The following is an 81,850-nucleotide window of genomic DNA, read 5'->3' as shown; positions in this document are numbered from 1 at the left end:
CGCACGCCTCGTCCACGCCGACCGGCACCATGGCGCCGTCGTCCTTGCCGCCGGCGCCCGCCAGCAGCGCGGCCTCCAACTTGCGGAAACTGGTTTCGAGCTCCTGCATAACCTCGATGACCTCGCCATCGGCCATTGAGTACATCGGTAATTCGAGCAGGTTCTCCACCGCGGCGGCGAGTGCTTTGGCACTGGTCGCGATGGTGGGTACCTTCTTCGAATCCATGCCTCTATTCTACGCCTTGATAGCGAGCATGAATAGCCCAATTCTATTGGCATACAACGTAATTCGGTCAAATCGGCGATAAGTTTCCGAGTGAATATGGCACCGAGCGAACCCTTGGCCGGCCAATGTGCAGGCGCGGAGGTCGGGTTTCGAAATACCTCGACAAGAGCGCCGACGCCGACCAGGCGAGCCGCGGTTAGTTCGGGCGCCCGGTTGCCCGTCGCGTGTTCGGGTGATCCAGCGGCCGAACTCCGGCGCCGTACCCCTGGCCCTCACCCTGGCCCTCAGCGGCGTGTCCACGCGACGCGCCGAGGCCGCTTTTCTCTCGCTTGCCGAATCGCATTCTGTCCTGCGGATCTCTCGAGGAAATCGCCTCGAACAGCACAAAAGCGCCAACTACTACGCTTGCTAGTAGGTGACTGGCGTTGCCAAAGTGAATGGCTGGGTTTGGTGTTACTAGTGGGAAGGGAGGGGCGCTCCCGCCCGGGAGTGCCGTCCGTTATGAAGCCGAGCATGGTCAAGGCCGGTCTCTACACCGCCGTCACGGCCGCGGCATTCTCGACGGTGGCTGGGCTCGTGCCCGCCGTCGCCCAGGGTTCACCCGTTACGCCCGAGCTGCCGCAGCGGCTGGCTGGGAAGACCGTTTTTCTCGATCCCGGTCATCAGGGCCCCAACCACAATCAGGACGTCGCCCGTCAGGTCGACGACGGTCGCGGTGGCACAAAGGAGTGCCAAACCAGCGGCATGACCACCGTGAACGGCGTTCCGGAGCACACCGTGAACTGGAATGTCGCGCAACTGGTGCGTACTTCGCTCGAGGGTCTCGGCGCGCGCGTCGTGCTGAGCCGTCCCGACGACACCGGGTGGGGCGGGTGCGTGGACGACCGCGCCAAGGCCGCCAACCAGTCCGGCGCGGATGTGGCGATCAGCATTCACGCCGACAGCGCGCCCGCCAACGCTCGCGGCTTCCACCTCATCGTGCCGCAGCTGCCGGTCCCGGACGCGAAGGTCACGCAGGTGCAGTCGGGTGCGGGCCTGGCAGCCAGCCGGGCCATGCGCGACGCGTACGTGCAGGCCGGATTCCCGGTCGCCGCCTACAACGGCGCGGACCAGGGTCTGCAGACGCGCGCCGACGTCGCCGGTCCGGCGCTGACCACCGTCCCGGACGTCTTCCTCGAAATGGGCAACGGCGCCAATGTCGAGGACGCGGCACTGCTCGAGTCGCCCGAAGGTCAGTTGCGGCACGCGGTCACCATCACCACCGGTGTCGTGTCGTACCTGCTGAACCTGCCGGTCCCGGCGACGGCAACCGATCAGGTCGTGGGTGACTCGGCCGCACCGCCCGCGCAGCCCGCGCTGCGGGTGCCGCCGGAACTCCCGGACATCCCGGGCCTGTCCGAGCTGCTCGGCATGGTCCCCGGGGCGCAGCCGAATTCGGATGAGCGCAAGGTCGATCCGCAGGCCCCGGGGCAGGCGGAGAAGCCGGGCGCGCAGGCCGACAAGCCCGCGGCTCCGGCGGACAAGCCCGCCGAACAGCCCGCCGCCCCGGCTCCGGCCGACAAGGCGGCTCCGGCCGAGCAGCCGGCCGCGCCCGCTCCGAGCCAGGAGTCGAGCACGGTTGACCCGCAGTCGGTTCCGGCCCCCGGGGCGGATTCGAAGGCCGGTCAGGGCGCCACCCCGGAGGCTTCGGTCGCGCCGCAGGCGGCGGTTCCGGGTCAGGTCGCTCCGGCGGCCCCGCAGGCGGCTCCGGCGGAACCCGCCGCACCGCAGGCGGCTCCGGCCGAACCGGCTCCCGCGCCGCAGCTCGAGCAGGTGCTGCCGGTTCCGGACAAGCAGGTCCCCGCGGTGCGTCCCATCGCGGCCCCGCTGAAGGCGAACCCGCCCGCGCCGGTGCATCCCGACGCGATCAAGCCGGGCTTCGCGGCTCCGGCCGCGGTGAACCCGCTTCTCCCGAACGTGGCGGCTCCCGGGGCGGCGATCCCGAACGCTGCGGCTCCGGGTGCGGCGGCTCCGGGTGCGGCAAGCCCTGGCGCGCAGAGCAATCCGGGCGTGAAGACGCCCGGTGAGAAGTCCACCGACGTGCTGGATATCGAGTCCATGGGCTCGCTCATGCAGACCGCGGTGAAACTGCTCGGCCCGCTCGCCAAGATGATCATGGGTCAGGACGGTGTCGCGTCCGATCTCATCAACGTGGCCTACAGCCTGGTCTCGGTGCTGAGCTCGTCGCTGCTGTCCTCGCCCGCCAAGTAAACACAGACGGTCGCTGGTACGACCTACGCCCCCGCCTCGAATCCATCGAGGCGGGGGCATTTTTCATGCCTCGGCGTCTTTCATGCCTCGGCGTCCCCGGCGCGCTGCCGCCGGAGCCTGCACAGATGAGCGCGCAGCGCACACCCCTGCCGCTCGCACTCGTCCCCGTGCGTCTCCAGGAGCCTTTCGATATCGCGATCGGAGAAGGCGGCGTACGGCGACGGCTCCCCGTGCCCGCCCGCGCTCTTGTCCCTCGTCGGGTACTCACCCGACCCGACGTGGAAATACGGATTGGTCATGACTCGCCCTCCATCGGAACGTCCTCGGCCCGAGCCCATCCCGCCGCGCGGGCGATCTCGAGCAGTTGCTGTTTGGCACTGCACGAGCGGGCCGAGACACCCTCGCCCGCAACGCAGTTGCGATGCCTCCACATCGCGATCCGAAACCCGTTGATCGTCCGCAGCTCGTCGGAATCGACCATCTGACAGTGCTTGATCCGCGAGTAGACGGCGGTCATCCGTTCCTCCCTTCGGGAGAATCCGGCGAATTACGCACGGTGTGCGCCGCGTTGCCGATTCCGGCGTCGCCGGGGCGATCGTGTCCCTCCGCTCGCGACGGGGATGTAGAGGTATCCGCCGGTCGAGAGCGCGAGCCGAAGAGGGCGGGCATCACCCTCGCGGCCGTCTTGATGCAAACCCCAGCAGCCCCACGTGAATACGGCAAGGCATAACGCGGTGATCGCGAGCAGTGCCACTGTGTCCCAGAGCATTTCGAGTACCCCCTCGATGTGCGGATTTGATCTCCCTCGGCGCTGACTCGGCGACGAATGGAATCCCTTGCTGCCGTGCGCTCTTCTGCTGTGCACACCCAGATTCGCATTTCTGGAACGTTCACGAAACCGTTCCGGCAAACTTGATGGAGCGGCACCGTGGAACGTTCCACGGTAGCGATCCCCAGATAGCGAGGCTAACGAAATGGCCAGCTCAACGGTACCTAGAAGGGCGCTCGGTCGGTTTTTTCGTACGCTGCGAGAGCGCGCCGAAAAGTCTTTGCTTGCAGCAGGACTGAATGTGGATACCTCTCCGCAAACCATCATGCGAATGGAGGAAGGTAGGCCGACGAAGCTGTCGACGCCTCAAATCAGGTTGTTGTTGGACTTCTACGGTGCGGACAATTCGGAGCGAGACGAGGCGCTGGCACTGTGGGATGAGGTCAAGCGGCTTGCGAAGGATGCCAGACAGCAAGGTGTGCACAAAGGTTGGTGGCAGTCGTATGCCGACCAGTACCACCAATGGTTCGATCACTATCTCAAGCTGGAGGCGAGCGCGAAGCGCATGACGTCGCACCAGCTGGTTCTCATGCCCGGAATCGTGCAGACGCCCGAATACAGGCGCGCGCTCATTCGAGCCAGTCAGCCCGGCCTGTCGGCGGTGGACACTGAGCGTCGGTTGGAGTTGGCCGCCCGCCGCCAATCCCGTGTGACAGAGGGCGAGTTGAGGCTCGACTGTCTGCTGTCCGAGTCCGTTCTGCGGCACCGGCCGGGTGGAGCGCGGGTCATGTCCGAGCAGTTGCAGTGGCTGGCGGCCTTGAGCGAGAAGAGGAATGTTTCGATCCGGGTTGTTCCGCACGACGTCGGGATGCACCCCGGCCTTCGGATCCAGTCCTTCACGTTGCTCGACTTCCCTCCGACGATCGGTGGGCTGACTGAGCCGCCGGTGATCTACATCGAGGGGGTGGAAGGTGCGCTCTATCTCGAGCGCGACGATGTGATCGGTCGATTCCGGCAGGCAATCAAAGGAATTCGGCAGGTAGCGTTGAGTGACGAAGGCACCCGGCAACTGGTGCTGAAGATCGCGAAGGAGTATGCGGCGTGAGCGAGAACCCGCCCATTCATACCTGGTTCAAATCCAGTCGATCTGCGGACGCCAACGAGTGCGTCGAGGTCTACCTCGGGGATAGCCGTGTCGGCGTCCGCGATTCGAAGACCCCCGGCGGTCCCGAGCTGTGGTTCGCGCCCGAAGCCTGGGACGCGTTCCTCGGCAGCGACTTCTGGAAGCGCTGACGCGCGAAGGAACCTCGCGACAGCACCCCGCGCCCCGCCTCGATCAGTCGAGGCGGGGCGCTTCCCGTCCAACGGCATTCGCCAACCGGCAAACATTTCGCGACCGCAACGCCCGACGGTCATTCGGACAGAAGCGGCGCAGGCAGGCGCACCTGCGGACATTCGCAGGCGCACGTGCGGACAACCTCGTGTCCGGTGGTTGGCAAGCATCCGGCTCAGGGGGTTGCATGAAACCCGGGTCGGGTCACGACGGCTGACGACGGAGCCCCCGCGTGCACGACTCGTCGATCGAGGTGGATGTGATGGCGTTCGGTGTGGGCTTGAGTATCGGCACGGTCAATACGGTCTGCGTGACGGCCGCTGACAGGGCGGGCAGGAAACCTCCGGGCCGCCGCGTCGCGCCACCCACCACCTGGCGCACCACCCTCACCTTCGACAGTTCCGGCACCGCACGGGTCGGCCGCATTCCACGACACGGGCGGGTTATCACCGAGTTCGCCGATCTGTCCCAGCGGGGGCCGGTCGCGCGGGTCGGTCACCGGGCGCTCTCGGCCGCGGATCTCGTTGCCACCGTGGTCGGCAGCGTGCTCGAGGAGGTGCTGGGGAAGGCGCCGGCGGGGCAGGGCGGCAGGCCCGATACGGGCATCACCGTCACTCACCCGGCCGGGTACTCCGAGAACCTGGTGGCCGACCTGCGGTCCGCGCTCGACAGTTTCGGGCTCGACCATGTCGCACTGATGGCCGAGCCGATCGCGGCGGCCACCTGGCTGGGCGCCCAGCGCGGGCCGCTCATGCCGGGTCTGGCGCTCGTCTACGACCTGGGCGGCTCGGGGCTGGATGTGACCCTGGTCCGGGTCGGCGCGGGCGCGCCCGCCAATCCCATCGTCGGATTGCCGCTGCACTCGGCCGATTTCGGCGGCCGGGCCTTCGGCGGGCTGGTGGCTTCGCGGCTGCGGCACGGCCCGGGCGGTCCGGTGGTCTCGCGCGTGCAGTCCGAGGACGACACCGGCGCGCTGCGCACCGAGCACATCGAGCAGTCCCTGCGCCTGGTCTACAAGTGCCTGCGGATCGCCGACGTCACGATGGCCGATGTTGACAGGGTGCTGGTGGTCGGCGGCGCGGCCCGCCCGCGCGAGGTTGCCGAGGTGCTCTCCACCCGGCTGGCCCGCCCGATCGTGGTGGCCCCCGACCCGGAGCGCACGATCGCCGACGGCGCCGCCATAGCTGCCCGGCAGGCGGTACTGGCCCAGGATTCGGCTACACACGGACACGGTCCGATCACCGGATTCTTCCGGCGGATCACGCGGGTCGCCGCACTCTGAAACACTTCATTTCCACGGGTTGACCGGCTGGTTACCGGCCGGTTTGCCCGTAATGAGCCCACTCATGGGACGAACTCGTGCAAGCATCTTGCTAGCACGTGTTGACGCTACTCCGGTTTGGTGTAACCATTAGAAACAGATAAACGCCAACCGGAGAGGTGACGATGATGTCCCCGACTACGACTCACGTCGACGACCCCGTAGTTGCCGAGGCTATCGAATACGCGGCGAAACTTCTGCTGCTGTCCGAGGGCTCGGTCAACAAGAGCTTCGACCCGTACGAGGACATCGACTGGGAGAACCCGGACTTCGACGTCGACACCAAGCCCGAGCGCTGGGTGTTGCCGGCGTCCGCGGACCCGATCGGCCGCCACCCGTGGTACCTCGCCCTGAGCGAGGAAGACAAGATCGCTGTCGGCAAGTACCGGCAGGCCAACGTGGCCAAGGTCGGCCTGCAGTTCGAGTCGATCCTGATCAGCGGCATGATCAACCACACTTTCGGCCTCGCCAACGGTGACCCGGAGTTCCGGTACTGCAGCCACGAGATGTCCGAAGAGATCAACCACACCCTGATGTTCCAGGAGATGGTGAATCGCATCGGCATCGACGTGCCCGGCATGGGCCCGCTCGTGCGCCAGTTCCGCCAGATCGCGGTCCCGGTCGCGGTGCTGTTCCCCAACCTGTTCTTCATGGCCGTGCTCGCCGGCGAGGAGCCGATCGACCACATCCAGAAGCAGATCCTGCGCTCCGGCGAGGACGTGCACCCGATCATGCGCGGCGTCATGGCGATTCACGTCGCCGAGGAAGCCCGCCACATCTCCTTCGCGCACGAGTTCCTCAAGAAGCACGTGCCCGAGCAGAAGCTGCCCAGCCGCTTCGTGCTGTCCATCGCCATGCCGATCGTCATGTTCATCCTGGGCCGGTCCATCGTGACCCCGCCCAAGGCGTTCTTCGACGAGTTCGACGTGCCGGACAAGGTGCGCAAGGAGCTGTTCTACGACTCGAAGGACTCCAAGCAGGCCTTCAGCGACTACTTCATCGACGTCCGCGCCCTCGCGCACGAGATCGGTCTGATGAACCCCGTCGCCAAGCGCGTGTGGAAGCTCTTCGGAATCGCCGGCTCGGCCTCCCGTTACCGCTCGGAGCCCATCCGCTCCGGCAAGGCCGCCTGAGTAGACAAGGGACCGTACAGTGCCGTACGTCGTCACCCAATCCTGTTGCAGCGACGCCTCCTGCGTCTATGCCTGCCCGGTCAACTGCATCCATCCCACGCCCGATGAGCCGGATTTCCGGACGGCGGAGATGCTGTACGTCGACCCCAAGGCGTGCGTGGACTGCGGGGCGTGCGCGACCGCGTGCCCGGTGGACGCGATCGTCTCCTCGAAGAAGCTGACCGACGAGCAGCTGCCCTTCATCGAGATCAATCGCGACTTCTATCGTGAGGAACGCCCGCGGCCCCTGCTGGCGCGGCCGATTCCGGCGGCGGAGGTCAAGCCCGGGCGCGAACCGCTGCGGGTGGCGATCGTCGGCTCGGGGCCCTCGGCCATGTACGCGGCCGATGAACTGTTGACCCAGGCCGGAGTTCAGGTCACGGTCATCGACAAGCTCAGCACCCCTTACGGTTTGGCGCGGTTCGGCGTGGCGCCGGACCACACCAAGACCCGCAAGGTCGCCGAGCTGTTCGACGTCATCTCGGCGCAGCCGGGCTTCGGTTCGTACCTCAATCTGACTGTCGGGGAGCATGTTTCGCACTCCGATCTGATCGCGCACCATCACGCGGTGCTCTACGCCGTCGGGGCGTCCAGCGATCGCAAGCTCGGCGTGCCCGGCGAGGGGCTGCCCGGCAGCGTCTCGGCCACCGAGTTCGTCGCCTGGTACAACGGGCATCCCGATCAGGCCGGCCGCTACTTCGAGCTGTCGCAGAAACGCGCCGTCATCGTCGGCAACGGCAACGTCGCCCTGGACGTGGCGCGTCTGCTGACCACCGATCCCGAACTGCTCGTCGACACCGACGTGGCCCCGCGGGCGCTGGCGGCACTGCGGCGCAGCAAGATCGAGGAAGTGGTCGTGCTCGGCCGCCGTGGTCCGGCCGAATCCGCGTTCACCGTGCCGGAGTTCGTCGGACTGCTCGGCGCGGACGTGGACATCGTGGTCGAGGGTGAGATCCCGGAGATCACGCCGGACATGCCGCAGAAGGTGGAGCAGAAGCTGAAGCTGCTGCGCGGGCTGGCCGATCGGCCGACCGGCGGGCGCAAGCGCATCGTGTTCCGGTACCTGTCCGCGCCCACGGCGATCAACGGCGTGGACCGGGTCACCGGGGTCGAGGTGGCGCGCAACGAGCTGGTCGCGGACGCCGACGGCGTGCTGCGGGCCCAGGCGACCGGCGAGGTCGAGACGCTCGAGACCGGGCTCGTGCTGACCTCGGTCGGGTACCGCGGCGTCGCGCTGCCGGGGCTGCCGTTCGACGAGCGCGGCGGCATCATTCCGAACCTGGACGGGCGGGTGCTCGAAACCGCGGGTGGGTCCGTGGTTCCGGGGGCCTACGTGACCGGCTGGATCAAGCGCGGGCCGACGGGGTTCATCGGCACCAACAAGTCGTGTGCGCAGCAGACGGTGCGGCAGCTGGTGGACGACTTCAATGCGGGGCGGTTGGGTCAACCGCTCGGCGGGGCACGGGAATTCGACCGACTGGTCGGTGCGCGTCAGCCGCACGTGGTGCGTGGCGGCGCGGCGAATCGGCCGTCGCGGCTGCGGCTGCCGCTGCTGGTGCGGAGTCGTAAGGAGTCATCGGCGCCCGTGCGCTGAATCGGGCTTTCCGTACATATAAAACCGACCGCCCTTCGCGAATTGTTCGCGAAGGGCGGTCGGTTTTGTTTTGTGTACGGATTGTGTTGTGCGAGTTGTAATACTCCGTTGGCTAACGGCGACATCTTCCCGGGTATGCGCGAAACGCTGTCGAATCGCGGTTGGGCAACCTGCCTGTGATGGGGTCCGGTTGGTAGCAACCAGCCAGTGATCGTGTTCTGACCGGCGCAAACTGACACTGCGGTTTTGTTTTTCGGACACTGGTTGCCTACCGGTTGGTATGAATTCAGGGTTCGCTGCGGTGTAGCCACAAGGGCGAGTTTTCGCAACTGCGCTGGTGTCCAGTCTGATTCGATCTTGGTGAGTCATCGATCTGACCAGTGGATTCGCCAACTTCGCTACTGGACACGAAATCTTTTCTCCGGATTCGATATTCACATCCGGTATGCGCCAGCTAACCTGAACGCGCTGTTTGGAAAACGACCGCGACCACATGGTTGGTACGCCTGTGAGGCCGTGGTCTCGGTGCGTTGACGGGATGGCGATGACTGTTGGCTTTGGTATGAGCATCGGCACAGTGAACTCCGTGTGGGCCACCGCGGCGGGCGATCGCAGTCGGCCCGCCGTACGGGTACGGCGCACGGCAGTCACTTTCGATAGCGCGGGCGGGCCCCGAATCGGGGGCATTCCGCAATTCGCGCCGGTGGTAACCGATTTCGCCGATCTCACCGCGGATCCGGATCCCGTGGTGGTGGGCGGGCGTATCTGGTCGCCCGCGGATCTGGTGGCCGCGGTGGTCAACGGGTTGATCGAGACCAATGCTCCCGAAGCCCCGGCGGTCAGTACCTATCCCGCCTCCTACACCGACAAGCACGTCACGCGGTTGCGGCGAGCGCTGGACTGGTCCGGGGCCGCCGACGTGCAGCTCATGCCCGAGCCGGTCGCGGCCGTGGAATGGCTCGATCACGAGTTCGGCACCGCCGGAGCGGGTTTGACGCTCGTCTACGACCTCGGCGGCAACTGTCTCGACATCGCGGTGGTGCGCACCGAGGCCGAGTTCGGCGAACGCGGGGTGCTCGGACGGGCCGAGCGTTCCTACGACTACGGCGGGCGGCCGCTCGGCGCGCTGATCGCCCGGTACGCGCGCAGTATCGCTCCCGGTGCGGCACAGCCGGTTTCGGCCGTGGTGCCCGCCACCGACACCACCAGACTGCGGTGCTGGCACATTCGGAATTCGCTAAAACTGGTGCGCGCCACCGTGCACCGTGCCGGACTCGTCATCGACGACATCGATCGCATTCTCATCATCGGCGGCGCGGCCCGGCCCGCCGAGGTCTCCGCCGTGCTCGCCGATCTCGGCCGGCCCGTGTTCATGTCGCCGGATCCGGCGCACACCGTGGCCGTCGGCGCCGCCCTCGCCGCGTTCCGCAGCGCCGACACCGGCTCGGCCATCGGGCGCTACGCCCCGCGCGCGGCCGTATTCTCCGGTGCGGCGGTCGCTTCCGCGCTCGCCATGTCCGCGGCCACCGTCCTCGGCGGCCCGGTGGCGGGCCCGCCCGGATTGCAGGCCGCGCCCGGCGGGGTCACGACCCCCGGCATTCCCCTCAGCCTCGGCGATGTCCTCGTCTACGACGACGCGACCGCCCCCGGCGGCCGCCCGCACGCCATAGCCCCCGCCGCGGCGGTTCGCGGCTACGGCCCCGTGGCCGCCACCGTGACCCCGAACTGGTTCGCCGGACGCCCCGTGGTGGAGGTCGACCGCACCAGCCCCGGAACCCGGTGCGAGACCCGCACGGCCGAGCAGCTCGCCACGTACGCCAACCCGGCGGAGTTCGTGAACCCGATGCCGTTCCCACCGGGGAGCATGAAGCTGCCGATCTCGATCGGGACGATGCCGCACATCAGCCTGCCCGGGTTGCCGAACGTGCCCGGGCAGCCGGGCAATCCGCAGCCCGGAAACCCGCAGGGTCCCGGCGATATCAGCGCGCCCGGTCCGATCACCGAGCCCGGTACGACGCCGGGCACCCCCGGGAATCCTGGTACGACACCGGGCGCTCCCGGCGATCCGGGTACGACGCCCGGGGCTCCCGGTGACCCAGGTACTACGCCCGGCTCGCCGTCGGATCCCGGCACGACTCCGGGCTCGCCGTCCGATCCGGGAACCGTTCCCGCGCCAGGTAATCCGGCTGATCCCGGTCCGGTTACCGGGGAACCTGCTTCGGGCGGGTCGACGGGTGGTGGAGCGGGCGCGGGCGGTGGCGGCGCGACCGGTGGTGGAACCGGCGGCGGGGGTGGCACTTCCGGCGGGGGTGCCGGGGACGGTGGTGGTGCCGGTAACGGCGGCTCTGGCGCGGGCACCGGTGGTGGCGCAGGGGCCGGTGGCGGTGCGGGCACCGGGGGCGGTGACGCGGGTGCCGGTGGCGGCGCGAACTCCGGCGGCGGTGCTGGCGGTGGTGCGAACTCGGGCGGTGGCGCTGGCGGTGGTGCGAACTCGGGCGGCGGTGCCGGTGGTGGTGCGAACGCGGGTGGCGGTGCCGGTGGTGGTGCGAACTCGGGCGGCGGCGCTGGCGGTGGTGCGAACGCGGGCGGCGGTGCCGGTGGCGGTGGCAACTCCGGTGGTGGCATGGGTGGGGGAGCGAACTCCGGCGGCGGGGCCAACTCGGGTGGAGGTGCGAACTCCGGCGGTGGCGTGAGTTCCGGTGGCGGCATGAACTCCGGCGGCGGCACCAAGCCCGGCGGCAACTCCGGCGCGGGCGCGAACTCGGGCGGCGGCATGGGCGGCGGCGCGAACTCCGGCGGCGGTTCCCGCTCCGGCGGCACCTCGGCCGGCGGTGGCGGCATGGGCGGTGGCGGTGGCGCGTCCGCCGGCGGCGGCTCGCGTGGCGGCGGTATGGGCGGCGGTGGCATGGGTGGCGGTGGGATGGGCGGAGGCGGCGGAGCGTCCGGTGGTGGTGCCGGCGGCGGCGGAGGCATGAAGTAGTGCTCCCGACGGTCGCCCCCAACTCCCACCGTTTCCCCACTCACACAACGCACTCCGCCCCGAGTACCGTGCCCTCGGCACCCTCGGACGTCGAGTCTCGCGCCTTAGAGACGCGGTCCACCGGTAGGAATTCCCTGGTCGGCGAGGCGGGACACCCGGCCGCCCGGCTCCCGGTGGCTGCCCCCCTCGCCTCGGAGGAGGTGGCTGGGCTGGTCGGTCGGTCCGCGAGTTCTGATATGGGCGTGCCGATCCGGAGCGGACACGCTGCGCCGCTGGTGATACGCATGGCTGCCGCGACTGAACGCTCTCTCCGTGGGATTGATGAGCCTGCTGCGTCAGGGGCTTCGGTTCGGGTGGCGCGTGTCGCGCACATGGCCGTCGGGCAAGGCTCGGCTGACGGGGTCCTGCGCGGCGGGTCCGTTCCGGTCCGCGGGTCGGGTGCGGCGTCGTGGGTACTCGTCGCAACCCGCTCGCTTGCTATCGGCGGAACGGGAGCTCATCGACTATGAGCAGGGCGACCAACCGGGCCATGCGTCAAACCGCCTGGCCGCGACCGGATTTGCGGGTCGTGGCGGGGCGATCGGGGCAGGCGGACGCCGAGGGTGAGGTGGGCGCCGGGGCGCTGGGCGGGTCGGGCGTCGCGGGGGAGCGGTATCGGGGGCGGCTGGCCGAGCGGCTGGCGGCCGGGGTGGTTCGGGATGGGGCGGGGGAGTCGCCCACCGAGTTGAATCAGTTCTTCCTGTGGCATCGGAGCGCGTTGGCCGCGCCGGAGGTGCCGTGGGAGTCCCGTGGGGGTGGCTCCGCGCGCGCTGTGGAACCGCGTGGGGCGGGGGCCGCCGTGGCGACCGAGCTTCCGAAACCGTTGGTGGTCTTGCGATTCGACCGCCGTATCGAACCCGCTGGGACCGTGGCGATCGAGTAGCTCTCGCCACCCAGGAACGGCGACGTGCTGGGCGGTGAACCCGGAAGCCTCCCGCCCGCTCGTTGTCGATGAAGCGACCGGCCCACCCTCGCGCCTAATGTGCCCAGCGCGACGGTGGGCCCGGTTGCGTTCGGACCCGAATTGACCAAAGCCCCTCGGCTATTCGGTGAAGCCCGAGCCCCGGCGCGGTCCTATGGTTCTCAGCGTGCGGTGAAGCCGCCGTCCACGGTCAGGGCCGCGCCGGTGACGAACGACGCCTCGTCGCTGAGCAGGAAGGTACAGAAGGCGGCGATCTCCTCGGGGCGTGAAATGCGGCCGAGTGGGTGCAGGGCGGCGATGGCGGCCTCGCCCTCGGGGGTGGCGCCCATGGACGCGCGGAAGGCCGGGGTGTCGATGGCGCCGGAGACGATGGCGTTCACCCGCAGCCCGTGCTCGGCGTTCTCCAGCGCGACCGCGCGGGTGAGCCCGATGACACCGTGCTTGGCCGCCACATACGGTGCGACCGAAGCCATTCCGACGACGCCGAGATTGGAAGCGTTGTTGAGGATCGCGCCCCCGCCCGAGGCCAGCAGCGCCGGAACCTGATGCCGCAGACCGTAATACACGGCCGTCAGGTTCAGTTCGATGTCCGCCCGCCACCCGCCGGCCTCGATGTCCTGCACCGCCCCGAACGCGTTGATGGCTCCGGCGTTGTTGAAAGCCCCGTCCAGCCTCCCGAATTCGCCGACCGCCGCCGACGTCAGTCGCTCGACGTCCGCCTCGACCGTCACGTCGGTAGGCACGAACAAGGCCCGCCCACCCCGACCCTCGATCTCCTCGACCAGCCGGTCCCCGGCTTCCTTCCCCCGGGCTCCCAACACGACCGCACCCCCTTCGGCGACGACCCGCCGCGCGACCGCCTCCCCGACCCCCGAGGTGGCCCCGGTGATCAGCACAACCTTGCCCTCGAACCGAGCGTCCATGTTCCCGTTCTCCTCGCGGTAGCGATTTACTTGACACGTCATATTCAATCCGCGGCCGGTTTCGGGTGCTGGCGGTAATAGGACATGGAACTTGATATGTCATGCAATGGAGTGGACGGCCGGTTGGCCATGCGAGCCCGGCCGCCGTCGGTGCGGGTGCCAACGGATCTGGGGTCTGCGCGAGCGCCCCCGGGCTGGCTAGCTTCGCAGGTGACTCGAATCCCTGCGCGCGGTCATCGGACCGCGCCGCAGGCCGATACCTCGGAGGCATCCATGCGTCGAACCGTCCAGCTCGCAGTGATCGGAGCGGCGACGGCCGCGGCCCTGTCCGTCGGCTACGGCCCCGCGGCCGCGGAGACCGGCTCGATCGGCACCGGCTCCCTCGAATCCGGCTCGCTGTCACCGGAGATCGCCAAGCACAACCTGCTCTGGCTGCTCGACATGACCGGTTCCTACGAAAACCCCTGCGACCCGATGGGCCCCTGCTTCCCGACCCGGTAGGCGCGACCCGGCTCCCCGGCACGCCGCGGCGGCGCGTTCGACGGCCGCCGCCGATCGGTGAGCGCGCACGCCGTCGTGGTCACCGATACCAGTCGTCCCCGTCGGCGCCCGCGCGCCGATTCAGGTAGTCGGCAAGGGAACTGGCGACCCACGTGCGGGAGTCGGTCTCGTGGTCCCACACGAACACGTCGGTGTTCCGCTCGGCGGGCACGCGCACGTAGCAGAACTGGTCCCCGCCGCCGTTGTCCCCGAAGAACATCAACTGGTCGAAAGACATGTACAGCCGCGCGAACTCGGGATCCCGCCGGAACTCGATGTTCTGCTCGACGATCTCCCGTGCCGACCACACCAGCCCCGAACCGTACTCGTCCCGCACACCGTCGCTGCCGCGCAACAGCTCTCGCAACTCGTCCGGCACCGCCTGACCGAGCCGCATCACGATCGCGTCGATTCGGTGTCCTGGGCCGCCGGCCCGAACTCGGCATCGTCGTACAGCCCGCCGATCAGGTCCTTCCACATGCGCCCGATCGTGCCACGCGCGACCGACGAGGACTGTAGGTCGGTGGGGCCTGCTACCTTCCGGTCGTGCGTGCGACAGAGCTGTTCGAGGACTACATGGCCTGGCTGCGGGTCAATGTTCCACGGGCATACGAGAACCTCGCCCCACCCGCGAGCCGGGCCGACATCGACAAGCTCGAACAGGCGCTGGGGCAGAGCATCCCGGACGATCTGGCCGCCGTGCTGATGGTCCACAACGGTCAATTGCGGACCGCCACCGCCGACCGCGACGATGACGATGCGGTGCCGTGCGTACCAACCCTCTCGTTCCTGTCGACCGCCCTCATCGAGCAGTGCTGGTCGAAATGGGTTCCGATCCGCGAGTTCGAGGACATGGACGCGCTGCAGGCATGCGGCGCGACAATGCCCGGGGCGAAAGGCCGGGTCCGGCCGCTGTACACCTCGCCGGGCTGGATCCCGCTGTGGTCGGATCCGGTGAGATCCGACTACATCGGCCTGGACCTGGACCCCGACGCGGCCGGGGTTCGCGGGCAGATCATCAACTTCGGCCGGGATGAAGAGCGGCACTTCGTGTGCGCGAACAACTTCACCGAGCTGCTGGAGATCCTCCTGGACGAGGTCCGCTCGGGCCGATGGCCCGCAACGACTCTCATCTACGACGAGGAGGAGGGGGAGGAACGCACGCTGGTCGGTGACGTCGCGGAAGGGTCGGGCCGTGCCTGGTTCGGCGCCCTCGAAGACCACTTCTTCAACGCGCTGTACAAGCGTGCCGAAGGTCCCAGCAGTCCAGCTGTTCCCGTGAACCCTCCGAGTAGTTCGTAGTCGGCCGCGGCGTGCCGCTGCGGCTCGTGGATCACGCCGGGTCGTGACGGAAAGCCTGCGGTGCGTCGCTTCCGCCGAGGTCTACGACGCGGCCTCATCGTCGATGGCGTGTAGCCGTCCAAGAAGAATCAGCCGACAACCCTTCCGCTGCCGGGGAATCCGGCAGCGGGTCACATCAAACCTTCGGTTACTTCACGCCGCTCGTGATCGCGGCTGCCTGGCGCGCGGCGATCGCGACCGCCACCTCGGCGGGGACGTACTCGCCGGTCTTGCTGTTGAACTCGATGATCGAGAACGCCTTGCCTTCGGCGAAGATCGCGACCGTCGTGCCGTCGGGGCCGTTCAGGATCCCGCCGTCGACGCCGACGTCGATGGGGGTGAAGGCCGCGCCGGCCTTCTGGGCCACATCGGTTTTCGCCGCCGCTACCGCCGCGACGGCGGACGCGGCGTCCGGCTGGACGATGACCGCGGTCGTGATCTTCTCGGTCCCGGCGCCGTTGCCGTAGATCCCGGTGATGCCGTTCTGTTCGGCCTTGCTGGACTTGAGGGTCCAGTCGGCGTCGATGTCGGTGGCCTTGATCAGCAGATTGGCGTACTCGCCCGCGCCGGGGGACACGACCGTGGTGGTGGCGGCCGACGCGGACGACGTCTCGGCCGACGAGGACTCCTGGTCCGCGCTACAGCCGGCGATTCCCACGGACAACAGCACTGCGGCACCGAACACCACAGCCTTAGATTTCTTCATCGGCAGATAATGGCAGAGGCGCAAACCCGCCGCAATCTTTCGCCGACCCGAATTCCGGGGGCATCGCTGCGCTCCGATATGGCGGGGTGCCCACGGGATTCGAGCGATCCCACCGTGCCGTGGACCGCTCGATCCGTACGACTCGACGGGATCAGAACGACCCGGTGGTGGGCGGGTTGGCGGTGCGGGGGTCGTCGCAGCCTTCGAAGCTGTGCGGGGGCGGCGGGGTCCCGTCAGGGGAGGGGAGGACGGTGACGGTCACGGACTTGGTGGCCTTGCCCTGGACGAGCTCGAGCACGTGGGTGCCGGGAGTCTGAGGACTCCAGGCGGTCGACCGACCGACCGACGGGATTCCCGTGCTGAAGGATCCGGTGCCCGGCACGGCGATGACCGACCTCGCTCGGAAGCAGGTGTCGTTGTCGGTGAAGACGATCCAGCCTTCTTCGGGTCCGTAGTTCGGCTCGTAGTTCAGGTAATACGACTCGCCGACCACGAACTTGCCCGCGGAATTCGGCTCTGGCTCGAGCATGAGCGCGGCACCGGCCTGAGGCGCTGCCAGGGAGACCGCCGCGGCGGCGGCCGCCAATGCCGAAGTGCCGCCGGCGATCCGATGTCCGAGGCGGGTCCGGGTACTCATATGTCGCTCCTGTTCATCGACCCTGGGGGAGACCGGGTCGAGGAACAGTAGCGTCCATCCGGAGTGAAACGCTTCGATTTCAGGAAGTCGCAGTGCCCACAGTTTTCGGGGCATGACCAGGCAGTATGACGAAACGTACCGCAGTTTCCGAAATTGTGACGTTTCACTAACTCTCGATGTTACCGTTCGGCGACCCTGATCCCGGGGATGAGCAGGAGTGACGGATGAGTGCGAACAGTGGACCGAGGCGGCGAATCGGTTGGAGTGCAACCGCTTTGATGGCCACGACAGTAGCGATGGTGGCGCCCTCCGCCGCTGCCGCGGAAATCAACATGAGCCTGGAAGCAGCCCCTCCCGGCGGCTACGTGACCGGGACCGAATACCGCATCACCATGCCGGAGCACGGCGGAGCCGACTTCGATAATCGGATCGTCTTCACCGACAACGGGCAGTGCTTCGCCGCCTTCTGGCGGATAGGGAACAAAGACTCCACCGGCTCGAGCAGGGTGTTCAGCTCCGTGACCATCGATGTCATCTGGGTTCCGAAGACGGTGGGCACACACAGCATCGTCGCGACCGCGGCCGGCACGAGCGTGACCTACACGGTGAACACAGTCGCCGCGCCGATCGGCACCCCACCCCCACCGGCCGAGGATCCGAATACCAACGGCTGCAACGACACCGGCAACCCTTACGCTGATCAAACCAGCACCGGCAGCTTCTGACCGGTCGGTGCGAACCTGATCCCGCCGGCTCCCTACCGGATACCGCCGAGGCTGTCCGTCTCGTGCTACTTCGGTGCGAGGACGTCGGGGAGCTGGGCGAGGGAGTCGATGACTATTCCGTGGGAGGTCTGCGGAAGCTCGGAGTGCAGGTAGCCCCAGGGGCCGCGGCGGATGAGGGCGGGGACCATGCCCGCGGCGGCCGCGGGCAGGAGGTCGTTGTCGACCCGGTCGCCCACGTAGCAGATTTCGCGGAATTTCACGCCGGCTACTTCGGCGACTTTCGCGAAGAAGGCCGGGTCCGGTTTCTCCAGGTTCCATTCGGCCGAGGTGTAGATGGCGTCGACGGGGAGTTCCATTTTCTCCAGGGCCGACTTCGCTTGCGGGGGCTGGTTTCCCGCGATGATCACCTGCACCCCGCGGCTGCGCAGCTCTGCCAGCGACGGCACCACGTCCGGGTAGAGGTCGTCGGCGTCGAAGTTGTTGCGCAGGCTGTCGGGCTCGGCCAGCGCCCACGCCTCCTGCTCGGCGTCGAGGTCGATGCCGGGGCGGAGCAGTTCGAACGCGTCGGTCAGCGGCCGCCCGGTCGCCGCCATCCCGCCGATGGCCCCCATCAAAGCGAACCCGGGCACCCCGAGCCGATCCGCCCACCGACTCCAGATCCGGGTCTCGTCGATCAGCGTCTCACCCACATCGAACACCGCAGCTTTGATCACGGCCCCACCCTATCGGGCACCGGCCGGGGGGCCGGATCAGGCCGAGCGAACGAGTGAGGCCGTCGCGGCGTCGTCGTACCGGTTCCACACGATCTCGGTCAGCGCGGGATGCGCGCCGATGACCCGCGCGTGCACGGGTTCGGGTGCGGCATGCAGGAGCCGGTCGGTGAGCAGCCCGGGAGCGAGGAACCAGGGGGCTACCAGGACCCGGTTCGCTCCGCGCTCGCGCAGGGCGGACACCGCCTCGGTAACCGTGGGTTCGGTGGTGGCGAAACAGATTTCGGTGTCCCAGCCCGTCAGCGCACCGAGCCGACGAGCTACCTCGGCGGTCCGGGCGTTGGCCTCGGCCGACGAGGAGCCGACGGCGGCCACCGCGATCCCCGGGCGATCGGGGTTCGAATCGCCGAGTTGTTCGAGCACCCGGTCGCGCAGGGCGGCGATCAAACGCTGATCCGGGCCGAGGACGTCGGCCTGGGTCAGGCGCAGGTGCGGGTGGCGGTCACCGGCGGCAGCCAGGAGCTCGGGCAGATCCACGCGGGCGTGGAAGGCGCTGCCCAGCAACAGCGGAACCACCACCGCGTGGGAATGGCCCGCGGCGGCGATCTCGTCCACGACCTGATCGATCGACGGGATGCTCAGGTCCAGGAAGGCCAGGCGCACTTCGAGATCCGGGCGGGCGGCGGCGATCCGCGCCACGACCGCGTGCATGGTCGCGGCCGAGCGGGGGTCGCGGCTGCCGTGGGCCACCGCGACGAGCGCCGGGCGTGCGGCCGCGAGGGACCGGAAGTGCCTGTGGCGCAGGGCGACCGGCAGCGAGGCGGTCGAGAACGCGCCGCTGCCGGGCGAACTCATGTCAGAGTCCGACTTCCGTGCCGACCTCGACCGCGGTCAGGGCGTCGCCGACCAGGCCCGCGGCCAGGGTGTTGCCGCCCGCCGGATCGATCAGCAGGAAGCTGCCGGTGTAGCGGTTGATGCTGTAGTCGTCCGCCGCGATCGGCTCGGCCACGCGGATCGAGATCCGGCCGATGTCGTTGAGCGCCAGTGACTCCGGCTGCGGGTCCGCGGCCAGGTTCTGCTCGTCGAAACGCTCGATCAGCGCGCCGACGATCGCCTGCGTGGTACGCGCGCCGTGCTTGAGCAGCAGTCGCGCGCCCGGGCGCAGCGGCTTGTCGCCGAGCCAGCACACGGTGGCGTCGAAGGAATCGACCGGCTCGGGAGCATCCGCCGCCGCCACGATCGTGTCGCCGCGCGAGACGTCGACATCGTTGGCCAGGATCAGCGTCACGCTGCGGCCCGGCTGCGCCGAAGCCAGCTCGCCGTTGGGGGTGTCGATGCGCTCGACCGTGGTCCGCGTGCCCGAGGGCAGCACGATGACCTCGTCGCCCTTGCGCACGGTGCCCGCCGCCACCTGACCGGCATAGCCGCGGTAGTCCGGGTATTCGGCCGTGCGCGGGCGGATCACGTACTGCACCGGGAACCGCAGGCCGACCTCGTGCCGGGTGCTGTCCGCGTCCACCGGCACCGACTCCAGGTGCTCGATGAGCGAGGGCCCGTCGTAGTACGGGGTGTTCTCCGAGCGCGAGGCGATGTTGTCACCGTGCAGCGCGGAGACCGGAATCTCCACCACATCCTCGGCGTCCCAGCCGAGTTTGGCGGTCAGCTCCGAGAATTCGGCGACGATCTGCTTGTACACACCCGCCGGATCATCGACCAGGTCGATCTTGTTAACCGCGAGGACCAGCTTCGGCACACCCAGCAGCGCCATCACCGCGGCATGGCGGCGGGTCTGCTCGATGACGCCCTTGCGCGCGTCGACCAGCAGGATCACCAGCTGCGCGGTGGACGCGCCGGACACCGTGTTCCGGGTGTACTGCACGTGCCCCGGGGTGTCGGCGAGCACGAAAGACCGTGCGGGCGTGGCGAAGTACCGGTACGCCACGTCGATGGTGATGCCCTGCTCACGCTCGGCACGCAGCCCGTCGACCAGCAGCGACAGATCCGGCGTCGACAGACCCTTGTCGACCGAGGCGCGGGTGACCGCGTCGATCTGGTCCGCGAGAACGGATTTCGTGTCGTACAGCAGGCGTCCGACCAGGGTGGACTTCCCGTCGTCGACCGATCCGGCAGTCGCCAGTCGCAATAGGTCGGACATCAGAAGTAACCCTCTCGCTTGCGGTCTTCCATGGCGGCCTCGGAGACGCGATCGTCCCCTCGGGTCGCGCCACGCTCGGTGAGCCGGGAGGCCGCCACCTCGGCGAGAATCGCCTCGTTGTCGGCCGCGTCGGAAATGATTGCGCCGGTGGTGGATCCGTCGCCGACGGTGCGGTAGCGCACCGACTTGACCGACAGTTCCTCACCCTCGGCCGGACCGCCCCACACGCCGGGGGTCATCCACATGCCGTCGCGCTGGTACACCGGGCGCTCGTGGGCGTAGTAGATCGAGGCCAGCTCGATGTCCTCGCGGGCGATGTAGCGCCAGATGTCCAGCTCGGTCCAGTTGGAGATCGGGAACACGCGCACGTGCTCGCCCGGCGCGTGCCGGCCGTTGTACAGGTTCCACAGCTCGGGCCGCTGCCGCTTGGGATCCCAGCGACCGAAGGCGTCGCGCAGGGAGAAGATCCGCTCCTTGGCGCGCGAGCGCTCCTCGTCGCGGCGGCCACCGCCGAACACCGCGTCGAAGCGGTGCTCGTTGATGGCGTCCAGCAGCGGCACGGTCTGCAGCGGATTGCGGATGCCGTCGGCGCGCTCGGTGAGCCGCCCGTCGGCCAGGTAATCCTCCACGGACGCGACATGCAGTCGCAGGCCGTACTTCTCGACCACGTGGTCGCGGAACGCCAGCACCTCGGGCAGGTTGTGCCCGGTGTCGACGTGCAGCAGCGCGAACGGCAGCGGCGCGGGCCAGAAGGCCTTGAGCGCCAGGTGCAGCAGCACGGTCGAGTCCTTGCCACCGGAGAACAGGATCACCGGTCGCTCGAACTCACCCGCCACCTCGCGGAAGATATGGATCGATTCGCTCTCGAGCGCGGCGAGAGTATCGAATTCGGTCACGGTAGAAGTCATGAGGCGTGCAACCCGCATTCGGTCTTGGCGAGGCCGGCCCAGCGGCCGCTTCGCGGATCGGATCCCGGTTCCGGCTTCCGTGTGCACGGGGCGCAACCGATGGACGGATATCCCTCCTCCACAAGGGGATTGACGAGGATGCCGTTGGCTTCGATGTACTCGGCCATCTCTTCGTCGGACCAGGCGGCGATCGGGTTGATCTTCACCAGCCCGAAGCCCTCGTCATAGGAGATCAGGGGCGCGTTGGCGCGCGTCGGGGCCTCCACACGGCGGATGCCGGTGACCCAGGCGTTGTAGGGGGCCAGCGACCTGGTCAGCGGCACCACCTTGCGCAGCCGGCAGCATTCGGCGGCGTCACGGGCGAACAGGTCCTTGCCCAGCAGCTGATCCTGTTCGGCGACAGTGTGTTCGGGCTCGACGTTCACCACGTTCACCCCGTAGACCATCTCCACCGCGTCGCGGGTGCCGATGGTCTCGGCGAAGTGGTAGCCGGTCTCGAGGAACAGCACGTCCACACCCGGATGCACCTGCGCGGCAAGCTGAACCAGCACCGCGTCCTGCATGTTGGAGGCCACGATGTAGTTGGAGCCGAAGTTCTCCTCGGTCCACTGCAACAGCTGCTGCGCGGTGGCGTTCGGCCCGAGATCGGCCGCGCCCTTCTCCGCCAGCGCGCGTAGGTCGGTTTCGGCGAGTTTGGTCGTCGTCATTGCTGTCTCCTCCAACTACCGCAGATCCGCTTCGTCGGCGCGGACCGCCCACACCGCGAAACGCTCACCCTCGTCCCGGTTCTTGACGAAGTTGCGCGTCACGCGCTCGATGTAGTCACCGAGCTCGACGCTGGTCACCTTGTGCTGGCGCAGCTTGCGGCCGAAGCCGGAATCGAGCCCGAGACTGCCTCCGAGGTGAACCTGGAAGCCCTCGATCTGATTCCCCTCGCCGTCGTCGACGAGCATGCCCTTGAAGCCGATGTCGGCGATCTGCGAGCGACCGCAGGAGTTGGGGCAGCCGTTGATGTTCACGGTGATGGGCACGTCGATGCTCGCGTTGATGTCCGCCATGCGCTGCTCCAGCTCGGGAGCCAGCACCTGGGACCGCTTGCGGGTCTCGGTGAAGGACAGCTTGCAGAACTCGATACCGCTGCACGCCAGCAGGTTCCGGCGCCACTGCGACGGACGCCCGTGCAGGCCCAGCGGTTTCAGCTCGTCGATCAGCCAGTCGACCTTGTCGTCCGGCACGTCCAGCACGATGAGCTTCTGGTACGGGGTGAACCGGATCCGGTCCGAGCCGATGGACTCGACCAGGTCGGCGACCTTGCTCAGGATGGTGCCCGAGACACGGCCGGCGATGGGGGAGAAGCCGATGGCGTTCAGGCCGTTACGCAGCTTCTGCACGCCGATGTGGTCGATGGGACGCTCCGGCTTCGCGGGCGCGGGACCGTCGATCAGCTTGCGCTTGAGGTACTCGGTCTCGAGCACCTCGCGGAACTTCTCGACGCCCCAGTCCTTGACCAGGAACTTGATGCGCGCCTTGGTGCGCAGGCGGCGGTACCCGTAATCGCGGTACAGCGAGACCACGGCCTCCCACACATCCGGCACCTCGGCCAGCGGCACCCATGCGCCGAGTCGCTGGGCGAGCATCGGATTCGTGGACAGACCGCCGCCGACCCACAGGTCCAGGCCCGGACCGTGCTCGGGATGCTCGACGCCGACGAAGGCGACGTCGTTGATCTCGTGCACCACGTCCTGCTGACCGGAGATGGCGGTCTTGAACTTGCGCGGCAGGTTGGAGTACTCCTTCTTGCCGATGTAGCGCTTGACGATCTCGTCGATGGCCGGGGTCGGGTCGAGGATCTCGCCGAAGGACTCACCCGCGAGCGGGGAACCCAGCACCACGCGCGGGCAGTCGCCGCACGCCTCGGTGGTCTGCAGGCCGACCTCTTCCAGGCGTCGCCAGATCTCCGGCACGTCCTCGATGCGAATCCAGTGGTACTGCACGTTCTCCCGGTCCGAGAGATCGGCGGTGTCGCGGCCGAACTCGGTGGAGATCTGCCCGAGGGTGCGCAGCTGGCGCACGCTCAGCGCGCCGGCGTCGCAGCGCACGCGCATCATGAAGTACTCGGCCTCGAGCAGATCGATGTTCTCGTCGCCGGTGAAGGTGCCGTCGTAGCCCTGCTCGCGCTGGGTGTAGAGACCCCACCAGCGCATGCGGCCGCGCAGGTCGCTCTTGTCGATCGAGGCGAAACCCTGCTTGGAGTAGATGTTCTCGATGCGCGCGCGCACGTTGAGCGGGTTGTCGTCCTTCTTGGACTGCTCGTTGGCGTTCAGCGGCTCCCGGTAGCCCAGGGCCCACTGGCCCTCGGACTTGCGGCGCACGGGCTTGCCCGTGCGCTCACGCGGCGCGACGGGCGCGTCTCCGGCGGCCGCGCGGGGACGCTCCGGGCGAACACGACGTTCGGCGGCGGGCCGTTCTGGACGCACAGAGCGCGCGGGAGTGACGGAATCGGAACTGTCGGCGTCGGTGCTCGACGTCATAGGGTCGCTCCTGAAGATCTTGCGGGCAGGCGAGAGGGGCTGACTCACGCCTCCGATATCAGCGAACCGGGGTAGTTCGACGCTGTAAACCTGGCGTCGATCCGGGAAGAGGGGAGCTGATCTACCGGAGGCTTCCGGCCAGACAGCTCGCGCTGCAGACACGCTTGAAGTCGACATGGCGACGTGCCACGAGTCGTACCCCAAGTCCGGTCATGGAGCTTATTGTGCCATGTCAGATGGGTTGTTCCGACCGCCGGGCGATATTTTCCGGACTTTCGAGGGAAATCCCCTGGATAGCGGACCCCATTTGTGACAGGTGTCATAGATCGGCCGGAAAACGATCTTGGACAGTTGACCTTAACCCTACTCGAGGTTCCAAGATGGGCACATGACCACGTCAGAACTCGATACCGCGGCCGAACTCGAAGCCATCCACGCCGTCGTCGCCGCCGTCAACGCCGCACAGCGCGCGGAGGACGCCGACGCCTTCCTGAACCTGTTCCATCCCGACGCCATCTGGACCACCGGCGCGGGCAAGTTCCTGAACGGGCGCGAGGAGATCTCCGCCTTCACCCGCGCGGTGCTGCCGGGCTCGACCGCGAACGGCTACGCCGAATACGAGGTGTTCTTCGTCCGCTTCATCCGGCCCGACGTGGCGGCGGTGAAGGTGCGGCAGCGGTACTTCAACCTGGACGGCGAGGTCGAGGCCGAGGGCACCCCGCTCTACGGGATGACCAAGGAGGACGGGCGCTGGCTGCTCACCTTCTGCCAGAACACCCCGGTCGCCGAGCACTGAGCCGCGCGGGCGCGCCTCGAGGGCGCGCCCTGCGGGTGTGGGGTCAGCGTTCGCGAGTGGGGTCGCCGGGGGTGCCGTGTGCGGTCCCGGGCACCGTCGATTCGACGGTCGCCGCGGCCGTTCCGAAGCCCATCGCCGAATTCGTTGCGCCCGAAGGGGTTCCGGTCGCCGCGTCGGCCAATTCACGCGCCCAGTTCGGTTGCCGCACGAATCCCGTGGGCAGGTACTCGGATTCGACCTCGACGCGGAGTCCGCGATCGTGCGCCCAGCAGGCCAGGCCCAGCAGCGGCAGGGCGATCACGCCCTCGGGGTCGGTCGACCACGGTTCCTGCTCGAAGAACGCCCGGTGCTGACGCAGCGCGTTGGTCAGCGCCCACGTGAAACCGTTCTGATCACCGGCCGCCAAGCGCGCGAAGACCTCGATGCTCGGGCGCAGCAGCAGATCCACCGGCCGCTGGGCGCCGACCCGGCTCGTCGTCTCGAGCGCGTAGGCGCGATCGGCGACGTATTCGGGGCCGTGCGCCCGGGCGGTCTGCAGCAGTTCGGCCCAGTCGTATTGGAAGTCGTCGAAGGCGTCGCCGCCGGCGGCGCGCAGCCGCTCGACCGGATACGCGGTCAGCTCGCGCAGGGCCGGCTCGTCGCGGGCGATGAGCGCCCACCAGAACGCGGACCGCCAGCCCGGCACCCGATCGAACCTGTCGAAGCCCGCCGCGATGCCCTGCTCGCGGAACCGGCCGGTCAGCGTCGTCATCGTCAGGTGCGCGAGGTGCCTGGTCGGCGGCTGCACCGCGACCGGATCCCAGATCAGCGCCCGCGCGAACATCACCCCGCAGAAGGTCCGCGCGAAATTGGGGCCGTCCGGGCGCACCTTCGGCATCGGGATCTCGTAGACGACCGGCGCCACCGACCCCTCGTCCACCACCGCGATCGCGTCGGCGTCGATCGCGTGCCTGGTCACCGCCTCGAAGTCCGCGCCGTCATCCCACATTCGATCCCCCTGTCGCCCAGCCCATCCGGAGCAGCACCCGCGTACTGTACGACCGCCCCGCCGCCCGCCGCGACCCGTGCGCCCGCCCCAGCGCCGCGCCGATCCCCGCCCCCGCCGCGTTCATCAGCACGTCGTCCACCGACGAGTACCGGCCCAGATCCAGGACGTACTGCGCGATCTCGAGCCCCAGCGACAGCGCGGCCCCCACCGCGACCATCCGCCCCACCCCCGCGAACCGCGAAAACCGCAGCGGCAACAGCAATCCCAGCGGAACGAACACCGCGAGGTTGGCACTCACCTGCACGAAGCTGTTGAACGACCCCTCCGCGACGGTGTCGATCAGATCCACGAGCGGAACCAGGTTGACCCCCCGAGCACCCCCCTCCAACGGCGTGAGGATCATCCACACCCACGGCAGCGTCCCGACCACGATCCCCACCTCGGCGAGCCCCCATCGCAGCGCTCGCCCCCGCTCGCCCCCGCGCCGCACCCGCCACCGAAAAACTCCCCACCCGATCCCGCCCGCGACCGGCACGAGCACGCCCCACCCGATCAGGACCCCGCCCCACAGTTCCCACACATGCTGCACCCCGCCGACGCTATTGCCACCCGCCCCCGGTTTCCACCACCGATCCCCGGAGATCCCGTGGAGATTTCGTGTGGTTCCCCGGGCCGGCCCCGGTCTTCATGCAGCTCGTGGAATTCCCGCGCTGCGCCGCGGGTCGGTCCGCGTGCGGTGTGATGTGGGCCTCCGGTCACACTGGTGGGGTGACGTCTTCGGTGAGTTCGAGCAGCGTGGCCGTGTCGGCGGCGGATGAGCGGGCCGAACCGGTGCTCGGGGACTTCGGGGGCGGGGCGTTCGGGATCTACGTCCATGTGCCGTTCTGTGCCACGCGGTGCGGGTACTGTGACTTCAACACCTATACGGCGGGGGAGTTGGGGACCTCGGCCTCGCCGGAATCGTGGTTCGAGGCGTTGCGCGGGGAATTGGCCGTCGCCGCAGCGCGATTCGACGCGTTGCCCAGTGATACGCCGGAGGTCGAGACGATCTTCGTGGGCGGGGGAACGCCGTCGCTGCTGGGCGGGGACGGGCTCGCCGACGTGCTGCGCGCCGTGCGGGCCAACTTCACCCTCGCCGCCGACGCCGAGATCACCACCGAATCCAACCCCGAATCCACCTCGCCGGAGTTCTTCGAACGACTCCTGGACGGCGGGTTCACGCGCATCTCGCTCGGCATGCAGTCGGCGGCCGCGCACGTGCTGAAGGTGCTCGACCGCACACACACGCCGGGCCGGGCCGTGGCGGCCGCGCTCGAAGCCCGCGCCGCCGGATTCGAGCACGTGAACCTGGACCTCATCTACGGCACGCCGGGGGAGCGCGACAGCGACCTCGACGCCAGCCTCGACGCGGTCCTGGCCGCCGGGGTCGACCACGTCTCGGCCTATTCGCTCATCGTCGAGGACGGCACCGCCCTGGCCCGCCGCGTCCGGCGCGGTGAACTGCCCGCACCCGACGACGACATCCTCGCCGCGCGCTACGAGCGCATCGACTCCCGCCTCGAGGCCGCGGGCCTGAGCTGGTACGAGGTCTCCAACTGGGCCGCGAACGACCGCGCCCGCTGCCGCCACAACCTCGGCTACTGGGACGGCGGCGACTGGCTCGGCGCGGGACCCGGCGCGCACAGCCACATCGGCGGCACGCGCTGGTGGAACGTGAAACACCCTGCGCGCTACGCGGATCGGGTCGCCACCGGCGGCCTGCCCGCCGCGGGCTGGGAGGCGCTCACCTCCGACGAGCGGTACACCGAACGCGTGATGCTCACCGCCCGCCTGCGCACCGGCCTGCCCATGGCCGACCTGGACGCCGACGGCCGCCGCGCCGCCGAACGCGTGGTGGCCGACGGCCTGGCGCTGACCCGCGACGGCAACCTGATCCTCACCGACCGCGGCCGCCTCCTCGCCGATGCCGTCGTCCGCACGCTCCTCACCTGACCGGTTCACCGCATCCCTTCCTTCGACCCGCGTCGGCGCAAGCTCGCGGACCAGGCAATTCGCGCGCCCGCGCTCGGCGCCGACCGCGCTGCCACTCGTGCCGCTGAGTGTCCGCAACGCCGATCTGCGACGGCGCTCGCGGCATCGGGTGCGTCCCCGGCACGTATCGCAGGCTCGGTCTGCCCTCCGCCGCTCATGCCGCGGTGGGCACCGCGACTTCACGCACGCACCTCGACGCTGTCCACGGGATCGGCTGCCGCGGCGCACCGGAGGTCCCAGCGGTGGCGGTCGGCGGCGGTGCGCCCCGGCATCGTCCGCGTGTGCCCCGCGGCTGTGCGGTAATCGGCCACAGCCGCGCGAACACGGGGCTACGCTGACGCCATCGCCATGTTCGACGAGGACTTAGTTCCTTTCCAGGTCGAGATCCCGCCGGCGCAGCTGCGGGATCTGCGGCGGCGACTCGAGCAAACCCGCTGGCCCGCACAGGTTCCCGGCGTCGGCTGGGCGCGAGGTGCGCCGGTCGACTACCTGCGGGAACTAGCCGGGTACTGGGCCGAGCGCTTCGACTGGCGGGCCTGGGAGCGGCGGCTCAACGCGTACACGCAATACACCACCGTCATCGACGGCGCCCGAATTCATTTCCTGCACATACATTCTCGGCACCCAGGCGCGATACCGCTGCTCCTGCTGCACGGCTGGCCCGGCACCGTCCTGGAATTCCTCGAGGTCATCGAACCGCTGCGCGACCCGCCCGCCGGCGAACCCGCGTTCGACCTCATCATCCCCTCGCACCCCAACTTCGGCTTCTCCGGTCCCGCGCCGGACGCGGGCTGGGACAGCCACCGCATCGCCTGCGCCTACGCCGAACTCCTGCGCCGCCTGGGCTATCCGCGCTACGCCGTGCACGGCGGCGACTTCGGCGCGTTCATCGCACCCGATCTCGGCCGCGTCGACTCCGCCCGCGTGATCGGGGTGCACGTGAACGCCGCCACCCTGGGCTTCATCCCGTACGGCCCGGTCCCCGACGACATCGTCCCCGCCCTCACCGACGTGGAACGAAAACGCCTGGCGCACTTGGCCGCCTTCCTCTCCGACGGCAGCGGCTACTTCCAGATCCAGGGCACCAGGCCGCACACCCTCGGCTTCGCCCTGGCCGATTCCCCGGCGGGCCAACTGGCCTGGATGGTGGAGAAGTTCCACGCCTGGACCGGCGGCCCCGGCCCCCTCGAGGTCCGCGTCGACCGCGACCACATGCTCGCGACGGTCGCCACCTACTGGTTCACCAACACCGGCAGCTCCTCCGCCCAGATGTACTACGAGTCCCTGCACTCCCCACACACGCCGACCCACTCCACGACCCCGACGGCCGTCGCCAATTTCGCCGGCGACCTGGCGATCCGCCGCTTCGCCGAACAACTGAACACGATCGCCCGCTGGACCGACTTCGAGGTCGGCGGCCACTTCCCGGCGATGCAAACCCCCGCCCTGCTGGTCACGGACCTGCGAGCCTTCTTCGGCGGACCGAGCTAGCCCGCAGCCAACCGCGCTGACCAGCAACAGTATTGAAATCCCGGAGATCGGGCACACTGGGGAACATGGCGCTCGAATCGAACATGGACCCGATCGGCACTCCGGCACCGGATTTCGAACTCCCCGCACTGGACGGCAACAAATTCTCGCTCGCCGCCTTCGACGGGCAGCCCGCGCTGCTGGTGGTGTTCCTGTCGAATCACTGTCCGTACGTGCGGCGGATCGAGTACGCGCTCGGCGCGCTCACCGCCGAGTTCCGGGCGCGGGGGCTGGTCACGGTCGGCATCTGTTCGAACGACACCGAGAACTATCCCGACGACGACGCCACGCATCTGCGCGAGCAGGTGTTGCGGGCCGGCTTCGACTTCCCGTACCTCGTCGACGAAACACAAGAGGTGGCAAAGGCTTTCCGCGCCGCCTGCACACCGGACCTGTTCCTGTACGACGCGGACCGGAAACTGGCCTACCGCGGCCGGTTCGACGCCGCCACCCCGGGCAACACCGAGCCCGCGGACGGCGTCGAGCTGCGCGCCGCGGTCGAACTCGTCCTCGCGGGCGACCCGGTGCCCGAACCACATACGCCGAGCCTGGGTTGCGGCATCAAATGGAAGCCGGGCGCGGGCCCAGAAGCCACCGGCTGGCTCAACCGCTGACCCGCACCGGAACCCGATACGCCCGGCCTCGAGCCGGGCGTACAGGCAATTTGCCCGGGGGCAACTAAACTGGACTCGATCGATCCGGGACGCTCGTGCGTACGGGCGAACCGAACGCGAGCGAGGAGGTGGGCCCCATGTCGACCACGGAACAACGGCGGCTCGAGGTCCTGCGGGCAATAGTCGCGGACTACATCTCGACCAAGGAACCCATCGGGTCCAAGACCCTGGTCGAGCGCCACAATCTCGGTGTCTCCAGCGCCACCGTGCGCAACGACATGGCGGTACTCGAGGCCGAGGGTTACATCGCACAACCGCACACCAGCTCCGGCCGCATTCCCACCGACAAGGGCTACCGGCAGTTCGTCGACCACATCTCCGAGGTCAAGCCGCTGTCCAACGCCGAGCGCCGGGCGATCATGGAATTCCTGGAGAGCGGCGTCGACCTGGACGACGTGCTGCGCCGGGGCGTGCGACTGCTGGCCCAGCTGACCCGCCAGGTCGCGATGGTGCAGTACCCGACCGTCTCGGCCTCGACCGTGCGCCACATCGAGGTCGTCGCGCTCAACCCCGCGCGCCTGCTGCTGGTCGTCATCACCGATTCCGGCCGGGTCGATCAGCGCCTGGTCGATCTGGGCAACGTCATCGCGGACGACGACCTGGCCGCCCTGCGCGGAATGCTCGGCAAGGCCATGGAGGGCAAACGCCTCGCCTCGGCCTCGGCCTCGGTGGCCGAATTGCCCGAACACTCCCCGGCGCGGCTGCGCGATGTCCTGGTTCGCGTCTCCACCGTCATGGTCGAAACCCTCGTCGAGCATCCCGAGGAGCGACTCGTGCTCGGCGGTACCGCCAATCTCACCCGCAATGCGGGAGACTTCGCCGGGAATGGATTCCCGGGTTCGCTGCGTTCGGTTCTGGAGGCCCTCGAGGAGCAGGTCATCGTGCTGAAGCTGCTGGCGGCCTCGCAGCAGCAGGGCACCGTGACCGTCCAGATCGGGGAGGAGACCAAGGTCGAACAGATGCGCGGGACGGCGGTGGTGTCCACCGGCTACGGCATGCCCGGTACCGTTCTGGGAGGAATGGGGGTACTGGGCCCGACGCGCATGGACTACCCGGGGACAATTGCCTCGGTGGCGGCCGTCGCCCGATACATCGGTGAGGTGCTCGCCGAACGGTGAGCCAGCGGAGACGAAACAGGACTAGAGAGCGCAAGTGGCACGGGACTATTACGCACTGCTCGGCGTCGCACGTAACGCGACCGACCAGGAGATCAAGCGCGCCTACCGCAAGCTGGCGCGTGAGCTGCACCCGGATATCAACCCCGATCCGGAGGCGCAGGAGAAGTTCCGCGAGGTGTCGACCGCCTACGAGGTGCTGACCGACTCCGAGAAGCGGCGCATCGTCGACCTCGGCGGTGACCCGCTCGACTCCGGCGGCGGCATGGGCGGCGGATTCTCCGGCGCCGGTTTCGGCGGCCTCGGCGACGTCTTCGAAGCGTTCTTCGGCGGCATGAACCAGGGCGGCAACCCCCGCAAGCCGCGCGGCCGCGTGCAGCCCGGCGCGGATTCGCTTCTGCGCACCCGGCTTTCGCTACAGGAGTGCGCGGTCGGTGTCACCAAGCACCTGACCGTGGACACCGCCATCACCTGCGACCTGTGCCACGGCGCGGGCACCAACGGCAACTCCGCGCCCGTGCGCTGTGAGACCTGCGGCGGCGCCGGCGAGGTGCAGACCGTGCAGCGCTCGTTCCTCGGCCAGGTCATGACCTCGCGGCCGTGCCCCACCTGCCGCGGCGCGGGCGAGACCATCCCGGACCCCTGCCGCAAGTGCGGCGGCGACGGCCGCGTGCGTTCGCGCCGCGAGATCGCCGCCCCCATCCCGGCGGGCGTGGCCAGCGGCATGCGCGTGCGCCTGGCCGCCCAGGGCGAGGTCGGCCCCGGCGGCGGTCCCGCCGGCGACCTCTACATCGAGATCGTGGAACAGCCGCACGACACCTTCGTGCGCGACGGCGACGACCTGCACTGCACCATCCGCGTGCCGATCGTGGACGCGGCGCTGGGCACCACGGTCGTGGTCGACACCATCCTCGACGGCCCGGTCGAGCTGACCATCCCCGCGGGCACCCAGCCCGGCGAGGTGTCGGTGCTGCGCGGACACGGCATGCCCAAACTGCGCGCCAACTCGCGCGGCGATCTGATCTCGCACCTGGACATCGTCATTCCGACCAAGCTCGACGCCAAGCAGACCGACCTGCTGCGCAAGTACAAGGGCCTGCGCCCCAACGAGCGCACCGAGGTGCTCTCCACGCAGTCCGAGCACAACAGCGGTCTGTTCGCCCGCCTGCGCGCGTCCTTCAGCGGACGCTGATCCCTTGGCCGCCACCGTCTTCTACCTCGACGAGGTCCCGGCGCCGGGCGCGACCGCCGTACTCGACGGCCCGGAAGGCCGGCACGCGGCGACCGTCCGGCGCATCCGGGTGGGTGAGGCGATCACCCTCTCGGACGGGCACGGCGTCCTCGCCGACTCCGAAGTGGTTGCGGCACAGAAGGACAGGCTCGAGCTGAAGGTTCTCGAGCACCGGGTCGCCGCCCCCGCGACCCCGCGGGTGACCGTGGTGCAGGCGCTGCCCAAGTCCGATCGCTCCGAACTCGCGGTCGAGCTCATGACCGAGGCGGGCGCGGACGCGATCGTGCCGTGGCAGGCCGCGCGCTGCGTCTCCAACTGGGAAAACAAGGCGCACAAGGCCGTCGAGAAATGGCGCACCGCCGCCAAACAGGCCGCGCGGCAATCACGCCGCGCCTACATCCCCGACGTCGCCGACCTGCACGCCACCCGCGACCTCGTGGAACTGGTGCGGTCGGCGGTCGCGCGCGGCGCGATCGTGGCCGCGCTGCACGAGTCCGGCGCGGGCCGGTTCACCGAGCTGCCGTTCGACGGCGCCGGCGAGGTGATCCTGATCGTCGGCCCCGAGGGCGGCCTCGACGAGTCCGAGATCGCGCTGCTGTCCGAGGCGGGCGCCCGGCCGGTGCTGCTCGGGCCCACGGTGCTGCGCACCTCCACCGCCGCCGCGGTGGCGCTCGGCGCGCTCGGCGCCCTCACCCCCCGCTGGTAGACCCGCGGCGCGTGCACACCGGGCCCCGCCGGAAATCCTACTTTCGATGGGGTTTGGGATTTCGCCCTCGGGGAACACCCACGAAACCGATAACGCCCAGGCCGCAGGGGTGCGGCGGTTGTGCCGCACAGTCCGGGTAGCCCCTTATTCACTGGGCGCTGTCGGGGTACGGCGGTAAACTTTCCATCAACGAAGTGAGGCTCGAGACCGGGAAGCAGGCTATAGCCACTTTTGAGTACACCAGGCAAAATCGGCGACCAGAACAGCCCCGTGTCCAACGGCGGCGTCGGCGACAACGTGACGGGTCCGGCGGGCCGGACCGTACGCTCCAGCATTGAATTGGCACCCGAGTCGGTATTCGGTTTCCTGGGTTCGGCTGATGAGAACCTGCGTGAACTCGAGCGCCTCCTCGCGGCCGACATCCATGTCCGCGGCAACTCGGTCACCCTCACCGGCAAACCCGCCGACGTGGCCCTCGCCGAACGCGTGATCGCACAGCTGGTCGCGCTCACCGCGCGCAATCGCGTCGTCACCCCCGAAGCGGTGCGGCACACCCACTCCATGCTCACCGAGGGGTCCTCGGACTCACCGGCCGAGGTGCTGAGCCTGGACATCCTGTCCCGGCGCGGCAAGACCATCCGCCCGAAGACGTTGAACCAGAAGCGCTATGTCGACGCCATCGACAAGCACACCATCGTGTTCGGCGTGGGCCCGGCCGGTACCGGCAAGACGTACCTGGCCATGGCCAAGGCCGTGCAGGCGCTGCAGACCAAGCAGGTCACCCGCATCATCCTCACCCGGCCGGCCGTCGAGGCGGGCGAGCGGCTCGGCTTCCTGCCGGGCACGCTCAACGAGAAGATCGACCCGTACCTGCGCCCGCTCTACGACGCGCTGCACGACATGATGGATCCCGAGGCCATTCCCAAGCTCATGGCGGCCGGGGTCATCGAGGTCGCGCCGCTGGCGTACATGCGCGGCCGCACGCTGAACGACGCGTTCATCATCCTCGACGAGGCGCAGAACACCACGGCCGAGCAGATGAAGATGTTCCTCACCCGCCTGGGCTTCGGGTCCAAGATCGTGGTGACGGGCGACGTCACCCAGGTCGACCTACCCGGTGGCTCGCGGTCGGGGCTGCGCGCGGCGGTCGAGGTGCTGGGCGATATCGACGACATCCACGTCGCCGAGCTGACCAGCAGCGATGTCGTGCGGCACCGGCTGGTCGCGGAGATCGTCGACGCCTACGACCGGTGGGAGACAGACACCCGCCCGCAGGTTTCGCACTACCCGGGCAACCGTGCGCAGCGGCGTGCCGCGAGCCGGGAGGGGCGACACTGATCTCGGCCGATAGGCTGAGCGGGTGAGTATCGAGATCGCCAACGAATCGGGTATCGAGGTATCCGAAGAAGAACTGATCAGTGTCGCGCGCTTCGCGATCGGTCAGATGGACGTGCACTCGGCCGCGGAGCTGTCGATGGTGCTGGTGGATCTCGACACCATGGCAGACCTGCACATGCGCTGGATGGATCTACCCGGTCCGACCGACGTCATGTCGTTCCCCATGGACGAGCTGGAGCCGGGCGGGCGGCCCGATGCCGCCGAGCCCGGCCCTTCCATGCTCGGCGACATCGTGCTCTGCCCCGAATTCGCGGCGCAGCAGGCCGAGAAGGCCGGGCACTCCATGGATCACGAGCTCGCGCTGCTGACCGTGCACGGCGTACTCCACCTGCTCGGCTACGACCACGCCGAGCCGGAGGAGGAGAAGGAGATGTTCGCCCTGCAGGCCTCGCTCCTGGAGGGCTGGTACGAGAACCAGCGCGAAGCCCGGATCCGGGAAGAACTCGCCGAGCGGGATCGGCGACTGCTGGGCAAGACCGGATTCACCGATTCCGGTGATCCGCTGGACCCCGCGTGAATTCTCTCGTTCTGCTGCTGCTGGCGATCGTGCTCGTGCCGGCCGGCGGTGTTTTCGCGGCGCTGGACTCGGCGCTGAACACGATCTCTCCCGCGCGCGTCGACGATCTGGTGCGCGCGGATCGCTCGGGCGCGGTGCGGTTGACGCGCATCATCGCCGACCGCCCGCGCTACGTGAATCTCATGGTGCTGCTGCGGGTGCTGTGCGAGATCAGCGCCACGGTGCTGCTCGCCGCGGTCCTCATGGACTGGCTGCCCGAGGTGCAGGCCCTGGTGGTCACCGCGGCCGTCATGGTGCTGGTCGACTACCTGGTGATCGGGGTCGGGCCGCGCACACTCGGCCGCCAGCACGCCTACTCGCTGGCGCTGGGCGCCTCGCTGCCGTTGCAGGCCATCGGCACGCTGCTGGGACCCATCAGCCGACTGCTGATCCTGCTCGGCAACGCCATCACCCCCGGTAAGGGATTTCGCAACGGCCCCTTCGCATCCGAGATCGAGCTGCGCGAGGTGGTCGATCTGGCCGGCGAGCGCGGCGTGGTGGACGACGAGGAACGCCGGATGATCCAGTCGGTCTTCGAACTCGGCGAGACGCCCGCCCGCGCGGTCATGGTGCCGCGCACCGAGATGGTGTGGATCGAGTCGGACAAGACCGCCGCACAGGCGATGTCGCTCGCGGTGCGGTCGGGGCATTCGCGAATTCCGGTGGTGGGGGAGAACGTCGACGACATTCTCGGCGTCGTATACCTCAAAGACCTGGTGCTGTACGCGGATCGGGCCAAGAAGGTGAAGGTCGCCGACGTCATGCGGCCCGCGGTCTTCATGCCCGACTCCAAGCCGCTGGACGCCCTGCTCGATGAGATGCAGCGCCGCCGCAACCACATGGCGGTGCTGGTGGACGAATACGGCGGTATCGCCGGGCTGGTCACCATCGAGGACGTCCTCGAGGAGATCGTCGGGGAGATCGCCGACGAGTACGACACCGACGAGACCGCGCCGGTCGAGGAGATCGGGCCCGGCAAATACCGGGTCTCGGCCCGGCTTCCGGTCGAGGACCTCGGCGAACTGTTCGGCATGGAGATCGAGGACGAGGACGTCGACACCGTCGGCGGCCTGCTCGGGCACGCGCTGGGCAGGGTGCCGCTGCCGGGTTCCAAGGCCGTCATGTACGGACTGCAATTGCGCGGCGAGGGCGGGGCGGACGCCCGCGGGCGCGTGCGCGTGCACACCGTGGTGGTGCGTCGCGCCGCCGAACCCGGTGCGAAGCCGGCGCCGGGCGATACCGCGCCGCACTCGACCGGCGACCAGAGCGCCAAAGCCAAGACCGAAGCGGCCGAACGTCTTTCGGACGGCGCGCACGAGGACGGAGTAACCCGATGACGGAACTGGACGCCGAGGACGGCAAATTGCTGACCCTGGCCCGCGGCGCGATGGGGCGCACCGGCGGCAGCGGGGGCGCGGCCATCCGCGATACCGACGGCCGCACCTACGCGGCCGGTGAGGTCACGCTGGAGAACCTGCGCCTGACCGCGCTGCAGGCCGCGGTCGCGGCCGCGATCTCCAGTGGCGCAGAGGGATTCGAGGCGGCCGTGGTCGTGGCGGGGCGGTTCTCCGACGCCGGCGTCGCGGCGGTGCGCGAGGTCTCGCCCGCGGCCCGCGTGGTGTTCACCGACGCCAAGGGCGCGGTGTTCGAGATCATCGAATCCCCGGTCGAGGGCGATCCGGCCACCCGGCCCGGGATTCCCGCGGGCTTCGATCTGGAAACCGAGTCGGAGGTGTTCGAGTGAGCAAGGGTAAGAAGGACGAATTCCGTTCGGGCTTCGTCTGTTTCGTCGGGCGGCCCAACACCGGCAAGTCCACGCTCACCAATGCCCTGGTGGGGCAGAAGATCGCGATCACCTCCTCGCGGCCGCAGACCACCCGGCACACCATTCGCGGCATCGTGCACCGCGACCACACGCAGCTGATCCTGGTGGATACCCCCGGGCTGCACCGGCCGCGCACGCTGCTGGGGCAGCGGCTCAACGACCTGGTGCGCGACACCTATTCCGAGGTCGACGTCATCGCCATCTGCATTCCGGCGGACGAGAAGATCGGGCCCGGCGACCGGTGGATCGTCGAGCAGGTCAAGACCATGGCGCCCAAGACCACCGTGATCGGCGTGGTCACCAAGATCGACAAGGTGAGCCGCGACGCGATCGCGCACCAGCTCATGGCGGTCTCGGAGCTGCTCGGGCCCGAGGCCGAGATCGTGCCGGTGTCCGCGGTCAAGGGTGAACAGGTCGAGATCCTGGTCGACGTCATCGCCTCGAAAATGCCCGAGGGACCGGCGTTCTACCCCGACGGCGAGCTGACCGACGAGCCCGAGGAAACCCTCATGGCCGAGCTCATCCGCGAGGCCGCCCTCGAAGGTCTGGACAACGAGCTCCCGCATTCGCTCGCCGTCGTGATCGAGGACATCCTCGAACGCGAGGAGAACGAGGACACCGAGGCCGACGGCAAGCGCTCGCACGAGGGCATGCTCGACGTGCACGCCCTGCTGTACGTCGAACGCCCCAGCCAGAAGGCGATCATCATCGGCAAGGGCGGCGCCCGCCTCAAGGAGGTCGGGACCGCCGCCCGCAAGCAGATCGAACACATCCTCGGCACCCGGATCTACCTGCACCTGCACGTGAAGGTGGCCAAGGATTGGCAGCGCGACCCGAAACAGCTGGGGCGCCTGGGGTTCTAGGCGGCGGGGGCGCTCCACCAGTCGGCGGGGCGGTGCCGGTGCCACTTCAGTTCCGATTCCAGTTGGGCGGCAACGGAAACCAGTAGGGGCTCGGAGTTGGCGGGGCCCATCAGTTGGGCGCCTACGGGGAGGCCGGCGGCGGTGAAGCCCGCGGGGACGTTGACCGCGGGCCAGCCCAGGACGTTCCAGGGCCAGGTGTAGGGGCAGCAGGCGGTGATCAACTCGTCGGTCGCCCAGTTCCCGATGTTGTCGATCTCGTGCACGCCCGGGGGCGGGGTGGCGGTCGTGGGGGCCAGGACCACGTCGTAGTCATCGAAGAACCGGCCGATTCGCATGCGCAGCAGGGTTTCCGCGTGGCGGGCGGCGAACAGGGCGGGGCCCAGGATCCGGCCGGTGCGCGCGTTCGCGACGGTGCGCGGGTCCACCGTCGCACCGGGCAGCGCGTCCAGGGCCTTGCGGATGCCGACCATCGAGCGGGGCAGGAAGGTCGCGCCCATCATGACGCCGTAGTGCAGGTCCGCCACGGTGACCTCGTGGCCCAGGCGGCGCAGGGTGTTGGCGGTCGCGTGCACGCGCGCCTCCACCTCGCGATCGAGGCGGGTTCTGGTGGCGGTGAACGGAATTCGCAGGGACAGCGCTATGCGCAGGCGGCCGGGGTCGCGGCCGACGGCGTCGGAGACGCGCAGGGCGGGCGGGGTGTGCAGATCGCCGGCGTGCGGGCCGGCGGCGGCGTCGAGCAGCAGCGCCGCGTCGGCCACCGTGCGGGCGAGGGGGCCGTGCACGGTGAGGCCCTCGAACGCCTCGGGCAGCGGCCAGGTCGAGATGCGCCCGCGCTGGGGCTTGATGCCGACCAGGTTGTTCCAGGACGCCGGGATGCGGACCGAGCCCGCGCCGTCGGAACCCAGTGCGGCGGGCACCAATCCGGCCGCCACGGCCGCGGCCGATCCGCCCGAGGAGCCGCCCGGGGTGCGCTCGGAGCCCCAGGGATTGCGGGTGTGGCCGAAGGCGTCGCCGCTGGTGAACGGCAGCTGCCCGAGCTCGCAGGTGTTGGTCTTGCCGACGATCACCGCGCCCGAGATCCGCAGCCGCCGAACCGCTTCCGCGTCCTGCGTCTTGGCCGGGAAGTTTCCGCCGCACCCGAAAGCGGTGGGGCTGCCGACGATGTCGGTGTCGTCCTTGATGGCCAGTGGGACGCCGAGCAGCGGCGCCCGCTCGCCCGCGGCCAGTTTGCGGTCGGCCTCGGCGGCCTCGGCCAGCGCGGCCGCGCGGCGCACCACCCGGAAGGCGTTCATGCCCGCCTGGCTCGCTTCGATCCGGTCGAGCGCGGCCCCGGTCGCCTCGACCGAGGTGACCTTCCCCTGCGCGAGCGCGCCGGCCAGCTCCGCCAGCCCCAGTTCACCAATAGACGCCATCGTCATGTGAGTCCCGTCTCCCAGCTGTAAGCAGGAAACGTAGCGCGATTCTGGTCACACGTCCAATGTCACTTTCGGCCAAGATCGGGCACGGTGCGAGGTTCGGGCGGGCACGCCGATGACCGGGGCGTGCGCGGTCGGTGTCGCGTGCGAGACTGTTGCGGTGCAGCTGTACAGAGACAACGCGGTGGTGCTCCGCCAGCACAAGCTGGGCGAGGCCGACCGCATCGTCACGTTGCTGACGCACAAGTACGGGCTGGTGCGCGCGGTCGCCAAGGGGGTGCGGCGGACCAGGTCCAAGTTCGGGGCCCGGCTCGAGCCGTTCGCCTACATCGACGTGCAGCTGCATCCGGGGCGGAGCCTGGACGTCGTGACCCAGGTGCACACGGTGGAGTCCTTCGCCTCGGACATCGTCGCCGACTACGGCCGCTACACCACCGCCTGCGCCGTGCTCGAGACCGCCGAGCGCCTCGCCGGCGAGGAACGCGCTCCCGCCCCCCGCCTGCACACCCTGACCGCGGGCGCGCTGCGCGCGATCGCCCTGGGCCGCCGCCCCCACGAACTGATCCTCGACGCCTTCCTGTTGCGCGCCATGGGTTTCGCGGGCTGGGCTCCCGCCCTAGACGCCTGCGCCCGCTGCGCGACCCCCGGCCCGCACCGCGCCTTCCACGTCGCGGCCGGCGGCGCGGTCTGCGTGCACTGCCGCCCGCCCGGCGCGGCCACCCCCATCCTCGGCGTCCTGGAACACATGGTCGCCCTCAACGTCGGCGACTGGTCCGGCGTGGACGCGGTCCCCGACAACATGCGCCGCCAGGCCAGCGGCCTGATAGCCGCCCACCTCCAGTGGCACCTCGAACGCCAGCTCCGGACCCTCCCCCTGATCGAACGCACCCGCCCCCACGAGGCCGCCGAGTCCGCCTCCGTCGGCTGACCACGCTGGGAGCCCGGGTGTCGGGCCGCGCGGATACATTGCTGGCGAAGGCAAACGGCAAGCAGCTCAGGGGAGTAGTTGACGCACTCATCGATCGACGCCGGCATCGGTTCGCTACCGGAGGTGCTGGCGTCGCCACCCTGGTTGGCGCGCAAGAAGACTCGTCCGGTCGTGGTCGAACTGAATGTCGCCCCGGTCCCGGTGCGGCTGAAATGGCTGCCGGGCGAACAGGAAGAGTGGGCCGGTATCCGGCTCCGGCGCATGCCCGAAACCTCGGAGGCGTGGACGCGGGAACTCGAGCGGGCAGCGGCGGAATTCGAGTATCCGCTGGTCAAGGCACTCGCCGCCGGACCCGACGAACTGGTGCGCCCCTACCTACCCCTGCTCGCGCAGGTTCCGGTGAACCGGCTCTTCGGCTTCAACATCTACTACTATCCGGCCAACGGCCCACACGGCCAGCACAACGACCCGCACCGGAAGCTGTTGGGCCGGTTCGGGATCGATGTGGCCGACGTGATGCTCGCCGCGGCGCGGCACAACGAGCACTTCGGCGTACCGCTGCTGATGCCCATGGTCGGCTCCGAGATCACAGGCATCATGCTGGAGTGGCTGGAGCGGGATGACCTGCTCGCGGCCGCCGCGCGGAAGTGGTTCGAGCGCAACGCCGCCGACACCGTGCCGGACCTGATCCCCGCCGCGGTCGGCAAGGGCGTCAAGGCACGACGCGAAGCCGAACAGATGCTGTGGTCGCTGGACCGGGACGGTCACCGCGAGCTGATTCGCGCCGCGGCCGCCGGCTTCGGAGCCGACGTCGCCGCCGTCATCGACGCCATGCTCGACCGGGATCCGCTGTTGCGCCTGCCCACTCGGGTGCCGAAGTCGCCGGCCTGGCTCGATGTGGCGGAACTGCCGCGAATCCGGTTGCGGGACAGCACCGATGTGGTGCCGGTGGCCGCGGTGGAGCACCTGGTGAGCATGCTCATGATGTGCTCACCGGACGACGACTACCCGGGAGTGGCGATCGCCGCCGCGGCCCTCGACCCGGCCTCCACCGGCGTTTTCGTCTGGGCGCTCTATCGCGAATGGGTGGCGGCGAAGTACCCCGCCAAGCGCAACATGTGGCCGCTGCGAGCGCTCGGCCTGCTCGGCAACGACGAGACCGCCGCCCGGCTGCGCACGCTCGCCGAGGGCGACCGAGCTGTGAACCGCGCGGTCGAGGCGCTCGACATGCTGGCGCTGATGGGAACTCGTAACGCGCACATGCATATTCAGCTGGCCCTGGAGAACTCGAGTTGGCCGCAGGTGCGCGAGCGGGCACACGGGATCGTGCGGGACCTCGCCGCCGGGTTCGGGCTGTCACCCGCCGAGTTCGCCGACCGCGCGGTGCCGGATCTGGGCCTGAGCGAACACGGCACGTTCATCGTGGATTACGGCACGCGGCAGTTCGTGATCGGCCTCGACGACGATCTGGATCCGATGGTGTGCGAGGCGGACGGCACCGTGCGCGAGAGTCTGCCCCGGCCAGGTTCGACCGACGGTCCGGGCGCACCGGCGGCCCACGCGGCGTTCGCCTCCTTCAAGAAGGCGCTCAAGGCCGCCATCATCGATCAATCGATCCGTATGGAAACGGCCATGGTGCAGCGCCGTCGCTGGAGTGCGGCCACCCAGCGCGAGCTGTACATCGACCATCCACTGCTGCGACAGCTCGCCCGCCGCCTGGTCTGGGCGACCTTCGACGCCGACGGCACACCCGGCGTGGCCTTCCGCATCGATGTCGACGGCACCCTCGCCGATATCGACGACGACCGCATCGAACTGCCCGACGACGCCTCGGTCGGCATCGCACATCCGCTGCACCTGGGCGATTCCATCAAGACCTGGTCCGAGGTCTTCGCCGACTACGGCCTGGCCCAACCCTTCCAGCAGCTCGAGCGCCGCTACTTCGACGCGGAATCCTCGCAGTTGCGGGAGGGTCCGGACGCCTTCCGGGGCAGCGCCGTCCAGACCGGCAGACTGCTCGCCCTGAACCGCTACGGCTGGGCCAAGGGTTACGGCGACAACGGCTCCACCACCCGCTTCCTGCGCACCCTGCCCGGCAATCGCGGCCAGGTCAGGCTCTACATCTCCCCGGGGATCGACGGCCGCGACCCCATGGGCATCCCGGAACAGATCATCGAGAACGTCGTACTCCCGGACGACCTCGGCGGCCCGGAACAGACCTGGTACGTCGGCCTCGGCGAGATCGAGGCCTCCGAACTACTCCGCGAACTGGACACCCTGCGGTAGAGCTCGATGTCCGGAGGAATGGCGGCAGTGCTTCGCTCGCTGCCCCTACTCGGTTCGGCCGGATCGCGTTCGCCGCGCGAATCTCACGGCCTGTGACGGCGGATGACCGTCACTTCGTCGGCTGATCAGCGGTCGGGCCGAGATAGTCGACGGCGAACGGGAGCGGGCCGCAGCCACCGGTTGGATGCGTCGCCCCGATGCGCAGGCGGTCAGCGATGGTGAATGCCGCTGTCCCTTCCAGAGGTCGCCGGCGCTTCCGGCAGTCGCGATCGGTCATATAGGTGCCGCCGAGTGGGCGGCGGGCTCGCACCCCAGCTGCCCGAATTGTGGGGAAGTTGGGCGGAGGTTGGGGGAATGCCGTGGGCGGCGTCGGGGGCTTGCGCGCGTCGGGCAGGATGGTGGGCGTGATCGGTACTCGCAAACCCTCCACCGTCCTGCGCGACGTGCGTCCGCCGTCGCCGCACCCCTCCGGGGCGACCCCGCCCGCCATCCCGGCGGAATTCGTGCCCAAGCACGTCGCGCTGGTCATGGACGGCAACGGCCGGTGGGCGCAGGAGCAGGGCCTGCCGCGCACCGCGGGGCACGAGCGCGGCGAGGCGGTGCTCATGGACACCGTCGAGGGCTGCATCGAGATCGGGGTCAAGTGGCTCTCGGCGTACGCGTTCTCGACCGAGAACTGGCGGCGCAGCCCGGACGAGGTGAAGTTCCTCATGGGCTTCAACCGCGACGTCATCCGCCGCCGCCGTGACGAGATGCACGAGATGGGTGTGCGGGTGCGCTGGGCGGGACGCCGACCGCGCCTGTGGCGCAGCGTGATCAAGGAGCTGGAAGTCGCCGAGGAGCTCACCAAGGACAACACGGTGATGACCCTGACCATGTGCGTGAACTACGGCGGTCGCGCCGAGATCGCGGACGCGGCACGGGAAATCGCGCGCCGGGTCAAGCTGGGTGAGATCGACCCGGAGAAGGTGAACGAGGACACGATCGCCAGATTCCTCGACGAACCCGATATGCCGGACGTGGATCTGTTCCTGCGCCCCTCGGGTGAGTTCCGCACCTCGAACTTCCTCATGTGGCAGTCCGCCTACGCCGAATTCGTCTTCCAGGAAACGCTTTTCCCGGACTTCGACCGCCGCAACCTGTGGGCCGCCTGCCTCGAATACGCCAAGCGGGACCGTCGCTTCGGCGGCGTCAGGTGAGCGAGGACGTCTCCACCGCCGAGGAACTGCAGGCCCGCGCCGGCGCCTGCCTGGCCAAGTACGACGTGGACGTCCGCGTCGAGGACGGCGGCCTCGGCTTCGAGTTCGACGGCGCGCTGTGCTCGCTGCGCGGGGTGAATCTGGCCCCCGGCCTGGACGTACTCACCCTGACCTGCGTGCTGGCCTGGGACCGCCAGCTCAAACCGCAGCTGCACAAGCGCGTCGCCGAACGCAACGCCGCCCTGCAGTTCGGCTCGATCACGTTGGTCGCGCACGACAAGCAGGCCGACATCATCCTGCGCTACACCTTCCCGGCCGCGGGCCTGGACGACGAGCCGTTCGCGACCATGCTGCTGCTCGTGCTCTCCGGCGCGGGCCGCGCCCGGCAGGGACTGCTGGCCTGAGTCGGGCAGAGTAGTTCCCAACGGCCGCAACACTGTTCGGTGTTGCGGCCGTTCCGCACATCGGATCAGGCTGGCACGCGGACTTACACGAGCCGACGACCCGGGTGGACGAGGCGGCGTGCGGAATCCCGCCTCGTCGAGATCGCGGACCGCGACCCCGTCGTAGTGCTGTTTCCAGTTGTGCGGTGGCGTTCGTGGTTCGGTGCCGCCGGGACGGCCCCGCTACGCCGGCGTCAGTTCGGCGACACCTCGGATGTCGCCGCCAGCGGCTGGTACGCCGGCAGTATCTGCTCCACGCCCCGCGCGAAGGTCTCGGGATCGGTGTCGCCCAGGATCAGGGACTGGAGAATGAACCCCGGTAGCAGCCCCACGAAAGCGCGCGAGACCGCGTCGGTGTCGGCGTCGGGGGCGAGCCAGCCGACCTCGCGCATGCGGTTGGCGTAGTCCAGCCACAACCGGCGCATGCCGCCGATGTTGGTCCGCACGTAGTCGGCGATGTTCGGGTCGGTCAGGGCCAGCGACCACGCCTGCGGGATGAGCCGCACCGGCCCGCCCGGCCCGCTGAGCCGCACGATCGACTCGGCGACGGTGCGCACGAGCTGCGGGGGAGTGGGCAGCGGATCGCTGTAGACGGCCTCGCTGAGCGCGGCGCGCAGATCGACCGTGGCCTCGGTGGTCAGGGCCGCGATGATGTCGTCCTTGGACTTGAAGTACCGGTAGACCGCGCCCGCCGACAATCCGGACTCGGCGAAGACGTCCTGCATGGTCGTGGTGTGGAGGCCCTTGCGGGCGAAGCACGTTTGCGCGGCGTCCAGGATCTGCTGCCTGCGGCGTTCCAGGTGTTCTTCGCTGACTCGGGGCATGCGTCAAAAGTAAAACGAATATCCGTTCTTGACAAGCTGACAGTGGAATGTCAGGGTTGTCCCATCAAAAAGAACGAACCTTCGCTTTCTTGGGATGGACAGATGAACACCACACGCAAGGCCGTAGCCATCGGCCTGGCCGCAGCGCTCATCCAGGCGGTCATGCTCATCGCGTTCGCTTGGCCGGCCACCAACATCGCCCCGCGTGATCTGCCCCTCGCGGTCGCCGGGCCGCAGGCCGCCATGGTCGAGCAGAAGCTCACCGCGCAGGATTCCGGCGCCTTCGAGATCCGCACTGTCGCCGACGAATCCGCCGCCCGCGCCGCCATCGAGGATCGAGAGGTGTACGGCGCCATCGTGACCGGCGGGGGAGCGCCCCGGGTCATGGTCGCCTCGGCCGCGAGTCCCGCCGTCGCACAACAGCTCTCGGCCGTCGCGCAACAGCTCTCGGGTCAGCCCGCCGCCGCCGTGCAGGACGTGGTGCCCGCCGATTCCGACGATCCGCGCGGCGCCGGCTTCGGATCCATGGTGCTGCCGCTGGTCATGTCCGGCATCGCCGCCGGCGTGCTGCTGACGCTGCTGGTGCCCTCGGTCGCGCAGCGCGGTCTCGGCCTGGTGAGCTTCGCCGTGGCCGGCGGCCTGCTCAGCATGGCCATCGCCCAGGGCTGGCTGTCGATCCTGCCCGGCTCCTACCTGACCCTGGCCGCCATCGCCGGACTCGTCTCCTTCGCGGTGGCCGGCGCGGTGACCGGACTCGCGGCGGCGCTCGGCCGCGCGGGCATCGGCCTGGCGGCCCTGACCATGCTCCTGGTCGGAAACCCGTTCTCCGCGGCCACCTCCGCCCCCGAACTGCTGCCGCAGCCCTGGGGCGCGATCGGCCAGCTGCTCCCGCCCGGCGCGGCCGCGAGCCTGCTGCGCTCGGTCGCCTACTTCGACGGCGCGGGCGCCGCGGCCCCGCTGCTGACCCTGCTGGCCTGGGCCGCCGCCGCGGTGATCCTGCTCGGGATCGGCGTCTACCGCACCCCGCGCACGGCGACCGCCCCGGCCGCGCAGCCGGAACTGGCCCCCGCGGTCTGAGCTACATCCGACCCACGCACGACGCGACCCCGCCTGACAGACAGGCGGGGTCGCGTCGTATCTCGAGCCTCAGGCGGATCGGCTCGCCGAGCAGGCCGGGCAGGTTCCGAAGATCTCCATGGTGTGGCTGATGCCGGTGAACCCGTGCTCGGCCGCGATCGAGTCGGCCCAGGCTTCCACCGTGGGCCCCTCGACCTCGACGGTGGATCCGCAGTGCCGGCACACCAGGTGATGGTGGTGCCCGGTCGAGCACTGCCGGTACACCGACTCGCCGGAGTCGGTGCGCAGCATGTCGACCATGCCCGCGTCGGCGAGTGACTGCAGGGTCCGGTAGACCGTGGTCAGGCCGATGCCCTCACCGCGGCGGCGCAGTTCGTCGTGCAGCTCCTGCGCGGAGCGGAATTCGTCGATGTCGGCGAGCAGGGCCGCGATGGCGCTGCGCTGGCGGGTGCTGCGAACACCGACTGTCTTCTCGGTCGTTCCCACGGTTCACCCTTCCTCGGCGTGCGCGACGGCGTCGATGACGATGTGCGCCAGATGCTCGTCCACCAGTTCGTAGATCACTTCGCGCCCGGTGCGCTCCCCGCGGACCACGCCCGCGGACTTGAGAATCCGCAGGTGCTGGCTGATCAGCGGTTGTGTCACCCCGAGGGTATCGACCAGTTCGTGTACGCAGCGCGGCGATTCGCGCAGCTGCAGCACGATGGCGATGCGCACCGGCGCGGCCAGCGCCCGCAGCAGTTCCCCGGCCGAGTCGAGGATATTGCGCGAGGGCACCGCGGGCGGCACGGGGGATCGATAGGGGTACGGGTCGTGCGGAATCGCGATCGGCGGTTCCGTCTCGACGCGGGCGCGCCGTAGTGGCGCACCACTCTCCGTTGTCATCGAACCAACTCCTTATTGGAAATCGATGCCATTTTTGTATGCACGGGTGCGCATGTCAAATGGGCGCGCGGCGCGGGTCGTGACGAGTCCGGTTCGAACAGGGGACAGCGGGTGCAAACTCCCTTGCCCGCGACAGATAGTCTTAAACGAATCCCTGGCAATCTTCCGGACCGGATGGAGATATCTCGAGTGGCACCCAAGTCGAAGGTGGATACTGTCGCCAACCTCGCCAAGCGACGGGGTCTGGTGTACCCGGCCGGTGAGATCTACGGCGGCACACGCTCGGCGTGGGATTACGGCCCGCTCGGCGTCGAGCTCAAGGAGAACATCAAGCGGCAGTGGTGGCGGTCCATGGTGACCAGCCGCGAGGATGTCGTCGGCCTGGACTCCTCGATCATTCTCCCGCGTCAGGTGTGGGTGGCCTCGGGCCACGTCGCGGTGTTCAACGATCCGCTGGTGGAATGCCTCAACTGCCACAAGCGGCACCGGCAGGACCACCTGCAGGAGGCGTACGCCGCCAAACACAAGATCGACGACCCGGACACGGTCACGATGGACCTCATCGGCTGTCCCGACTGCGGCACCGTCGGCAAGTGGACCGAGCCGCGCGACTTCAACATGATGCTCAAGACCTACCTCGGCCCGGTCGAGACCGAAGAGGGCATGCACTACCTGCGCCCGGAGACCGCGCAGGGCATCTTCGTGAACTACAAGAACGTCGAGACCACCGCGCGCAAGAAGCCGCCGTTCGGCATCGCCCAGATCGGCAAGAGCTTCCGCAACGAGATCACCCCCGGCAACTTCATCTTCCGCACGCGCGAGTTCGAGCAGATGGAGATGGAATTCTTCGTCAAGCCGGGTGAAGACGAGCAGTGGCACCAGTACTGGATCGACACCCGCATGGCCTGGTACACGGACCTGGGCATCGATCCGGAGAACCTGCGCATCTACGAGCACCCGAAGGAGAAGCTCTCGCACTACTCCACCCGCACGGTGGACATCGAGTACCGCTTCCGCTTCCAGGGCAGCGAGTGGGGTGAGCTCGAGGGTGTCGCGAACCGCACCGACTTCGACCTCAAGACGCACTCGGAGCATTCGGGCCAGGATCTGAGCTTCTTCGATCAGACCGCGAACGAGCGCTACATCCCGTACGTGATCGAGCCCGCGGCCGGTCTGACCCGCTCGCTCATGGCCTTCCTGGTGGACGCCTACAGCGAGGATGAGGCCCCCAACGCCAAGGGTGAGCTGGAGAAGCGCATCGTGCTGCGCCTGGATCGCCGGCTGGCTCCGATCAAGGCCGCGGTGCTGCCGCTCTCGCGCAACGCCGAGCTCTCGCCCAAGGCGAAGGATCTGGCCGCGCAGCTGCGCAAGAACTGGAACGTGGAGTTCGACGACGCCGGCGCCATCGGCCGCCGGTACCGCCGTCAGGACGAGATCGGTACCCCGTTCTGCATCACCGTCGACTTCGACACCCTCGAGGATCACGCGGTGACCGTGCGCGAGCGCGACTCGATGGCGCAGGAGCGCATCGCGCTCGATCAGGTGGAGAGCTACCTGGCGACTCGCCTGCTCGGCGCCTGATTTTCACTTCTCGGAAAAGACCGGTCAACATCTGACCGGTCTTTTCTTTTTCGCTCTGCCCCTGAAATTCGGGGCACTCTCGGCGAATTCGGGTATCCCACTACTCGGGTTAACAACTCACCATCGGCGGACTATTTATAGGTATGGGGCAACGGCGCCTGCCGCTGTGCTTCGATCTGTCGAGGTGAGTCATGAGCGAGCGTGTTATCGGCCCCCGCTCGGGGCTGCAATGGGTCTCATTGGGGGACACCGCATCATCTTGTCCGGCCGCACGATCGACCGTCGCGGCATTTCGATCATGGGCGGATTCCTATCTGACCCGTCCCAGTGACGAACTGGGCCGTGACGGGCCGGTATGCCCGTACGTCAAACCGGCCATGCGCCGCGATCTGCTGTGGCTGGCCCGGGTGCCGGGTGCCGAACCCCACCCGATGACGGTGCGCGCAATTATCGAGGACGCACTTGCGATTTATCCCGCACTGCCGACTGGGAACGGCAGTTCGACTTCGGTACTGCGCGCATTGATCACCGTCTTTCCGAACCTGTCCGACTATTCGCTGATCGATGACATCCACGCGGAATTCAAGAGCAGATTCGTGGCGCAGGGCGCGATGTTCGGGCAATTCTATCCGGGCTGTGATCAACCGGGCCTGTGGAACAAAGACTTTCGGCCATTGGACGCGCCGATGCCGATGCTCGTGGTGCGCAGCATGATGACCACCGACTTCCCCTTTCTGCTCGGCAGGCGGGAATGGATGGACTCCTACGTCCGAAAGTTCGCGCCCACGTTGCCCGCTCACGTCCGCGCGGTCATGGTCGGGCGTTTGACCGCTCGCCCGGACGCGTGGGTGCCCGCGTACGCCGAGCAGCGAGACGAACCGTGCTCGACCGGTAATCGATGAGGCTGCGATATGACGCGCGAACTCTCGGCGGACCAGACCACCGCCACCGTATTCCCGCTCTCCCCGGCGCAATTGGGTATGTGGTACGCCCAGCGGCTGGATCCCGCCGTGCCGCTGTCGGAGGCGCAGTACATCGAGATGCGCGGGCCGCTGCTGGTCCCGGCGCTGCGCAGGGCCGCGCAGCGGGCCGCGGGTGAATTCGGTTCCGGCGTCCTGCGACTGGTCGAGATCGAGGACCAGCCGCACCAGGTGATCGATCCCGGGCTGGTGCCCGCCGTGGAGTTCCTGGACCTGACGCGGCGGCCGGATCCCGTTGCGGCGGCGCTGGAGTGGATGCGGGCCGACGTCGCCGCGCCGATCGACATGGTCGGTGACCGGGTGGGGCTGTCCACGGTGCTGCGGGTCGGGGTGGACCATCACCTCTGGTACACGCGCGGGCACCACATCCTGATCGACGGGTTCGGGTCGGTGACCATGCTGTATCGGGTCGCCGAGCTGTACAACGCCGAGGTGCGGGGGGAAGTGGCCGCCGAGGGGACGGCGGCGTCGCTGCTCGCGGTGCACGAGTCCGAGATGGCCTATCGGGAGTCGAGCCGGTACGGCAGTGATGCCGAGTACTGGCGGACGGTCACCGCGGGGATGCCCGAGCGGTGCAGTCTGGTGCCGGCGACCGCACCGGCCTGCGCGCTCGCGCGGGAGGCGCGCGCGGAGTTGAGCGCGGCGACGGCGGGCCGGCTGGGGGAGGCGGCGAAGGTGTTCGACACCAGCCCGGCGACCCTGGTGATGGCGGCGGTGGCGCTGTACTACGCCCGGCTCACGGCGACCGAGGACGTGGTGCTGAGCCTGCCGGTGTCCGGGCGGACGACGGCGCTGCTGCGGCGGTCGGGGGGAATGCTGGCCAATGTGGTGCCGCTGCGGGTGCGGGTGCCGCGTGACGGGTGTCTGGGGGACGTGGTCGATGCCGTGCGGGTGGCGGCCTCGGGTGCGCTGCGGCACCAGCGGTTCCGGCACGAGGAGATGCGTTTCGATCACGCGGTGGCGGATGCGGTGGGTGCCGGCGATGCCGTAGGGGCTTCGGACGGCCCGGGGGATTCGGGTTCGGGGGCCTTCGCGGCCGGGGTGCTCGGTACCGGGGAGAGTCGGCGTGCTGGTGGCTCCGATGGGGTGGGGGTCACGGGTGCCGGAGGTCCGAACCCGGTGGGTGGTCGGAGGCCGGTCGAGCCGACGGACGGGCGCGGCGCGGGGCCGGAGTTCGGGCGGGGGATCGTCGGGCCGGTCATCAACATCATGTTGTTTCCGGCGGGGATCGACTTCGCGGGCGTGCGGTCGTCGCTGCACGTGGTGACCTCGGGGCCGATCGAGGACCTGTTCGTCAACTTCTACCAGCACGGGGCGGATGCGCCGATCCACGTGGACTTCGCGGCCAATCCTCGGTTGTACGAAGAGGATTCGCTGGCGCGGCATCATCGACGGTTCCTCGCGCTGCTGGATTCGGTGCTCGGGGCGGGGGCTCGGACGCCGATCTCGGAGCTGGAGTACTGGACGGCGGAGGAGAAACCGCTGCTGGGGGGTGCGCACGGAAGTGCCGCGCCCGCGCCCCGGTTGCTGGCCGAGATTCTGCGAGATGGGTTGCGGCGGGCGGGGTCCGAGCACATCGCGGTGGTCGGCGGGGAGCGACGGCTCACCTATGGAGAGCTGGACGCGCTATCCGATCGGCTCGCGTGGCGACTGGCTGCCGCGGGTGCGGGGCCGGAATCGGCTGTGCTGCTGGCCTTGCCACGTTCGGTCGAGGCGACCGTCGCGCTGTGGGCGGTGGCGAAGACAGGGGCAGCGTTCGTGCCTGTGGGTACAGGATCGCCGAGTGAGCGGGTGGGGCGGATCGCGCTGGAGTGCGGGGCGTCGCTCGGGTTGACCCTGGCGGCGGCCGCGGAACTACCGGCATCGGTGCGATGGCTGGAACTGGACGGGATGGTGCCGGAGCGCGGTGGACGGACCGCGGCGGGCGGGAGTCGGATCGGATCACTCGGGGCCGCCGGGGAATTCGCGGACCACGGTACGAGTGACGTCCCGGCCGGCGAGGCCGACAGTGCGCCTGACCTGCGCGGCGGCTTCCGCCCCGGCCCGAGTGGGAGTGTCGAACCGCTGTTGGTCGCGGCACCCCGATCAGACTCCGGGAGCGGTGAACTCTGGCGTGGGACCGAATTTTCCGCCCGCGCACTCGAGCCCGGTGAGATTCGGGGCCCAACGCGGCCGGAGAATCCCGCGTACATCGTCTTCACCTCCGGGTCCACCGGTGTGCCCAAAGGCGTGGTGGTCACCCACTCGGGTCTCGCGGCCCTGGCGGCGGCGGTCGTGGATTCCTATCGGGTGACGCCGGACTCGCGGGTGCTGCAGTGCCTCAACCCGAGTTTCGACGCGGCCGTCCTGGAGTGGCTCATGGCGTTCGCGTCCGGGGCGACCCTGGTCGTGGCCGAAGCCGATCCGGTGCTCGGGGACGAACTCGCCGCGCTGGTCAGGGATTTCGGCATCACACAGGTGTGTTCCACCCCGGCCGTGCTGGCCACCCTCGACGCCGGTGCGCTGGACGGCGTCCGCGCGGTGTCCTCCGGGGGTGAGCCGACGCCGCCGGACATCGTGGCGCGCTTCGGCATCGGGCGTGAGCTGCTCAACTCGTACGGACCGAGCGAGACCACGGTCGCCGTCACCTACACCCGGGGGCTGGTGCCGGGGGAGCAGGCGGGCATCGGCGATCCGATTCCCGGTGCGAGCCTGCGGGTTCTGGACCGGTGGCTGCGGCCGGTCCCGCTGGGCGCGGTCGGTGAGCTGTACGTGAGCGGGCCCGGTGTCGCGCGCGGCTATGTGGGGCGGGCCGCGCTCACGGCCGAGCGTTTCGTGGCGGGGCCCGGCGGCGTCCGCCTGTATCGCACCGGTGATCTGGTGCGCTGGACCCGGCCCGGCATCCTCGAGTACGTCGGCCGCGGCGACTTCCAGGTCAAGCTGCGCGGGATGCGCGTGGAGCTGGGGGAGGTCGACGCCGCCCTCAATACCCATGCCGCCGTGGAGATCGCGGTGACGGTGGCCCGATCCACGCCCGGCGGCGGCACCGCCCTGGCCGCGTACGTGGTCCCGCACGCCGATGCGACGGTCACCGAGGCGGATCTGCTCGACCACGCCGCCCATCGCCTGCCGCCCTTCATGGTTCCCGCCACGATCACGGTGCTGGGCGCCCTCCCGCTCACCGCCAACGGCAAGATCGACCGCCGCGCCCTCCCGGAACCCGTTGCCACAACGCCCCATTCGCGCCGCGACCCCGCCACCCCCACCGAGCAGACGCTCTGCACACTCTTCGCCGAGATCCTCGGCACCCCCGATGTCGGCCCCGACACGTCCTTCTTTGCCCTCGGCGGCGACTCGATCATGGCCATCACCCTGGTCACCCGTGCCCGGGCCGCCGGCCTGTCCTTCTCCGCCCGCGAGGTCTTCGAACACCGAACTCCCGCGGCCCTGTCCACGATCCTCACCCGAGTGGACGCCCGCCCCACCCGCCTCCCCGAACTCCCCGGCGGCGGCGTCGGCCGCCAGCCCCTGACCCCCGTGGCGACATGGCTCCTGAGCCGCCCCCACCACACCCACTTCGCCCAGTCGATGGCCCTGCGCCTCCCCCCGGGGATAACCCTCCCGTCCCTCACGACCACCCTCGATGCCCTCCTGTCCCGCCACGACCTCCTGCGGGCCCGCCTGGTCCAGACCCCGTCCGGCCCCCGCCTCGACGTACCCCCGCCCGACCACGCGGATGCGAGCGCCTGCCTGATTCGAATCGCTTGGGCCGGAGATGATCCCGACGTGGCCTGCGCTGGCGATGATCAGCACGAGGACGTGGATAGCCTGAGCGTCGAGGCTGTGGAGGCCGGATCGCTCCTTGATCGCGGACCGGGAGTAGAAGACGAACGGTCCGCGGCCATCCGCAGAGAGCACAACGATGATGTTCCTGCCCACGATGCGGCGGGCATGGCCTCAGCAGTGGGAGAGACGACCGACGCGCGGGCCGAGGGGCCGCACGCGTCCACCGACGTGAAGCCCGCCGACGTAGGTGAATCCGGTAGGGGCGGTGCGCGAATCGCGGCATCGCAGTCTTCGCTGGTAGCGACAGAGCTCGAAGTGGCTGTCGGGCGGCTCGACCCGGAGGCCGGGCGGATGGTGGCGTTCACCTGGCTGGATCGCGGGCCCTCGGCGTCCGGGTTGCTGCTGATCGCGGTGCACCATCTGACCTGTGACGCGGTGTCGTGGCGGATCCTGTTGCCGGACCTGATGTCTGCGTGGGCGCAGGTGGCGGCGGGGGAGCGGCCTCGGCTCGACGAGGTCGGCACCTCCATGCGGACCTGGGCGCACGGCTTGGCCGAGCTGGCGGGTGCAGAGGGCAGCCCCATCTCGGCCGAACCAGTGTGGCCTCTGGACGAATTGAGCTACTGGAAGGGCGTACTGGCGCCGGACGCCCTTGTCGGGCGGCGGCGGCTCGACCCCGCCGTCGACACCCACGGGCGGGCGGGGCGATTCTCGGTCGACGTGCCGGGGGACGTGGCCGGGGTGCTGGTGGGGCGGGCCGGGGGCGTCTACCGGTGCGGGGTCGAGGACGTGTTGCTGGCGGGGTTGGCGATGGCGTTCGCGCGGTGGCGGGCGGGGCGCGGGGAAGAGGGCGCGGCGCAGGTCGTCGCGGTGGAGCGGCACGGGCGGGACGAGGAGGTGTTGGCGGGCGCCGATCTGTCGCGGACCGTGGGGTGGTTCACCGCGCAGGTACCGGTCCGACTGGAGGCCGTTGGGGTGGAGCGGGATTCGATTGCGGACGTGGTGAAGTCGGTCAAGGAGCAGCTGCGGGGCATTCCTCGTGGCGGGTTCGGGTTCGGGTTGCTGCGGTACTCGAACGCGGCGACGGGCGCCGAGCTGGTGCGGCTGCCCGAGCCGCAGGTGGGATTCAACTACCTCGGGCAGCTGCCGGACGGTGACGTCGAGGGCGACTGGCTGCCCGATGGGATGGCGGACCGGTTGGGGGGCCACGCCGACGCGGATATGCCGCTGGCGGCGGTGCTCGCGGTGGACGCAGTGATACTGGAATCCGCTCGGGGACAGCGGATTCGAGCGATATGGCAGTTCGCGCCGGACGCCATCGAAGCCGCCGACGTCCGGATGCTGGCGGCGGAGTGGGTTGCGGCCGTCACCGAGATCGCGGAGCTGGTGAACACCCCGGGGGCCGGGGGACTCACGCCGTCGGATCTGAGCCTGCTCACGGCCTCGCGGGCCGACATCGACGGCTGGGAGCGCACCTACGGCCGTCTCGACGACGTGCTGCCGCTGACGCCGCTGCAACGCGGGCTGTTCTTCCGTGCGCAACTGGCCGAGGGCGGCGGCGACGGCTACTCGGTGCAGGCCGTGATCGACGTCGACGCCGATCTGGATCGCGGCCGCCTGGGAGCGGCGGCGCAGGCGCTGGTGCGCCGGCACGACGTGCTGCGAACCGCCTTCGTACAGAACGGCGATCGCGCCGTGCAGGTGATCGCCTCCGACGTTCGGGTTCCATTCGAATACCGCGAGGCATCCGACGCGACCGCTGCCGACCTCGACGCGCTGGCCGCCGCCGAGCTCGGCAGGCCCTTCGCCGTCGACAACCCGCCGCTGATCCGCTTCCTGTGTCTCGCGCTGGGGGAGCGGCGGTTCCGCATCATCATCACCAACCACCACCTGATCCTCGATGGCTGGTCCATGCCGCTGCTGTTCGGCGAACTGGTGGCGCTGTACGAAACCCACGGTGACGACGCCGGATTCGCCCGCCCGTTGCCCTTCCGCGGCTACCTGGAATGGCAGGCCGTGCGTGATTCGATTCGTGCCCGCGCCGAGTGGAGTCGCGCCCTCGCCGGACTGGACGGCCCGACCCTGGTCGCGCCGAACGCTCCGCGCGCCGAATCGGCCACGGCCCCGGTGGCCCACGAGATCCCCCTGTCCCCGGACACCGCGGATCGCCTGCGCGCCACGGCCGCCGCCGCGCAGGTCACCCTGAACACCCTCGTCCAGGTCGCCTGGGCCCTGCTGCTCGCCGAGCGCACCGGTTCGGCCGACATCGTTTTCGGCGCCACGGTCTCCGGCCGCCCACCCGAACTCCCCGGCGCGGACCGCATGATCGGCATGCTGGTCAACACCGTCCCGGTACGCATCACCCTCGATCCGGCCGAATCCCTTGCCGCCCTGCTCACCCGGGTGCAACGCGAACAGGCCGCACTGACCGAACACCAGTTCCTCGGTCTCGACGACATCCACGCCACCGCCGCTCTGGGACCGCTGTTCGACACCGCCACCGTGTTCGAGTCCTACCCGCTGGACGCGGCCGCCCTCACCGCCGCCACCGAGCGGGCGGACCTGCGGGTCACGGGCCTCGAGGCGCACGACGGCACGCACTACCCGCTGTCGCTGGCGACCTACGCCAATCCGCACCTGCGGATGGAGCTGACCCGTTCGACGCGCTATTTCGATGCAAACCAAGGGGATTCGCTCGCGACGGGCATGGCGCGACTGCTGACCGCGCTCACCGCCGACCTCGCGACCCCCGTTCGCGAACTCGGGATTTCCCCGGCGGACGCGACCCCGGCGATACGCCACGGCGGCCCCGCTCGCACGACGACACTGCTCCCGGACTTGCTGACTGCCGCGATGATTCGTGAAGCCACCGCGCTCGAGGGGCCGGCGGTGTCGAGCGGGCTGCGGTGGGAATTCGGCGGTGCGGCACGGATGCCGCAGACAGGCGCGGTGAACTCCTCGGGGCCCGAGCACTATTCGTCGGACACTGTCCGGCTGACATACGGCGAACTGGACGCAGCCTCGAACCGGCTGGCCCGCGAGCTGATCGCCGCCGGCGCGGGGCCGGAGCGGGCGGTGCTGGTCGCCCTGCCCCGTTCGGCCGAGTCGATGATCGCTTTCTGGGCGGTGGCCAAGACCGGTGCCGCCTTCGTCCCCGTCGACGTCGCACAGCCCGCCGCCCGAACGGCCGCGATCGCCGCCGAGTGCGCTGCGGCACTGGGCATTACGGTTTCGACCCCGGCGACGGAGCTGCCGGACACGGTCGCCTGGACGACCGTGGACGACGAGCGGACCTCGGCGCGCGTCGCCGCGCACTCGAGCGCCCCGATCACCGACGCCGACCGCCGCGGCCCACTGCGCTCCGGCCACGCCGCGTACATCGTCTTCACGTCGGGCTCGACCGGCACGCCAAAGGGAGTGGTGGTCACCCATTCCGGTCCCGCGAGCCTGGTGGCCGCGACGGCCGAGCACTGCCGTATCGACCGGGACGCCCGCGTGCTGCACTGCCTGAACCCGGCGTTCGACGCCGCGATTCTGGTGTGGCTCGGCACCTTCGCCGCGGGCGGCACTCTGGTGCTGTCGGCACCCGAGGCCAACGCGGGCGCCGAGCTGGCCGCGGCGATCGACGCGCACGCGGTCTCGCATCTGATCTGCACGCCCACGGTGCTGGCGACCCTGGACGCCGACGCGCTGCCCACCGTCCGCGCGATCATCCTGGGCGGCGAAGCCTGCCCCGGCCCGCTGATCGAGCGCATGTCGCCCGGTCGAATCCTGGTGAACTCCTACGGCCCGGCCGAATCCACCATCGCCGCCGGGTACAGCGCTCCGATGAGCCCGGGCACCGCGGGAGTCATCGACACACCCGTGCCCGGCACGACCCTGCTGCTCCTGGATGCCTGGCTCCGCCCGGTTCCGGACGGTGTGGTCGGCGAGCTGTACATCGCCGGCCCCGGCGTGGCCCGGGCCTACGCCGCCCGCCCGGCCCTGACCGCCGCCCGTTTCGTCGCCGACCCGAACACACCGGGCCGCCGCATGTACCGCACCGGCGACCTCATGCGCTGCACCGCAGCGGGTTTCGAGTACGCGGGCCGGACCGACTTCCAGGTCAAGATCCGCGGCATCCGGGTCGAACCCGGTGAGGTGGACGCCGTTCTCCACACCCACCCGCTGGTGGACTCGACGATCACCGTCGCCCGGCGGAACCGCGCGGGCACCCTGTCCCTGCACACGTACGTCACCCTGATCGCGTCGAATCTCGACGGAATGCGCGAGGACTTCGAGGCAGCAGATGCCGCGCCGGGGGCGAGGGCGGTACACGACCAAGGCTCGGGCGCTTCGGGTTTGAACGAACGGTCCGTGGAACTGCTGGTCTGGGCGGGCGGTCGATTGCCGCGTTACCTGGTGCCCGCGACCATCCAGGTGCTCGCGGAACTGCCTCGGACACGCACGGGCAAGGTGGATCTGCGGGCGCTGCCCGAACCGCTGATTTCGGCGGCCGAATTCGCCGAGCCGGTCGGCCGCGAAACCGTTGTGGCCGAAGTCTTCGCCGACGTTCTCGGGCTCGAGCGCGTCGGCGCGCGGGACGACTTCTTCGCCCTCGGCGGGGATTCCCTCATCGCCACGCGGGTGTCGGCCCGGCTGGCGGCGGCGCTGGGTACGTCGGTCCCGGTGCGGCTGTTGTTCGAAGCGCCGGTGGTCGCGGATCTGGCTCGTCGAATCGGCGCGGACGGCGCGGGACCGCTCGAGCCGGAACTGGTGCCCGCGCAGCGCCCGGACACGGTGCCGCTCTCGCCCGCCCAGCAGCGCATGTGGTTCATCAACCGGTACGACCCGGCGTCTCCGGCCTACAACGTGCCGGTGGCCCTGCGTCTTTCGGGCGACCTCGATGTGGGCGCGCTGCGTGCCGCGCTGCTCGACGTGATCGACCGGCACGAAAGCCTGCGCACCGTGTACCCCGACGTCGACGGTGTCGGCAGCCAGCGCGTCGTCGCGGCCTCGGAGGTTCCGCTGGAATCGGATATTCGGGTGGTGTCGGCGACCGAGCTGTTGGAGGCCGTAAAAGAGGTTGTCACGGCGGGTTTCGATGTTACCGCGGCGGTGCCGGTGCGCCTGCGTCTGTTCCGGATCGAGCCGGCCGCGTCTCCGGTTTCACCTGCCGCATCGACCGACCTCAACACCACCGCAACGGATTCCGCTGGTGTCGCGGATCTGGCTGTCGCGCCAGGTCGGACTCATCGCGCGCATCCGGCTCTCCAACGAAGTCTGGGCAATGCCGCTGGCGTCCTTCGCGGCGCTGACCATGCCGCTGCGACGCTGTCGATCGATGCCGCCGCTGATATCTCCACGGCCGAGCCGCATCCCGGCGGCTCGACGCCCGAGTACGTCGTCGTGCTCGTCGCCCACCACATCGCCACCGACGGCTTCTCCATGGCCGCCCTCACCCGCGACGTGGCCGCCGCGTACGCCGCACGCGCCGCCGGACAGGCCCCGGCCTGGGAGCCGCTCCCGGTGCAGTACGCCGACTACACGCTGTGGCAGCACGCCCGCCTGGGCGACGCGGGCGACGCGGGCTCGCTGCTGGCCCGCCAGCTTGCGTATTGGTCGGACAACCTCGCGGACCTCCCCGATCACCTGGAATTGCCTACGGACAGAGCACGTCCGGCGCACGCCTCCTACCGGGCGGCGGAGTGCACCGCCCGTCTCGACGCCGCCCTGACGGCCGCGATCGACGACCGGGCACGCGCCCACCGGGCCACCCCGTTCATGGTCGTGCACGCGGCCCTCGCGGTACTGCTCGCCCGGCTGAGCGGCAGTGCCGACATCGCGATCGGCACCCCGGTGGCCGGACGCGGCCGGCCCGAACTCGATGACCTGGTCGGCATGTTCGTCAACACCCTGGTGCTGCGCACCGAGATTCGCCCGGACGAGAGCTTCGGCGAGTTGCTCGGCCGCACCCGGGACGCCGATCTGGCCGCCTTCGAGAACGCCGACGTGCCGTTCGAACGCCTGGTGGAGATCCTCGCCCCGGACCGCTCGGCCGCCCGTCACCCCCTGATCCAGATCATGCTGATCTACCAGAACCTGGCCATCCCGCCCCTACATCTAGGGAATCTCACCGTCACGCCCCTCGAATTCCCGCAAACCACCACCAGATTCGACCTGAGCCTGACGGTGACCACCGACGCGGCCGGCACCGACCTCCGCTGCTGCTACGCCACCGATCTGTTCGACGAGTCGACCGTCGCGACACTGCTCACCCGTCTAATCACGTTGCTCACGGCGCTGACCTCGGTACGGACCGGCGACCTCGACTTGCCCACCGACTCGGTGCCGGATATCGCCTCGGTGGCGATCCAGGCTCCCGGAGCGGTCGAGGCTCCTGCAACGGCCCCGGCTCCCGCAGCAGCCTCAGCTCCCACAGTGGCCTCAGCTCCCACAGTGGCCTCAGCTCCCGGATCGGTCGAGGCTCCCGCAGCAGCGCCAGCTCCCGCAGCGCCAGCTCCCGCAGCAGCCGCAGCTTCCGGAGCGGTCGAGGCTCCCGCAGCAGCCTCAGCTCCTGGAGCGGTTGAGGCTCCCGCTGCGCCCCCAGCTCCCGCAGCGGCACCGAGCCTGATCGAAATCACTGACCCCGCAGTGTCAGCCGGCCCCGCACAGCGAGCGGAAGGATCCGCCGTGCCGCGCGCCGCCGCAGCACTGCGGGTCGGCGACGTGGATATCCTCACCCCGGCCGAGTACGCCGCCGCCCGCCGCGCGCCGTCCCCGGCCGCCCCACCCCGCACGCTTGCGCAACTGATCCAGGCCGCCGTCACCACCAACCCGGATGGTGTCGCCGTCGTCTACGACGACCGCCACCTCACCTACCGAGAACTCGACACGCGCGCCGAACGCCTCGCGCGCCGACTACTGGCGGCCGGAGCTGCCCCGGAAATACCGGTGGCGGTGGGCATTCCACGCTCGGTCGAATCGGTCCTCGCTGTCTGGGCGATCACCCGCACCGGCGCGGCCTTCGTCCCGATCGACCCGGCCTACCCACCCGGCCGCATCGCCCGCATCATCGAGGTCTCCGGCGTACGCATCGGCGTGACGGTCCCGGAACAACGAGATCGGCTGGGCGGCAATGTCGACTGGCTGTCCGTCGACGGTAACGGTGAATCGGAGCAGACACCCACGCCGGACCAGCCCCGGTCGGCATGCGTTGCGCGACCGGAGAATCCGGCCTACGTCATCTTCACCTCCGGATCCACCGGCGCCCCCAAGGGCGTCGTGGTCACGCACGCCGGACTGGCCAACCTCGCCGCCGTGCAGCACGAGCGCGACCACATCACCGCCGACGCGCGCGTACTGCACGTGGCCTCGCCGAGTTTCGACGCCTCGATCCAGGAAATGGCCATGGCGCTGAGCGCCGCGTGCCCCCTCGTCATCGCGCCGCCAACGGTTTTCGCCGGACCCGATCTCGGGCGACTGCTCGCACGCCAACGCGTCACCCACATCGCGCTGACACCCTCGGCCCTGGCCACGGTCGACCCGAGCGGGATCGACGAGCTGCGGGTGATCATCAACGGCGGCGAGCCCTGCCCGCCCGAGCTGGTCACCGCCTGGGCCGCACCGGCTCGGCTGCACTTCAACGACTATGGCCCGACCGAGACCACCGTGTGGGCCACCGGCAGCGACGCGCTCCGGCCCGGCGACCCGATCACCATCGGAACCCCCGTCGCGGGCACGGGCGCGCTGGTGCTGGACCAGCGCCTGCGCCCGGTGCCGGACGGGGTGGCCGGCGAACTCTATCTGTTCGGAATCGCGCTGGCCCGAGGCTATTACGGCCGGACCGACCTGACCGCCGCGCGGTTCGTCGCACACCCCTACGCACCGGGCGAGCGCATGTACCGCACCGGCGATCTGGTGCGCCGCCGGGCCGGTCGGCTGGAGTATCTGGGCCGCACCGACACCCAGGTAAAGCTGCGCGGCCTGCGCATCGAACCGGGTGAGATCGAAGCGGCGCTCACGGCGAATCCCGCTGTAGTGCAAGCGGTCGCACAGGTTCGTCCCGAGGGCGGCGGCAGTCTCGTCGGCTACGTGGTCGTGGCCGACGGCGCGACGGTCTCCGCCCGGCAACTGAAGAAGGAGGTGGCGCACAGACTTCCGTCGTACATGGTGCCATCGGCCGTCATGGTGCTCGAGGAATTGCCGCGCACCGCCAATGGCAAGCTCGACCGGGCCGCCCTGCCCGCCCCGCAGGTGTTCCCCGGTGCGCACGAGGCGCCGGCCGGTCCCGTGGAGGAAGCGGTGGCCACGGTGTTCGCCGAGGTTCTCGGCATCGACCGGGTGTGGCGCGCAGACGATTTCTTCGCGCTCGGCGGCAATTCCCTCATCGCGACCCAGGTGGTGGCCCGCCTGGGCGCGGCACTGCGGACGTCCGTCCCGGTCCGGGCCCTGTTCGACGCGCCGACGGTGGCCGAGCTGGCCGTGCTCATCGCCACCGGCGGCGCGCTCGACCGCGTCCGTCCCGGCCCGCGTCCCCGCCCGGAACGCATCCCGCTCTCGGCCGCCCAGCAGCGCATGTGGTTCCTCAATCGCTACGATCCCGGGTCGCCGGTCTACAACATCCCGGGCGCCTTCGATGTGCGTGGGAGCCTGGACATCGCCGCCCTGCGCGCGGCCGTCGACGACGTGACAGCCCGCCACGAGACCCTGCGCACGATCTACCCCGAGGGCCCGGACGGCGTTCCGTACCAGCGCATCCTGCCCGCCACCCCCGGCGGCACCCCGCTGCTCGAAATACACGCCGGCGCAACCGGAATCGAGCGGGCGCTGACCACACAGCTGGCCCGGGGCTTCGATATCACCGTCGAGCCGCCGCTGCGCGTCTGCGTCCTGCACCTGGATGCGAGCCACGCGATCCTGGCGATGGCGGTGCACCACATCGCCGCCGACGGCTGGTCGATGGCCCCGCTGGCCCGGGATGTGTTGAACGCCTATCTCTCCCGCGCGAACGGTGCAGCCCCGGCCTGGTCGCCGTTGCCGCTGCACTACGCCGACTACGCGCTCTGGCAGCACGAGATCCTGGGCTCGGAGCATGACCCGGACGCGCTCGCGCACCGCCAGCTGGAGTTCTGGCGGCAGCGTCTGGCGAATCTCCCGGCCGTCCACGGCATTCCCACCGATCGGCCCCGACCCGAACAGCCCTCCGGCATCGGCGACCGCGTCGAATTCACCATCCCCGCACCGGTTCACGACCGGCTGCAGCTGCTCGCGCGCGTACACGGCGCCAGCCCGTTCATGGTCGTCCACGCCGCGCTGTCGCTGCTGCTCGCGCGGCTGTCCGGCACCACCGATGTCGTGCTCGGCTCGGTCGTCGCGGGGCGCGGTGACGGCGAACTCGACGACCTGGTCGGCATGTTCGTCAACACGGTGGTCCTGCGCACACGGATCGATCCGGCCGCGGGCTTCGCCGCGCTGCTCGACACCGTCCGCCGGGACGACCTGGCCGTGTACGGCAACCTGGACCTGCCCTTCGAACGACTGGTGGAGGCGATCGCCCCCGCGCGCACCGCGGCGCACCATCCGCTGTTCCAGGTCCTGCTGGCGTTCCAGAACGTCCAGACGACCGCGATAGCGCTGCCCGGCTTGGACATTCGGCCGCTGGAAGCGCCCGCGCCCGGTTCGAAGTTCGATCTCGAATGGATGCTGGCCGAGAAGTTCGGCCCGGCAGGCGATCCGGCGGGCATGACGGCGTCGCTGACCTTCGCCACCGACCTGTTCGATCGGGACACCGCGCGGGAACTGGCCGACGGCTTCGCGAACCTGCTCGCGGCGGTGACCGCGAGCCCGGAGCTTGCGGTCGGTGATCTGCCGGTGCCCGGCGCGACCGTTCCGGCCCTCAAAGAGACGGAGACCGTGCCCGGTGCAACTACGCCCGCGGCCGATTCCGAACCGGTGGTCCGCCGGGCCTACCGCGCCCCGCGCACCCCGGCCGAGAACACTGTCACCACCGCGTTCGCGAACGTCCTTGCCGTAGAGCGCGTGGGCGTCGACGACAACTTCTTCGACCTCGGCGGGAACTCCATGGCGGCGGTCCGGCTCATGAGCCTGCTGCGCGATGAGACCGGCCGCGCCGTCCCGCTGCAGTGGATGTTCCTGGACCCGACACCGGCCGCCCTCGCCCGCAGAATGAGCGAGGACGCCGACCATCCCGATGTCGAAGCCTCCCTGCGGGTGCTGCTGCCCATCCGCTCCGGCGGCGCCGGCCCCGCGCTGTTCTGCGTCCATCCCGCCGTCGGATTGGCTTGGTGCTACGGCGGATTGGTGCACCACATCGACCCGGCGCATCCGGTGTACGGCATCCAGTCACCGGGTGCGGCCGCAGACGGCGTCGTCGAGCCGACGATCGTCGAACAGGCCGCGCGCTACGTGCGCGAGCTCCGCCGCGTACAACCCCGGGGTCCGTACCACCTGCTCGGCTACTCGTCGGGCGGTCCGCTCGCCCATGCCATGGCCGTCGAATTGCGCCGTGCCGGAGAGCAGGTGCCGTCGCTGATCATGATGGACGCGCGCGCCGACGCCGGCGTCGGGCGGGAGAGCGAGGCCCCGGCGCTGGGGCTGCTGCTCGAGGAGTTCGCGGGACTCGACATTCCCCCCGAGTTCGCCGGCCTCGACGCCGCCCAGGCCGCCGAACTGCTGGAGAACGCCGGAATCTCCTTCACGGCAACGGAAGTCGAACGCCTCTACGAGGATATGAGAGCGCTGCTGCACCGGCTGTCCGCGCACCGCTCCGAGGTGTTCGACGGCGACCTGCTGTTCTTCACCGCCGCGGGCAATCCCGATCCGGTCCCGAACGTGGCCACCTGGCGGCCCTACGTCAGCGGCGAAATCATCGAGCACACACTCGAGTTCGGCCACAACCAGCTCGTGACCCCGGAGGCCTTCGCTCAGGTCGGCCCGATCGTGAACGCCCACCTGATCCGCTGACCGTGCACCCACGTCGGTGTTCATATCGACCAGACGGGGTCGCCCGCCAAGGAGATCACCCGACGGGCCGCGAGTGCTCGGCAAGGGCCGGAGACCGCCGCGATGTCGATACTTGGGGCGGCTCGGCGTCCGAACTCTCACCACCTCCACGTGTAGCTCGGCGCGGATCATGCCGTCGCGCAGTGAGCGGATTGGCGCCCGGTAGTCGTCGCGCACCGCGTCCGCGGGAGGCCGGGGCGAGGCTGATATCTTGCGGGGCCGCCCTCGTCCGAATGGGGGAGGTCTGGCCCTCTCGCGGGAATTCGTGTGAGATGGGGGAGCCCCCGGACGAATCCTTCTGGGACACAGCCCGGCTGGGGAACGGGGTGAAGCAGTCCGGTTCACGGAAGGTTCGAACGGTGTCGGAGAACGGTAAGCGTCGACTCATCAGCGCGGCGGCGGTAGGGCTGGGCGCGCTCGGCGCGGGAGAACTGGTGGCCGCCGCACGAGGCGGTTCGATGCTCGACGGCGTCGGCCGCCTGCTCGCCGATACCGTCCCGATCGCCGTGGTCGAGGAGATGGTCGCCAAGTCCGGCAAGCACGACAAGGAAGCCACCCGATTCGGGGTCGCGGCCGGGGTCGTCGCCGCGTCCGCCGGCATCGCCGCCGTGCCCGAGCGTTTCCGTTCGACCGCCGCGGCCGCCCTCGGCGCGAGCACCGCAGCCGTCGCCCTGCGCAGCACCGATCGTTCGGTCGCGGGTGCGCTCGGCGGCATCACCGCCGCCGCCGTGCTGCGCGCGGGCCTGCGCCGTCCGCCCGCCGGGTTCGGTCGCGGACTGCTCTGGGCGACCGCCGGAGCCGGGCTTCTCGCCGCCGCCGAAACCCTGGTGCGGCGCACCGACCAGCAGCATCGCGACCGTGTCGCCAAGCTCGGGCCGATGGGGTCGGGCACACCGGTGCCCGACGACGGGCTCAGCAACGAACCGGGACTGTCCCCGCTCATCACCAAGGCGGGCCGGTTCTACGTCGCCGACGTGAACTCCCGCGCGCCGCGCGTTGATCCGGCGCAGTGGCGGCTGGCCATCACCGGCAAGGTCGCGCATCCGCTGCGGCTCTCGCTCGCCGATCTCGCCGATCAGGCCGTCGAGTTCGACGCGGTCATGGTGTGCGTCCACAACACGCCGGGTCAGGGCCGCGCCGGCAATGCCCGCTGGTTCGGCGTGCCGCTCACCACGCTGTTCGACCACGCGGTCCCCGAGTCCGGCGCCACCCGCCTGATCACCCGCGCCGTGGACGGCTACACGATCTCGCTGCCGCTGGACGAACTGCGCAGCGGCGAGCTGCCCGGCTACCTGGTCATCGGCATGAACGGCGAGCCGCTGCCGCCCGAGCACGGTTTTCCGGCCCGCGTCTTCGTGCCCGGCCTGTACGGCCAGTACGCCGGGGCGAAGTACCTGGCCGAGCTGGAGTTCTCCGACGACTCGCACGTCGACTACTGGTGGAAGCGCGGCTGGACCAACGAGCTCCTGCGCGTCACTCCCCAGGCCCGCATCGACGTGACCGCCACCGCCGAGCCCGGCTCCGGCAAGACCACCCTCGCCGGCGTCGCCTGGGCCCCGCCCCAGGGCGTCTCCCTGGTCGAGATCCAGGTCGGCGACACCGACTGGCTCCCCGTCGAACTCGGCTCGGAGATAGCCCCCGCGGCGTGGCGCCGCTGGCGCACGGTGGTCGACCTGCCCCCGGGCACCCACACGATCGCCGCCCGCGTGACCGGCCGCTCCGGCCAGGTCCAGAGCGGTGAGAAGGCCGCCCCGTTCCCGGTGGGCCCCAGCGGGTTCCACACGGTGACGGTGACGGTGTAGCCGAAGGGTTTGCGCCGCGGTACCGGTCGGCTCGCGCGGCCGGTACCGTGCAGCATCCCAGCCTCGCAGCGGCTCAACGGAATTCGCGGGTACCCCTTGCGGCCCGGCCCTGGTGAGTCGTGCCCACCGGGCCGGCTATCCCACGTCCGCGAATTCAGCGGCGACACAGTCGGACTCGGCAAGGCGTCTAGATCAGAGCAGTTGGCGCGTTCGGTGAGCCGGAAGGACCGCGAGCGGGTGGCGGTCGCCGAACGGGAAGGCCGGGCGACGCGGCACTTTCACGCCTGCACGACGCTGCGTGGTGTCCGTCTGTCGTGTGTGGTCTCCCGCTGCTCGCGACCCAACGCGAACCGGGGCGTTGCTCGATCGCCTACATCGCCGCGACAGATCCGGGAACCAGTTGCGTTGGGCCGGGCGACGTGGCACTTACACGCCTTCGCGCCGCTGCGTGGTGTCCGTCTGTCGTGTGCGGTCTCCCGCTGCTCGTGATCCAACGCGAACCCCGCCGGGGGCGTTGTTTGATCGCCTACACCGCTGCGACGGATCCGGAACCCAGTCGCGTTCGGCCGGTGATCAGCCCGGGAGCACGTGACATCTGTCATGGGCGAGTCGTGACGGTCGTGAGCGGCGCCGGCGGCTGGGGTAGGTCAGAGTTGGGGGATGAGCGGTGGTCGGCGGTGGTTCGGGGCGGAGGCTTGGGCTCCCGCTGGGGTAGCGTCGCGCGGTGTGCGGGACAGTGTTGCGACCCGGCGGCGGGTCGGGCTGATCTTCGCCGCCGTGTGGGCGGTGTATCTCGTCGATCCCCTGCGGCGGGCGTGGAGTCTGGACAACCCGCTCGAGCGGGCCTACAGCCTGGGCGTGGTCGTGGCCTTCGGAGTGTGCTTCGTGGGGGCCTACTGGTACCTGCTGCGCGGGTCCGGCGGGCGGGACGTGTGGATCGACCCGCATCCGCGCACGGTGATCCTGCCGCTGGCACTGCTGTGCGGGTTGCTGGCGGCAGCGGCGCTGACGCTGCGGTCGGAAGCGCTCGGGCTCGCGATCTTCGTGGGCACCTTCATCGCGTTCGCCCTGCCGGTGTCGCGAGCGCTGGTGGCGCTGGCCGTGCTGATCGCGGGAACCACGGTGACCCCGCAGCTGCTGGCGGGGGAGCCGCCCGCGTGGGCGACCATGTCCTCCATCGCGATGTCGGCGTTCGCGGTCGGCGGCATCCGCGAGGTCATCCGGCGCAACCAGCAACTGAGCCTCGCCCGGAAACAGTTGACCGAGTTGGCTATTGCCGAGGAACGCTTGCGGGTGGGGCGGGACGTGCACGACATCCTCGGCCACTCGCTGACGGTGATCACCGTGAAAACCGAACTGGCACAGCGACTGCTGGACGTGGACCCGGAGCGAGCCCGCGCCGAGCTGGCCGACGTCGAAAGACTGGCCCGCGAAGCCCTGTCCGGGGTGCGCAGCACGGTCGGCGGCCTGCGGGAGGTCTCCCTGGCCGGCGAGCTCGCCAACGCGCGAACCGCGCTGAGCGCCGCGGAGATCGAGGCGACGCTGCCGGACTCCGACGAGCTGCCCCTGCGGCACAGCGTGGTCTTCGGCTGGGTGCTGCGCGAAGCGGTGACCAACGTCGTGCGGCACAGCGGCGCCCGGCACTGCGTCGTGAGCGTCACCGCCACCTCGATCGAGATCACCGATGACGGTGTGGGTTCCGGCGCGGACCCGCACTTCGGCTCCGGACTGTCGGGCCTGCGCGAGCGGGTGCGGGCCACCGGCGGCACGCTCACCGTCACGAATCGGCCCGAAGGCGGGCTCCGGGTGCTGGCAACGTTCCCGGCCCGTCCGATGAAGGAATTGGAATGATCAAACTCTTGCTGGCCGACGATCAGGCGCTGGTGCGCGGGGCGCTGGCCGCCCTGCTCGGCCTCGAGCCCGATCTGGAAGTGGTGGCCGAGGTCGCGCGCGGCGACGAGGTGCTGGCCGCGGTCGAACGCACCGCACCCGACGTGGTCCTGCTGGACGTGGAAATGCCCGGCCTGGACGGGATCTCGGCCGCCGCCCGGCTGCACGCCGCGCATCCCGGGGTGCGCATCCTCATGGTCACCACGTTCGGCCGCCCCGGCTACCTGCGCCGCGCCATGGACGCGGGCGCCGACGGCTTCGTGGTCAAGGACACCCCCGCCCGCGAGCTCGCCGACGCCGTCCGCCGCGTGCACATGGGCCTGCGCGTGGTCGATCCGGCCCTGGCCACCGAAACCCTCACCGCCGGAACATCACCCCTGACCCCGCGCGAACGCGAGGTTCTCACCGCGGCGGCGGACGGCGCGACCGCCGCCGTGATAGCGAAACAGCTCCACCTGTCCGAAGGCACGGTCCGCAATCACCTGTCTTCTGCGATCGGCAAGACCGGCACCACCACCCGCGCCGAGGCCGTCCGCGCCGCCGAACGCCTCGGCTGGCTCTGAGCACCGGCGCGGTAGGGCACGGCTCGCCCCGGTCAGAAGAAAGGCGCGCTACTGGACGACCTCGCCGAATTCCCTTGCCGTGAGCAGTGTTTCGTGGGAGAGGCTGCCGTCACGGCTATCTCGGCGTCCGAACCGATCACCGTGGGGCAATCAGAAGCGGCCGCCGCGGCTGATGCGCCGCGAACCGTTCGAACCGCCGAAAGAGCCCGGGCCGTAACCGCCCCCACCGCCGCGGCTGCCACCGCCACCGCGGTATCCGGTGCCCATGCCACGCAGCATCCCGTCGATCAGGATCCCGCTCAGCACCGCGCCGGTCTGGGAATTCGAGCTCGGCTGGCGCGACTGCCAGTCGCGCACCGCGGCCTGCGCGGTGTGCAGGGCGCTCGCGCCGAGCTCGGCCGCGCGCTGGGCGGCCTGCAGCGCCCCGGCCGGGTCCGTGGACGAAAGCCGCTGGGCCTGTTCCAGATTGCGCTGGGCCTCGGCCAGCCGGGTCCGGGGCTCGGCGTCCACCCCGCCGCGGCGGGTGCCGATGAAGTCGGCGGCCGCGGTGATCTGACTGCGTGCCGCGGTGAGCGTCTGCTCCAGTCGCCGCGCCAGTTCCTCGGCCGCGAGTTTGCGGTCGGTCGCGGCGGCGATCGCCCGATCCAGGGCGGTATCCGCGGTCACCGCCGCGCGGAAGACGCCGAGCGGATTGGCCCCGCCGTCCCGAGTCGCCTGTTCCAGAGCCGAATTCGCGGTAGCTACGGCCCCGGTCAACTCGGCGCCGCCGTGCTGGGTCAGACCCGTCGCCGTCGCCAGATCGCGCCGCAGTTCCTCGATGATGCCGGGCAGTCCGCCGCGCGCCTGCTCGATATCGGCGGCCGCGGTGTCGACCGCGTCCAGCAGCGCCCGCGCGGTGTCGAGGGCGGATTCGGCCCCGCGGATCGCCGCGACCGCCGCGCCCTGTTCGCCCACCGGCCGCGCCGCCGCCGTCCGCCCGTCGGCGATCCCGCGCTCCGCGAACGCGATTCGCTCCCGCGCCATCGTCACGTTGTCGTGAATGGGCGCGAGCACCGACGCCGGGTGCGCCGCCGTCAATTCCCGCAGCGTCGCCTCGGAATTCGGTGTGCGCGTTGTCAGATCGACTACCGCCCTGGTCAGCGCGTCCAGCCGCTCCCCGGCGTTGATCAGCAGATTGCGCATGGCGTCGAATTCGGTGACCTTGGCGTCGAGTTCGCGATTGGCCCGCCCGCAGCCGCCGATGATATCGACCAGCATGGCGCGCTGCTGATCGGGCGTCTCGGGAATGTCGTCGTCCAACTGCTGGCGGATCGAGAACGCTTTCGCCAGCGCGTTCTGCGCCGCGGTCAGGGCCGCGGTGAACGGCGCGGTCGCGGTCGCCCCGAATTCGTCGGTGGCCAGCCGCAATTCCTCGGCGCTCGTGCGCAACGCGTCATCGGTGTCCACCAGCACCTCCTTCGACCGCGCATCCAGCGTGTCGAGAGGCAACGCGCCGAGTGCCCGCGTGTCGGCCGGATCAATTTTTCGAGCGGCCGCCAACTCCGCCCGGCCCCGGCGGGCCTTGCGCCTGCGGCCGAAGAGCCACAGCGCCAGCACCACCAGCACCACGATCAGCACCAGCACCAGAATCGTCCGCAGACCGACCCCGCCGGAGGAGTTCATGGCATCGGACAGCCCGTTCGCCGCCGCGACCCCGGCCCCCGCCCAATCCCCGGCCCGCAGCTTCGGCTCGACCCGGTCGATGAGCAGGTTGTCCAGATCCTTGTCGCTGACCGAGTCCGGCGCCTGACCGGTGAACGCGTACGCCCGATCGTCCACGGCCACCGAAAGCAGCACGTCCCGATCCCCGAACCCCGAGGCCCGCGCGGTGCGCTCACCCCATTCGGTGGCGTCGAGCCCGTCGAAATCGTGCACGTACACGACCCACAGTCGCTCGTGGTCCTTGCTGTACAGCTCGTCGATCGCGGCCTGCAGTTCGGCGGTCTGCCCGCCGCGCAGCGCACCGGCCTTGTCGGTGACGTAGCCGGGCAGTCGCTCCGGCGGTTCGGCGACGGCCGGGGCCGCACCGCCGCCCAGCACGGCCAGGCTCAGCAGGAATCCGGAGGCGAGCAGGGACAGCTGCTTCGATAGCCGCATGCCACGAATCTATCCGCCGGACCCGGGCCGTGGAGATTCTTCCGTCCACCCGTGTCGTCGACGATGACTACGATCGGTGAGGTGATCACGATCGATTCGCCCTACACGGGTCATGTCACCCCCGGTTCCAACCCGCAACAGCGGTCGGTGCCCGGTGCGCGCATCGTGAAGATGTCGGTCGGCGCCATGGACAACAACGTCTATCTGGTGCAGTGCGCGAACACCGGCGCCACGCTGCTCATCGATGCCGCCAACGAGGCCGAGCGCATCCTCGAACTGCTCGATCAGGAAGCCCCCGCGGGCGTCGAGTTGCTGGTCACCACGCACCAGCATCCCGACCACTGGTGGGCCCTGGCCGATGTGCACGCCAAGTCCGGGATGCCCACCGCCGCCCACGAACTCGACGCCGCCGCGCTACCCGTCCAGCCCGATCGCCTACTCGCCGACGACGACCGCGTCGCGCTCGGCGACCTCGAACTGCGCGCCGTCCACCTCAGCGGGCACACCCCCGGCTCGGTGGCCCTGGCGCTGACCGACGGCGCCGGCCGCACGCACCTGTTCACCGGCGATTCGCTGTTCCCGGGGGGAGTCGGCAAGACCGGCTCGCCCGCGGAGTTCACCGCACTGCTCGACGATGTGGAGTCGAAGCTGTTCGGCCGCTACCCGGACGACACCGTCGTGTATCCCGGGCACGGTGACGACACCACCCTCGGCGCGGAGCGAGACAGCTTGCCCGAGTGGCGGCGACGAGGTTGGTAAAGCTCCGGAATCGCATTCCCGAGCCCACTCCCATGGCGACTCAGCAGGAGGCGGACAAGTCCCGCGGCGGCCGTGCCGGGGGGATTCTGCGCTGGGCGCGGCGCATCACGGTCGGGGCGCTGGTGATGGGCGCGCTGGTGATCGGCGGGACCGCCTTCCGGGTGTGGCAGGTGGCGCGGATCAGCGATCACACCCCGGCCGACGCCATTGTGGTGCTCGGCGCGGCCCAGTACGACGGGGTGCCCTCGACGGTGTTCGAAGCGCGACTGGACCAGGCGTACAAGCTGTTTCGCAAGGGCGTCGCGCCGCTGATCGTCACCGTGGGCGGCAAACAGGTCGGTGACCAATACACCGAGGCGGCCTCGGGCAAGAACTACCTGAAATCGCGTGGGGTGCCGGCGGATCGGATCCTCGCGGTGGAGACCGGCTCGGACACGCTGCAGAGCGTGGAGGCGGTGTCCACGGCGCTGCTGGCGCGCGACAAGTCCTCGGTGGTGCTGGTGAGCGATCCGTGGCACTCGCTGCGCACGCGCACCATGGCCCGCGACGCCGGGCTGTCCGCGTGGACGGCGCCGACCCGCACCGGACCCGCCGTCTACACGCGAGAGTCGCAGGCGCACGGCATAACTCGGGAGACCTTCGCCTTGCTGTGGTATCAGCTGTCGCACTATTCGGCCGACTTCGCGTACACGGCGGACCAGTGATGACCGCGCGCATCGACTACGACCACATCTACACCGACGCCGATCGCGAGCGCCTGGTCCCCGAACGCGATCGCACGGCGGGCCTGAGCTGGTCGCCGACCCCGGCGCGGCGCAGCGAATTCGCCAGGGACAGAGCCCGGGTGCTGCATTCGGCGGCGCTGCGCCGGCTCGCGGACAAGACACAGGTCATGGGCCCGCGCGACGGTGACACCCCGCGCACCCGGCTCACCCATTCGCTGGAGGTCGCCCAGATCGGGCGCAGCATCGCCGACGGGCTCGGCTGCGACCCGGATCTGGTTGATCTGGCCGGGCTGGCGCACGACATCGGGCATCCGCCGTACGGGCACAACGGCGAGAAGGCTCTCGACCAATTCGCCGACGCGCACGGCGGTTTCGAGGGCAACGCCCAGAACCTGCGCATCCTGACCCGCCTGGAACCCAAGGTCTTCGACGCGCGCGGGCAGAGCTACGGCCTCAACCCGACCCGGGCCGCGCTGGACGCGGTCATCAAATATCCCTGGGGCAGAACGGGTCCCGGCACCAAGTTCGGGGCGTACGACGTCGACATGGACAGGCTGAGCTGGGTGCGCGCCGGCGCGCCGGACCGGCGGCAGTGCCTGGAGTCCCAGGTCATGGACTGGGCCGACGACGTGGCGTATTCGGTGCACGACGTCGAGGACGGCGTCATCGTCGGCCGCATCGATCTGCGCTCGCTCGCCGACCCGGTCGAGCAGGCCGCGCTCGCCGAACTCGGTGCGCGCCAGAACAGTTCGCTCACCACCGACGAACTGATCGCGGCCGCCCAGCGACTGTCCGAGCTGCCGGTGGTGATCGCGGCCGCCACCTACGACGGCTCGCTGATCGCCTCGGTCGGGCTCAAACGCATGACCAGCGATCTGGTGGGGCGCTTCGCCACCGCGGCCGTGGAAGCCACCCGCGCGGCCTGGGGCGGACGCCAACTGTGCCGGTACATGGCCGATCTGGAGGTGCCGCGGATCGTGGCGGCCGAGGTCGCGGTGCTCAAGACCATGGCGCTGCGCTACGTGCTTTCCGATCCGATCCACCAGGTGCGTCAGGCGGGCCAGCGCGAGCGGATCCTGATGGTCGCCCACCACCTGCTCGACGCCGCGCCGCGCGGGCTGGATCGGCTGCTGCTGCCGTGGTGGGAGGCGGCCGAGAACGACACCGCGCGGGTGCGGGTGGTCGTCGATCAGATCGCGTCGTACACCGAGAGCCGGTTGGAGCGGGTAGCGGCGGTCATTCCGTAGGGGGGGGCAGTCGTGCATCGCGAGGTAGTGCGCGATGCTCGTGCCCGGCGGCCCGTCCGCCACGACACGCCCCCCGTCGAACACCAGCACCCGATCGAAATCGGTGAGCAGATCCAGATCGTGGGAGATCACCACGACCTGCTGAGGGAGTTCGCGCAGCAGCGTCGTCACCCGGCGTTTGTTGCGCAGGTCCAGCAGCGTCGTCGGCTCGTCGAAGATGACGTACCGGGGCCGGACCGCCAGCACGGCCGCGATCGCCAGCAGCTGCTTCTGCCCGCCGCTGAGCAGATGCGCGGGATGATCGCGGAACTCGGTCAGCCCGTACTCGCCGAGCACCTCGGTAACCCGTTCGGCGATATCGGCTTTGGCGAGCCCGTGGTGCTTGAGCCCGAACGCCAGATCCTCGGCGACGGTCGGCATGACGATCTGCACGTCCGGGTCCTGGAACACGAAGCCGACCAATCGCCGGACCGCTTTGCCCTGCTTACGCGTATCGAGCCCGTCCACGCGGACCCTGCCCGCGCTGGGCACCTGCAGGCCGTTGAGCAGCCGCGCGAACGTCGACTTGCCCGAACCGTTGGAGCCGATGACGGCGATGCGGTCCTCGGTCAGGGTGAGGTCGAGTCCGGTGAGCACCTCGCGCTCGCCGAAACGGTGGGAGACCCCCTCGAGCTCGATCACGCGCGGGCCGGAATCAGCGGATAGGCCCTGCGCACCGCGAGGGCCGCCAGCGAGCCGATGACGGTCTTCACCACGTCGCCGGGCAGGAACGCGACCGAGGTGGTGATGGCCTTGGACAGCGGCAGGTCGGCGGCCACGGCCATCCACGGCACGCCGATGGCGTAGAGCACGACCGCGCCGCCGAGAAAGTTGATCGCGAGGGCGATGGGCAGGTTGTAGTGCTTCCACAGGCGTTCGGTGAGCAGACCGATCACCAGCGCGCCGATGGGGTAGGCGATGATGAATCCGCCGGTCGGGCCCATGACCACCGCGAGCCCGCCGCGACCGCCCGGCAACACCGGCAGACCCGCGAACACGAGCACGTCGAAGAGCAGAATCGCCAGGGCGCCGCGCTTCGCGCCGAGGATCGAGCCGGCCAGAATCACGCCCAGGGTCTGCGAGGTGAACGGCGCGAACGCGCCCGGCAACTGGATGAGCGGGAAGAACCCGAGTACCACCATGATTGCCGCGAACAGCGCTATCTGCGCCAAATCCCTACTACGCACCCGGGGAATCTTAGGGGTGCTAAGGGGTGAGCGGGGTCGCCACGTCTGGTTGGCGGGATCACAGCGAATTCTGGGCATCGGCGATCGGGCGGATCTGCCTGCGGTCGCGGGCGGCGTTCGGCGCGGATTCGCGGGTGCGCCGCCCGGCGGCCGGGCTCGCTGAATTCGTCATGGCCGCGGCGTTCGGCTTCTTCCCGCCCGGCGGCGGATTCGGGCCTCGCGGGTACGTTTCGTCGCGCTCGCGACTCTCTCGGAATTCGGCCGCGGTGCGATCCGGGCTCAGTCCAGGCCGCGGGCGTCCAGGGCCTCGCCGACCTGGTCGGCCATGCGCAGGGTCCGGATCAGCAGCGGGATCAGGAAGACCGTGCTGCGCTCGATGCCGCGGGCGCGCTGGGCCGACCGCACCAGCTCTGCCTGTTCGCGGATGACCGGGATGAAGCGGATGGTCATGGCGACGAGCAGTCCCACGCGGTCGGGTCGCACGCCGAGCGGGCGCAGCGGGCCGAGCAGGCGTTCGATGGTGTCGATGATCGCCGAGGTCCGCGTGGTGAGGGTCACGAGATTGGCGAGCAGGATCAGCGTCAGCAGACGCAGGCCCACGAGCACCGCGCTGTGCCCGTCGACGAAGAGCCACTGCGCCAGCATGATCAGCGCGAGCACCGGCGCGGCGCCCAGCGCCTGGCGCGCGGTGCCCGCCCACGGGATTCGCGCGAGGGCGTACAGCCCGAGGGTCACCGCCAGCGCCACGCCCAGCCACGGGATCGACCGCACGAAGAACAGCCCGGTGCCCGCGACCGCCAGGACCAGCAGTTTCGCCCCGGCGGGGACGGCGTGCACCGGGGTCCTGGCGTCGTGGAACAGGCTGAGCACCGCTAGATCCTGGCATGCGGGGGAGCGAGCTCTCGGTCCGGTGTCCAGCCCGTGCGTCCGGGTCGAGCGTGTCGGTGGGTCGGGTCTAGACTCGCTGCCGTGGCCGGCCGACTTCCAGACCGCGATATCGCGGCGATTCGTGAACGTGTTCGGATCGAGGATGTGGTCGGTGAGTACGTCTCGCTGAAGCGCGCGGGCGCGGACTCCATGAAGGGGTTGTGCCCGTTCCACGACGAGAAGTCGCCGTCGTTCCACGTGCGGCCCAATCACGGCCATTTCCACTGCTTCGGCTGCGGTGAGGGCGGTGACGTCTTCGCCTTCCTGCAGAAGATCGAGCACGTCGGCTTCATCGAGGCCGTCGAGCAGATGGCCGACCGGCTCAACTACAAGATCACCTACGAGGGCGGCGGCACCTCGGTCCAGCGCGATCGCGGCACCCGCTCGCGCCTGGTCGCGGCCAACGCCGCCGCGCACGAGTTCTACATCGCGCAGCTGGGGACACCCGAGGCCGAAACCGCGCGCACGTATCTCACCGAGCGCAATTTCGACCACAACGCCGCACACCAGTTCGGCTGCGGCTACGCGCCCGGCGGCTGGGACACGCTCACGAAACACCTGCTGCGCAAGGGTTTCGAGTTCAAGGAGCTGGAGGCGGCGGGGCTGTCGCGGCAGGGCCAGCGCGGGCCGATGGACCGCTTCCACCGGCGGCTGCTGTGGCCCATCCGCAATCTCGGCGGCGACGTCATCGGCTTCGGCGCGCGCCGGCTGTTCGACGACGACACCATGACGGCCAAGTACATCAACACCCCGGAAACGGTGCTGTACAAGAAGTCCCAGGTGCTGTTCGGGCTCGATCTGGCCAAGCGCGAGATCGCCAAGGGACATCAGGCGGTCGTGGTCGAGGGGTACACCGACGTCATGGCCATGCACCTGTCCGGGGTGAAAACCGCTGTGGCGTCCTGCGGTACAGCCTTCGGTGACGAGCATCTCGCGCTGCTGCGGCGGCTGCTCATGGACGACAACTTCTGGCGCGGCGAGATCATCTACACCTTCGACGGCGACGAGGCCGGTCAGGCGGCGGCGCTCAAGGCGTTCAGCGGTGATCAGAAGCTGGCCGGGCAGACCTACATCGCCGTGGCCCCCGACGGCCTGGATCCGTGCGAGCTGCGCCAGCGCTCGGGCGACGGGTCGGTGCGGGATCTGGTCGCGCGGCGAGTCCCGCTGTACGAGTTCGTGATCCGGGGCCTGTTGGCCGAGCACAATCTCGACACCCCCGAGGGGCAGGTCGACGCGCTGCGCCGGGGCGTGCCCGTGGTCGCGCAGATCAAGGACAACGCCCTGCGCAAGGCGTACGCGACCAAACTCGCCGGGTGGGTCGGCTGGGACGACATTCAGATGGTCGTGCGCCGGGTGGGCGACGAGGCACGTAAGAACGCGCGCGGCGCGGCGAGCGGGGCGGCCCCGCGCCGGGGCGTTCCGGAACGGGAAGTCGCGCAGCCGGTTTCCGCGCCCGCCGCGGATCGGCCCTCGCCCCGTGATCCGGCGCTCATGGTGCAGCGCCAGGCGCTCATCGCGGCCCTGCAGTACCCCGCCTTCGCCGGGCCGGTGTTCGACTCCCTCGAGTCCGATGTCTTCACCCATCCCGCGTTCAAGGCCGTGCACGCCGCCATCGCCGAGGCGGGCGGCACGGCGGCCGGGCTGGGCGGTGCGGAGTGGGTCGCCGCGGTCGCGGACAACACCGACGACCTCACCCTGCGGGCGCTGGTCTCGGAGCTGGCCGGTGAACAGCTGCCGGTGAAGTCCGAGGCCGACATCCCGCGCCTGGTCACCGGCGTGCTGGCGCGCGTCCAGGAGTCCTGGGTGGGCCGGCAGATCGCCGAGCTCAAGTCCAAGCTGCAGCGCATCTCCTCCACCGAGCAGTCCGAGGCGTACTTCGCGCTGTTCGGGGATCTGGTGGCGCTGGAGCAGTACCGCAAGAGCCTGATGACCCAGGCGATGGGCAACTCCGAGGACTTCGCCGGGCGCTGATCTCTCGCACGGCTGCGTGCTCCGGATACGCCTCGCGCCCGGCACATGTCGAATGTGCCGGGCGCGAGGCGTTTTCGAACTATCGACGCAGCTGGTCGTGCGGCACCATGATGGTGGTCCGCTCGTCCAGTGGAACCATGGGCTCCAGCTTGGGCTGCGTGCTCAACTTGTCCGACAACCGCTGCCGGCTCACCTGAACCAGCTTCCGTGTGACCGGACTCTCACTAATGGCGCGGGTGGTCTTGCTGATCTGCTCATACCGGGCTCGCCCGGCCTTCGCGCCCAGCACATACCCGGCCGCGACGCCGATGATCAACCGCAGCATGTCGAGAAGCTCCTCCCGTAGGCCAGTCAGCGCCCCCCATCCTGCCTGACACCCCACCCCCCTGTCGATCCGCCCCCCACCGACATGTCCCCAGGTAGAGAGCCGATTTGGGAACTGAACAACCCATGCGCTAAAGTTTTCTCCGGTCGCCCGAGAGGGTGACCGGGACACAATCCCCTATAGCTCAATTGGCAGAGCAGCCGACTGTTAATCGGCAGGTTTCTGGTTCGAGTCCAGATGGGGGAGCAGAAAAATGCCCCTGACCAGGTCTTCTGGTCAGGGGCATTTTTGTTGCGGGATTGGTTTCGCGTCGAATCCACGACTTTTCCACTACAACGGCGCCGCTACTTTTCCGCTTCTCCGGTTGAGCCGATTGCCCCGCATTCGGGCATGGATCGGCGGGGTGCATTGTGCTGATCGGGAGACGAAACTCGCCCGTGTCGACTGCTGGCGGCAGAGCGGGCGGGCGCAATACATTGGGCGCATGGGTCAACGATCTCGAATTCTGCTGTGTTCGACCGCGATCGGGGTGGCGCTCGTGGCGCCGGTCCTGCCGGGCGCGTCCGCGGAGCCCGGCGGCGGCTGTGCGGAGGTGCGGGTCGTCTCCGTGCGGGGGACGCTCGAACCGCAGAGCGGCAGTCTGTTGCTGACGCCGCTGGCCGAGCGGATCGTCCGGGAAAGTGGGGGCGGGGCGGTCACCGAGCTCGAGTACCCGGCCTCGATGGCGGCGGACAGCGCCGTGCGTGGTGTTGAGAACCTGACTGCCACGGTCAACCGGGCCGCGGCCGACTGCCCTGAGCAGCGGCTCGTGTTGCTCGGGTACTCGCAGGGAGCTCGGGTCATCGGCAACATGCTGAACCGGCGGAGTGAGGTGACGGACCAGGCCGCCGGGCGGATCGACGCGATCGCGTTGTTCGGGAGTCCGTTGTTCAACGGGGCGGACTCGTTCAACCGTGGTGAGTTCGATCCCGCGCTGTCGGGTGTGGCCGCGCTGCCGGTGGGGTCGGCGGGGGAATTCAGTGATCGGGTCCGGTCGTTCTGTGCCGCCGGTGACCGGGTGTGTCAGGGCGGGGACCCGGCCGCGGGATTCGGGAACGCGTTGAGCCCCGGGCATTTCGCGTACTTCCGCAATGACTATCGGGATCAGGCGGCGGTTTTCGTCAGGGAGCGGCTCTCCTCGTAGCCGCCGTACGGGGTTCAGTGACCGGGTATAGGGCACGTGCCCGATACCCGGCGGGGCACCGGACTTCTAGAGTCGGCCTTTCCCATTGGTTCGATGTGAAGGAGTGTGGATTCTTGACGGTCGGATGGCACCCCCACCCGAGCTCCCGATCGTCAGCCGCAGAGCGCGATCGGGGGTTCGGGGGAGGGGAGATCCAGGGCGGCGCGGCCTATCGCCGTTTTGACCCAGCGGCGCCCGCGGAGGCTCAGGCGCCAGCGGGGGTCCTGGGTGGTCTGTTCCACCAGGCCCGAGCGAGACAGGGCGGCAAGGGATTTGCGGACCGCACGAGGGCTCGTTCCGGTCTCGGTGGCGAGGTCGTGAACTGTCAGTGGAGTCGCGCGGACGTGTAGGGCGGCCAGTACTCGTACCTCGTTGACGGCGGTCATCGTCGAATCCCTTCCCTCCCAGTGCGAGCCGACCACGGGGGTCGGCGCGTGACGGCTCTGCTTGCGGGCGATTGGGCGTCGAACTGCCGCGGGTCGCGGCGGGACACGCGGCCCGCGGGGTTGGCGAGCCGGATCGCCCGATGGCACCTTCGGCGTACCGGGTGCTGGCTCCACGGTACGAAGCCGTGGATCGTTCGTGCAGCGATATACGCAGACTGTCCAGAAGGTTCGGCGCCGGCTGCGTTTTTCGGACAGATTCCGGGGTGCGGGGCGAATCCCGCATCCCGTGGCGGGCCCGGGTGAATACTGTTGGCGAATCGCCAGCTTCCGCCCGGAGAGGTTACGCATGACCGAACACCGGCTGGTCGAGGCGCGCCGGGAAGAGCTGTCGTCCCGGGACGCCGAAGAGGCCGTCGCCTTCGTCACCCAGATGTATTCGGACAACGCACTGCGGTTCTGGGATGCCCCACCGCACAGTCGCGTTCGCACCACCGCCATGGTGTGGGGCGAGGTCATCGCCACCGAGATCCGCAGTTCGATCGGATACAGCTGCCACATCGCGCCCATTCACGACCACGTGTATTTCGAGCGCTCGCTGCGCGGACGCGCCCGGTTGCGGGGCGGCGGTCACGACTTCCAGCAGCACCGCAGGGATTTGGTGATGTTCCCGTTCGGGGTGCCGATCATCGCCGAGTGTGACAGCCACGACGTGAACCTGCTGCACGTGCCGTACACGATGATCACCGACCTGGCCGCGCTGTCCGGGGTCGATCCGTCGGAGTTCCGGTTCACCGGGCTCGAACCGAGAGACGTTCGGAGCGAACGATTCTGGGGCAGGTTGTTCGACCTCACCCACCACGAGCTCACCGCCCCGGATTCCCCCGTGCTGACCGAGCTGGTGGTGCAGAACCTCACGCGCACCCTGGCCGCCGCGGCCCTGGCGGTCTTCCCCAACACGACCATGGACCTGCACCTGCAACCCGGCCCCGGCGCGGTGCAGCCCACGGCCCTGCAGCGCGCGGTGGACTACATCCAGGCCAATCCCGGTCACCCGATGACCGTCGCCGAACTGGCCGCCCAGGCGGGCACCAGTGTTCGCGCCCTGCAGAACGCGTTTCGCCGCGAACACGACATGACCCCGCTGGAGTACCTGCGGATCGTGCGACTCGATCGCGCCCGCGCCGACCTGGCCGCCGCCGAGCCCAGCGACGACATCTCGGTGTCGATCGTGGCCGCGCGCTGGGGGTTCACCCACCCCGGCCGGTTCGCCCAGGTGTACAAACAGACCTTCGGGCATTCGCCGAAGCACGAGCTGCGCCGCTGAGGGGCAGGCCCGCCGGCACGGGTGACGCGGTGCTCCCGGGGACGGCGCAAGTCCGCTTTGTCGTCGATCGGCCCGGCCGCCGGAGCATCGGACGCCCCGCTGAGCCGCGTGTCCCATACCGCATCGGGTTGTACGGAGGAAGCATGTACCCATGCGGGACAACAGCACTGACCCACCGCGTGTGATCGTGGTCATGGGCGTCTCCGGCGCGGGCAAATCGACCGTCGCGAACCTCCTGGCGGCGCGGCTCGGCTGGCGGATGCTCGAGGGCGACGATCTGCATCCTCCGGCAAATATCGCGAAAATGGCTGCCGGACAACCACTCACCGACGCCGACCGCGCGCCCTGGCTGGCGGCGATCGCCCAGCGGCTCGGCGAGCACGCCGGCGCGGGCCAGTCGACCGTCGTCGCCTGCTCGGCGCTCACCCGTTCGTATCGGGACCGCCTGCGGCGGACCGCGCCGCCTAACCTGATGTTCGTCTACCTGCACGGCACTCGCGCCGATCTCGAGCGGCGCACGGCGCACCGGGACCACGCCTTCATGCCCGCCGCGCTACTCGACTCACAGCTGGCGACCCTCGAGGAGCCGGTCGGTGAGACCGACGTCGTGCGGGTCGAGACCGGGCATTCCGCGCCGCAGGTCGCGGCCGAGGCACTCGCGGCACTCCGGTCACGCGGCTTTCTGCCGGAGCCGCCGACGGACAACGCGGCGTCGGTAGAGCGCAAGCTTTGAGCTGTCACCGGGTTTCGGCGAGATAGCACAGGTGAACTACGCGGATCGGCGGTGCTCACCCCCTGTTCGCAGCAGATCGGGGGGAGACGTTTCGTCTCTCCTCCGGCCTCGTTCGGATAGGCTGGCAAGCCTGTGCCCGCAGGGGTCGCTGCCGGAAACTGTTGTCGTTGCGGTCGTTTGACCAGTGATTATCGGGGTTGGGGGCCGTGGGCACGCCGAGGAATGGGACGTGCCCGGGATTTCAGGGAACTCGTGGCAACCTTTCGGGTGCTCCAGCGGGAGTGGAAACGACGGGTCGAGGAGGCCTTGTGGCGAAAATGGGCAGGCGGAAGCGGTCGCGGCTGTTGACCCAGGGGCTCCTGGTGCCGGATGGGGGCGCGCGCAAGCAAGGGGGAGAGGCCGGATCGGCGGAGGTGAAGGCCGTGGCGGCCGCGCCCGCGAAAGGCGCGCCCGTGAAGGCCGCAGCGCCCGCGAAGGCGGCAGCGCCCGCGAAGGCGGCAGCGCCCGCGGCCAAGGTGGAAGCCGCCGCGAAGCCCGCGGCCGCGACGAAGGCCGAGCCGGTGAAGGATCAGGGCACCGCGAAGCCGGTAGCGGCCGAGCCCGCCGCCGGGGGCGAGCCCGACCTGAAGGCGCTCTCGGACCGGATCAAGGCGCGGCGCAAGGAGATGGGCTGGACGCAGGCCGATCTCGCGCGCACCAGCGGGCTCTCGGCCAACGCTGTCAGCCAGCTCG

General features: G+C 69.5%; 66 protein-coding genes, 1 tRNA gene and 1 pseudogene (1 of these 68 running past the window's edge). 43 read left to right on the top strand and 25 right to left on the bottom strand.

Annotation, left to right across the window (positions count from 1 at the left end; genetic code table 11):
* On the bottom strand, positions 1-226 hold a 226-nt coding region (locus ACWDOP_RS18165), incomplete at its 3' end, for a hypothetical protein (RefSeq protein ID WP_456346015.1).
* A gap of 513 nt (positions 227-739) precedes the next feature.
* Between ACWDOP_RS18165 and ACWDOP_RS18160 the strand changes: the two genes are divergently transcribed.
* Entirely contained in the window at positions 740-2,476 is a 1,737-nt protein-coding gene (locus ACWDOP_RS18160; protein WP_456346014.1) for an N-acetylmuramoyl-L-alanine amidase, read from the top strand.
* Between the two features lie 80 nt (positions 2,477-2,556).
* Here ACWDOP_RS18160 and ACWDOP_RS18155 read toward each other — a convergent pair whose 3' ends face one another.
* Both ACWDOP_RS18155 and ACWDOP_RS18150 read right to left on the bottom strand, forming a co-directional pair.
* On the bottom strand, positions 2,557-2,775 hold the full coding sequence (locus tag ACWDOP_RS18155) for a hypothetical protein (RefSeq protein WP_456346013.1): 219 nt from the start codon (positions 2,773-2,775) through the stop codon (positions 2,557-2,559).
* Positions 2,772-2,993 carry a hypothetical protein gene (locus ACWDOP_RS18150; protein WP_454201291.1) on the bottom strand — a complete coding sequence of 74 codons (222 nt, stop codon included), beginning with the start codon at positions 2,991-2,993 and terminating at the stop codon, positions 2,772-2,774. The genes ACWDOP_RS18155 and ACWDOP_RS18150 overlap by 4 nt, the downstream gene beginning before the upstream one ends.
* Before the next feature lie 457 nt (positions 2,994-3,450).
* Between ACWDOP_RS18150 and ACWDOP_RS18145 the strand changes: the two genes are divergently transcribed.
* The 7 genes from ACWDOP_RS18145 to ACWDOP_RS18115 all read left to right on the top strand — a co-directional run bounded on the left by ACWDOP_RS18145 (position 3,451) and on the right by ACWDOP_RS18115 (position 12,567).
* Positions 3,451-4,350 carry a helix-turn-helix domain-containing protein gene (locus ACWDOP_RS18145; protein ID WP_456346012.1) on the top strand — a complete coding sequence of 300 codons (900 nt, stop codon included), beginning with the start codon at positions 3,451-3,453 and terminating at the stop codon, positions 4,348-4,350.
* Complete coding sequence (locus tag ACWDOP_RS18140) at positions 4,347-4,538, top strand: DUF397 domain-containing protein (RefSeq protein ID WP_454201289.1); 192 nt, start codon at positions 4,347-4,349, stop codon at positions 4,536-4,538. Before ACWDOP_RS18145 ends, ACWDOP_RS18140 begins: the two co-directional genes overlap by 4 nt.
* A 272-nt stretch (positions 4,539-4,810) precedes the next feature.
* Entirely contained in the window at positions 4,811-5,860 is a 1,050-nt protein-coding gene (locus ACWDOP_RS18135) for an Hsp70 family protein (protein ID WP_456346011.1), read from the top strand.
* A gap of 164 nt (positions 5,861-6,024) precedes the next feature.
* Entirely contained in the window at positions 6,025-7,032 is a 1,008-nt protein-coding gene (locus tag ACWDOP_RS18130) for an AurF N-oxygenase family protein (protein WP_456346010.1), read from the top strand.
* Between the two features lie 19 nt (positions 7,033-7,051).
* Positions 7,052-8,665, top strand: a complete 1,614-nt coding sequence (locus ACWDOP_RS18125) for an FAD-dependent oxidoreductase (RefSeq protein WP_456346009.1) — start codon at positions 7,052-7,054, stop codon at positions 8,663-8,665.
* Between the two features lie 562 nt (positions 8,666-9,227).
* Positions 9,228-11,645, top strand: a complete 2,418-nt coding sequence (locus tag ACWDOP_RS18120) for a hypothetical protein (protein WP_456346008.1) — start codon at positions 9,228-9,230, stop codon at positions 11,643-11,645.
* A gap of 568 nt (positions 11,646-12,213) precedes the next feature.
* Complete coding sequence (locus tag ACWDOP_RS18115) at positions 12,214-12,567, top strand: hypothetical protein (protein WP_456346007.1); 354 nt, start codon at positions 12,214-12,216, stop codon at positions 12,565-12,567.
* 200 nt (positions 12,568-12,767) lie between these two features.
* Here ACWDOP_RS18115 and ACWDOP_RS18110 read toward each other — a convergent pair whose 3' ends face one another.
* On the bottom strand, positions 12,768-13,529 hold the full coding sequence (locus tag ACWDOP_RS18110; protein ID WP_456346006.1) for an SDR family NAD(P)-dependent oxidoreductase: 762 nt from the start codon (positions 13,527-13,529) through the stop codon (positions 12,768-12,770).
* Between the two features lie 273 nt (positions 13,530-13,802).
* On the opposite strand from ACWDOP_RS18110, the gene ACWDOP_RS18105 reads away from it, so the two are divergent.
* Positions 13,803-14,030, top strand: coding sequence for a hypothetical protein (locus tag ACWDOP_RS18105; protein WP_456346005.1), 228 nt, complete (start codon positions 13,803-13,805; stop codon positions 14,028-14,030).
* A 79-nt stretch (positions 14,031-14,109) separates the two neighbouring features.
* On the opposite strand, the gene ACWDOP_RS18100 is transcribed toward ACWDOP_RS18105, so the two are convergent.
* Positions 14,110-14,469, bottom strand: a complete 360-nt coding sequence (locus ACWDOP_RS18100; RefSeq protein ID WP_456346004.1) for an SMI1/KNR4 family protein — start codon at positions 14,467-14,469, stop codon at positions 14,110-14,112.
* Between the two features lie 146 nt (positions 14,470-14,615).
* On the opposite strand from ACWDOP_RS18100, the gene ACWDOP_RS18095 reads away from it, so the two are divergent.
* Positions 14,616-15,371, top strand: a complete 756-nt coding sequence (locus ACWDOP_RS18095; RefSeq protein WP_456346003.1) for an SMI1/KNR4 family protein — start codon at positions 14,616-14,618, stop codon at positions 15,369-15,371.
* Positions 15,372-15,558: 187 nt separating this feature from the next.
* Here ACWDOP_RS18095 and ACWDOP_RS18090 read toward each other — a convergent pair whose 3' ends face one another.
* Entirely contained in the window at positions 15,559-16,116 is a 558-nt protein-coding gene (locus tag ACWDOP_RS18090; RefSeq protein ID WP_456346002.1) for a hypothetical protein, read from the bottom strand.
* Positions 16,117-16,267: 151 nt separating this feature from the next.
* Complete coding sequence (locus ACWDOP_RS18085) at positions 16,268-16,753, bottom strand: hypothetical protein (RefSeq protein ID WP_456346001.1); 486 nt, start codon at positions 16,751-16,753, stop codon at positions 16,268-16,270.
* 278 nt (positions 16,754-17,031) lie between these two features.
* On the opposite strand from ACWDOP_RS18085, the gene ACWDOP_RS18080 reads away from it, so the two are divergent.
* The gene (locus ACWDOP_RS18080) at positions 17,032-17,478 is read left to right on the top strand and encodes a hypothetical protein (RefSeq protein ID WP_456346000.1); all 447 of its coding nucleotides are present in this window, start codon (positions 17,032-17,034) and stop codon (positions 17,476-17,478) included.
* 65 nt (positions 17,479-17,543) lie between these two features.
* On the opposite strand, the gene ACWDOP_RS18075 is transcribed toward ACWDOP_RS18080, so the two are convergent.
* From ACWDOP_RS18075 to ACWDOP_RS18050, 6 genes are all read right to left on the bottom strand, one after another.
* Positions 17,544-18,191, bottom strand: coding sequence for an HAD family hydrolase (locus ACWDOP_RS18075; RefSeq protein ID WP_456345999.1), 648 nt, complete (start codon positions 18,189-18,191; stop codon positions 17,544-17,546).
* Positions 18,192-18,227: 36 nt separating this feature from the next.
* Positions 18,228-18,899, bottom strand: coding sequence for a sirohydrochlorin chelatase (locus ACWDOP_RS18070; RefSeq protein WP_456346025.1), 672 nt, complete (start codon positions 18,897-18,899; stop codon positions 18,228-18,230).
* A gap of 145 nt (positions 18,900-19,044) precedes the next feature.
* Positions 19,045-20,343: a sulfate adenylyltransferase subunit 1 gene (locus tag ACWDOP_RS18065; protein ID WP_456345998.1), complete on the bottom strand. Its 1,299-nt coding sequence runs from the start codon at positions 20,341-20,343 to the stop codon at positions 19,045-19,047.
* A complete protein-coding gene (cysD, locus tag ACWDOP_RS18060) occupies positions 20,343-21,269 on the bottom strand; it encodes a sulfate adenylyltransferase subunit CysD (protein WP_456345997.1) in 927 nt (308 codons plus the stop codon). Before cysD ends, ACWDOP_RS18065 begins: the two co-directional genes overlap by 1 nt.
* Positions 21,248-21,958 carry a phosphoadenylyl-sulfate reductase gene (locus tag ACWDOP_RS18055; RefSeq protein WP_454201273.1) on the bottom strand — a complete coding sequence of 237 codons (711 nt, stop codon included), beginning with the start codon at positions 21,956-21,958 and terminating at the stop codon, positions 21,248-21,250. Before ACWDOP_RS18055 ends, cysD begins: the two co-directional genes overlap by 22 nt.
* 15 nt (positions 21,959-21,973) lie before the next feature.
* Entirely contained in the window at positions 21,974-23,782 is a 1,809-nt protein-coding gene (locus ACWDOP_RS18050; RefSeq protein WP_456345996.1) for a nitrite/sulfite reductase, read from the bottom strand.
* A gap of 388 nt (positions 23,783-24,170) precedes the next feature.
* Between ACWDOP_RS18050 and ACWDOP_RS18045 the strand changes: the two genes are divergently transcribed.
* Positions 24,171-24,578, top strand: coding sequence for an SgcJ/EcaC family oxidoreductase (locus ACWDOP_RS18045; protein WP_456345995.1), 408 nt, complete (start codon positions 24,171-24,173; stop codon positions 24,576-24,578).
* A gap of 43 nt (positions 24,579-24,621) precedes the next feature.
* On the opposite strand, the gene ACWDOP_RS18040 is transcribed toward ACWDOP_RS18045, so the two are convergent.
* Positions 24,622-25,566, bottom strand: a complete 945-nt coding sequence (locus ACWDOP_RS18040; protein ID WP_456345994.1) for an immunity 49 family protein — start codon at positions 25,564-25,566, stop codon at positions 24,622-24,624.
* Positions 25,556-26,155: a VanZ family protein gene (locus ACWDOP_RS18035; RefSeq protein WP_456345993.1), complete on the bottom strand. Its 600-nt coding sequence runs from the start codon at positions 26,153-26,155 to the stop codon at positions 25,556-25,558. Before ACWDOP_RS18035 ends, ACWDOP_RS18040 begins: the two co-directional genes overlap by 11 nt.
* Positions 26,156-26,253: 98 nt before the next feature.
* On the opposite strand from ACWDOP_RS18035, the gene hemW reads away from it, so the two are divergent.
* The 11 genes from hemW (at position 26,254) to era (ending at position 37,495) form a co-directional block, all read left to right on the top strand.
* Positions 26,254-27,558, top strand: a complete 1,305-nt coding sequence (hemW, locus tag ACWDOP_RS18030) for a radical SAM family heme chaperone HemW (protein ID WP_456346024.1) — start codon at positions 26,254-26,256, stop codon at positions 27,556-27,558.
* A 387-nt stretch (positions 27,559-27,945) separates the two neighbouring features.
* Positions 27,946-29,088 (top strand): epoxide hydrolase family protein, encoded by a 1,143-nt coding sequence (locus tag ACWDOP_RS18025; protein WP_456345992.1) that lies wholly within the window; start codon positions 27,946-27,948, stop codon positions 29,086-29,088.
* 65 nt (positions 29,089-29,153) lie between these two features.
* Complete coding sequence (locus ACWDOP_RS18020; protein ID WP_454201267.1) at positions 29,154-29,741, top strand: thioredoxin family protein; 588 nt, start codon at positions 29,154-29,156, stop codon at positions 29,739-29,741.
* 137 nt (positions 29,742-29,878) lie between these two features.
* Positions 29,879-30,919, top strand: a complete 1,041-nt coding sequence (hrcA, locus tag ACWDOP_RS18015) for a heat-inducible transcriptional repressor HrcA (protein WP_454201266.1) — start codon at positions 29,879-29,881, stop codon at positions 30,917-30,919.
* 34 nt (positions 30,920-30,953) lie between these two features.
* Complete coding sequence (gene dnaJ, locus ACWDOP_RS18010; RefSeq protein ID WP_354986026.1) at positions 30,954-32,108, top strand: molecular chaperone DnaJ; 1,155 nt, start codon at positions 30,954-30,956, stop codon at positions 32,106-32,108.
* Between the two features lie 4 nt (positions 32,109-32,112).
* On the top strand, positions 32,113-32,853 hold the full coding sequence (locus tag ACWDOP_RS18005; protein WP_456345991.1) for a 16S rRNA (uracil(1498)-N(3))-methyltransferase: 741 nt from the start codon (positions 32,113-32,115) through the stop codon (positions 32,851-32,853).
* A 270-nt stretch (positions 32,854-33,123) separates the two neighbouring features.
* Complete coding sequence (locus tag ACWDOP_RS18000) at positions 33,124-34,191, top strand: PhoH family protein (protein ID WP_454201264.1); 1,068 nt, start codon at positions 33,124-33,126, stop codon at positions 34,189-34,191.
* Positions 34,192-34,213: 22 nt separating this feature from the next.
* Complete coding sequence (gene ybeY, locus ACWDOP_RS17995) at positions 34,214-34,768, top strand: rRNA maturation RNase YbeY (RefSeq protein ID WP_454201263.1); 555 nt, start codon at positions 34,214-34,216, stop codon at positions 34,766-34,768.
* On the top strand, positions 34,765-36,144 hold the full coding sequence (locus ACWDOP_RS17990; protein WP_456345990.1) for a hemolysin family protein: 1,380 nt from the start codon (positions 34,765-34,767) through the stop codon (positions 36,142-36,144). Before ybeY ends, ACWDOP_RS17990 begins: the two co-directional genes overlap by 4 nt.
* Entirely contained in the window at positions 36,141-36,551 is a 411-nt protein-coding gene (locus ACWDOP_RS17985) for a cytidine deaminase (protein WP_454201261.1), read from the top strand. Before ACWDOP_RS17990 ends, ACWDOP_RS17985 begins: the two co-directional genes overlap by 4 nt.
* On the top strand, positions 36,548-37,495 hold the full coding sequence (gene era, locus ACWDOP_RS17980) for a GTPase Era (RefSeq protein ID WP_456345989.1): 948 nt from the start codon (positions 36,548-36,550) through the stop codon (positions 37,493-37,495). Before ACWDOP_RS17985 ends, era begins: the two co-directional genes overlap by 4 nt.
* Here era and ACWDOP_RS17975 read toward each other — a convergent pair.
* The gene (locus tag ACWDOP_RS17975; RefSeq protein ID WP_456345988.1) at positions 37,492-38,907 is read right to left on the bottom strand and encodes an amidase; all 1,416 of its coding nucleotides are present in this window, start codon (positions 38,905-38,907) and stop codon (positions 37,492-37,494) included. The two genes, era and ACWDOP_RS17975, sit on opposite strands and share 4 nt — an antisense overlap.
* A 163-nt stretch (positions 38,908-39,070) precedes the next feature.
* Here ACWDOP_RS17975 and recO point away from each other — a divergent pair, with 163 nt between their 5' ends.
* The 4 genes from recO to ACWDOP_RS17955 all read left to right on the top strand — a co-directional run bounded on the left by recO (position 39,071) and on the right by ACWDOP_RS17955 (position 43,727).
* Entirely contained in the window at positions 39,071-39,838 is a 768-nt protein-coding gene (gene recO / locus ACWDOP_RS17970; RefSeq protein WP_454201258.1) for a DNA repair protein RecO, read from the top strand.
* 78 nt (positions 39,839-39,916) lie between these two features.
* Positions 39,917-42,124 carry a DUF4132 domain-containing protein gene (locus ACWDOP_RS17965; RefSeq protein ID WP_456345987.1) on the top strand — a complete coding sequence of 736 codons (2,208 nt, stop codon included), beginning with the start codon at positions 39,917-39,919 and terminating at the stop codon, positions 42,122-42,124.
* 395 nt (positions 42,125-42,519) lie between these two features.
* Positions 42,520-43,323, top strand: coding sequence for an isoprenyl transferase (locus ACWDOP_RS17960; RefSeq protein WP_456346023.1), 804 nt, complete (start codon positions 42,520-42,522; stop codon positions 43,321-43,323).
* Positions 43,320-43,727 carry a hypothetical protein gene (locus tag ACWDOP_RS17955; protein WP_454201256.1) on the top strand — a complete coding sequence of 136 codons (408 nt, stop codon included), beginning with the start codon at positions 43,320-43,322 and terminating at the stop codon, positions 43,725-43,727. Before ACWDOP_RS17960 ends, ACWDOP_RS17955 begins: the two co-directional genes overlap by 4 nt.
* Before the next feature lie 233 nt (positions 43,728-43,960).
* On the opposite strand, the gene ACWDOP_RS17950 is transcribed toward ACWDOP_RS17955, so the two are convergent.
* On the bottom strand, positions 43,961-44,590 hold the full coding sequence (locus ACWDOP_RS17950) for a TetR/AcrR family transcriptional regulator (RefSeq protein WP_454201255.1): 630 nt from the start codon (positions 44,588-44,590) through the stop codon (positions 43,961-43,963).
* 102 nt (positions 44,591-44,692) lie between these two features.
* Between ACWDOP_RS17950 and ACWDOP_RS17945 the strand changes: the two genes are divergently transcribed.
* Positions 44,693-45,667 carry a hypothetical protein gene (locus tag ACWDOP_RS17945; protein WP_454201254.1) on the top strand — a complete coding sequence of 325 codons (975 nt, stop codon included), beginning with the start codon at positions 44,693-44,695 and terminating at the stop codon, positions 45,665-45,667.
* Positions 45,668-45,736: 69 nt separating this feature from the next.
* Here the strand turns inward: ACWDOP_RS17945 and ACWDOP_RS17940 are convergent, their stop codons facing one another.
* Complete coding sequence (locus tag ACWDOP_RS17940) at positions 45,737-46,153, bottom strand: Fur family transcriptional regulator (RefSeq protein ID WP_454201253.1); 417 nt, start codon at positions 46,151-46,153, stop codon at positions 45,737-45,739.
* A gap of 3 nt (positions 46,154-46,156) precedes the next feature.
* A complete protein-coding gene (locus tag ACWDOP_RS17935) occupies positions 46,157-46,552 on the bottom strand; it encodes an ArsR/SmtB family transcription factor (RefSeq protein WP_454201252.1) in 396 nt (131 codons plus the stop codon).
* Between the two features lie 189 nt (positions 46,553-46,741).
* Between ACWDOP_RS17935 and ACWDOP_RS17930 the strand changes: the two genes are divergently transcribed.
* From ACWDOP_RS17930 to ACWDOP_RS17905, 6 genes are all read left to right on the top strand, one after another.
* Positions 46,742-48,133 (top strand): glycine--tRNA ligase, encoded by a 1,392-nt coding sequence (locus ACWDOP_RS17930; protein ID WP_456345986.1) that lies wholly within the window; start codon positions 46,742-46,744, stop codon positions 48,131-48,133.
* Positions 48,134-48,324: 191 nt separating this feature from the next.
* Positions 48,325-49,035, top strand: coding sequence for a DUF6875 domain-containing protein (locus tag ACWDOP_RS17925; RefSeq protein WP_454201250.1), 711 nt, complete (start codon positions 48,325-48,327; stop codon positions 49,033-49,035).
* 9 nt (positions 49,036-49,044) lie between these two features.
* Positions 49,045-63,843, top strand: coding sequence for an amino acid adenylation domain-containing protein (locus ACWDOP_RS17920; protein WP_456345985.1), 14,799 nt, complete (start codon positions 49,045-49,047; stop codon positions 63,841-63,843).
* Between the two features lie 398 nt (positions 63,844-64,241).
* Complete coding sequence (locus ACWDOP_RS17915; RefSeq protein ID WP_456345984.1) at positions 64,242-65,684, top strand: molybdopterin-dependent oxidoreductase; 1,443 nt, start codon at positions 64,242-64,244, stop codon at positions 65,682-65,684.
* A 726-nt stretch (positions 65,685-66,410) separates the two neighbouring features.
* Positions 66,411-67,535, top strand: coding sequence for a sensor histidine kinase (locus ACWDOP_RS17910; protein ID WP_456345983.1), 1,125 nt, complete (start codon positions 66,411-66,413; stop codon positions 67,533-67,535).
* Positions 67,532-68,137, top strand: a complete 606-nt coding sequence (locus tag ACWDOP_RS17905; RefSeq protein WP_456345982.1) for a response regulator — start codon at positions 67,532-67,534, stop codon at positions 68,135-68,137. Before ACWDOP_RS17910 ends, ACWDOP_RS17905 begins: the two co-directional genes overlap by 4 nt.
* 150 nt (positions 68,138-68,287) lie before the next feature.
* On the opposite strand, the gene ACWDOP_RS17900 is transcribed toward ACWDOP_RS17905, so the two are convergent.
* Positions 68,288-70,273 (bottom strand): TPM domain-containing protein, encoded by a 1,986-nt coding sequence (locus ACWDOP_RS17900; RefSeq protein WP_456345981.1) that lies wholly within the window; start codon positions 70,271-70,273, stop codon positions 68,288-68,290.
* Between the two features lie 63 nt (positions 70,274-70,336).
* On the opposite strand from ACWDOP_RS17900, the gene ACWDOP_RS17895 reads away from it, so the two are divergent.
* The 3 genes from ACWDOP_RS17895 to ACWDOP_RS17885 are packed head-to-tail and all read left to right on the top strand — an operon-like array spanning position 70,337 to position 73,004.
* Positions 70,337-71,032 carry an MBL fold metallo-hydrolase gene (locus tag ACWDOP_RS17895; RefSeq protein WP_456345980.1) on the top strand — a complete coding sequence of 232 codons (696 nt, stop codon included), beginning with the start codon at positions 70,337-70,339 and terminating at the stop codon, positions 71,030-71,032.
* A gap of 32 nt (positions 71,033-71,064) precedes the next feature.
* Positions 71,065-71,736, top strand: coding sequence for a YdcF family protein (locus ACWDOP_RS17890; protein ID WP_456345979.1), 672 nt, complete (start codon positions 71,065-71,067; stop codon positions 71,734-71,736).
* Positions 71,736-73,004: a deoxyguanosinetriphosphate triphosphohydrolase gene (locus ACWDOP_RS17885; protein ID WP_456345978.1), complete on the top strand. Its 1,269-nt coding sequence runs from the start codon at positions 71,736-71,738 to the stop codon at positions 73,002-73,004. Before ACWDOP_RS17890 ends, ACWDOP_RS17885 begins: the two co-directional genes overlap by 1 nt.
* A 168-nt stretch (positions 73,005-73,172) precedes the next feature.
* Here ACWDOP_RS17885 and ACWDOP_RS17880 read toward each other — a convergent pair.
* The 3 genes and pseudogenes from ACWDOP_RS17880 to ACWDOP_RS17870 all read right to left on the bottom strand — a co-directional run.
* Positions 73,173-73,640, bottom strand: a pseudogene (locus tag ACWDOP_RS17880) (energy-coupling factor ABC transporter ATP-binding protein); the annotation flags it as partial.
* Positions 73,641-73,681: 41 nt separating this feature from the next.
* Positions 73,682-74,230, bottom strand: coding sequence for a biotin transporter BioY (locus ACWDOP_RS17875; RefSeq protein ID WP_454201240.1), 549 nt, complete (start codon positions 74,228-74,230; stop codon positions 73,682-73,684).
* A 279-nt stretch (positions 74,231-74,509) separates the two neighbouring features.
* Positions 74,510-75,100 (bottom strand): energy-coupling factor transporter transmembrane component T family protein, encoded by a 591-nt coding sequence (locus tag ACWDOP_RS17870; RefSeq protein WP_456345977.1) that lies wholly within the window; start codon positions 75,098-75,100, stop codon positions 74,510-74,512.
* A 99-nt stretch (positions 75,101-75,199) separates the two neighbouring features.
* Between ACWDOP_RS17870 and dnaG the strand changes: the two genes are divergently transcribed.
* Entirely contained in the window at positions 75,200-77,128 is a 1,929-nt protein-coding gene (gene dnaG, locus ACWDOP_RS17865; RefSeq protein ID WP_456345976.1) for a DNA primase, read from the top strand.
* A 79-nt stretch (positions 77,129-77,207) separates the two neighbouring features.
* Here the strand turns inward: dnaG and ACWDOP_RS17860 are convergent, their stop codons facing one another.
* Entirely contained in the window at positions 77,208-77,453 is a 246-nt protein-coding gene (locus ACWDOP_RS17860; protein ID WP_454201237.1) for a hypothetical protein, read from the bottom strand.
* 173 nt (positions 77,454-77,626) lie between these two features.
* Here ACWDOP_RS17860 and ACWDOP_RS17855 point away from each other — a divergent pair.
* Positions 77,627-77,699, top strand: a tRNA-Asn gene (locus tag ACWDOP_RS17855).
* 7 nt (positions 77,700-77,706) lie between these two features.
* The gene (locus ACWDOP_RS17850; RefSeq protein WP_456345975.1) at positions 77,707-78,636 is read left to right on the top strand and encodes a cutinase family protein; all 930 of its coding nucleotides are present in this window, start codon (positions 77,707-77,709) and stop codon (positions 78,634-78,636) included.
* A 152-nt stretch (positions 78,637-78,788) separates the two neighbouring features.
* On the opposite strand, the gene ACWDOP_RS17845 is transcribed toward ACWDOP_RS17850, so the two are convergent.
* On the bottom strand, positions 78,789-79,061 hold the full coding sequence (locus tag ACWDOP_RS17845) for a MarR family transcriptional regulator (RefSeq protein ID WP_456345974.1): 273 nt from the start codon (positions 79,059-79,061) through the stop codon (positions 78,789-78,791).
* A 346-nt stretch (positions 79,062-79,407) separates the two neighbouring features.
* Here ACWDOP_RS17845 and ACWDOP_RS17840 point away from each other — a divergent pair, with 346 nt between their 5' ends.
* The 3 genes from ACWDOP_RS17840 to ACWDOP_RS17830 form a co-directional block, all read left to right on the top strand.
* The gene (locus tag ACWDOP_RS17840; protein ID WP_456345973.1) at positions 79,408-80,385 is read left to right on the top strand and encodes a helix-turn-helix domain-containing protein; all 978 of its coding nucleotides are present in this window, start codon (positions 79,408-79,410) and stop codon (positions 80,383-80,385) included.
* A gap of 151 nt (positions 80,386-80,536) precedes the next feature.
* Positions 80,537-81,118 (top strand): gluconokinase, encoded by a 582-nt coding sequence (locus ACWDOP_RS17835; protein WP_456345972.1) that lies wholly within the window; start codon positions 80,537-80,539, stop codon positions 81,116-81,118.
* 317 nt (positions 81,119-81,435) lie between these two features.
* On the top strand, positions 81,436-81,850 hold the 5' portion of the coding sequence (locus ACWDOP_RS17830) for a helix-turn-helix domain-containing protein (protein WP_456346022.1). It continues 119 nt past the right edge of the window; only the first 415 of its 534 coding nucleotides appear in the window; the start codon lies at positions 81,436-81,438; its stop codon lies off the right edge, out of view.

The organism is Nocardia sp. NPDC003693, from assembly GCF_053981095.1.
The sequence above is the reverse complement of the archived record's forward strand: the minus strand, read 5'-3'. Positions and strand labels throughout refer to the sequence as shown.

What these genes read in the sequence shown, in the direction of transcription:
- ACWDOP_RS18160 (WP_456346014.1), top strand. Translation starts at nt 740, where the DNA reads ATGGTCAAGGCCGGTCTCTACACCGCCGTCACGGCCGCGGCATTCTCG.
- ACWDOP_RS18155 (WP_456346013.1), bottom strand. Translation starts at nt 2,775, where the DNA reads ATGACCAATCCGTATTTCCACGTCGGGTCGGGTGAGTACCCGACGAGG.
- ACWDOP_RS18150 (WP_454201291.1), bottom strand. Translation starts at nt 2,993, where the DNA reads ATGACCGCCGTCTACTCGCGGATCAAGCACTGTCAGATGGTCGATTCC.
- ACWDOP_RS18145 (WP_456346012.1), top strand. Translation starts at nt 3,451, where the DNA reads ATGGCCAGCTCAACGGTACCTAGAAGGGCGCTCGGTCGGTTTTTTCGT.
- ACWDOP_RS18130 (WP_456346010.1), top strand. Translation starts at nt 6,025, where the DNA reads ATGATGTCCCCGACTACGACTCACGTCGACGACCCCGTAGTTGCCGAG.
- ACWDOP_RS18120 (WP_456346008.1), top strand. Translation starts at nt 9,228, where the DNA reads ATGAGCATCGGCACAGTGAACTCCGTGTGGGCCACCGCGGCGGGCGAT.
- ACWDOP_RS18110 (WP_456346006.1), bottom strand. Translation starts at nt 13,529, where the DNA reads ATGGACGCTCGGTTCGAGGGCAAGGTTGTGCTGATCACCGGGGCCACC.
- ACWDOP_RS18105 (WP_456346005.1), top strand. Translation starts at nt 13,803, where the DNA reads ATGCGTCGAACCGTCCAGCTCGCAGTGATCGGAGCGGCGACGGCCGCG.
- ACWDOP_RS18090 (WP_456346002.1), bottom strand. Translation starts at nt 16,116, where the DNA reads ATGAAGAAATCTAAGGCTGTGGTGTTCGGTGCCGCAGTGCTGTTGTCC.
- ACWDOP_RS18085 (WP_456346001.1), bottom strand. Translation starts at nt 16,753, where the DNA reads ATGAGTACCCGGACCCGCCTCGGACATCGGATCGCCGGCGGCACTTCG.
- ACWDOP_RS18080 (WP_456346000.1), top strand. Translation starts at nt 17,032, where the DNA reads ATGGCCACGACAGTAGCGATGGTGGCGCCCTCCGCCGCTGCCGCGGAA.
- ACWDOP_RS18070 (WP_456346025.1), bottom strand. Translation starts at nt 18,899, where the DNA reads ATGCACGCGGTCGTGGCGCGGATCGCCGCCGCCCGCCCGGATCTCGAA.
- ACWDOP_RS18065 (WP_456345998.1), bottom strand. Translation starts at nt 20,343, where the DNA reads ATGTCCGACCTATTGCGACTGGCGACTGCCGGATCGGTCGACGACGGG.
- cysD (WP_456345997.1), bottom strand. Translation starts at nt 21,269, where the DNA reads ATGCGGGTTGCACGCCTCATGACTTCTACCGTGACCGAATTCGATACT.
- ACWDOP_RS18055 (WP_454201273.1), bottom strand. Translation starts at nt 21,958, where the DNA reads ATGACGACGACCAAACTCGCCGAAACCGACCTACGCGCGCTGGCGGAG.
- ACWDOP_RS18050 (WP_456345996.1), bottom strand. Translation starts at nt 23,782, where the DNA reads ATGACGTCGAGCACCGACGCCGACAGTTCCGATTCCGTCACTCCCGCG.
- ACWDOP_RS18045 (WP_456345995.1), top strand. Translation starts at nt 24,171, where the DNA reads ATGACCACGTCAGAACTCGATACCGCGGCCGAACTCGAAGCCATCCAC.
- ACWDOP_RS18040 (WP_456345994.1), bottom strand. Translation starts at nt 25,566, where the DNA reads ATGTGGGATGACGGCGCGGACTTCGAGGCGGTGACCAGGCACGCGATC.
- hemW (WP_456346024.1), top strand. Translation starts at nt 26,254, where the DNA reads ATGCAGCTCGTGGAATTCCCGCGCTGCGCCGCGGGTCGGTCCGCGTGC.
- ACWDOP_RS18025 (WP_456345992.1), top strand. Translation starts at nt 27,946, where the DNA reads ATGTTCGACGAGGACTTAGTTCCTTTCCAGGTCGAGATCCCGCCGGCG.
- ACWDOP_RS18020 (WP_454201267.1), top strand. Translation starts at nt 29,154, where the DNA reads ATGGCGCTCGAATCGAACATGGACCCGATCGGCACTCCGGCACCGGAT.
- hrcA (WP_454201266.1), top strand. Translation starts at nt 29,879, where the DNA reads ATGTCGACCACGGAACAACGGCGGCTCGAGGTCCTGCGGGCAATAGTC.
- ACWDOP_RS17985 (WP_454201261.1), top strand. Translation starts at nt 36,141, where the DNA reads ATGACGGAACTGGACGCCGAGGACGGCAAATTGCTGACCCTGGCCCGC.
- ACWDOP_RS17975 (WP_456345988.1), bottom strand. Translation starts at nt 38,907, where the DNA reads ATGGCGTCTATTGGTGAACTGGGGCTGGCGGAGCTGGCCGGCGCGCTC.
- ACWDOP_RS17960 (WP_456346023.1), top strand. Translation starts at nt 42,520, where the DNA reads ATGGTGGGCGTGATCGGTACTCGCAAACCCTCCACCGTCCTGCGCGAC.
- ACWDOP_RS17950 (WP_454201255.1), bottom strand. Translation starts at nt 44,590, where the DNA reads ATGCCCCGAGTCAGCGAAGAACACCTGGAACGCCGCAGGCAGCAGATC.
- ACWDOP_RS17945 (WP_454201254.1), top strand. Translation starts at nt 44,693, where the DNA reads ATGAACACCACACGCAAGGCCGTAGCCATCGGCCTGGCCGCAGCGCTC.
- ACWDOP_RS17935 (WP_454201252.1), bottom strand. Translation starts at nt 46,552, where the DNA reads ATGACAACGGAGAGTGGTGCGCCACTACGGCGCGCCCGCGTCGAGACG.
- ACWDOP_RS17925 (WP_454201250.1), top strand. Translation starts at nt 48,325, where the DNA reads ATGAGCGAGCGTGTTATCGGCCCCCGCTCGGGGCTGCAATGGGTCTCA.
- ACWDOP_RS17920 (WP_456345985.1), top strand. Translation starts at nt 49,045, where the DNA reads ATGACGCGCGAACTCTCGGCGGACCAGACCACCGCCACCGTATTCCCG.
- ACWDOP_RS17905 (WP_456345982.1), top strand. Translation starts at nt 67,532, where the DNA reads ATGATCAAACTCTTGCTGGCCGACGATCAGGCGCTGGTGCGCGGGGCG.
- ACWDOP_RS17900 (WP_456345981.1), bottom strand. Translation starts at nt 70,273, where the DNA reads ATGCGGCTATCGAAGCAGCTGTCCCTGCTCGCCTCCGGATTCCTGCTG.
- ACWDOP_RS17895 (WP_456345980.1), top strand. Translation starts at nt 70,337, where the DNA reads ATGACTACGATCGGTGAGGTGATCACGATCGATTCGCCCTACACGGGT.
- ACWDOP_RS17890 (WP_456345979.1), top strand. Translation starts at nt 71,065, where the DNA reads ATGGCGACTCAGCAGGAGGCGGACAAGTCCCGCGGCGGCCGTGCCGGG.
- ACWDOP_RS17885 (WP_456345978.1), top strand. Translation starts at nt 71,736, where the DNA reads ATGACCGCGCGCATCGACTACGACCACATCTACACCGACGCCGATCGC.
- ACWDOP_RS17860 (WP_454201237.1), bottom strand. Translation starts at nt 77,453, where the DNA reads ATGCTGCGGTTGATCATCGGCGTCGCGGCCGGGTATGTGCTGGGCGCG.
- ACWDOP_RS17850 (WP_456345975.1), top strand. Translation starts at nt 77,707, where the DNA reads ATGCCCCTGACCAGGTCTTCTGGTCAGGGGCATTTTTGTTGCGGGATT.
- ACWDOP_RS17845 (WP_456345974.1), bottom strand. Translation starts at nt 79,061, where the DNA reads ATGACCGCCGTCAACGAGGTACGAGTACTGGCCGCCCTACACGTCCGC.
- ACWDOP_RS17840 (WP_456345973.1), top strand. Translation starts at nt 79,408, where the DNA reads ATGACCGAACACCGGCTGGTCGAGGCGCGCCGGGAAGAGCTGTCGTCC.
- ACWDOP_RS17835 (WP_456345972.1), top strand. Translation starts at nt 80,537, where the DNA reads ATGCGGGACAACAGCACTGACCCACCGCGTGTGATCGTGGTCATGGGC.